The 113,147-nt window shown below is 72.8% G+C and carries 107 protein-coding genes, 2 tRNA genes and 1 riboswitch (2 of these 110 only partly in view); of the genes, 47 read left to right on the top strand and 62 right to left on the bottom strand.

The window, feature by feature from the left end:
- The 3 genes in view from GA0070562_RS15100 to GA0070562_RS15110 are tightly spaced (at most 59 nt apart) and all read left to right on the top strand, a layout consistent with a single transcriptional unit that may run on beyond the window.
- Position 1: a 1-nt sliver of a BON domain-containing protein gene (locus tag GA0070562_RS15100; protein WP_091421401.1), read on the top strand. Its footprint begins 674 nt before the window's first position; a 1-nt sliver of its 675-nt coding sequence is all that appears in the window; the start codon falls outside the window, past its left edge; the stop codon is cut by the window's left edge — 1 of its three bases falls inside, at position 1.
- A gap of 59 nt (positions 2-60) precedes the next feature.
- Positions 61-558: a redoxin domain-containing protein gene (locus tag GA0070562_RS15105; RefSeq protein ID WP_091421404.1), complete on the top strand. Its 498-nt coding sequence runs from the start codon at positions 61-63 to the stop codon at positions 556-558.
- The gene (locus GA0070562_RS15110; RefSeq protein WP_091421408.1) at positions 555-1,109 is read left to right on the top strand and encodes a DsbA family protein; all 555 of its coding nucleotides are present in this window, start codon (positions 555-557) and stop codon (positions 1,107-1,109) included. The genes GA0070562_RS15105 and GA0070562_RS15110 overlap by 4 nt, the downstream gene beginning before the upstream one ends.
- Before the next feature lie 7 nt (positions 1,110-1,116).
- Here the strand turns inward: GA0070562_RS15110 and GA0070562_RS15115 are convergent, their stop codons facing one another.
- Positions 1,117-3,912, bottom strand: a complete 2,796-nt coding sequence (locus GA0070562_RS15115; protein ID WP_091421412.1) for a winged helix-turn-helix domain-containing protein — start codon at positions 3,910-3,912, stop codon at positions 1,117-1,119.
- A gap of 157 nt (positions 3,913-4,069) precedes the next feature.
- Between GA0070562_RS15115 and GA0070562_RS15120 the strand changes: the two genes are divergently transcribed.
- The 5 genes from GA0070562_RS15120 to serS all read left to right on the top strand — a co-directional run bounded on the left by GA0070562_RS15120 (position 4,070) and on the right by serS (position 9,816).
- Positions 4,070-4,513 (top strand): hypothetical protein, encoded by a 444-nt coding sequence (locus GA0070562_RS15120; protein ID WP_091421419.1) that lies wholly within the window; start codon positions 4,070-4,072, stop codon positions 4,511-4,513.
- Entirely contained in the window at positions 4,510-5,646 is a 1,137-nt protein-coding gene (locus GA0070562_RS15125; RefSeq protein ID WP_091421421.1) for an alcohol dehydrogenase catalytic domain-containing protein, read from the top strand. Before GA0070562_RS15120 ends, GA0070562_RS15125 begins: the two co-directional genes overlap by 4 nt.
- Before the next feature lie 31 nt (positions 5,647-5,677).
- On the top strand, positions 5,678-6,853 hold the full coding sequence (locus GA0070562_RS15130; protein ID WP_091421426.1) for a saccharopine dehydrogenase family protein: 1,176 nt from the start codon (positions 5,678-5,680) through the stop codon (positions 6,851-6,853).
- Positions 6,854-6,884: 31 nt separating this feature from the next.
- Positions 6,885-8,093 (top strand): DNA polymerase III subunit beta family protein, encoded by a 1,209-nt coding sequence (locus GA0070562_RS15135; RefSeq protein WP_091421430.1) that lies wholly within the window; start codon positions 6,885-6,887, stop codon positions 8,091-8,093.
- 439 nt (positions 8,094-8,532) lie between these two features.
- Positions 8,533-9,816: a serine--tRNA ligase gene (gene serS, locus GA0070562_RS15140; RefSeq protein ID WP_091421433.1), complete on the top strand. Its 1,284-nt coding sequence runs from the start codon at positions 8,533-8,535 to the stop codon at positions 9,814-9,816.
- On the opposite strand, the gene GA0070562_RS15145 is transcribed toward serS, so the two are convergent.
- The 4 genes from GA0070562_RS15145 to GA0070562_RS15160 are packed head-to-tail and all read right to left on the bottom strand — an operon-like array spanning position 9,803 to position 14,499.
- Complete coding sequence (locus GA0070562_RS15145) at positions 9,803-10,765, bottom strand: cytochrome c biogenesis CcdA family protein (protein WP_091421436.1); 963 nt, start codon at positions 10,763-10,765, stop codon at positions 9,803-9,805. The genes serS and GA0070562_RS15145 overlap by 14 nt on opposite strands.
- Complete coding sequence (locus tag GA0070562_RS15150; RefSeq protein WP_091421439.1) at positions 10,762-11,358, bottom strand: TlpA family protein disulfide reductase; 597 nt, start codon at positions 11,356-11,358, stop codon at positions 10,762-10,764. The genes GA0070562_RS15145 and GA0070562_RS15150 overlap by 4 nt, the downstream gene beginning before the upstream one ends.
- 16 nt (positions 11,359-11,374) lie before the next feature.
- Positions 11,375-12,841, bottom strand: a complete 1,467-nt coding sequence (locus GA0070562_RS15155) for an NADH-quinone oxidoreductase subunit NuoF family protein (RefSeq protein ID WP_091421442.1) — start codon at positions 12,839-12,841, stop codon at positions 11,375-11,377.
- A complete protein-coding gene (locus GA0070562_RS15160) occupies positions 12,838-14,499 on the bottom strand; it encodes a hypothetical protein (RefSeq protein WP_254663801.1) in 1,662 nt (553 codons plus the stop codon). Before GA0070562_RS15160 ends, GA0070562_RS15155 begins: the two co-directional genes overlap by 4 nt.
- Positions 14,500-14,735: 236 nt before the next feature.
- Between GA0070562_RS15160 and GA0070562_RS15165 the strand changes: the two genes are divergently transcribed.
- Both GA0070562_RS15165 and GA0070562_RS15170 read left to right on the top strand, forming a co-directional pair.
- A complete protein-coding gene (locus tag GA0070562_RS15165; RefSeq protein WP_091421446.1) occupies positions 14,736-16,181 on the top strand; it encodes an alpha-amylase in 1,446 nt (481 codons plus the stop codon).
- A 73-nt stretch (positions 16,182-16,254) separates the two neighbouring features.
- The gene (locus GA0070562_RS15170; RefSeq protein WP_091421449.1) at positions 16,255-17,145 is read left to right on the top strand and encodes a L,D-transpeptidase; all 891 of its coding nucleotides are present in this window, start codon (positions 16,255-16,257) and stop codon (positions 17,143-17,145) included.
- Positions 17,146-17,151: 6 nt separating this feature from the next.
- Here GA0070562_RS15170 and GA0070562_RS15175 read toward each other — a convergent pair whose 3' ends face one another.
- From GA0070562_RS15175 to GA0070562_RS15195, 5 genes are all read right to left on the bottom strand, one after another.
- Positions 17,152-17,772: a response regulator transcription factor gene (locus GA0070562_RS15175; protein ID WP_043329150.1), complete on the bottom strand. Its 621-nt coding sequence runs from the start codon at positions 17,770-17,772 to the stop codon at positions 17,152-17,154.
- Complete coding sequence (locus tag GA0070562_RS15180; RefSeq protein WP_139135460.1) at positions 17,769-18,920, bottom strand: sensor histidine kinase; 1,152 nt, start codon at positions 18,918-18,920, stop codon at positions 17,769-17,771. The genes GA0070562_RS15175 and GA0070562_RS15180 overlap by 4 nt, the downstream gene beginning before the upstream one ends.
- A gap of 21 nt (positions 18,921-18,941) precedes the next feature.
- The gene (locus tag GA0070562_RS15185) at positions 18,942-19,742 is read right to left on the bottom strand and encodes an ABC transporter permease (RefSeq protein ID WP_091421455.1); all 801 of its coding nucleotides are present in this window, start codon (positions 19,740-19,742) and stop codon (positions 18,942-18,944) included.
- A 23-nt stretch (positions 19,743-19,765) separates the two neighbouring features.
- On the bottom strand, positions 19,766-20,656 hold the full coding sequence (locus GA0070562_RS15190) for an ABC transporter ATP-binding protein (protein WP_091421458.1): 891 nt from the start codon (positions 20,654-20,656) through the stop codon (positions 19,766-19,768).
- Positions 20,657-20,765: 109 nt separating this feature from the next.
- On the bottom strand, positions 20,766-21,509 hold the full coding sequence (locus GA0070562_RS15195) for an SDR family NAD(P)-dependent oxidoreductase (RefSeq protein WP_091421463.1): 744 nt from the start codon (positions 21,507-21,509) through the stop codon (positions 20,766-20,768).
- Positions 21,510-21,648: 139 nt separating this feature from the next.
- On the opposite strand from GA0070562_RS15195, the gene GA0070562_RS15200 reads away from it, so the two are divergent.
- A complete protein-coding gene (locus GA0070562_RS15200) occupies positions 21,649-22,500 on the top strand; it encodes an alpha/beta hydrolase (RefSeq protein WP_091421468.1) in 852 nt (283 codons plus the stop codon).
- 55 nt (positions 22,501-22,555) lie between these two features.
- Here GA0070562_RS15200 and GA0070562_RS30910 read toward each other — a convergent pair whose 3' ends face one another.
- The 3 genes from GA0070562_RS30910 to GA0070562_RS15210 form a co-directional block, all read right to left on the bottom strand.
- On the bottom strand, positions 22,556-22,684 hold the full coding sequence (locus GA0070562_RS30910; protein ID WP_018787132.1) for a hypothetical protein: 129 nt from the start codon (positions 22,682-22,684) through the stop codon (positions 22,556-22,558).
- Positions 22,685-22,764: 80 nt separating this feature from the next.
- Positions 22,765-23,019 (bottom strand): hypothetical protein, encoded by a 255-nt coding sequence (locus GA0070562_RS15205; RefSeq protein ID WP_013287870.1) that lies wholly within the window; start codon positions 23,017-23,019, stop codon positions 22,765-22,767.
- The gene (locus GA0070562_RS15210; RefSeq protein ID WP_030271676.1) at positions 23,016-23,330 is read right to left on the bottom strand and encodes a DivIVA domain-containing protein; all 315 of its coding nucleotides are present in this window, start codon (positions 23,328-23,330) and stop codon (positions 23,016-23,018) included. The genes GA0070562_RS15205 and GA0070562_RS15210 overlap by 4 nt, the downstream gene beginning before the upstream one ends.
- Before the next feature lie 271 nt (positions 23,331-23,601).
- Here GA0070562_RS15210 and GA0070562_RS15215 point away from each other — a divergent pair, with 271 nt between their 5' ends.
- Together GA0070562_RS15215 and GA0070562_RS15220 are read left to right on the top strand one after the other, a co-directional pair.
- Entirely contained in the window at positions 23,602-24,438 is an 837-nt protein-coding gene (locus GA0070562_RS15215; RefSeq protein ID WP_091421470.1) for a helix-turn-helix domain-containing protein, read from the top strand.
- Positions 24,439-24,475: 37 nt separating this feature from the next.
- Positions 24,476-24,676, top strand: coding sequence for a DUF397 domain-containing protein (locus GA0070562_RS15220; protein ID WP_091422051.1), 201 nt, complete (start codon positions 24,476-24,478; stop codon positions 24,674-24,676).
- Between the two features lie 111 nt (positions 24,677-24,787).
- Here the strand turns inward: GA0070562_RS15220 and GA0070562_RS29960 are convergent, their stop codons facing one another.
- From GA0070562_RS29960 to GA0070562_RS15230, 3 genes are all read right to left on the bottom strand, one after another.
- Positions 24,788-26,386: a hypothetical protein gene (locus tag GA0070562_RS29960; RefSeq protein WP_139135461.1), complete on the bottom strand. Its 1,599-nt coding sequence runs from the start codon at positions 26,384-26,386 to the stop codon at positions 24,788-24,790.
- 4 nt (positions 26,387-26,390) lie between these two features.
- Positions 26,391-27,128 carry a hypothetical protein gene (locus GA0070562_RS15225; protein WP_091421473.1) on the bottom strand — a complete coding sequence of 246 codons (738 nt, stop codon included), beginning with the start codon at positions 27,126-27,128 and terminating at the stop codon, positions 26,391-26,393.
- An 837-nt stretch (positions 27,129-27,965) separates the two neighbouring features.
- Positions 27,966-28,235, bottom strand: a complete 270-nt coding sequence (locus tag GA0070562_RS15230; protein ID WP_091421477.1) for a type II toxin-antitoxin system prevent-host-death family antitoxin — start codon at positions 28,233-28,235, stop codon at positions 27,966-27,968.
- A 97-nt stretch (positions 28,236-28,332) separates the two neighbouring features.
- Between GA0070562_RS15230 and GA0070562_RS15235 the strand changes: the two genes are divergently transcribed.
- A complete protein-coding gene (locus tag GA0070562_RS15235; RefSeq protein ID WP_091421481.1) occupies positions 28,333-29,472 on the top strand; it encodes a site-2 protease family protein in 1,140 nt (379 codons plus the stop codon).
- Position 29,473: 1 nt separating this feature from the next.
- Here the strand turns inward: GA0070562_RS15235 and GA0070562_RS15240 are convergent, their stop codons facing one another.
- Positions 29,474-30,700, bottom strand: a complete 1,227-nt coding sequence (locus tag GA0070562_RS15240; RefSeq protein ID WP_091422055.1) for an FAD-binding protein — start codon at positions 30,698-30,700, stop codon at positions 29,474-29,476.
- A gap of 67 nt (positions 30,701-30,767) precedes the next feature.
- Here GA0070562_RS15240 and GA0070562_RS15245 point away from each other — a divergent pair, with 67 nt between their 5' ends.
- Entirely contained in the window at positions 30,768-31,181 is a 414-nt protein-coding gene (locus tag GA0070562_RS15245; RefSeq protein ID WP_091421484.1) for a hypothetical protein, read from the top strand.
- 339 nt (positions 31,182-31,520) lie between these two features.
- Here GA0070562_RS15245 and GA0070562_RS15250 read toward each other — a convergent pair whose 3' ends face one another.
- Complete coding sequence (locus GA0070562_RS15250; protein ID WP_091421488.1) at positions 31,521-32,450, bottom strand: LLM class F420-dependent oxidoreductase; 930 nt, start codon at positions 32,448-32,450, stop codon at positions 31,521-31,523.
- Between the two features lie 87 nt (positions 32,451-32,537).
- On the opposite strand from GA0070562_RS15250, the gene GA0070562_RS15255 reads away from it, so the two are divergent.
- On the top strand, positions 32,538-32,846 hold the full coding sequence (locus tag GA0070562_RS15255) for an ArsR/SmtB family transcription factor (RefSeq protein ID WP_013475589.1): 309 nt from the start codon (positions 32,538-32,540) through the stop codon (positions 32,844-32,846).
- A gap of 3 nt (positions 32,847-32,849) precedes the next feature.
- A complete protein-coding gene (locus tag GA0070562_RS15260) occupies positions 32,850-33,371 on the top strand; it encodes an SRPBCC family protein (protein WP_091421491.1) in 522 nt (173 codons plus the stop codon).
- A gap of 9 nt (positions 33,372-33,380) precedes the next feature.
- Here GA0070562_RS15260 and GA0070562_RS15265 read toward each other — a convergent pair whose 3' ends face one another.
- Entirely contained in the window at positions 33,381-33,764 is a 384-nt protein-coding gene (locus tag GA0070562_RS15265) for a hypothetical protein (protein WP_091421494.1), read from the bottom strand.
- Positions 33,765-33,891: 127 nt separating this feature from the next.
- On the opposite strand from GA0070562_RS15265, the gene GA0070562_RS15270 reads away from it, so the two are divergent.
- Positions 33,892-34,848 (top strand): ATP-binding cassette domain-containing protein, encoded by a 957-nt coding sequence (locus tag GA0070562_RS15270; RefSeq protein WP_091422060.1) that lies wholly within the window; start codon positions 33,892-33,894, stop codon positions 34,846-34,848.
- Positions 34,845-35,672: an ABC transporter permease gene (locus GA0070562_RS15275; RefSeq protein ID WP_091421496.1), complete on the top strand. Its 828-nt coding sequence runs from the start codon at positions 34,845-34,847 to the stop codon at positions 35,670-35,672. The genes GA0070562_RS15270 and GA0070562_RS15275 overlap by 4 nt, the downstream gene beginning before the upstream one ends.
- Positions 35,673-35,737: 65 nt before the next feature.
- Here GA0070562_RS15275 and GA0070562_RS15280 read toward each other — a convergent pair whose 3' ends face one another.
- On the bottom strand, positions 35,738-38,878 hold the full coding sequence (locus GA0070562_RS15280) for an AfsR/SARP family transcriptional regulator (RefSeq protein WP_091421500.1): 3,141 nt from the start codon (positions 38,876-38,878) through the stop codon (positions 35,738-35,740).
- 50 nt (positions 38,879-38,928) lie between these two features.
- Between GA0070562_RS15280 and GA0070562_RS15285 the strand changes: the two genes are divergently transcribed.
- Positions 38,929-39,621 carry a hypothetical protein gene (locus tag GA0070562_RS15285; protein WP_372443380.1) on the top strand — a complete coding sequence of 231 codons (693 nt, stop codon included), beginning with the start codon at positions 38,929-38,931 and terminating at the stop codon, positions 39,619-39,621.
- Positions 39,622-39,638: 17 nt separating this feature from the next.
- On the opposite strand, the gene GA0070562_RS15290 is transcribed toward GA0070562_RS15285, so the two are convergent.
- From GA0070562_RS15290 to GA0070562_RS15300, 3 genes are all read right to left on the bottom strand, one after another.
- A complete protein-coding gene (locus GA0070562_RS15290; protein WP_091421506.1) occupies positions 39,639-40,169 on the bottom strand; it encodes a DUF6036 family nucleotidyltransferase in 531 nt (176 codons plus the stop codon).
- Positions 40,166-40,558 (bottom strand): hypothetical protein, encoded by a 393-nt coding sequence (locus tag GA0070562_RS15295; protein WP_091421509.1) that lies wholly within the window; start codon positions 40,556-40,558, stop codon positions 40,166-40,168. The genes GA0070562_RS15290 and GA0070562_RS15295 overlap by 4 nt, the downstream gene beginning before the upstream one ends.
- A gap of 83 nt (positions 40,559-40,641) precedes the next feature.
- On the bottom strand, positions 40,642-41,403 hold the full coding sequence (locus GA0070562_RS15300) for a GNAT family N-acetyltransferase (protein ID WP_091421514.1): 762 nt from the start codon (positions 41,401-41,403) through the stop codon (positions 40,642-40,644).
- Between the two features lie 158 nt (positions 41,404-41,561).
- Between GA0070562_RS15300 and GA0070562_RS15305 the strand changes: the two genes are divergently transcribed.
- Positions 41,562-42,029 carry an SRPBCC family protein gene (locus GA0070562_RS15305; protein ID WP_091421518.1) on the top strand — a complete coding sequence of 156 codons (468 nt, stop codon included), beginning with the start codon at positions 41,562-41,564 and terminating at the stop codon, positions 42,027-42,029.
- A gap of 50 nt (positions 42,030-42,079) precedes the next feature.
- Entirely contained in the window at positions 42,080-43,267 is a 1,188-nt protein-coding gene (locus GA0070562_RS15310; RefSeq protein WP_091421521.1) for an FUSC family protein, read from the top strand.
- 6 nt (positions 43,268-43,273) lie between these two features.
- On the opposite strand, the gene GA0070562_RS15315 is transcribed toward GA0070562_RS15310, so the two are convergent.
- Complete coding sequence (locus tag GA0070562_RS15315; RefSeq protein ID WP_091421524.1) at positions 43,274-43,858, bottom strand: GNAT family N-acetyltransferase; 585 nt, start codon at positions 43,856-43,858, stop codon at positions 43,274-43,276.
- A gap of 64 nt (positions 43,859-43,922) precedes the next feature.
- Between GA0070562_RS15315 and GA0070562_RS15320 the strand changes: the two genes are divergently transcribed.
- A complete protein-coding gene (locus tag GA0070562_RS15320) occupies positions 43,923-44,357 on the top strand; it encodes a hypothetical protein (RefSeq protein WP_091421527.1) in 435 nt (144 codons plus the stop codon).
- Positions 44,358-44,585: 228 nt separating this feature from the next.
- Positions 44,586-44,873 (top strand): hypothetical protein, encoded by a 288-nt coding sequence (locus GA0070562_RS30265; RefSeq protein WP_175438742.1) that lies wholly within the window; start codon positions 44,586-44,588, stop codon positions 44,871-44,873.
- A 175-nt stretch (positions 44,874-45,048) separates the two neighbouring features.
- Here the strand turns inward: GA0070562_RS30265 and GA0070562_RS15330 are convergent, their stop codons facing one another.
- Complete coding sequence (locus GA0070562_RS15330) at positions 45,049-45,555, bottom strand: SigE family RNA polymerase sigma factor (protein ID WP_091421530.1); 507 nt, start codon at positions 45,553-45,555, stop codon at positions 45,049-45,051.
- A gap of 136 nt (positions 45,556-45,691) precedes the next feature.
- Between GA0070562_RS15330 and GA0070562_RS15335 the strand changes: the two genes are divergently transcribed.
- Entirely contained in the window at positions 45,692-46,483 is a 792-nt protein-coding gene (locus tag GA0070562_RS15335; RefSeq protein WP_091421533.1) for an AAC(3) family N-acetyltransferase, read from the top strand.
- Between the two features lie 227 nt (positions 46,484-46,710).
- Here GA0070562_RS15335 and GA0070562_RS15340 read toward each other — a convergent pair whose 3' ends face one another.
- Together GA0070562_RS15340 and GA0070562_RS15345 are read right to left on the bottom strand one after the other, a co-directional pair.
- The gene (locus GA0070562_RS15340; RefSeq protein WP_091421536.1) at positions 46,711-47,193 is read right to left on the bottom strand and encodes a YxiG-like protein; all 483 of its coding nucleotides are present in this window, start codon (positions 47,191-47,193) and stop codon (positions 46,711-46,713) included.
- A 319-nt stretch (positions 47,194-47,512) separates the two neighbouring features.
- Positions 47,513-47,830 carry a hypothetical protein gene (locus GA0070562_RS15345; RefSeq protein ID WP_225853267.1) on the bottom strand — a complete coding sequence of 106 codons (318 nt, stop codon included), beginning with the start codon at positions 47,828-47,830 and terminating at the stop codon, positions 47,513-47,515.
- Positions 47,831-47,951: 121 nt separating this feature from the next.
- Here GA0070562_RS15345 and GA0070562_RS31030 point away from each other — a divergent pair, with 121 nt between their 5' ends.
- Complete coding sequence (locus tag GA0070562_RS31030) at positions 47,952-48,368, top strand: DUF6896 domain-containing protein (RefSeq protein ID WP_372443381.1); 417 nt, start codon at positions 47,952-47,954, stop codon at positions 48,366-48,368.
- A gap of 1,243 nt (positions 48,369-49,611) precedes the next feature.
- Here GA0070562_RS31030 and GA0070562_RS15355 read toward each other — a convergent pair.
- The 4 genes from GA0070562_RS15355 to GA0070562_RS15370 all read right to left on the bottom strand — a co-directional run bounded on the left by GA0070562_RS15355 (position 49,612) and on the right by GA0070562_RS15370 (position 53,424).
- A tRNA-Ile gene (locus GA0070562_RS15355) sits at positions 49,612-49,685 on the bottom strand.
- A 124-nt stretch (positions 49,686-49,809) separates the two neighbouring features.
- Entirely contained in the window at positions 49,810-51,045 is a 1,236-nt protein-coding gene (locus tag GA0070562_RS15360; RefSeq protein WP_091421545.1) for an NAD(P)/FAD-dependent oxidoreductase, read from the bottom strand.
- On the bottom strand, positions 51,038-53,173 hold the full coding sequence (locus GA0070562_RS15365) for an MMPL family transporter (protein WP_091421548.1): 2,136 nt from the start codon (positions 53,171-53,173) through the stop codon (positions 51,038-51,040). Before GA0070562_RS15365 ends, GA0070562_RS15360 begins: the two co-directional genes overlap by 8 nt.
- 178 nt (positions 53,174-53,351) lie before the next feature.
- Positions 53,352-53,424, bottom strand: a tRNA-Asn gene (locus GA0070562_RS15370).
- 267 nt (positions 53,425-53,691) lie between these two features.
- Between GA0070562_RS15370 and GA0070562_RS15375 the strand changes: the two genes are divergently transcribed.
- The gene (locus GA0070562_RS15375) at positions 53,692-54,078 is read left to right on the top strand and encodes a hypothetical protein (RefSeq protein WP_091421552.1); all 387 of its coding nucleotides are present in this window, start codon (positions 53,692-53,694) and stop codon (positions 54,076-54,078) included.
- A gap of 96 nt (positions 54,079-54,174) precedes the next feature.
- Complete coding sequence (locus GA0070562_RS15380) at positions 54,175-55,359, top strand: ROK family transcriptional regulator (RefSeq protein WP_091421556.1); 1,185 nt, start codon at positions 54,175-54,177, stop codon at positions 55,357-55,359.
- Between the two features lie 135 nt (positions 55,360-55,494).
- Here GA0070562_RS15380 and GA0070562_RS15385 read toward each other — a convergent pair whose 3' ends face one another.
- From GA0070562_RS15385 to GA0070562_RS15435, 11 genes are all read right to left on the bottom strand, one after another.
- Entirely contained in the window at positions 55,495-56,502 is a 1,008-nt protein-coding gene (locus tag GA0070562_RS15385; protein ID WP_091421560.1) for a sugar phosphate isomerase/epimerase family protein, read from the bottom strand.
- A gap of 173 nt (positions 56,503-56,675) precedes the next feature.
- The gene (locus GA0070562_RS15390) at positions 56,676-58,784 is read right to left on the bottom strand and encodes a ThuA domain-containing protein (protein ID WP_091422067.1); all 2,109 of its coding nucleotides are present in this window, start codon (positions 58,782-58,784) and stop codon (positions 56,676-56,678) included.
- A gap of 17 nt (positions 58,785-58,801) precedes the next feature.
- Positions 58,802-61,639, bottom strand: a complete 2,838-nt coding sequence (locus GA0070562_RS15395; RefSeq protein ID WP_091421563.1) for an RICIN domain-containing protein — start codon at positions 61,637-61,639, stop codon at positions 58,802-58,804.
- 273 nt (positions 61,640-61,912) lie between these two features.
- A complete protein-coding gene (locus GA0070562_RS15400) occupies positions 61,913-62,980 on the bottom strand; it encodes a polyprenyl synthetase family protein (protein WP_091421567.1) in 1,068 nt (355 codons plus the stop codon).
- Positions 62,977-63,426: a hypothetical protein gene (locus GA0070562_RS15405; protein WP_091421569.1), complete on the bottom strand. Its 450-nt coding sequence runs from the start codon at positions 63,424-63,426 to the stop codon at positions 62,977-62,979. Before GA0070562_RS15405 ends, GA0070562_RS15400 begins: the two co-directional genes overlap by 4 nt.
- 313 nt (positions 63,427-63,739) lie before the next feature.
- Entirely contained in the window at positions 63,740-64,912 is a 1,173-nt protein-coding gene (locus GA0070562_RS15410; protein ID WP_372443404.1) for a Gfo/Idh/MocA family protein, read from the bottom strand.
- A gap of 53 nt (positions 64,913-64,965) precedes the next feature.
- Positions 64,966-66,018: a substrate-binding domain-containing protein gene (locus GA0070562_RS15415; RefSeq protein WP_091421575.1), complete on the bottom strand. Its 1,053-nt coding sequence runs from the start codon at positions 66,016-66,018 to the stop codon at positions 64,966-64,968.
- Positions 66,019-66,111: 93 nt separating this feature from the next.
- Positions 66,112-67,200, bottom strand: coding sequence for an ABC transporter permease (locus GA0070562_RS15420; protein WP_091421579.1), 1,089 nt, complete (start codon positions 67,198-67,200; stop codon positions 66,112-66,114).
- Positions 67,201-67,276: 76 nt separating this feature from the next.
- A complete protein-coding gene (locus GA0070562_RS15425; protein ID WP_091421582.1) occupies positions 67,277-68,845 on the bottom strand; it encodes a sugar ABC transporter ATP-binding protein in 1,569 nt (522 codons plus the stop codon).
- Positions 68,842-70,020 carry an ROK family protein gene (locus tag GA0070562_RS15430; protein WP_091421585.1) on the bottom strand — a complete coding sequence of 393 codons (1,179 nt, stop codon included), beginning with the start codon at positions 70,018-70,020 and terminating at the stop codon, positions 68,842-68,844. The genes GA0070562_RS15425 and GA0070562_RS15430 overlap by 4 nt, the downstream gene beginning before the upstream one ends.
- 241 nt (positions 70,021-70,261) lie before the next feature.
- On the bottom strand, positions 70,262-71,344 hold the full coding sequence (locus tag GA0070562_RS15435) for a YihY/virulence factor BrkB family protein (RefSeq protein ID WP_091421588.1): 1,083 nt from the start codon (positions 71,342-71,344) through the stop codon (positions 70,262-70,264).
- Positions 71,345-72,369: 1,025 nt separating this feature from the next.
- Between GA0070562_RS15435 and GA0070562_RS15440 the strand changes: the two genes are divergently transcribed.
- From GA0070562_RS15440 to GA0070562_RS15460, 5 genes are all read left to right on the top strand, one after another.
- Positions 72,370-74,658 (top strand): TRAP transporter permease, encoded by a 2,289-nt coding sequence (locus GA0070562_RS15440; RefSeq protein ID WP_091421591.1) that lies wholly within the window; start codon positions 72,370-72,372, stop codon positions 74,656-74,658.
- A complete protein-coding gene (locus GA0070562_RS15445; protein ID WP_091421594.1) occupies positions 74,634-75,653 on the top strand; it encodes a TAXI family TRAP transporter solute-binding subunit in 1,020 nt (339 codons plus the stop codon). The genes GA0070562_RS15440 and GA0070562_RS15445 overlap by 25 nt, the downstream gene beginning before the upstream one ends.
- 64 nt (positions 75,654-75,717) lie before the next feature.
- Positions 75,718-78,072: a sensor histidine kinase gene (locus tag GA0070562_RS15450; protein WP_091421596.1), complete on the top strand. Its 2,355-nt coding sequence runs from the start codon at positions 75,718-75,720 to the stop codon at positions 78,070-78,072.
- Positions 78,069-78,461 carry a roadblock/LC7 domain-containing protein gene (locus GA0070562_RS15455; RefSeq protein WP_091421601.1) on the top strand — a complete coding sequence of 131 codons (393 nt, stop codon included), beginning with the start codon at positions 78,069-78,071 and terminating at the stop codon, positions 78,459-78,461. The genes GA0070562_RS15450 and GA0070562_RS15455 overlap by 4 nt, the downstream gene beginning before the upstream one ends.
- Entirely contained in the window at positions 78,458-79,426 is a 969-nt protein-coding gene (locus GA0070562_RS15460; RefSeq protein ID WP_091421603.1) for a TAXI family TRAP transporter solute-binding subunit, read from the top strand. Before GA0070562_RS15455 ends, GA0070562_RS15460 begins: the two co-directional genes overlap by 4 nt.
- Positions 79,427-79,475: 49 nt before the next feature.
- Here GA0070562_RS15460 and GA0070562_RS15465 read toward each other — a convergent pair whose 3' ends face one another.
- Positions 79,476-80,015, bottom strand: coding sequence for a GNAT family N-acetyltransferase (locus tag GA0070562_RS15465; RefSeq protein WP_013475555.1), 540 nt, complete (start codon positions 80,013-80,015; stop codon positions 79,476-79,478).
- Between the two features lie 77 nt (positions 80,016-80,092).
- On the opposite strand from GA0070562_RS15465, the gene GA0070562_RS15470 reads away from it, so the two are divergent.
- The 3 genes from GA0070562_RS15470 to GA0070562_RS15480 are packed head-to-tail and all read left to right on the top strand — an operon-like array spanning position 80,093 to position 82,398.
- Complete coding sequence (locus GA0070562_RS15470; protein WP_091421606.1) at positions 80,093-81,016, top strand: ABC transporter ATP-binding protein; 924 nt, start codon at positions 80,093-80,095, stop codon at positions 81,014-81,016.
- A gap of 36 nt (positions 81,017-81,052) precedes the next feature.
- Positions 81,053-81,844, top strand: coding sequence for an ABC transporter permease (locus GA0070562_RS15475; RefSeq protein WP_091421609.1), 792 nt, complete (start codon positions 81,053-81,055; stop codon positions 81,842-81,844).
- Positions 81,841-82,398 carry a TetR/AcrR family transcriptional regulator gene (locus tag GA0070562_RS15480; RefSeq protein WP_091421612.1) on the top strand — a complete coding sequence of 186 codons (558 nt, stop codon included), beginning with the start codon at positions 81,841-81,843 and terminating at the stop codon, positions 82,396-82,398. The genes GA0070562_RS15475 and GA0070562_RS15480 overlap by 4 nt, the downstream gene beginning before the upstream one ends.
- A gap of 29 nt (positions 82,399-82,427) precedes the next feature.
- Here the strand turns inward: GA0070562_RS15480 and GA0070562_RS15485 are convergent, their stop codons facing one another.
- The 10 genes from GA0070562_RS15485 to ppdK all read right to left on the bottom strand — a co-directional run bounded on the left by GA0070562_RS15485 (position 82,428) and on the right by ppdK (position 94,151).
- Positions 82,428-82,970: a hypothetical protein gene (locus GA0070562_RS15485; protein WP_091421616.1), complete on the bottom strand. Its 543-nt coding sequence runs from the start codon at positions 82,968-82,970 to the stop codon at positions 82,428-82,430.
- The gene (gene dnaG / locus GA0070562_RS15490) at positions 82,970-84,865 is read right to left on the bottom strand and encodes a DNA primase (RefSeq protein WP_091421620.1); all 1,896 of its coding nucleotides are present in this window, start codon (positions 84,863-84,865) and stop codon (positions 82,970-82,972) included. Before dnaG ends, GA0070562_RS15485 begins: the two co-directional genes overlap by 1 nt.
- A 71-nt stretch (positions 84,866-84,936) precedes the next feature.
- Entirely contained in the window at positions 84,937-85,182 is a 246-nt protein-coding gene (locus tag GA0070562_RS15495; RefSeq protein WP_018787373.1) for a helix-turn-helix transcriptional regulator, read from the bottom strand.
- 10 nt (positions 85,183-85,192) lie between these two features.
- Positions 85,193-86,044, bottom strand: a complete 852-nt coding sequence (locus GA0070562_RS15500) for an ABC transporter permease (RefSeq protein WP_091421623.1) — start codon at positions 86,042-86,044, stop codon at positions 85,193-85,195.
- A complete protein-coding gene (locus GA0070562_RS15505; RefSeq protein WP_091421625.1) occupies positions 86,041-87,015 on the bottom strand; it encodes an ABC transporter ATP-binding protein in 975 nt (324 codons plus the stop codon). Before GA0070562_RS15505 ends, GA0070562_RS15500 begins: the two co-directional genes overlap by 4 nt.
- 44 nt (positions 87,016-87,059) lie before the next feature.
- Positions 87,060-88,694, bottom strand: a complete 1,635-nt coding sequence (locus GA0070562_RS15510; RefSeq protein WP_091421628.1) for a BCCT family transporter — start codon at positions 88,692-88,694, stop codon at positions 87,060-87,062.
- A gap of 57 nt (positions 88,695-88,751) precedes the next feature.
- Positions 88,752-89,588, bottom strand: coding sequence for a siderophore-interacting protein (locus GA0070562_RS15515; protein WP_091421631.1), 837 nt, complete (start codon positions 89,586-89,588; stop codon positions 88,752-88,754).
- Positions 89,589-89,598: 10 nt separating this feature from the next.
- Entirely contained in the window at positions 89,599-90,867 is a 1,269-nt protein-coding gene (locus GA0070562_RS15520) for a deoxyguanosinetriphosphate triphosphohydrolase (protein ID WP_091421634.1), read from the bottom strand.
- Between the two features lie 106 nt (positions 90,868-90,973).
- Positions 90,974-91,327 carry a VOC family protein gene (locus GA0070562_RS15525; protein WP_091421638.1) on the bottom strand — a complete coding sequence of 118 codons (354 nt, stop codon included), beginning with the start codon at positions 91,325-91,327 and terminating at the stop codon, positions 90,974-90,976.
- Positions 91,328-91,442: 115 nt separating this feature from the next.
- Entirely contained in the window at positions 91,443-94,151 is a 2,709-nt protein-coding gene (gene ppdK, locus GA0070562_RS15530) for a pyruvate, phosphate dikinase (protein WP_091421641.1), read from the bottom strand.
- Between the two features lie 311 nt (positions 94,152-94,462).
- On the opposite strand from ppdK, the gene GA0070562_RS15535 reads away from it, so the two are divergent.
- Entirely contained in the window at positions 94,463-96,217 is a 1,755-nt protein-coding gene (locus tag GA0070562_RS15535; RefSeq protein WP_091421643.1) for a beta-N-acetylhexosaminidase, read from the top strand.
- 839 nt (positions 96,218-97,056) lie between these two features.
- Positions 97,057-97,704, top strand: a complete 648-nt coding sequence (locus GA0070562_RS15540; protein WP_091421647.1) for a C39 family peptidase — start codon at positions 97,057-97,059, stop codon at positions 97,702-97,704.
- A 56-nt stretch (positions 97,705-97,760) separates the two neighbouring features.
- Here the strand turns inward: GA0070562_RS15540 and dusB are convergent, their stop codons facing one another.
- The 5 genes from dusB to GA0070562_RS15565 all read right to left on the bottom strand — a co-directional run bounded on the left by dusB (position 97,761) and on the right by GA0070562_RS15565 (position 102,944).
- Positions 97,761-98,924 carry a tRNA dihydrouridine synthase DusB gene (gene dusB / locus GA0070562_RS15545; protein WP_091421650.1) on the bottom strand — a complete coding sequence of 388 codons (1,164 nt, stop codon included), beginning with the start codon at positions 98,922-98,924 and terminating at the stop codon, positions 97,761-97,763.
- 37 nt (positions 98,925-98,961) lie between these two features.
- Positions 98,962-100,386: an MFS transporter gene (locus GA0070562_RS15550; protein ID WP_091421653.1), complete on the bottom strand. Its 1,425-nt coding sequence runs from the start codon at positions 100,384-100,386 to the stop codon at positions 98,962-98,964.
- 155 nt (positions 100,387-100,541) lie between these two features.
- Positions 100,542-101,921, bottom strand: a complete 1,380-nt coding sequence (locus tag GA0070562_RS15555) for a glycine--tRNA ligase (protein ID WP_091421659.1) — start codon at positions 101,919-101,921, stop codon at positions 100,542-100,544.
- A gap of 113 nt (positions 101,922-102,034) precedes the next feature.
- Positions 102,035-102,508 (bottom strand): Rv0361 family membrane protein, encoded by a 474-nt coding sequence (locus tag GA0070562_RS15560; RefSeq protein WP_091421662.1) that lies wholly within the window; start codon positions 102,506-102,508, stop codon positions 102,035-102,037.
- Positions 102,509-102,602: 94 nt separating this feature from the next.
- Positions 102,603-102,944: an antibiotic biosynthesis monooxygenase family protein gene (locus GA0070562_RS15565; protein ID WP_091421667.1), complete on the bottom strand. Its 342-nt coding sequence runs from the start codon at positions 102,942-102,944 to the stop codon at positions 102,603-102,605.
- A 27-nt stretch (positions 102,945-102,971) separates the two neighbouring features.
- On the opposite strand from GA0070562_RS15565, the gene GA0070562_RS15570 reads away from it, so the two are divergent.
- The 7 genes from GA0070562_RS15570 (at position 102,972) to GA0070562_RS30270 (ending at position 107,085) form a co-directional block, all read left to right on the top strand.
- On the top strand, positions 102,972-103,235 hold the full coding sequence (locus GA0070562_RS15570) for a DUF6703 family protein (protein ID WP_091421670.1): 264 nt from the start codon (positions 102,972-102,974) through the stop codon (positions 103,233-103,235).
- A gap of 83 nt (positions 103,236-103,318) precedes the next feature.
- A complete protein-coding gene (locus GA0070562_RS15575; protein ID WP_091421674.1) occupies positions 103,319-104,266 on the top strand; it encodes a metal ABC transporter substrate-binding protein in 948 nt (315 codons plus the stop codon).
- Complete coding sequence (locus tag GA0070562_RS15580; protein ID WP_091421677.1) at positions 104,263-105,027, top strand: metal ABC transporter ATP-binding protein; 765 nt, start codon at positions 104,263-104,265, stop codon at positions 105,025-105,027. The genes GA0070562_RS15575 and GA0070562_RS15580 overlap by 4 nt, the downstream gene beginning before the upstream one ends.
- Position 105,028: 1 nt before the next feature.
- Positions 105,029-105,904, top strand: coding sequence for a metal ABC transporter permease (locus GA0070562_RS15585; protein ID WP_091421680.1), 876 nt, complete (start codon positions 105,029-105,031; stop codon positions 105,902-105,904).
- A gap of 43 nt (positions 105,905-105,947) precedes the next feature.
- Positions 105,948-106,250, top strand: a complete 303-nt coding sequence (locus GA0070562_RS15590; RefSeq protein ID WP_013287947.1) for an ArsR/SmtB family transcription factor — start codon at positions 105,948-105,950, stop codon at positions 106,248-106,250.
- 52 nt (positions 106,251-106,302) lie between these two features.
- Positions 106,303-106,908 (top strand): hypothetical protein, encoded by a 606-nt coding sequence (locus GA0070562_RS15595; protein WP_091421682.1) that lies wholly within the window; start codon positions 106,303-106,305, stop codon positions 106,906-106,908.
- 9 nt (positions 106,909-106,917) lie between these two features.
- Entirely contained in the window at positions 106,918-107,085 is a 168-nt protein-coding gene (locus tag GA0070562_RS30270) for a hypothetical protein (protein WP_162959003.1), read from the top strand.
- A gap of 46 nt (positions 107,086-107,131) precedes the next feature.
- On the opposite strand, the gene GA0070562_RS15600 is transcribed toward GA0070562_RS30270, so the two are convergent.
- The 4 genes from GA0070562_RS15600 to GA0070562_RS15615 all read right to left on the bottom strand — a co-directional run bounded on the left by GA0070562_RS15600 (position 107,132) and on the right by GA0070562_RS15615 (position 111,387).
- A complete protein-coding gene (locus tag GA0070562_RS15600) occupies positions 107,132-109,105 on the bottom strand; it encodes an acyl-CoA dehydrogenase family protein (RefSeq protein WP_091421685.1) in 1,974 nt (657 codons plus the stop codon).
- Positions 109,106-109,212: 107 nt separating this feature from the next.
- Complete coding sequence (locus GA0070562_RS15605) at positions 109,213-109,713, bottom strand: DUF6328 family protein (RefSeq protein ID WP_091421688.1); 501 nt, start codon at positions 109,711-109,713, stop codon at positions 109,213-109,215.
- Positions 109,714-109,804: 91 nt separating this feature from the next.
- Entirely contained in the window at positions 109,805-110,554 is a 750-nt protein-coding gene (locus GA0070562_RS15610; protein WP_091421691.1) for a sugar isomerase domain-containing protein, read from the bottom strand.
- Positions 110,551-111,387, bottom strand: a complete 837-nt coding sequence (locus tag GA0070562_RS15615) for an alpha/beta fold hydrolase (RefSeq protein WP_175438743.1) — start codon at positions 111,385-111,387, stop codon at positions 110,551-110,553. Before GA0070562_RS15615 ends, GA0070562_RS15610 begins: the two co-directional genes overlap by 4 nt.
- A gap of 76 nt (positions 111,388-111,463) precedes the next feature.
- Positions 111,464-111,570, top strand: a riboswitch (TPP riboswitch).
- 75 nt (positions 111,571-111,645) lie between these two features.
- Here GA0070562_RS15615 and GA0070562_RS15620 point away from each other — a divergent pair.
- Positions 111,646-112,236, top strand: a complete 591-nt coding sequence (locus GA0070562_RS15620; protein ID WP_091421696.1) for an ECF transporter S component — start codon at positions 111,646-111,648, stop codon at positions 112,234-112,236.
- Positions 112,237-112,331: 95 nt separating this feature from the next.
- On the top strand, positions 112,332-113,147 hold the 5' portion of the coding sequence (locus tag GA0070562_RS15625) for an ABC transporter ATP-binding protein (RefSeq protein WP_091421700.1). The gene runs 615 nt beyond the window's last position; only the first 816 of its 1,431 coding nucleotides appear in the window; it begins with the start codon at positions 112,332-112,334; its stop codon lies beyond the right edge, outside the window.

Here is a 113,147-nt window from a genome sequence, read left to right on the forward strand (position 1 = left end):
ACCGGAACCACCCCGCCCGGGTGAGCCCGCCTCACCCGGGTCGCGGCCATGGTGGGAGGCATGAGTGATCCGAACGGGCTGATCACACCCGGGCAGGCCGCGCCCGGGTTCACGCTGCCGGCGGCGCCGGACGGGCGCGAGGTGGGCCCCGGGCAGTTCCGGGGCCGTCCCGTGGTGCTCGCCTTCTACCCGGCGGACTGGTCACCGGTCTGCGGCGAGCAGATGACCCTGTACCAGGCCGCCCTGCCCGAGCTGGAGCGGTACGACGCGGTACTGCTCGGCATCTCGGTGGACAGCGTCTACTCGCATCGGGCGTTCGCCGAGAGCCGGGGCATCCGGTTCCCGCTGCTCGCCGACTTCGAGCCCAAGGGTGAGGTGTCGCGCCGGTACGGCGCGTACGCGCCGCACGGGCAGTCGGACCGGGCACTCGTGGTGATCGGCCCGGACGGCCGGGTGGCCTGGAGCCACCTGTCCCCGCCCGAGGTGAACCCGGGCGTGGACGGGATCCTCGACGCGCTGGAACGGCTGGACTCGGATCGGCGGGTGAGTGCCGGATGACCACGCCCCTTCAGGTCACCACCGCACGACTGCGGATCCCGGTGACCGAACGCGACCACGTCCGAGGTCCGGCGGACGCGCCGGTCACCATCGTCGAGTACGGCGACTTCCAGTGCCGGTTCTGCGGCGCCGCGTACCCGAACCTGACCGAGGTGCTGCGCCAGCGGGCCGACACGGTGCGCCTGGCGTACCGGCACTTCCCGATCACCAACGTCCACCCGTACGCGGAGAGCGCCGCGGAGACCGCCGAGGCCGCCGCCGCCCGGGGCCGGTTCTGGGAGATGTACGACTGGCTCTACCAGCACCAGGACCAGCTCGACCCGGTGCACCTGTCGCTGGGCGTCGAGCAGATCGGCCTGTCGCCGGAGGAGATCGCCGCGGAGGTCGGCCGGCAGGACTACGCCGACCGGGTCCGGCAGGACTTCGTCGGCGGCATCCGCAGCGGCGTCAACGGCACCCCGACGTTGTTCGTCAACGACGTCCGCCACGACGGCGGCTACGACCTGGCCGAGCTGCTCGCCGTGGTGGACGCCGCCACCGACGACGGCTGAGCGACGGTCAGATCAACCGCAGCTCGCGCGCCCGCCGGACGGCGTCCCGCCGGCGGGTCGCGTCGAGCTTGCGGTAGATGTTGCGCACGTGCGTCTTCACCGTGTTGACCGACAGTGACAGCTCGGCGGCGATCTCCACGTTGGACAGGATGCTCTGCAGGTAACGCAGGATGGTCAGCTCCCGCTCGGTGAGCGGCTCGTCGAGCGTCCGGGCCGGACCGTCAGCCGTCGCGGTGACCGGCTGCGCGTCCACGCCCCGGACCAGCTCGCTCACCGTGGCCCAGTACGCGGTGCCGGCGTCCAGGCGCGCGGCGAGCAGGTCCCGCACGCCGGGGTCGGCGCGGGTGAAGACGCGCCGGAAGCCGTCCGGCTCGGCGAGTGCCAGCACCTCCTCCAGCAGCCGCCCGGCGCGCCGGGCGTCACCGGAGGCGTCGGCGACCGCCGCGTCGAGCAGCCCGGCGCCCAACCGCACCGGCAGCGGCCAGTCCGCCGCGCCGGACGCGGTCCAGTCGGGCAGCGTCCGCTCGGCCGTGCGGGCGTCACCGGCTCGCAGCCGCAGCCGCGCGGCCACCAGCGCCGGCGCCGGCCCGCCGCCCGCCGCGTCGAGCAGTGCCCGGGCGCCGTCGACGTCGCCGACGACGGCGCGTACCTGTGCCTCGTCGGCGGCGAGCCATTCGCCCAGTTCCCGTCCGGGCGCGACGGTCCGCGCCCCGGCGAGCGTGCGCAACGCGCCGCCCGGGTCGCCGCCGTCGGCCAGCAGCCCGGCCCGGCACAGCGCGGTGAGCGCGGCGCCGCCCGGCTCCGCGCCGGCCGGACCGGCGAGCGCCAGGTGGGCCGTGGCCTCCGCCGGCCGGTCCCGCTGCCAGTCCACGAGCGCCAGCGCCAGGTACGCGTAGCCGCAGTCGGACCGGGACGACCAGCCCTGGCAGGGCGGCATCGCCAGCGCCTCGCGGGCCAGCTCCTCGGCGGCCCGCAGCGCGCCCCGGGCCGCCTCCAGCAGGGCCGAGCGGCTGACGCAGAGCAGCTCGGTACGCGGCCGCCCGGCCCGCCGTGCCGCCTCCCGCGCCCTGGCGAACCGGTCCCGGGCGGTGGACAGCTCCCCCTCGGCCAGCGCGGCCAGCCCGTGCGCGGCGCCGGCCACCGCGCGCACGTCGTCCCGCTCGGCCGTCCCGGCGCGCGGATCGCCGGCATCACCGGCAACGGCACCGTTGGCGTCCGGGCTGCCCGGGGACTCGTCCGCGGGGATGGTGGCCAGCAGGCGGTCGGCGGCCCGGCGTACCTCCTCGTGGTCGCCGCCGAGCCGGGCGAGGCTCAGCTCCACGGCGGCGGCCAGCCGGCCGAACCGGTCGCGGCGCGGCTCGGGCAGGTCCGCGGCGTCGGCCAGCGACCGCCGCAGCTGCACGTCGGCGGCGGCCGGATCGCCGGCGTACGCCCGCTCGGCGGCCGCGGCCAGCGCCAGCTCCGGATCCCGGCGGACCGCCTCGGCGGGCGGCTCGGGTGGGGCCGGTACGGCGGCCGGTTGGTCCGGGGCCAGCTCGGGCCAGCGGGTGACGAGCAGCTCGGTGGCGTCGGCCCACTCACCGGCGAGAAGCGCGTGCCGCAGCGCCTCGGCCGGACGGTCGTGGGTGCCGTACCAGCCGGCCGCCCGCCGGTGCAGCTCGCGCACCTCGTCGGCGGGCAGCCGGTCCAGTTCGTCGCGCAGCACGTCGGCCAGCAGCGGGTGCGGCCGGTACCACTGCGGGCTGCCGCCGTCCTGGTGGAGGAAACCGCCCTCCCGGGCCGCCTCGGCGAGCAGGTGCCCGGCGTCGGGCCGCCCGGTCAGCGCGGCGGCCAGGTCGGCGTGGACCGCGACGGCCACCGCCACCCGGCGCAGGACGTCGCGGGTCGCCGGTTCCAGCGGGGCGAGCACCTCGTCCCGCAGGTACGCGGCGACATCCGGCTGGTCACCGGCGAACCGTTCCACGGCGCGCGCCGGGTCGGCGCCGTCCCCGAGCGCGAGCGCGGCGAAGCGCAGCCCGGCCGGCCACCCGGTGGTGCGCTCGGCCAGCCGGGCCACGGCCGGGGCGGGTACCGCCACGCCGTGCGCGACGAGCAGGTCGGCCACCTCGTCGGCGGTGAACGCCAGGTCGTCGGCGCCGATCACGGTCAGCTCGCCGGCCAGCCGCCAGCGATGCAGCGCGAGCGGTGGTTCGCTGCGCGCGCCGGCCACCAGCCGCAGCCGGCCGTCGGTGTGCCGGAGCAGGAACTCCAGCCCGGTCAGGGCGGCCGGGTCGGTGACCCGGTGCAGGTCGTCCAGGACCAGCAGCACGTGACGTTCCCGTGCGGCGAGCGCGGCGGCGAGCGTTTCGAGCTGCTCGGGCCGGGGCGGTCCGTCCGGCACCGGTGGCGGCCCGTCGTCCGGGTCCTCGGCGGCGGCGGTACGCAGGGCCGCCGCGAGGTAGCCCCAGAGCCGCCGGGTGGTCTCCCCCTCGGCCACCGTCACCCAGGCCGGCGCCGGCCCGTCCCGCTCCCCCTGCGCCCAGGTCGACAGCAGCGTCGTCTTGCCCCAGCCGGCCGGCGCGCAGACGAGCGTCACCGGCCCGGACGCGCCCTGCTCCAGCCGGTCCAGCAGCCGGGGACGCAGCAGGACCGGCTCGGGCGGCACGGGCGGCGTCAACCGGGACGCCAGCAACGGCGGGCCGCCCGACAGCGCACCACCGGCGACATCGGGTGAATCGAGGCCGGTGGTGAGCAGATCGGGCGTACCGGTGATGTCGCTTGTGCCGCTCGCTGTGGCGACGACCTGGTCTGCCTCCTCCGGCATGCGTCCCTCCCCCCGTCGGTGCGGGCAGCGGTTACCCGGACCGCGCCGGTTCACCCCTTCCGGGCGAACCCCGCTCACCCGGGCGGCCCGCACCCTGTAGACACGCGGGGCGGCCGGCCGGTTGACGCCGGCCGCCGGGGGAACGGCGGGAGGTCAGGTGGCGCGGAGCAGACGGCTGGCGGTCGGCGCGCTGGCGCTGGCGGCGACACGGGTGCTGGCTCCGGCGGGCGTGCGGGCACTGGCGCGCCGCCGGGCGCGGCGGGCCGGCGCCGATCCGCGGCCCGGCCGGTGGCAGGTGGTGACGGTGGCCACGGCGCCCGAGCAGGCGCTACCGGCCGGGCGGTGGCCCGAGCCGCTGCGCCGCCTCGACGGCGCGGTCGAGGTGTGGGCCCGTCCCGCCCCCGGCGGGCGCGGCACCGAGCTGGCGGTCCGCCCGCTGGGCGGGGAGTGCACGCTCCCGGGATTCGCCGCGCACCTGGTCGGCGACGATCCGGGCCGGTTCCTGCGCCAGGTGCTGCGGCAGACCAAGCAGCTCCTGGAGACCGGCGAGGTGCTGCGTGCGGACCGTTCGCCGCTGGACCGGCCGGGGACCGCGACGTGAGGGCGCTGTGCTGGGCCGGCGCCGGCCTCGTGGAGGTGCGCCGCGTCCCGGACCCGGAGCTGCGCAACGCCCAGGACGTGATCGTCCGGGTCCGGCGGAGCACGACCTGCGGCGCGGACCTGCCGCTGCTGGCCGGGCGGGTGCCCGAGGCGTCCGCCGGGGAGGTGCTCGGACGCGAGTTCCTCGGCGACGTGGTCGAGGTCGGTCCGGAGGTACGCCGGCACCGGGTCGCCGACCGGGTGGTGGTGGGCGCGGCGGTGGCCTGCGGGGCGTGCTGGTTCTGCCGGCAGGGGCTGCTCGCCTGCTGCGACAACGGCACGAGCGGCGTCGCGGCCGAGCCGGAGTGGGGGCAGCCGTCCGCCGGCGGTTACGGCCGGCCGGCCCGGCTGGGCGGCTTCGCCGGTGGTCACGCCGAGTACGTGCGGGTGCCGTACGCCGACGTGGGCGCGTTCGCCGTGCCGGAGTCGGTGAGCGACGAGCGGGCGGTATTCGCCGCCGACGCCGCGCCGGCCGGCTGGTACGGCGCCGAGCTGGGCGAGGTCGCCCCCGGCGACGTGGTGGCGGTCTGGGGTGCGGGCGCGGTCGGCCAGCTCACCGCCGACGCGGCGGTGGCCCGGGGCGCGGACCGGGTGGTGGTGGTCGACGACCGGGACGACCGGTTGCTGATGGTCACCGGGCACGACCGCGTGGAGGCGCTCAACCACAGGTACGTGGACGTGCTCGCCGAACTGCGCGAACGCAGCGGCGGCCGGGGGCCGGACGTGTGCGTCGACGCCTCCGGGATACCGGCCGCGCCGGGCCGGTGGCCGGTGGCCGAGCCGGACGTCGGGGCGGCGCTGCGCGAGGCGGTGCAGGCCTGCCGCAAGGGTGGCGTGGTGGTGGTGCTCGACGCCCGGCCCGGGTTCGTGGACCGTTTTCCGCTCGGCGCGCTCGCGGACAAGGGGCTCGCCGTCCGCGCCGCCCGGCGCCGGGGCGGTGCCGCGATCCCGGCGCTGCTGGAGCGGATGGCCCGCGACGAGCTGGTCACCGAGCACCTGGCCACCCATCAGATGCCGCTGGAGCGCGGCGCCGAGGGGTACGCGTTGTTCCGGGACCGGGCCGACGGATGCGTCCGGGTGGTCTTCACACCGTGAAGGTGAGCGCTGTGGATGGCACACTCGGCGGATGCGCGCAGACCGTCCGTACGACCTCGTCCTGTTCGGCGCCACCGGCTTCACCGGCGGGCTGACCGCCGAGTACCTGGCCCGGCACGCGCCGGACCGGCTGCGCTGGGCACTCGCCGGGCGTAACCCGGACAAGCTGGCCGCGGTGCGGGAGCGGCTGGCCGCGATCGACCCGGCCCTGGCCGACCTGCCGCTGCTCACCGCCGACGTGACCGACACGGCGTCGCTGCGCGCGGTGGCGGAGAGCGCCCGGGTGGTGGCCACGACCGTCGGCCCGTACGTGCACCACGGCGAGCCGCTGGTGGCCGCCTGCGCCGCGGCCGGCACCGACTACCTCGACATCACCGGTGAGCCGGAGTTCGTCGACCGGATGTACGTGCGGCACCACGCCGAGGCGGTACGCACCGGGGCTCGCCTGGTGCACGCCTGCGGCTTCGACTCGATCCCGCACGACCTGGGCGTCTGGTACACGGTCAGGCAACTGCCGGCCGACGGGCCGATCGCCGTGGACGGGTACGTCCGGGCCGGTGGCCGGTTCTCCGCCGGGACGTACCACTCGGCGCTCACCGCGTTCTCCCGTACCGGTGAGATGAGCCGGGCGGCGCGGGCCCGCCGGGCGATGGAGCCCGGCCCGGACGGACGCCGGGTCCGCGCGCTGCCGGGCAAGGTCGGCCGGGTACGCGAGTTCGGCCAGTGGGCGGTGCCGCTGCCCACCATCGACCCGCAGGTGGTCCGGCGGTCTGCGGCGGCCCGCCCGGAGTACGGCCCGGACTTCCGCTACCGGCACTTCGCGGCGATGAAGCGGCTGCCGACGGTGCTTGTGGCCGGCGTCGGGCTGGCCGGTGTGGTGGGGCTGGTGAAGGTGGCGCCGACGCGGCGCTGGCTGCTCGGGCGGCTCGCCTCCGGGCAGGGGCCGACGGCCGCGCAGCGGGCGAAGTCGTGGTTCCAGGTGCGGTTCGTCGGCACCGGCGGCGGCTGGCGGGTGGTGACCGAGGTGGCCGGCGGCGACCCGGGTTACGACGAGACGGCCAAGATGCTCGCCGAGTCGGCGCTCTGCCTCGCCTTCGACGATCTGCCGGAGACCGCCGGGCAGGTCACGCCGGTCGCCGCGATGGGCGACGCGCTGCTGGACCGGCTGGTACGCGCGGGCATCACGTTCCGCACCCTGTCGGCGTGAGGTTGACCCTCGACCCGCTTGAGGTCACAGGATGACGGCCGTGGAGAGCGAGCTTCGCAGTATCGGCGAACTGGCCCGGGCCAGCGGGTTGACGGTCAGCGCACTGCGGTTCTACGACCGTTCCGGCGTGCTGGCCCCGGCCCGGGTGGACCCGGTGACCGGCTACCGCTGGTACACCGAGGAGCAGGTGGGCCCGGCCCGCCTGGTGGCCGGGCTGCGCCGGGTGGGGATGCCGCTGACCGGCATCGCCGAGGCGCTGCGGCACCGGCACCGGCCGGCCGAGGTGCACCGGCTGCTGGACGCGCACCTGCGCCGCCTGGAGGACGGCCTGGCCGACGCCCGTCGCGAACTCTCCCGGATCCGAAGCCTGGTCGACCCGGAGGAGACCATCGTGACCACCCGCCTCGTACTGTCCCGCACCGACCTCGCCGCCGCCGTGGACGCCGTACGCTTCGCCGTCGGCGCCGACCCCGGCCTGCCGGTCCTGTCCGGTGTGCTGGTGGAGGTCGAGCCGGACGGGGTCCGGCTGGTCGCCACCGACCGGCACCGGCTCGCCGTGGCCCGGGTCGGCGGCACCGTCGACGGCCCGCCGGTGAGCGCGCTGCTGCCGGTGGCATCGGTGGACGAACTCCGCGCGCTGCTGGACCTCGACGGCGCCGACGGCGCCGAGGTCGTCGTGGCCACCGACCGTGTGACGGTCACGGTGGCGGGGCGGCCGGTGACCGCCGTGCCTCTGCCGTACGACTTCCCGGACTACCGGAGGTTGCTGCGGGCGCAGCGCGGTGACGTGCCCACGTACCGGATCCCGTTCGACGCCGCGGCACTGCGCGCGGCGCTCACGGCCGACGGCGTGCCGGTCTGCCACCGCGCCCACGAGGGCGTCGAGCACGAGGTGGTGGCGCTCGGCCTGGACGGCCGGGGCGAGCTGCGCCTGGTCGACCCGAACGCTGTGGACGGCGCGGTCGACGTGGGCGGCGCGGCGAGCGCGGGCGGCGCGGCGAGCGCGGGCGGCGCGGCGAGCGCGGGCGGCGCGGCGAGCGCGGGCGGCGCGGCGGGCGCGGGCGGCGCGGGCGGCCCGGATGCGCTTCGGGTGGCGGTGAACCGGGAGTACCTGCTGGACGCGCTGGGGTCCGGTGACGGCCAGCTCGTGCTGGAGCTGGACGGCCCGATCGCCCCGCTGGCCGTGCGGCGGGCCGACGACGCGCACGCCTTCTCGGTCCTGATGCCGGTTCGCCTCTGACACTCCGGCTTCAGGCCCGCGCTCGCCGGTCCCGGCACCGCGTCGCGGCAGGAATCAGTGACCGTGCGTGACGCCACCGTCGCCCCCAACCCTTCACCCCTTGCCGACTTTGCTCTGCAGCCATCCGCGCAACCCTGACGTTCCGTCGAACGCCGCCTGGGTGGCTGCAGAGCAAAGTCGCCAGAGGGGCATGTCGACCGGAGGGCGGATCCGCGAGATTGACCAGGTCAGCGGGATGACGAGCGGTAACTGTGCGGCACGGGCACCGGAGCACCATCACGGAATGTGAGCGCGACCGACCGACTGCACCACCACTACACGCCGTCACCGGAAAGGGCGTCGCGGCGGCGGGCTGCTCGGGCCGGGCCGGGGCGGCGGGGGCGCGACGGTAGCATCTGGAGGTCCCACCTGACTGCCTGGACGGAGGCGTACGAGCAGCATGCTCGACATGGAGTTGATCCGGAAGGATCGCGAGGCGGTGGCGACCGCGCTGGCGAAGCGTCTGGATCCCGCCGAGGTCACCCGGGCGCTGGACGACATCCAGCGGCTCGACCAGGAGCGACGCGCCCTGATCACGGAGATCGACGCCGAGCGGCAGCGCCGCAAGGCCGAGGCGCGCGCGTACGCGGAGGCGAAACGGTCCGGTGGCACGCCGCAGCCGGTCGCCCCGGAGGCCGAGCGCAAGCAGCTCGCGGAGCTGGAGTCCCAGCTCGACGAGGTGCAGTCCCGGCTCCGCTCGGCGATGAGCGAGCTGCCGAACCTGCCCGCCGACGACGTGGTCGCCGGGGGCAAGGAGGCCAACCGGGTGGTGCGCACGTTCGGCGAGGCGCCGGCCATCGAGAAGGTACGCGACCACGTGGAGCTGAGCCGCGCGCTCGGCCTGGTCGACCACGAGCGGGGCGTGAAGCTCGGCGGCTCGGGCTTCTGGATGTACACCGGTCTCGGCGCCCGGCTGGAGTGGGCGCTGGTGAACTGGCTGATCGAGCAGAACATCCAGGCCGGTTACGAGTTCCTGCTCCCGCCGCACCTGCTGCTGGAGAGCGCCGGTTTCGCCGCCGGGCAGTTCCCGAAGTTCCACGACGACGTCTACCACATCGACAAGCAGTCGTCCTCGCGCGGCCAGTTCCTGCTGCCCACCGCGGAGACGGCGATCCTCGGCGCGTACCAGGACGAGATCCTGGAGACGCCGAAGCTGCCGTTGAAGGCGTTCGCGTACACGCCGTGCTACCGGCGTGAGGCGGCCGGTTCGCACTCCGACGAGCGCGGCACCGTGCGCGGCCACCAGTTCAACAAGGTGGAGATCTTCCAGTTCACGCTGCCGGAGCAGGCGGGCGCGGCGCTGGAGGCGATGGTCGGGCACGTCGAGGGCCTGGTCGGCAAGCTCGGTCTGCACTTCCAGACCAGCCTGCTCGCCGCCGGTGACGCGAGCGCCTCGATGAAGAAGACGCTCGACGTCGAGGTGTGGATGCCGAGCACCGGCAAGTACAAGGAGGTGTCGTCGGTCTCCTGGGCCGGTGACTACCAGGCCCGCCGGGCGGCCATCCGCTACCGCGAGCCGGGCGCGAAGCAGACCCGTTTCGTGCACACGCTCAACGGCTCGGCGCTCGCCACCAGCCGCCTGTTCCCGGCCATCCTGGAGCAGCACCAGCAGCCCGACGGCTCGGTAGTGGTCCCCGAGGTCCTCCGCGACAAGCTCGGCACCGACCGCCTCACCCCGCGCTGACCCGCTCCCCCGCCTCCGCCCCCGCCTCTCCCCCGCGATCTTGCACTTCCGGCCCGCCAGCAGTCCGGTTCGCCCCTTCTGCCGGGGCCCCAAGTGCAAGATCGCGGGAGCGAGGGCGGGGGCGGGGGCGGGAGCGGCGGGTGAGGGCGGCGAGGAGGAGCGCGGCCAGGAGGGCCGCGAGGACGGCGGGACCTAGAGTGTCGACGGCGTTCACCACGGTCTGCTGGGCTCGGGCGGCGGCGCGGATCACCGGGTCGGTGAAGGCGTCGTACCGGCCCTGAGCGAGGCGCACCTCGTACCAGCCGTACCAGGCGACGTAGCCGCCCGCGACCAGCAGCACCAGGCCGCTCAGCCGCGGCACCCACGCGCCCGCGCCGCGCAACCGCGCCACCACCCGCCCGCGCAGCAGCGCCACGGCGAGCGCGGCCACCCCGACCACGAGCGCCATCCCCAGCGCGTACGCGCCGAACAGCGCCAGCCCGCGCAGCGGCGACCCGGCCCGCAGGCTGGTCACCACGATCGCCAGGAACGGCGCGATCGCGCAGGTCAGCGACGTGAGCGCGTACGCCGCACCGAACAGCGCCATGGACGGCCAGGTGCGGGTGAGCCGGGGCGCGAGCCGCAACGGGCGCGGCGCGGGCAGCCGACGGCCGGCGAGCAGCCAGCACCCGGCCAGCGCCAGCAGCACGCCGAGTGTCACTGTGAGCCACGGCAGCCGCGGCCGCAGCCAGTCCGCCGCCGGCGCCAGGGCCAGCCCGAACGCGCCGAACACCAGCACGTACCCGAGGGTCAGCCCGGCCGTCGCGGTGAGCGCGCGGCCGACCGCGCCGCGCCCACCGTCGGGGCCGGCGACGAGCAACGAGAGGTACGCGGGCAGCATCGCGAAGCCGCACGGGTTGACCGCGCCGAGCATGCCCGCGGTCAGGGCGAGCAGCAGCGCGCCGGTCATCCCCGGGCCAGCGTCTCGATCTGCCGGGTCAGCGCCTCGCCGTCCAGGAATCCCTGGTGGACTACCCGGCCGGCACGGTCCAGGACGACGAAGGTGCTCTGCTCGGCCACCTTGAACCGGCGCCACAGCGCGCCCGCGCGGTCGTCGATCTGCGTCGTGCCGCCCAGGTCGAACTCGGTGACGAACGACTTCATCGCCTTCTGCTCGCCGAGCCCGGCGACGCCGACGATGGGAACCGTGTCGCGGTAGGCCGGGGCGATCTCGGCCACGGTCCACGCCTGGCTGGCGCAGGTGGCGCACCAGGGCGCCCAGAACCACAGCACGACCGGCCGCCCGGCCAGGGCGGCGGCGTCGAACGCCGTACCGTCGAGGGTCTTGCCGGTGAACGACAGCGTGGCCGGCACCCGGGCGGGTGACGCGGACGCCGGGGAGGCCAGAGCCGGAGACGCAAGGGCCGGAGACGCAGGGGCCGGGGAAGCGGGGGCCGCCGCGCCCGCCGGTGCGCCGCCCTCGGGTCCGGCCGCGCAGGCGGTAGCGGCGGCGAGCGTGACGGCCAGCAGGGCGGCGGCGGTCACACGAACGGCGGTGCGCATCGGCGGCTCCTGGGTTCTACTCGGCCCGGACCAGGCGGAGCGCGAGTTCGGGACAGACCTTGACCGCCTTGAGCGCGCCCTCGCGCAGCCACGTCGGCACCGGGGTGGGCGGGAACGCCGGGTAGCCGTTGCCGTCGAGCCGGATGAAGTCCGGCACCACGTGCGCGCAGAGCCCGTGCCCGTCGCAGCGCGACCAGTCCAGGGTGAGCTTCTGCGGGTTGGCGTCGGGCGCGCCGGGCAGGCCCATCATGCCCTTGACCCGCTTGCCGCAGCCCTCACCGGTGGCGTGCAGCCGCAGGTCGTCGGCGAACACCTCCATCGCGGACAGCGCGAACCGGGCGGTGCCGTCCGGGTGGCTGCACGCGCCGCGTCCCTTGACGTCGCCGGCCGCGGCCCGGACCAGCTCGACCGGGGCGCTGCCGGAGACCGCGAGGTCGACCGAGCGGGCCAGGTCGGGCAGGCCCATCTTGCACGGACCGCACTGCCCGGCGGACTCGCCCGCCAGGTACCGCACCACCTGCGCGGCCTCGCCGAGCGGGCAGGTGTCGGCGCCGAGCGGCACGATGATGCCGGCGCCGAGCGTGCCGCCCACGGCGGTGAGTCCCTTGCGGGACACCTCGGCCCGGTCCGCCGCCGCCGCGGTGATCCACTTGCCGTGGTAGCCGCCCATCAGGATGCCCGGCCCGGGCGGCACCTCGCACAGGTCGAGGATCTCGCGCAGCGGGGTGCCGGCGGCGCACTCCACCACGGCGGGGCGCTTCGCGGACCCGGTGACGGTGAGCAGCACGGTGCCCGGCTCGTCGTCGGTGCCGAGCGCGGCGTACTCGTACGGGCCGATCCGGGCGGCGACGGCGAGCTGGGAGTACGTCTCGGCGTTCGACAGCAGCGTGGGCAGCCCGCCGACGCCGGAGTCGCTGGACCGCTTCTTGGTGCCGGGCGGGATGTGCGGCAGGCCGTTGATGCCGTTGACGAGCGCGCCGCCCTCGCCGGAGATGAACCGGTGCGGCACCGTGACGATCGTGGTCGGCACCGGCATCCGCCGCTCCTGCAACGCCTCGGTCAGCGAGGGCCGGCCCACGTCGTCGTCGGCCACCCCGATCACGATCTCCTCGGCGTCGAGCGCGAACGCGGCGAGCGCGGCGCCGTCGAGGATGAGGTGCGGGGCGCGGGTGAGCAGCACCTTGTCCTTCCAGCTCGCCGGTTCCCCCTCGGTGGCGTTGACGACCACCACCGCACCGAGGTCCTGCCGTTCGCAGGACTCCAGCACCGCGCGCAGCTTGCGGGCGAACGGGAAGCCCGCTCCGCCCTTGCCCTTGAGGTCGATCGCCTCGGCGAGCCGCAGCAGCGCCGCCGGTTCCATCGGGCCGATCGGGCCGTGCACCTCCTCGTGGGCCAGCAGGTCGAGCCGGCCGAACTCGGCGAACCCGGCGGTCAGGCGGGGCTCGCCGACACAGGCGACCGGCGGGACCGTCGTGCGCGTCACCGGGCCTCACCCCGCAGCCCGGCCCAGTACGCGCCGTCGACGGCGTCCGCGTCGGCCCGCTTGCGGCGGCCGGAGCGGCTCTCCTTGCCGGCGCGCATCGCCCGGCGGGACGCGAGGTCGACGAGCGTCGGCGTGTCGTCGACGAACGCCTCGTCGGCGGCGTAGCGGGCCGGCGGACGCCAGTAGTCCGGCTCCTCCGGCACCTCCTCCTCGTCCCGGTAGCGCCGGCCGGACCCGCTGAGCGGTTCCGCCGTGACCGGGGTGCCGGAGATCGGGCCGGCCGAGATCGGCTCACCGGAGACCGGGCGGGTCTCCCAGCGGCGCGGGCTGTCCCACGGCTCCTCCGGCTCCTCGGTCGCGCGCGGCGGCGCGGAGTAGCGGGCCACCTCGGCCGCGGTGGCGTACCGGCTGCTGTCCGGGGGTGCGGAGTGGCGACCGCCGGTGTCCGGCGGCGCCGAGTGCCGGCCGCCGCTCTCCGGCGGCGCGGAGTAGCGGGCGACCAGGTCCTCGTCGTCGCGGGACCGGCGGCTCACCCGCTCCTCGGTCCGGGAGCGGCGGGTCACGCGTTCCTCGTCGTCGCGGCGACGGCGGCGGGGCCGCTCGCCGTCGGTCCGGCGGGCAGGCACGTCCGGCTCGGCGTCGCGCCGCCGGGCGGCCGCCGCGCGGACGGGCTCGCGCAGCGATCCGGGTTCCGGCACCACGGGTACGGCGAACCGTTCCGGATCGCGCCGCCGGGCGGTGCCGGCCGGTGCGGTCCAGGTGGCGGTCGCCTCGGCCCAGCGGCCCCGGCCGGCGCCGGTGTCCTCCTTGTCGGCGGCCTTCTTCCGGGTGAGCGCGGCGAACACGCCGGTACGCTCCTCGACCTTGCCGGCCATCGCCTTGTTGAGCGCGACCGCCTGGTGCTGCTCGCGGCTGCGCTTGCCGAGGTGGACCGAGACGCGCACCAGCAGCGCCATCACCACGAGCACCACGCAGGCGAGGTAGCTCAGCATCACCCAGGCGGCGGCGGGCCGGCCGGCGTTGAGGCCGTGCACCAGCGCGAACGGCCAGGACACGTACGCCATCGAGTGCAGCGCGCGCCAGAACCACTTCGGGCCGACCCCGGCGAACCGGACCCGGATGATGCCGGTCCAGAGCACGCCCACCATCAGCAGCGCGGCGACGGTGCCCAGTCCGACGTAGAGGCCGCTGCCGCTGAGGAACGGCACCACCGCGTCGGTCGGCCCGGCCCGGCCGATCGCGACCTTGGTGATGACGTGGAAGAGCAGCCCGGCCACGCCGAGCACGCCGGTGGCCCGGTGCGCCGACTGGAGCAGCACGCGGTGCCGGATGAGCAGCACCAGGCGGTCGGTGGCGAGCAGGCCCAGCATCACCGTGATGCTGAGCGAGACCAGGGCGATCACCCCGGCGAAGAACTCGGTGAAGAAGAATCCGTACGAGTACATGACGCCGCCGGCGCCGGCCAGCTCCACACCCGCCCACGCGAGGCCGAGTGCGGAGGCGGTCAGCGCCACCATCGCGGACTTCGACATCGTCCGGGCACCACGGCTGGTGGTGGTGGTCCGGACGGTCGTCGCCTTCTCGTTCTGCTGTGCCCGGGCCATCTGCTCCTCGATCGTCTCGCGGCGGCGCCCCCACCGGCCGACCCTGCTCCCCACTCAGGTACGGAGGGACGGCGCGGACGGATCACCTCCGGTGGCGAATTTCTCGGCCGGATTCTCGAACCGTCCGGCCCGGACGCGCGTGTGGCGCCTGACGCAACGACGGATGCCCATACGTTGACAGACTTTGCAACAGGCTCGTAACCTTGCCGCAAAATTTCAGGCTGGTTGCAAAAAGCCAGCACTGATCCAGGCTCCACTCCCCCGCATCCCCGCACCCCGCAGGAGTCCTGATGCATCGACGCCGATGCCGCGCCGCCGCGCTCGCCCTGAGTCTGGCCGCGAGCCTGCTCGTCCCCGTCACCGCGGCGGCACCCCCGGCCGCCGCCGCCACCCCGGGCGCCAAGAAGGTCATCGTCCAGCTCTTCGAGTGGAACTGGACCTCGGTGGCCGCCGAGTGCACCAGCACGCTGGGCCCGAAGGGCTACGGCTACGTCCAGGTGTCCCCGCCGCAGGAGCACGTCAACAGCAGCCCGTGGTGGGTGTCGTACCAGCCGGTCAGCTACCGGATCGAGTCCCGCAAGGGCACCCGTGCGCAGTTCCAGTCCATGGTGAACACCTGCCACGCCGCGGGCGTCAAGGTGATCGTCGACGCCGTGGTCAACCACATGTCCGGGCAGGAGAACGGCGGCACCGGCTGGGCCGGCTCGTCGTACGGCCACTACAACTACCCGGGCGTCTACTCGGCGCAGGACTTCCACTACTGCGGCCGCAACGGCAACAACGACATCGCCAACTACAACGACCGGTACGAGGTGCAGAACTGCGAGCTGGTCAACCTCGCCGACCTCAAGACCGAGTCGGAGTACGTGCGCGGCCGACTGGCCGCGTACCTCAACGATCTGCTCTCGCTCGGCGTCGACGGTTTCCGGCTGGACGGCAGCAAGCACATGCCGGCCGCCGACATCGCGGCGATCAAGGCCAAGCTGTCCCGCAGCGCGTACCTGGTGCAGGAGGTCATCTACGGCGCCGGCGAGCCGATCCAGCCGACCGAGTACACCGGCAACGGCGACGTGCACGAGTTCCGGTACGGCAAGGACCTGGCCCGGATGTTCAACAACGAGCGGCTCGCGTACCTGAGGAACTTCGGCGAGTCCTGGGGCTACCTGTCGAGCGCGAAGGCGGTGGTCTTCACCGACAACCACGACACGCAGCGCGAGGGCGGCGTGCTCACCTACCGCAACCGGGGCACGTACGCGCTCGCCAACGCGTTCATGCTGGCCTGGCCGTACGGCACCCCGGCGGTGATGTCGAGCTTCACGTACAGCGGCCGGGACCAGGGCCCGCCCGCCGACGGCAGCAACCGGATCACCAACGTCACCTGCTACTCGGGCTGGGAGTGCGAGCACCGCTGGCCGGTCATCGCCAACATGGTCGGCTTCCGCAACGCCACCGAGGGCACCGGGGTCTCCAACTGGTACGACAACGGCTACCAGCACATCGCGTTCAGCCGTACCGGCAAGGGTTACCTGACGATCAACGACGAGGACACCGCGGTGAACGGCCGGTCGTACCAGACCGGGCTGCCGGCGGGCCGCTACTGCGACGTCGTCCACGGCACGTTCAGCAACGGCTCGTGCAGCGGCCCGGTGATCACCGTGGACTCGGCCGGCTGGTTCGCCGCGAACGTCCCCGCGCACGACGCGATCGCCATCCACATCGGTGCGAAGCTGAGCTGAGCCACCCGCGCCGCGAAGCCCTCGTACCCGTAGTACCGGGTACGAAGGCTTCCGGTCGGTTACAGTCGGTTTCGTGCTGTTCGACCGGTTCGCCATGCGCCGGCCTCCCGGCTGGCTGATCGCCGCGCTCGCCGTACCGCTGCTGCTCGTCACCGCGCTGCTGGTCGGCCGCGCGCTCACCGCCACGCCCGCGCGCCCGTCCGCGCCGCCCGCCGCCGCGCCCTCGGCCACGACCGCCGCGCCGAGTCCGTCGCCGGTGGAGTCGGTGCCGCCCGCCGCGCCCGCGCCGGACGACCTGCCAGTGGTCACCTACGACCCGGCGCCGCGCGGCTTCCCGCCCGACCCGGACCCGGCCGACACCCGCCCGCTGGCCGAAGGGCTGCGCCCGAACCGGAACGTGGCCGCCTACGACGCGCCCGGCGGCCGCCCGGTGGCGTTCCTCGCGCCGACCATCAGCGGCGTACGGCTGACGGTGCCGATCGTCGAACGCCGCTCCGGCTGGACGGCGGTGCTGCTGCCGTCGGCCAACCGGACCATCGCCTGGCTGCCGTCCGGCGGCTGGACCACTGTGGTGCTGCGCGACCAGATCGTGGTGGAACGGCGCACCCACCGCCTCACCTGGAGCCGGGACGGGCGCGCGATGCGCACCTGGCCGGTCAGCCTCGGCATGTCCGGGCAGCTCACGCCGCTCGGCCGCACGTTCGTGCTGGGCCGCACCCCGCCCCCGCAGGCCGTCTACGGCGGCGTCGACATCTTCGCCCTCGGCGCGATCCCGGACGACCCGGACGCGGTGCCGACCGGGCTGCAGGGTGCCCACATCGGACTGCACAGCTGGTACAACGACGACACGCTCGGCAAGAACGTCACCAACGGCTGCATCCGGCTGACCCGTAGCGCCCAGCGCCTGCTCCTGACCGAGGTCGAGCCGGGCACCGCCTTCGTGGTGGTCGACCGCCTGCCCTGACCGGGCTCAGCCCAGCAGCCAGCCGTTCGCCTCGGCCACCCGCACGGCGTCGGCCCGGTTACGGGCGCCGGTCTTGCCGATCGCGGCGGAGAGATGATTGCGAACGGTCCCCTCGGACAGGTGCAACGTCGCCGCCAGCTCGGCCACCGTGCCGCCGCCGCGTGCCGTACGCAGCACCTCGGTCTCCCGTTCGGTGAGCGGGCTCGGCCCGGTGGCCAGCGTCTCGGCGGCGAGCGCCGGGTCGACCACCCGCAGCCCGGCGTGCACCCGGCGGACCGCGTCGGCGAGCTGCCGGGCCGGGGTGTCCTTGACCACGAAGCCGTTCGCACCCGCCTCCATCGCCCGGCGCAGGTAGCCGGGGCGGCCGAACGTGGTCACCACCAGCACCCGGCAGGACGGCAGCGCGGCCCGCAGCGCGGCGGTCGCGGCCACCCCGTCCAGGCCCGGCATCTCCACGTCGAGCAGCGCCACGTCCGGGCCGGTGCGCAGCGCCTCCGGCACCACCTCGTCGCCCCGGCTCACCTCGGCCACCACCGTCAGGTCCGGCTCCAGCGACAGCAGCGCCGCCAGCGCGCCCCGGACCAGCGCCTGGTCGTCGGCGAGCAGCAGTCTGATCGGCTCGGTCACGGGTGCGCCCCTCCCTCCGGATCCGCCGCGGGCACCGTCACCCGGAGCAGGAAACCACGCCCGTCCTCCGGCCGCGCCACCGTCACCGTCGCGTCCAGCCGCCGGGCGCGCTCCCGCAGCCCGGCCAGGCCGTGCCCGGCCGTACCCCGCTGATCCGCCGGACCCCGGCCGTCGTCGCGTACCTCCACCGCCGACGGCTCGACCCGGATGACGCACCGGCGGGCGCCGCTGTGCCGCACCACGTTGGTCACCCCCTCGCGGACCGTCCAGCCGAACAGCTCGTCGCGGTCCGCCGGCAGCGGCGGCACCGACTCCGGCAGCTCCGCGACGACGCCCGCGGCAGCGAGCGCCGACCGCGCGCCGGCCAGTTCGGAGGCCAGATCCACCCCGCGGTACGCCCCGACGGTGCCCCGCACGTCAGCGAGCGCCTCCCGGGCCAGCCGCTCCACGTCGGCGATCTCGGCCGCGGCCCGGGCCGGGTCCAGCTCCATCAGCCGCCCGGCCAGTTCGGCCTTGACGGCCACCACCGTCAGCGAGTGCCCGAGGATGTCGTGCAGGTCGCGGGCGGCGCGGGCGCGCTCCTCCGCCACCGCCAGCCGGCGGATCTCCTCCTGCGCGGCCTGGAGTTCACTGTTGCGCTGGGCCAGCCGGCTCACCCCGAACATCGCGAAGGAGGCGAGCAGCACCGCGAAGACCAGGGTGCTCTCGTGCTCCCAGCCGGGCACCAGACGTGCGGTCACCGGTGGTGCCGCCGCGGCGAGCACCACCACGACCAGCGCCTCCACCGACGGCAGCAGGAACACCGCGGCTGCCGCGACGAAGACCAGTGTGGTCAGCCAGTCGCCGCCGGTGCCGGGGATCCCGGCCAGCCCGAGCGCGAGCAGCACGGCGATCAGCAGCCGGGCCCGGCCGGGCGACACCGGCAGGTTGCGCTGCCGGCGGGCCCGGGACCACTCGAAGATCAGCACGTACGCCACGGCGAACGCGACGAGCGAGCCGATCCCGGCCAGCCGCCGCCACATCTGCGGCTGGTGCAGGGCGGTGGTGAACGGGATGTTCAGGAAGAACAGCCAGACCGCCGCCAGCAGCCAGCCGGTGAACCGCCAGTGGCGGTTCACCGGCCGGGGCGGGCCGGGCGGCGACGTCACGCCGATCACGCTAGTGCCACCTCAGACGCGTGTGGTGTCCCGGCGGAACAGCCGGGCCGCGCCGAGGCCGAAGAACGCGGTCCAGGCGGTCACGTTCGCCACCGCCGCCCAGTCCACCCCGGTGCCGGTCAGTGGCGCGCGGGCGAGCTGACCGACCCCGTACACCGGGGTGAACTTGGCGATCTGCTGCATCACGTCGGGCAGCAGCTCCAGCGGGACGAACAGGCCGCCGAGCATGGCCAGGATGGCCAGCGCCGGGCCCATGAACTGCATGACGTTCTCGGCCGGGGCGAGGTAGCCGACGAACAGCCCGAACGCGGCGAACACGAGCGCGCCGATCCAGGCGGTCAGCCCGGACTCCACCCAGACATGGGCCGGCAGCCGCACCCCGGAGGCGGCGCCGACAGCGAACTCCACGAGGACGCCGAGCAGACCGAGCACCATCGCGGTGGCCACCTTCGTCGCCACGTACGCGGCCGGACGCAGCGGGGTCAGCCGCAGTTGCCGGCTCCAGCCCAGCGCGCGTTCGGTGGCCACCGCCGCGCCGGCGCTCGTGGTGGCCACCATCGCCGCGTACACGGCCAGGCTGATCATGATCCAGCCGGTGACCGGCAGCCCGTTGTCCAGCTTCTCGCCGCGCGTGGGCAGCCCGAACAGCAGGAAGAACACGGCCGGCATGACCAGGATGAACAGCAGCGTACGGCGGTTGCGCAGCACCCGGCGTATCTCGATGCCGAGCACCGGCGCGCAGAAGCCGCCGAGCGCGGGCGGTCGGCGGGCGGCCGTGCGGGCGCCGGTGGTGGACGAGGTCGTGGCGGTCATGGCAGGGCTCCCGGCGGGTCGGTTCAGGCGGAGGCGGTCAGGGTGAGGAACGCGTCCTCGAGGTTGCGTGAGGTGATCTCCAGATCCCGGGCGCCGGTACGGGTCAGCAGGTGCCGGGCCACCACGTCGGAGTCCTCGCTGTGCACCAGCACCACGTCGCCGCGTACCTCGACCGACCGGACGCCCGGCAGCGCGGCGAGCGCGGCCTGGTCGGCACCGGGCAGCGTCGCCCGCACGACCCGGCCGGCGGCCAGGTTCTTGATCTCGGCGGTGGTGCCGTCGGCGACCACGCAGCCCTGGCGGATCAGCACGATCCGGTCCGCGTACGCGTCGGCCTCGTCCAGGTAGTGGGTGGCGAACAGGACGGTCCGGCCGGAGCGGGCGTCGGCCCGGATCGCCTGCCAGAAGTCGCGGCGGCCCTCGACGTCCATGCCCGTGGTCGGCTCGTCCAGCACCATCAGGTCCGGGTCCGGCAGCAACGCGAGCGCGAACCGCAGGCGCTGCTGCTGACCGCCCGAGCACTTGCCCACCGCGCGGTCGGCGATCCCGGTGATGCCGGCGCGCTCCAGCACCTCCGCCACCGGCCGGGTGTGGCCGTAGAAGTGCGCGGTCATCCGTACCGTCTCGGCGACGGTGAGGTCCTTGAGCAGGCCGCCGGTCTGCATCACGGCGGCGACCCGGCCGAGCCGGACGGCGTCCGCCGGGTCACCGCCGAAGAGGCGGACCGTGCCGGCGTCCGGGCGGGCCAGCCCGAGCAGCATGTCGACGGTGGTGGTCTTGCCGGCGCCGTTGGGACCGAGGAACGCCACCACCTCACCGGGGGCGATCCGCAGGTCGAGCCCGTCGACGGCGGTCACCGCGCCGAAGGTCTTGGTGAGTCCGGCCAGGTCCACGGCCGGTACGGAATCGGTCATGTCCCGATGCTCCGGCGCGCGGTGTCCGGTTCCCCGGAGCGGCAGTCACCTTCCGGCCGTGACATTTGTCAGGCGGTCACACCGCCGACGCCGGACGTTCGGGATCCGCTCAGGCTGTCGCGCCGCCGTCGACCGCGATCGACGCGCCGGTGATGTGCCGTCCGCCGGCGCCCACCAGGTGACTGACAGTCGCCGCCACGTCTTCCGGATCCGCGTACCGGCCGAGGGCGATGTGCGACCGCTGCCCGTCCGCGCCCGCGCTGTCCGCCGGGTTCATGTCGGTGTCGGTCGAGCCGGGCAGGATCAGGTTGACGGTGATCCCACGCGGACCGAGTTCCCGGGCGAGCGCCCGGGTCAGCCCGTTCACGGCGCTCTTGGTCATCGCGTACGCGCTCACCCCCGGTGCCGGGACACGGCTGGCGAAGCTGCTGCCGATGTTGACGATCCGCCCACCCGCACCCATGTGGCGTACCGCCGCCTGGGTGGCGAGGTAGACCCCGCGCACGTTCACCGCGATCGCCCGGTCCAGGGCGTCGAGGCTGACCGACTCGATCGGCCCACCCGCGAACACCCCGGCGTTGTTGACCAGGACGTCCAACCGCCCGAACTCGGCGACGGTCCGTTCCACGGCGCCGACCACGGCCGTCGCGTCGGTACTGTCCGCATTGATCGCCACGCCGGTCCGGCCGTACGCCTCGATCTGGGCCACCACGGACTTCGCGCTGTCCTCCGCGGTGCGGTAGGTGAACGCGACGTGGTGGCCGTCCTCGGCCAGCCGGCGCGCGACGGCGGCGCCGATACCCCGGCTCCCGCCCGTTACCAGGGCAACCCTGTCGGCAAGTCTGACCGTCATGCCGTCATCCTGACAGTCGACTCAGGACCCTGATCGTCCGGGTCACCCGTCCATTTCCTGTCCGTCCGATCAGACAGGATTGCCGGCACCCAGTCCGGGTACGCGCGGGCCGTCCAGCGGCGAAACGGGGAGACCAGACATGAGCGCACCGACGGGACGGGTCGACACGATCGTGCTCATCCACGGCCTCTGGATGACCTCACGAAGTTGGGAGCACTGGGCGCAGCGGTACGCCGCGCGCGGCTTCCGGGTGCTCACGCCCGCCTGGCCCGGCATGGACCGCGAGGTCGAGGAGCTTCGGGCCGACCCGGCGCCGATCGCCGCGCAGCGCATCGCCGACATCGCCGACCACTACGAGGCGATCGTCAGGGACCTGCCGCGTCCGCCGATCATCATGGGCCACTCGTTCGGCGGCCTGGTCGCCCAGGTGCTGCTGGACCGGCGCCTCGGCGCCGCAGTGGTCGCTGTGCACCCCGCGCCGGTACGGGGCGTGCTCAAGCTGCCGCCGAGCACGCTGCGCTCCGGGTATTCGATCCTGCACAACCCGGCCAACCGGCACCGCGCCGTGCCGTTCACCCCGGAGGACTTCCGGTACGCCTTCGGCAACACCATCAGCCAGGAGCAGTCCGACGCCGCCTGGGAGCGGTACGCCGTACCGGGCGCCGGGCACGTGCTGTTCGAGGCCGCGTTCGCCAACCTGGACCCGAACTCGGCCACCGAGATCGACAAGAAGCGCAGCGACCGTGCCCCGCTGCTGATCACCGCGGGCGGTGAGGACCACGTGGTTCCCGCAACCTTGGCCAGCTCGATCGCCAACCTCTACCGGAGTTCGACGGCGCTCACCGGCTACCGGGAGTTCCCCGGCCTGTCGCACTTCGTCGGCGGCGAACCGGGCTGGGAGGAGGAGGCGGACTTCGCCCTGGAGTGGGCGGTGGAGGCGGCGAACGAGTTCTCCCCGACGGTGGTCGCCGAGGCCCCGCGACGACGCTGACCCACGGGGGGTGGGGCCGCCGGGAGTAGCGCCGAGGTGTCCAGGACGAGCCCGTTCACGCGCCAGCCGCCCTGTCGCCCCCGAATTGGCGCAGCCACTCCATGTTCCGGTCGTGCTGCTCGTCGGTGATCGGCGGCTGTTGTGCCAGCCTCCGGCGGGCCCGCTCGACGTCCTCGTCGGTCACTGCATAACCGATGTTCTCGACCGCGGCTCGTGCATATTCCGCTCCCGGTTGCGGGCGTCCGACGCTGCTCCGGCGCATGCTCATCGCGGCCGGAACCGCCGGGAGCACTCACCGTCGTGTCCGGGCCGGAGTAGACACCGCTGCCCGCCGGGCAGTAACCGGTCGCAGAACACCCAGTGGCGGACGTTCTGGTCGTCCTCCGCCGAGACAGTGGTGCCGCCGGGCTCGGTCTGCGGCAGAACGTGGGTCCAGTGCGCCACCACCCGGGCCAGCCGCTGAGCGGAGAGCAGGTCGTTGACGACGACCGGCAGGTGGATCACCCATCGCTCGGTCACCTGTCGTATCCCCGTTCGTTTCGGGCCTGGGCCTGCTCCGACTGCCAGCGACGCAGCGCGTTCTTGATCCGGTCGGTCTCCCGGCGGCTCTGGGCCAGCGCGTCGTAGACCGCTGCCAGGTCGCCGGCGACGCGGTCGAGGAACTCCCGCACCTCCTGCGGGTCGAGCCCGCGCCGGCCCAGCGGGGTCGTCCGGAAGCTCCGCTCACGGACCTGCCAGGGACGCAGCGGGTGGTAGGCCGACGAGCGGTAGCAGGTCGATCCGAGGACCGACCGCCGGCGACGCCGGACACGCCGAAGGAAGACGCGCATGACAGGACCTGCCTCTCACCGTCGAGATCGAACCGTGGAAGGGGTGGGTCCGTCGGCCCGCCCCGCACCGGCGGACCCACCCCGGCACCTGCCACCGCAGCCTTCGACCAGCAGTACGTCAGCAGGGCACAACGCGTGGCCCAGGTCGACACCCGATGACCCAGCCGATCCGGCCACTCACTCATCGTGCAGTGGACCGCCCCCTGTGCGCAACTCCCGATTCGGGATGATGTCATTGCGAAGCTCGTCCGCTTCCGCCACACTGACCGGCATGACTGGAAGCCCGACCGTCCGACGTCGACGCCTGGCCGCTGCCCTCCGTCGCCTCCGTGAGCAGACCGGCATGACCGCCGACCAGGCCGCCAAGGAGGTGGGGATCTCGAAGTCGGCGATCAGCCGCATCGAGAACGCCCAGGTGTCCGTCATGCCGCCGGTCGCCCGTGGACTTCTTGAGCTGTACGGGGTGGAAGGCGACGAGGTGGACGCACTCGTCCAGGTCGCCCGCGATGCCCGCAAGCGCGGCTGGTGGCAGGCGTACGACGACGTGCTGCCGGACTGGTTCGAGGTCTACGTCGGGCTGGAGGCCGAGGCGGCCGAGATCCGCACCTTCCAGCCGCAACTGATTCCGGGTCTACTCCAGACCGCCGACTACGCCCGCGCGGTCATCCGCGCCGAGCACCCGGACGCCCCGACCGACGAGGTGGACCGGCGGGTCGAGTTGCGCATGCGCCGTCAGGACACTGAAACTCCGCCGAAGCTCTGGGTGGTGCTGGACGAAGCCGCACTACGGCGCCCGGTCGGCGGCGCGGAGCTGTTCGCGGCGCAGTTGCGGCGACTGGCCGAGGAGGCGGACCGGCCCGGCCGCACCATCCAGATCCTGACCTTCGGCGCGGGCGAGTACGGGTCGATGGGCAGCGCCTTCAGCGTGCTGACCTTCCCCGAGCCGGCCGATCCGGGGGTCGTCTACGTCGAGACCCGCGCGGGTAGCCTCTATCTCGAAGGCCAACAGGTGAGGGAGTACAGCCGCGTCTTCGAGCACCTGGTCGCCACGGCGGCCGGCGCCCGGGAGTCGCGCGACCTCATCTTGGGGGCGATCGACGAGCTATGAGAGGACGGCGCGGGTGGAAGAGGCCAACCAGGCGACGATGACCTGGCGCAAGAGCACCCGTAGCAACGGTTCCGGCGACTGCGTCGAGGTCGCCGACAACCTGCCCAGCGTGGTCGGGCTACGCGACAGCAAGGACCCCAACGGACCCATCCTCATATTCGCGCCTCACGCATGGGTCGCATTCGTGGAGTGCCTGAAGGGCAGAGCATCCGGTCATTCATCGACATGTGCAGCTTAGAAAATAAGAGGGTGTTCACCTGTTCGGGCCGTCAAGCGGGTTGAGGTTGCGGCGTTTTTGATGGGTGGCACGCCACCTCGGGTGAGGTGCCCCGAGATTGCGCCATCATCGTCATCCTGATAGGTACTCAAGTACTGCAGCAACCGCCGCATTACGCATTTGACGTGCTCTCACCAAACCGACGTAGTGCGCTTGCCTGAACGTACTTTCGTCAGAAGCAAGCACTTTCCCAATCGTTTCCAACCCGAGTCCTCGCAGCTTGCCTCGCTGAAAATCGGTAAGGTCCAGAATTTCTATGGACGCTTGCAAGCGAGCCTGGAGAGCTTGATTATTCCCATCTTCGAATTTTTCTAGCGACATTTTGTCAATAGGGCGGTACGAAGCGTGGTTAGCACCGTATTCGATCATCCTCTTCACAGACAGGGCGCGCCTCAGCGTCATGCCATATGCAACCGACTCCGGGTCGAGCGCGATCTGACAACCAAGATTGACCATGTAGCGCGTTCCAACCTCGCTTCTGGTAGCTCGAACCCCAGAAACACCTTCCTGAAGGATCCCGCTATAGCACAAGAGACGAAGCGCTTCTCGAACAGCCTGCGGAGCATCGCGATGGATCCATAGGTAAGATGAAGCCTCACCGGCCCCACCACGTCTTTGATTACGGGAATAAAGGTCAGGGAGAACCTGGCTTTCAATGAAGCTCCGGCCCCAGTCAATCAATTCCCTGTGACCCGGATAACGCTCAGCGAGGCTCGAATGCTCCCCCCAGATCTCCTCACGGTAGTACTGCCGAATCGTTTCCTGGGCATTCCGTCTATTGAACGGCGAACTGCGGGCAACCGTTTTCAACAGGATGCGAGGGTTGCCCGTTGATGCATATGCCAGCGCGTCGAATACCTCCCCATACTGGCCAATAGCTTTAGCAAGCGAACCGTCCTGCCTTAAAACCAGCTCCCGCATAGCCCGCGCATACCCCTCACCGGTCACATTCCGATCCAGGCTGTGGAGGGTGGCATCGTGAGTAGGCTGAAACGATTCACCGAATGCGGTCGCCCCCGGGTAGACGGCTGCCTTCACAGAAAGATAGGGACTCCTGAGGTCGCGCATCAAGGTGAAGAATTGACGTTGCTGCTGCGGAATGAATACATGGGCAGCCTCATCCACGAAGAGAGCGACACGCTTGAGTCCTGTATGCCTACAAAGGTCCTCAACCGCGTCCCGCAGAAGCTCCGGGCCCGGAATTTCGGCGGCCGGGTCTTTTTCCGAGTTGGTTCTCCATGCGTCCTCGAAAAGCTGCTCGACTAGCTCCATAGCCGACGGATCAACTTCACTGCCACCTCGCATAGCAGCAATAGCCGAACCTCCAGGAAGTCCAAGTCCGGCCGATGTTGCTGCGCGGATTATGCGATTGCAGATCTTGGCAATCATCCATGCCAAGAACCTTTCGGCCGTAGGGTTCGTTATCAGCGAGGCACGCGCAAAAGTGACGTAAACAGGCAGTATTCGCTCCTCGGCAAAGTCTCTACCCAACTCCGCCTCTGCGGTTCTCAAAAGGAAAGACTTCCCAACCCCACGGCTTCCTCTAAGAATAACAGGGGAACGGCCCTTCAAACTGTCGATGATCTGGCGGTCCGTGGGGGTTTCGACGAGATACCCCAGTACCTCGTCAACTCGGATGTCCTCAGTTCGGAAGAACAGCTCGCCGGCCATTTGCCTATTCCCCTTCGATAGGCAGGCCAAACCGCCTGCGCACTTCCTTTAGGTGCCCAAACGAGGACTCGACAGTGAAGGCTAGACGTCCACTTTGGTCGCCACCCCCTAGCAGTTCATCACCATACCTGGCATAGAGAAGGAATAGAACGGTTCTCGCGGACTTGACGGCCGTCGCCAACCAGTCTTGCAACACCAGAGGGGAGAACTGCATGGCATCCGGCAGCAGGCTTGTTACAGCCACTTTACCGTGAATAAATTGAGAACAATGCCGGTAGGCGCTAGCAGCATCCTTGGCAAATTGAGCCGCATCCTTCGCGGCAGTTTCGCTGAACTCTCGGACGAATGAAGGGGCCATGACGCCGTCATTCTCATCTAGCGCCTTCGCCCATGAGAAGTCGGCTCGGTCTGCCACCCATCTCCGCCTGTGTAGTTCATTGGCGGAAAAGTACACCGAGGCAAAACTGAGCTCAAGGAACAGCCTTAGGCCGGCGTAGGCGTGGAGGTAGAGGCCCGCGCTTGCGGCGTAGATGGCGAAGCCCAGCTCGCGGCGCGCCGCCGTCAACTGACCAACCTCCGGCCGTCCGAGAAGTTCCTGCTCCCAAGCCATAACATCCAGGTCCAGCTGTAGTAATTGACCGAGACTCGAGCCATGCCCGCCGGTGGCTTGCCGGATGTTTTTTTCGACTTGGTTGTGCAGTTCCAGTAGGTGGATGTCAATAGCCGACTGGGGATTGGTCACAGTGTCCTCCGAAGATCCTCAGTCGCGATTGCTCAATCATCTAGGCCTGCGCACGCCATACCGACCGCACGCCGCCCGAATCATAGAGGCACCGCCACCGGCGCAATTGTCAAATACCCGACACGATAAGCAATCGTCGCACCTAGTGAGGCAAACGTAGATGGGCTAGAGCCCACGCGCTTCCGGCACATGGAGGAGGTCTAGGGCCGATAGGGCCGAGATGTCCGAGTTGTAGCATGTCATCTCGCCGTCGAGGTGGTGAGGAAGCAGCGCTGAACCCATACAGGCGGGCTACATGAAGGGGTGCACTGATCCCGCAGGGCTCAATCTCCACCAAACTGTTGCACGGCAGCAGCAACCGCTTCGCCGGGCACGCCGGGCTGGCTACCGAGCCGTGTCAAGCCGGTGTCAAGGCGCTCGCTGGCAAACCCATGGCCGGCCGCGCATCCCGGTTCGGGGACTACCGCATTGTCTATACCGGCCGCGATAGGAACTGATCGTCCTCGTTGTTCACCTTGGCCACCGCAGCGATGTCTACGACACGCCTTGAGCATGAGTCCGGCCAGCCATCCAGACTCGCTGCCTCAGGCTCGGCAAGCTGGACGCGCCGAGGGAACGCCCATCTCGTACAGGCAGGCAGGGAGCGGGACAGCTGCGGTGTGAGCTGCTCAGCTCGGTGGGGTGGACTCCGGCACAGGAGCTAGCTGGCGGGCGTCCCTCCCGAAAGGACAGGGGCGAGGGCAGCGACAAGCGGGCTGCACGGGCAGATCGAGCTTGCGCAAAAGTTGGCAGCGGCTCGATCGACATGTACAGCGAAGGCCGGCCCGGGTGGCAGGGTCAAAGTTCGAGTTCGTCGCGCAGGTCGGCCAGTGGGACAGGGCCCTCACCAGCGTCGATACGGGCCAGCGCATCGCGGGCCGCCGAGACGTCTGCGGCATCCTCAGCTCGCTCGATCGCCTCGGCAAGCTCGGCCGGGACGATAGCGGCCAGGCGCTGCCCCCGGCGGGTCACGTAGGTGATCCGCCCGGCGTAGTAAGCACGCGACACGACATCCGCGAGCCTGTCTCGGGCGTCGGAGATCGGAAGTTCGGCAGCGGGCTCGCTCATATTCCCGATCGTACGACTCGTACGACTCGTGCAAGTCGCCATCTGCCCGTCCGTCCGGCCCTGGTGTGCGGGTGGGTCCGCCGGGTATGACGGGAACATGAGGGCGAGTTTCCGTCTGGGTCGGATCGCTGGCGTACCGGTCGGCGTCAACTGGAGTGTCCTGGTCATCTTCGTGCTGATCGCGTGGGCGCTGTCGGCCAGCCTGTTCCCCGCCTCGTACCCCGGTCACTCCCCCGTCGCCTACATCGCGGCCGGCCTGGCCGCCGCCGTGGTCTTCTTCCTCGGCCTGCTCGCCCACGAGGTCGCGCACGCGGTGGTCGCCAAGCGCAAAGGCATCGAGGTCGAGGGCATCACGCTGTGGCTGTTCGGCGGCGTCGCCGAGCTGAAGGGCGAGGCGAAGGACCCGGGTGCCGAGTTGCGGATCGCCGGGGTCGGGCCGCTGGTCAGCCTGATCATCGGCGTGGTCTTCGCGGCGATCGCGGTGGCCGTGGCCGCCGCGGGTGGGCACGGGCTGCTGCTCGGTGCGCTGGCCTGGCTGGCGGGCATCAACGTGCTGCTGGCGATCTTCAACGTGCTGCCCGCCGCGCCACTGGACGGCGGACGGCTGCTGCGCGCGGCGGTGTGGAAGTTCACCGGCGATCGGACCAAGGCGTCGGTGGTGGCGGCGCGTGCGGGCTGGGTGCTCGGCGTCGTGCTGATCGGGCTGGGGCTGTGGCGGTTCTTCACCGGCGCCGGGTTCGGCGGGCTGTGGCTGGCGCTGATCGGCTGGTTCCTGCTCGGCGCCGCCGGCCAGGAGGAACGCGCCGCCCGGATGGGCGACGCCCTGCGCGGCGTCCGGGTGGGCGACGTGATGACGCCGCAGCCGCAGACCGCGTCCGGCGACCTCACAGTGGCCGACTTCGTCGACCACTACCTCTTCGCGTACCGGCACTCCGCGCTCCCACTGACCGTCGACGGCAAGCCGGTCGGTCTGGTCACGCTCGATCGGGTACGCGGCATCGCGGCGGACCGCCGCGCGTCGACCACGCTGGCCGAGGTGTCCTGCCGGGCCGACGAACTGGTGCTCGCCCGCCCGGAGGAACAGCTCACCGACCTGCTGCCCCGGCTCAACGAGTGCACCGACGGCCGGGCGCTCGTGGTGATCGACGACCAGTTGGTCGGCATCGTCTCGCCCAGCGACATCAGCCGCGCGGTGCAGCGCGGCAGCCTGCGCCAGCAGGTGCCGGCCGGGCGCTGACTCAATCTCGGGGGAAGTAGCGGTCCATCTCGGCGGTGCGGAACTTCCCCTTCGGGTCGAACTCGCGCAGCAGCGCGGCGAAGTCGGCGTGCCGGGGGTAAGCGGCGGCGGGATCGCGCTCGAACAGCTTCCCCCAGTGCGGGCGCGGCGCGAACGGGGCGAGCCGCGCCTCCACCTCGGCCAGCACCGGCGCGACAGCCACCGGATCGCCGATCCAGGTGAAGTGCAGCGCCAGCGAGTCGCGCCGGTAGTTCGGGCTCAGCCACAGCTCGTCGGCGGCGATCGTCCGCAGCTCGCAGATCTGGAGTACGGCGGCGATCCGCTCGGCGACCGGGTCGAGCGCGGCGAGCGCCGCCGCCGCGTCGGCGCGGGCCACGTGCCACTCGGACTGCAACTCGTCGCCGCTGCTGGGGGTGAAGCCGAGCCGGAAGTGCGGCAGCCGCTCGTGCCACGGCCCCGGCTCGCCGAGCTGCGCCGTGCAGTGCTCCGGCGACATGCCGGGCACCGGGTGCCGGGGCGAGTCGGCGGCCACCGTGTCCAGCCAGTCGGCGGGCGGCGGCGCCTGGTCGGCGTACTGCTTCACCCACACCTGGTCGAGGCGCTCCGAGCGCCACGAGGTGAAGACGCTGACGCTGTACGCGGCGTCCAGCGCCTCGTCCAGCGCCGCGCGGGGCAGGCCGAGCCGGACGTGCTGGCGCACCGCGTACGTGGGCACCACGTCGAGCGTGAGCCGGGTGACCACGCCCAGCGCGCCCAGGTTGACCACCAGCCCCGCGAACCACGGGTCGGTCCGGTCGACGGTGATCAGGTCGCCGTCGGCGGTGACCAGTTCCAGCGCGGCGACGGCGGCAGCGAGGTTGCGGTTCCGCGCGCCGGAGCCGTGGGTGGCGGTGGCCACCGAGCCGGCCACCGAGATGTGCGGCAGCGAGGCGAGGTTCGCCAGCGCGTACCCCTGCGCCTGGAGCGCGGTGGCCAGGTCGCCGTAGCGCAGGCCGGCCGCGACGGTGACGGTGCCGCGATCGGGGTCGAGCGCGACGGTGGGCGGCAGGCCGTCCAGCGCGATCTGGGTACCGGTGGTGTCGCCGAGCCGGTTGAACGAGTGGCCGGTACCGACGGCCCGGACCAGGTCGGCCTCCGCGACCAGCCGCCGCAGCTCGTCGGTCGAGGTCGGCCGCGATCGGGTACGCGCCGACCAGCTGACGTTTCCGGCCCAGTTGGTGTCCGTCATGCGCTGCATCATGCGCCATCATGCGCCGGCAGGGTTGCCCCGGCCACTCGGCGGGAATCCTGGCGGGATGAGCAGCTACCGCGACCCGAGCCTCCGCGGCGACGTGTACCCGTCGGAGGAGGAAATCGACCCGACCGGCGTGGACCCCGACGCTGCGGAGATGCCGCCTGCCGCTGTGGAGGTGGCGCCCACCGCTGTGGGGGTGGGGCCCGTGGCGACCGCGCCGGTGCCGGGGCCCACGCCGGAGCCCGAGCCGGCTCCGGTGCCCCACCCGGGGCCGCCGCCGCGCCAGGGGGTGGCCAGGTCGATCGTGACCCGGCACCTGGACGGTTCCGTCGAGGTGGTGACCGACCTCGACGGCGACGGTGTGGCCGACGTGGTGCAGGTCGACCTGGACGGCGACGGCGTGCCCGACGTGACGCTCCTGGACAGCGACCGCGACGGCCGCCTGGACACGGTTCGCCGCGCAACCCCACGCTGACGCGCCCGGCGCACGCGCGACTCCGCGACGATCTTGGAGTTACTGACGCCCGGATTGTCGGTGCGCGAGGCTTGGCTCCACGATCTCGGGGCGCCCACACCGTTGATCATGCAGTTACGGCCCCGACAAGAGCCGTAAATCCGGCACCGAAGGGGCCGCAACTGCAAGATCGCGGGTTTGGTGGGGGGGTGCGGGAGGGCGCCTCCCGTAACGCGAGATGTCGTTCCGCAAGGTGGGACCGATGGAGATCTTGGTACGAAAGGGCCCCTATGGGGGCCGTTTGGTACCAAGATCTCGACGGGAGCCGGAAGGCGGGACGGGCGGCGGGCAGGGGCCCGGTCAGATCTGGGGCATCACCTCGGCGGCTACCAGCTCCAGGTGGTCCAGGTCGGCCAGGTCGAGCACCTGGAGGTAGACGCGCGAGCTGCCCGCCTCGGCATACCGGCCGATCGTGTCGACCACCTCGGCGGGCGTGCCGGCGGCGCCGTTGGCGCGCAGCTCGTCGGGGTCACGGCCGATCGCCTCGGCGCGGCGCTTCACCTCGGCCTCGTCGCGGCCACAGCAGAGCACGAGCGCGTTCGACCAGGTCATCGTGGACGGATCGCGGTCGATCTCGGCGCAGGCGTCGCGCACGCGCCGGAACTGCGCCACGGTGTCCTCGACGGAGGCGAACGGCAGGTTGAACTCGTCGGCGTACCGGGCGGCCAGGCGGGGCGTGCGCTTCGGTCCCATGCCGCCGAGCAGGATCGGCGGGCGGGGGCGCTGCACCGGCTTGGGCAGTGCGGGCGAGTCGCTGACCGGGTAGTACGTGCCGGGGAAGTCGAACGTGGAGCCCGCCGGGGTGGACCAGAGCCCGGTGATCACCGCGAGCTGTTCCTCCAGCCGGTCGAACCGCTCCCCCAGCGGTGGGAACGGGATGCCGTACGCGGTGTGCTCCTCGGCGTACCAGCCGGTGCCGATGCCCAGCTCGATCCGGCCGCCGCTCATCTGGTCGACCTGCGCCACGGTGATCGCCAGCGGGCCGGGCAGCCGGAACGTGGCAGCGGTCATCAGCGTGCCGAGCCGGATCCGGGTGGTGTCGCGGGCCAGGCCGGCGAGCGTGGTCCACGCGTCGGTCGGGCCGGGGTCGCCGCTCACCGAACCCATCTTGAGGTAGTGGTCGGAGCGGAAGAACGCGGCGAAGCCGGTCTCCTCCGCGCGGCGGGCGACCGCGAGGAGCTGGTCGTATGTGGCGCCCTGCTGGGGTTCGGTGAAGATCCGCAGTTCCATCCCCCGAGCATATGGAGCCGGCCGGGCCGGGGCAGCGCGACCTGTCATTCCTTGCCAGGCATATAACTGGTAAGGCATATTGCGAGGGTGACCGTCGACGCCTTCACCGTGCTGGCCGAGCCCTCCCGCCGCCGCATCCTGGACCGGCTGCGCCGGGCGGAGAGCAGCGTGGGCGAGCTGGTGGACGCGCTGGGCATGAGCCAGCCGGCCGTCTCCAAGCACCTGCGGGTGCTCCGCGACGCCGGCCTGGTCACCTGCCGTACGGCCGCGCAGCGGCGGATCTACCGCGTCGACGTCGCGCCGCTACGAGCAGTCGACGACTGGCTCGGGCCGTACCGGTCGATGTGGACCGCGCACCTCGACGCCCTGGAACGCCATCTCGACAGTCAGGAGTGACAGATGGACCGCGACACGTTCCGTCCCGGCCCGCTCGCCCGGGTGGAGCTGGCACCCGAAAACGAACTGGTCTTCGTCCGCGAGCTGCGGCACCCGCCGGAGAAGGTGTGGGCCGCGCTCACCGACCCGGATCGGCTCGCCGAGTGGGCGCCGTTCCTGGCCGACCGCGACCTGGGCCGTACCGGTGACGCCGTGCTCAGCACCGTCGACGGCGACCAGAGTCACCCGGCACCGGCCCGGGTGCTGCGCGCCGACCGGCCGAACCTGCTGGAGTACACCTGGGGCGACGACCTGCTCCGCTGGGAGCTGACCGCCACCGGTGACGGCACCACGCTCACGCTGCGGCACCGGGTCGACCGGCCCGGCCTCGCCCCGATGACGGCCGCCGGCTGGCACCTCTGCCTCGACGTCGCCGCGCACCTGCTCGACGGCGACCCGGTCGGCCCGATCCGGGGCGCGGAGGCGAAGGACTTCGGCTGGGCGGAACTGCGCGACGCGTACGCCGAACGCCTGGACCACGGCTGACGCCGGCCGTCACCCGGCCCGGCGGCGCAGCCAGCCGGCGGCCCCGCCGACGAGCGTCGTCCCGATGGTGGTGCCGATGGCCACCAGCGCCGCCCCGACCGCCCACAGGCCGGTGTCGTCGGTCGAGGCGGCGTGCACCGCCCACGGGACGGTGAACGCCACTGTCATCACTGTCGCCACCAGCCAGATGTTCAGCCACCAGCCGGCGACGGCGGCCAGCGCGCCCAGGGTCAGCACCGCGGCGGCGACCTGCCAGACCGCGTACGGCCCGCTCATGTCGCCGGTCTGCGGGTCCACGGTCCAGCCGGACTCCCAGCTCAGCCAGGCCGCCCAGGCACCGGCCGTGGCCAGCGCCAGGAACAGACCGCCGAGCAGCGTACGTCTCGTCGTCACGCCACCGATCCTGCCCGGCCGGCGGGGCTGGGCGAATGAGCACGCGTACTCGATTCCGCCGCCGCGCACACGGCGGTGTGCGCGGCGTGTGCGCCCGGTGCCAGCGACCCCGGTCATCGTCGGCGTCATGAGTTACGCATTCGAGGCAGAGGGCCTGGTCAAGCGGTTCGGTACGACGACCGCGCTGGCCGGGATCGACCTCGCCGCACGCCGGGGGACCGTGCTGGGAGTGCTGGGGCCCAACGGCGCCGGCAAGACCACAGCGGTGCGGATCCTCGCCACACTGTTGCGCCCCGACGAGGGCCGCGCCACTGTCGGCGGCCACGACGTGGTCACCGACGCCGCCCGGGTACGCCGGCTGATCGGGCTGACCGGCCAGTACGCCTCGGTCGACGAGGACCTGACCGGCACCCAGAACCTGGTGCTGATCGGCCGGCTGCTCGACCTGAACCGCCGCGAGGCGCGGGCGCGGGCGGCGGAGCTGCTCGCCTGGTTCGGCCTGACCGACGCGGCCGGGCGCCCGGCCAAGACGTACTCCGGGGGTATGCGCCGCCGCCTGGATCTGGCCGCGAGCCTGGTCGGCCGGCCGGAGGTGATCTACCTGGACGAGCCGACGACCGGCCTGGACCCGGCCAAGCGGGAGGAGATGTGGGGCGTGGTCCGCTCGCTGGTCGACGACGGGTCGACGGTGCTGCTGACCACGCAGTACCTGGACGAGGCCGACGCGCTCGCCGACGAGATCTCGGTGATCGACCACGGCCGGGTCATCGCGCACGGTACGCCCGGCGAGCTGAAGCGGATCGCCGGCAGCCAGACGATCGTGGTCCGGCCGACCGATCCGGGCCGGATCGGCGCGGTCGCCGAGATCCTGCGCGCCAGTACCGGGGCGGATCCCGAGCTGCCCCGGCCGGGACTGCTCACCGTGCCGGTGGACAGCGACGCCACGTTCACCACTGTGGTCCGCCGGCTCGACGAGGCCGGCATCGGAGTGGTCGAGCTGGCGTTGCGGCTGCCCAGCCTCGACGAGGTGTTCTTCACGTTGACCGGCCACGGCGCCGAGGAGCCCACGGAGGTGGCGGCATGACCACGACCACACGTACGGCGGCGGCGACGCCGTCCCGGGCCGGCGCCGCCCACGCCGCCGGCCGTCCGTTCGGGATGGCCCGGCACAGCCTCGCGCTGGCCGGCCGCAGCCTGATCAAGACGATCCGGACCCCGGAGCAACTGCTGGACGTCACGCTCCAGCCGATCGTCTTCGTGCTGATCTTCGTCTACCTGCTCGGCGGCGCGGTCGCCGGCTCGCAGCACGAGTACCTCCAGTTCCTGCTCCCCGCGATCATGGTGCAGACCGTGCTGTTCGCGTCCATCGCCACCGGCGTCAGCCTCAACACCGACGTCGAGAAGGGCGTCTTCGACAGGTTCCGCAGCCTGCCGATCGCCCGGTCCGCGCCGCTCGTCGGCTCGGTGGTCGGCGACCTGGTCCGGTTCGTGGTCTCCATCGTGGTGCTGCTGGGGTTCGGGTACGCGCTCGGCTTCCGGATCGGCACCGACCCGCTGTCCGCGCTCGCCGCCTGCCTGCTGACCATCGCGTTCGCGTTCGCGGTCAGCTGGATCGGCGTCCTGCTCGGGGTGCTGATGCGCAGCCCCGGCGCGGTGCAGGGCACGGCGTTCCTGCTGCTGTTCCCGCTGACCTTCGGCACCAACATGATGGTGCCGACGGACACGCTGCCCGGCTGGTTGCAGTGGTGGGTGGGGGTCAACCCGGTGGCCGACGTGATGGAGGCGGCCCGGGGCCTGATGGTCGGTGGCCCGGTGGCCGGGCCGGTGAGCCGGTCGCTGCTCTGGACCGTGGCGATCATCGCGGTCTTCGCGCCGCTCGCGGTCCGCGCCTACCGACGCCGGGCGTGACCCGGCCCGCCTACCGACGCCGCGCCTGAGCCGCCCGCGCCGCTCCTGACCGGGCGGCACGCCGGTCACCGAGCCGGGTCGCCGCCCACGAACGCGAGGGCGTCGGCCCGGCTGCGGCCGTTGCCCCGGGCGTACGCGGCGGCGTAGCCCTCCTCGCCCAGCTCGGCGCGCAGCCGCTCGGCGAGCCGCTGCGCGTCCGGGTTGGACCGGTCGGGCCGGCCGCGCAGCGAGTCGGAGACGCCGAGCAGTTCGGCGGCCGGCCCGTACCGGCCCTCCGCCGCCGCCAACGCCACCCAGCCGACAGTGACGATCGCGATCACCGGCATGTCCCGGGCGGCGAGGGCCGGCGTGGTCGCCTCGTCGAGGTGCCGGCGCGCACCCGCCAGGTCATCGCGGGCCAGCGCCAGGTGGCCCATCTCGGCCAGCAGCAGGCCGCGGAACTGCGGGGCGACAAGCGGCGTCTCGGCCTGGCGGCGCATCGCCTCGTCGAGGCACTCCTGCGCCTCGTCCAGCGAGCCGTCGGAGCGGGCGATGCTGCCGAGCATCATCAGCCCGAACGCAGCGTCCCGGCCGTCCCGGTCGGTCACGAACCGGCGCAGTTCGGCCTTGGCGCCGGCCACGTCACCGGCGCGGGCCCGGATGGCGGCGAGCCAGATCAGCTGGAAGCCCGGCTCCGAGGCCGGGTTGAGTTCCCGGGCCAGCCGCACCGACTCCTCCAGTGCCGCGGTCGCCGCGTCGAAGTCGCCGCGTTTGGTGAGCGCGTCCGCGTACTCGCTGAGCACGTGCGACAGACTCATCCGCTCGCCGACCGCGCGCAGCTCCGCGGCGGCGTCGGTCAGGTCGCGGAGCATGCCCTCGGCGTCGCCGTCGTTCTCCTTGAACTTGCCGCGTATCCCCAGCAGCGTGCCGTCGGTCCACGGGTCGGGGTGCCCGCGCGCCCGGTCGATCGCCGCGATCCCGGCCGCCGTGTCGTCGCCGAAGATCGACAGCATCGGTGCGAGCAGCCCCACGATCGGGTGCTTGGTCCCCTCCGCCGCCCGCAGGGTCGTGGTCAGCTCGGCGATCTGCTCCGGCGTCGGCCCCTGCTCGCCGCGTGCCAGCTCCGAACCGATGCGGATGGCGAGCACCACCGCCCGCTCCTCCGCCGGTGCCGGGCCGGGCAGCGCCAGCGCCCGGGCCAGCACGTCACCGCCGATGCCACCGTCGTCGCCCCAGATCACCAGCGGCAACGCGAGCCCCGCGCCGATCCGCAGCGCGGTGTCGGCGTCACCGGCGTCGCAGGCGTAGTGCAGCGCGCCGACGACGTTCTCCCGTTCCGCCTCCAGCAGCCGCAGCCACGGCAGCTGACCGGCGGTCCGCAGGTGCGGCTCCGCGGTCCGGACCAGCTCCCGGAAGTACGCCGCGTGCGCGGCGCGCGCCCCGGCCACCGCCCCGGCGGCGGCGAGCCGTTCCAGCCCGTACTCCCGGATGGTCTCCAGCATCCGGAACCGCCCGTCGCCGACGACCTGGAGCAGCGACTTGTCGACGAGCGCGTCGAGCAGCGCGGCGGCGGCCGGGCCGGCGACGCCGGCCGCCGAGTCGGCGGTGACCGACGCCGGAAAGACCGCGAGCCGTTCGGCGAGCCGTCGCTCGTCGTCGGTGAGCAGCCCCCAGCTCCAGTCCACCACCGCCCGCAGCGTGCGGTGCCGGGGCAGCGCGGTGCGGCTGCCGCCGGTGAGCAGCCGGAACCGGTCGTCCAGCCCGGCCGCGACCTGCTGCGGCGACAGCGTCCGCAGCCGCGCCGCAGCGAGTTCGATCGCCAGCGGCAGGCCGTCGAGCCGCCGGCAGATCTCCAGCACGGCCGCCACGTTGTCGCCGGTCACCGCGAACCCGGCCCGCACTGCCGTGGCCCGGTCGCGCAGCAACTGCACCGACGGGTACGCGAGCGCGTCGCCCGGCGTCGCGTCCGCCGGTGGCAGGCGCAACGGCGGTACGGGGTCCAGCGCCTCACCGACGATGCCCAGCGGCTCCCGGGAGGTGGCCAGGACGCGCAGTCCCGGGCAGTGCCCGAGCAGTTCCTCGGCGAGCCGGGCGGCGGCCTCGACGACGTGTTCGCAGTTGTCCAGCACGATCAGCGTCTCGTCGGTGGCGATCGTCTCCACCAGGCGGCCGAGCGTGTCGCGGGCCGGTGGGCGTACCGGTTCCAGCGTCCGGTCCCGGCGGCCGAGTGTGTCGAGCACGGCCCGGGGCACGTCCGCCGGATCGGTGATCGGCGCCAGCTCTACCAGCCAGGCCCCGCCGGGTACGCCGTCCGCCAGCCGGCCCGCCGCCACGCTCGCCAGCCGTGTCTTGCCCGCTCCGCCCGGCCCGAGCAGGGTCACCAGCCGGTTGCCGGCGAGCAGCCCGGTGAGCCGGGCCAGGTCCTCGTCGCGCCCGACGAACGTGGTGAGCGCCGACCGCAGGTTGCCCCGCCGCGCGGGCGCCGGCTGCTGCGGGACCGCCTCGCCGCGCAGCAGTTCCAGGTGCGCGGCCCGCAGCTGCGGCGACGGGTCGACGCCCAGTTCGTCGGCGAGCCGCTGCCGGATCCGCTCGTACGCGGCCAGCGCCTCGGCGGGCCGTCCGGCCGCGGCGAGCGTGCGCAGGTGCAGTTCGGCCAGCCGCTCCCGCAGCGGATGCGCGTCGGTCAGCTCCCCCAGCTCGGCGACGATCAGCTCCGGCCGCCCGGTCCGCAGCTCCGCCTCGATCCGGTCCTCCTGCGCGGTGAGCCGCAGCTCCGCCAGCCGCACCACCGCTGCCGCCGCGTACGGCGCGTCGGCGACCTCGGCAAGCGCCGGTCCCCGCCACAGCGCGAGCGCGTCCCGCAACGTCGTCCGCGCCGCCGACGCGTCTCCGTCGCGCAGCGCCGCCCGTCCCTGCCGGGTCAGCCGCTCGAATCGCCCGGCGTCCACGTCGTCCGGGTCGAGGTCGAGCCGGTAGCCGGCCGGGCCGCTGCGTACCCCGAGCCCGGGCACCGCCCGGCGCAGCCGCGACACGAGCGTCTGCACGGCGTTGGCGGTGTCGGTCGGCGGCTCGTCGCCCCAGAGCGCCTCGGCCAGCGCGGGCACGCTCACCGGCCGGCCCGGGTCCAGGGCGAGGCGGATCAGCAGGGCCCGCAGCCGCGCCCCGGCGACGTCGACGAGCCGATCGCCGTCGCGGACCTCAAGCGGCCCGAGGATCCCCACCCGCACCGTGCCACTCTCTCATCCTCAGTCGACCCGAAGGTGGCAAGATCGCGGGCGTGACGAGTGTGTCCCGCCCGCTGCCACGGCTCGTGCCGGCCGAGGCGTTCGCGGACGTCCCCGCCGACCGGCTCCTGGCGGTGCTGGAGGCGGTCACGATGGTCCTCACGCTCCCCCACCGCGCCGCCGAGCGGGTGGACGCGCTCGTGGTGCCCACCGGCCAGGGCGAGGACTGGCGCCTCACCGAGGCGATCCGCGCCTGGGAGACCGGCCCGGCACTGCGGCACCTGCTGGTGGCGAACACCGATTCGGCCGAACGGACCTACCGCCCGCTCACGCTGGACCGGTTGCGCGGGCTCGGGCTGCGCCGGACCGACGGGGTCGTGCTCCAGGCCGAGCCGGTCACCGGCACCGGACGGCAGGCCGCGTGGATCGTGGAGCAGGTGCGGGCGCTGGGCGTCGGCAGCGTCGCGGTCGTTGTCTCGCCGTACCACCTGGTCCGGGTCTACCTCACCGTGCTGCGGGCCTGCGACGACGCGGGCCTGCGGATCCCGATGGTCCCGCTGCCCGTGGCTGTCGCACCGGACGCCCCGGTGCCGGAGACCGGCGCGGCCGGGTACGACCTAGTGGCCGGCGAGGTCAGCCGGCTGCTTCGCTATCCCGGCCAGGGTTGGATCGCCACCCCGGAACGGCTGCGGGACTACCTGCGCTGGCTCTGGTCCGAGCACCGCCTTCTGCTCACCGGCGCCTGACGGTCGGCCCCTGACCTTCAGTCGGCGCCGAACACGTCGTCGAGCACAAGCCTTGCGCGGCCCGGCACCTCTTCCTCGGGAAAGATCTCGGCGCACAGATCGAGCACCTGCTCGGCACTCGTCAGCCCGAGATGATCAATGAGGAAGCGGATGTCTTCGGCGTCCCGCCGCCGAGCCGCGAGCACCTTCATGGCCAGCAGATGCTCCGGAGACGCAGCGGCGACCCGAAGGCCCGGGTGGTCGAAGACACGTGGAGCGGATGCGTCACCGCCAGGAGCGACATAGGCGCTCGCCTGTTCGTTGAGCCACCAGTGCGGAAGACCGAGTTCGTTCGCGACGGCTCGGGCCTCGTCGAGTACCACCCCGTGCGGCTGGAAGACCGCGTCGATGTCACGCGTCGACCGCCGCGCGTCGTAGGCCAAGGCCATCGCCGCACCGCCGAAGATGTAGAGGTCCGCGATCACCCCCCGCTTCGCGAGCCGGTCGCCCAACCTGCGGAAGGCGTCCTCGATCGCGGCGCGATCCAGAAGGGGATCTTCCGGCCTCATGCCACATCCAGCTCATGTGCGGAGACGTAGACGCCCCGGCGACGGAACGCCGCCGGGGCATGAACGACCGCATCCACTCGAGCGGCTCTGGTGTTGAACGGGAACCAGAACCGCCGTAGCGACCGTGTCTCGACCCACCGCGGCGCGCCGCGCCCGTCCTTCGCGCTCAGATGCTCGACCAGCGCTGCAAGGAACACGTCCCAGTGCTCGTCTCCGGTGGGTGCCGGCTCCTCCTGCAACAACCGCATGCGGGTCTCGCGCGGCTCCCAGCGGAACTCCTCCAGGAACTCCGCCACCAACCGCCAACGCCGGCTGTCGTCCGCCTGGACGAGCAACGCGCCCAGCCGCGCCACCGTCAACGGCTCGTAGCTCGCAGCATGCTTCCCCACCCAGCCGACGCTAGTACACGCAAGGGACCACGGCGGAAACGGCGCGACGACGGCGAACCACCCAGAGGCATCGGGCCGAGCGTTCACGCGTCCGGGATTCGGACCGTGAGCACCCGGGTGAGGACGCGGAAACCGGCCGCGTCGTACATCCGGCGGGCCGGGTTGCCGTCGACCACTGACAGGCCGACGGACGGCAGGCCCGCCTCCCGCGCGCCGCGCAACGCGTGGACGAGCAGCGCCCGGCCGAACCCGCGGCGCTGCGCGCGGGGCGCCACGCCCAGATTCAGGATCCAGACGCAGTCGTCGTCGGTCCACGGCACCGGCCCGGCGCACAGCACGTGCCCGGCGCTGCGGCCGTCCGGGTCGATCAGCCGGGCCGAGGCGGGGATCAGCGGCGGCACCGGCTCACCGGTGTCGAACATCGCCCGCACCTCCCGGGTGTCGCTGGGCTGCCAGCGGCCGTCCGGGTGGTCCGGGCCGTACGCCGCGTCCAGCCCTTCGGCGAGGTCGTCGTCCCAGCCGGGTGCGCCGAGCGACCAGCCCTCCGGCAGCGTCACCGGTTCGGGTACGTCGGTCAAGTAGTGCCGCATGTCCGTGGCGGCCCGGCTCAGCTTCAGCCCGTCGGCCACCAGTGCCGCCGCCAGCGACTCGTCCGGCGTCTCCAGCCGGTGCCCGGCGAGATCGCGCCGTACCTGCGCGACGAGCCGGGTGAGCGGCACCTCGGGCAGCGCCCGGACGTCGGCCGCGACCCGGGTGCCGTCGTCGTCCCGCAGCCGCAGCCGGGCCAGCGGCGTGTCGTCATCCCCGAGCAGCAGCGAGTCGTGGAGGTGCTGTCGTACCGGCATTCGCGGCAGCGTACCGGGCGCGCCCCGCTCCCGCTCCCCGTCGATCTTGGAGTCGTGGCGCCTGAATCGCCCCTCTCGGCCGCATTCGTTCACTGCCGCAACTCCAAGATCGACGAGGAGCACCCGCGGGCGGGAGGGCGCGGGCCTAGGGTTGGGGGGTGAGCAGGATCGATCGGGGCAGCAGGACGATCGGCGCCACTCCGGCGGCGGTCTATGACGCGCTCGTCGACCGGGGCGCCCTGGAGGCGTGGTTGCCGCCGGACGGGATGCGCGGGCGGATCGAGCGCTGGGATCCGCGCCCCGGTGGTGGGTTCCGGATGGTGCTCACCTATCTCGACCCGACCGGCAACCCCGGCAAGACGTCGGACGCCACCGACGTGGTCGACGTCGGGTTCGCCGAACTCGTACCGGCGCACCGGGTCGTGCAGACGGCCGTGTTCCAGTCCGACGACCCGGCGTACGCGGGCACCATGACCATGACCTGGCAGCTCGCCGCAGTCGGCGACGGCACCGCTGTGACAGTCAGCGCCACCGGCGTGCCGCCGGGCATCGACCAGGCGGTGCACGAGGAGGGCATCGCGTCCTCGCTGGCGCACCTGGCCGCGTACCTCGAACCAGGCGGCTGACCACGACGGACGCCGGGATTGCCGGCGGTTTTTGCGGGTAGCCGCCGACGGTGGCCGGGCAACGGGAGGGTCGCGGCGGCCGGCGGGGGTCGTCGCGGCGCGCCGGCCTGGACGCGGAACGGTTCGACGAGGCGTGGGAGCGCGTGAACGAGCGCGGCCGCGCCGCCGGCCGGGACCGGATGCAACAGCTGCGGATCAAGTCCGTACTCGCCGTGCAGGCCGGTCTGGCGGCGGCGCTGGCCTGGGCCGTCGCGCGCTGGCTCACCGGCATGCCGAGCCCGATCTTCGCCCCGGCCGCCGCGGTCGCGGTCATCACCTCGTCCTTCGGGCGACGCCTCTCCAACACGGTCGAACTGCTCGCCGGGGTGACGCTCGGCATCATCGTGTCGGATCTGCTGATCGGCGCCGTCGGCGCCGGCGTGTGGCAGACCGGCGTGATCGTCACGGCGTCCGTGCTGGTCGCGCTGGCATTGAGTACGCGGGGCGGGATCGTGGGCAACGCCAGCGGTACGGCGGTGCTGCTCGGCGCGCTCTCCTCCTCCCGGCACACGCTGGAGTTCCCCCGCTTCGTCGACGCGCTGATCGGCGGCGGCGTGGGACTGGTGGTGACGTTGCTGCTGGTGCCGATCAACCCGCTGCGCGTCGTGCGGCGGGTGGCCGCGCCGACGCTGCGGCAGCTCGCCGGCCAGCTCGCGGCGACCGCTGCCGCGCTGCGGCGACGTGACCACGACCTGGCCGACCGGGCGCTGAGCCGGTCGCAGGCGATCGGCGCGGACCTGGGCCGGTTCTGGGACGTCTTCGGCGGCGCGAAGGAGACGGTCGACCTCGCCCCGGCGCGCTGGCCGAGGCGGCGTTCGGTCCGGCACTACCAGCTCGGCGCGCCGGACGTAGACCAGGCGGTCTGGAACACCCGCGTGCTGGCCCGGCGGGCCGTCGTGCTGATCGAGGACGGGGAGCCGATCCCGGAGAGCCTGCCCGACGCCGTGGAGGCGCTCAGTGAGGCAGTGAACGCCGTACAGGAGGAGGTTCTCGCGGACCAGGGCCCGGAGGACGCCCGCCGGCACGCGCTGCGTGCGGTGGCGGCGGCGACGCGCGCGGAGCTGGCCGGGACCGGGCTGTCCGGCACGGTGATCGTGGGGCAGGTCCGGACCGCCGCGAGCGACATCATGCAGGCGACCGGGATGGACCGGGAGGAGGCGCTGCGGCGCATCCGGGACGTGGCCGCCGCGCAGTCGTGACCCGGTTCAGTCGTCCCCGCGGACGCGGGCGTGCAGGTGCATGTCGTGCCGCCCGTCGTCGTGCACGGCCGCGCTGCGCTTGGTGCCCTCCAGCCGGAACCCGGCCTTGACCGCCACCCGGCACGACGCGACGTTGCCGGTCGAGTGGTCCAGCCAGAGCCGGTGCAGCCGGCCGTCGCCGAGCGCCCACGCGCTCAGCGCCCGCAACGCGCCGGATGCCACGCCGGCGCCGCGGGCGGCCGGAACCACCCAGTACGCGCACCCGGCCTCGCCGTCGTCGAGGTTCACCCCGCCCAGCACCATGCGGCCCACCACCTCGCCGTCGCGGGTCACCGCCCAGCTCGCGCCCGTCGCCTGCCGCCAGGCACGGCGGAAGTGCGCGAACCATTCCCGCACCTGCTTCTCCGACGCGGGCCGGCGGGTGTGCCAGCGGCGGATCTCCGGATCCTGGTACGCGGCCAGCACAGCCGGTGCGTCCTCGTCCGCCCAGGGGCGCAGGACCAGACCGTCGGCCGCGAACAGCGTGGGTTGCGGGCCGGTGGTGAGCGTGCCGGCGGGAACGGCGGGCGGTGTGGACGCCGGAAAGCGCATCCCCGACTGTCCATCGCCACCCGCCCTTGGTGTCAAGTGACCTGGTGTCGCTAGTGTGCGAGCCATGGCGGTGACCGCGACGGGCGTCTTCCGGCGTACGCCACGGGAACGGGCCGACCAGCGACTCGCGTGGGAGCGCGCCGACCAGCCGTTCTTCGCCGCCGGGGCCTGCCACATCCTGGCCTGGGTGTGCCGGGACACCTACCCCGACCGGCCGATCGGCCTCGCGGGGTTGCGGTTCGCGGGCGAGCGCCAGGTCTTCCACGTGTACGCGACCTGGGCAGGCTGGGCGTTCGACCACGCCGGATGGAACCCGGAGGCGGATCTGCTCGCCGCCAACCGGGAGTTCGAAAGGCGTCCACTGGACCGGATCACGATCGTCGACGACCTGGCCGCGTTCTGCGAGTCCCAGCGTCACCGCATGCCGCACCGGTACTGGGGTGATCCGCTCCCCCGCGCCCGCGACTACGTGAACCGGCATGCCCCGCCGTGGGAGTGACGCCGTCCCCGCCGGGATCCCGGTCGGCCGGCGCACCCGGCCCGGGATCTGTACGGCGTGCCGGATCCGGCTGACCGTCCGCGATGTGCGCGGGAGGGCTGGGCCGGTGAGTCCAGCCCTCGTACCGGCGGGCCGGTGCGCGTCGATCAACGCCTGACGGGACTCGGCGGCGGGCCGGCGGGGTCGTCCGACCGCGTGTCCGGCGGAGCCGGGACCGGACTGGCCGGCATGCTCGGGTCCGCCGGGTCCGCCGGGTCCGCCGGGTCCGCCGGGACAGGCGACGCCACGCCCGGCGGGGCCGGAACGGGCGACGGCGTACCCGGTGCCGCCGGGACCGGCGACGCCACGCCCGGCGGTGCCGGGACCGCACTGTCCGGCCTGGTCGGGTCCTCCGGGCTGATCGGCACGGGCGACGCCACGGCCGGCGGGGCCGGAACGGGCTCGCTCCGGTCCGGCTGGGGGACGCTCGTGCCCGGCTGCGGCGAGATCACTGTGTCCTCGCCCCGGCTGGCGTAGGCGAACGGCGCCCCGATCACGAGCACCGCCAGGATGCCCGCCGCGCCCGCCGCCACCGTGTTGCGTCGACGGCTGCGCGCACGCCGTTCCGCCCTGGTCAATGAGTCCCGCACAGTCGGTGCCTCCTCGGCTATGTCGGTGAGGGTGGAGCGGAGCAGACCTTCGAACGGATCACTCATCGCTGCATCTCCAGAAGCTCGCTGTCCGGCAGGATCTGACGCAGTCGGGTGACCGCGCGGTGGGTCCGGCTGCGCACCGTGCCGACCGAGCAGCCCAGCAGTTCGGCGACCTGGGCCTCCGGCAGGTCCTCGTAGTAGCGCAGGACCACGACGGTGCGCTGCGCCGGTGGCAGTTGCCACAGCGCCGCCCGCAACGCCAGCCGCAGATCCGTACCGCCGGCCGGGTCGGCCACCACCGGCTCGTGCACGCCGACCGGTGACTCCCGACGACGACGCAACCGCCGCCACCAGCTCACCTGCTCCCGGTACATGACGGCACGCAGGTAGCCCTCCGGGTCGGCGTGCCGAATGCTCCGCCACTTCGGAATGATCTTCGACAGCGCCGACTGGAACAGATCCTCGGCGCTGCTTCGATCACCGGTGAGCAGGTAGGCGACCCGTATCAGCGCCGGCGCACGGCTCGCCACGAACTCGGCCAGCACCGCCCGCTCGTCCTCGTCCACCGCACCACCCTCGTCTCCTCGTTCACCAGTGACAGACGCGCGGGGACGCCGCCGCTATCCCGAGATCGGCGAATCGGTTTCCGCGGGCGCGGGCACAGTCCCCGGTGCAGGCTCGGCCCCGCCTACACTGCGCCGCGTGGACCAGGCCGCACCGCACACCGTCAGCTCGCTCGCGTACGACCTGCGGGTGCTCGGCATCGTCCCGGGTGACGTCCTGCTGCTGCACTCGTCGTACCGGAGTCTCGGGTTCGTCGCCGGTGGCACCGAGGCGGTGGTCCGGGCGCTGCTCGACGCGCTCGGACCGGAGGGCACCCTCGTCGTGCCGACGCACACGCCGGACAACACGGACCCGGCCGGGTGGCGGCATCCGCCCGTACCCGAGGCGTGGTGGCCAGTCATCCGCGAACAGACGCCCGGCTTCGACCCGGCCCGCACGCCGAGCCGGTGGATGGGCGCGGTCGCCGAGACGGTACGCACCTGGCCGGGCGCCCGCCGCAGCAATCACCCGCAGGTGTCCTTCGCCGCGCTCGGCGCGCACGCCGCCGACATCGTCGAGGGCCACCGACTCGACGACGCGCTGGGCGAGCACTCCCCGCTGGGCGCCGTGTACCGGCTCGACGGCAAGGTGCTGCTGCTCGGCTGCGACCACAGCTCCAACACCTCGCTGCACCTGGCGGAATGGCGGCAGGCGGCGGCGCCGCGGGCGGTGACGGGCTCGGCGGTACGGCTGCCGGACGGAACGAGCCGGTGGAGCACGTGGACCGACGTCGTCACCGACGAGGACGACTTCCACCAGCTGGGCGCCGACTTCGAGGCGACAGGCGCCACGACGACCGGCCGGGTGGGCGGCGCGACGGCCCGGCTGATGCGCCAACGCGCCCTGGTCGACTTCGCCACCGCCTGGATGGCCGCAAACCGCGAGCAGTGACCGCCCCACCGCGACGGAGCGCTTGTTCAGTCCGGCTTGGGAGCGAAGGGGGTTACGGCGGGGTTGGCGTAGATCCCACTCCGCCGGGCAGAGGTGGGTCCACGCGGCTCCCGTCACCGATCTCCGATCGGGCAGCTCATTGCCCAGGCCGGCGAGCGGTTCTCGACCTGCCGGACGTAGCGCTCGAAGACGACCATCTCGCGGACGCCACGCCACGCCGAATACGTCTAGCCGTCCTGGTCGACAGCGAACGGACGGTACCCCGGCGGCGGTTCACCGACCTGTAGGTCCGAGAACAGCAGCGTGAGGTCGTGGGTATTGGTCTCGATCCGCACCTCGTGGAATTCAAGCCCGATCGCCTCAGCCCAGCGCTGAGCCGCCGGCGACTCCTCCACGATCCGGGCACCCGGATAGAGCGACTGCCACTTCACGCCCCAGACATAGCCTTCCAGGTCGACTCCGGTCCGGTGGTCGGTCAGGCGGTCGTCGAGCGACTCGCGCCACGTCGACGGCGCCACTGAGGTCCGACAGCGCGCCTCGACGCAGTACCGGAACAGGTAACGCAGATACTTCGGCGCCACCCCGGTGCGAGGATCCGCAGTCACGTAGACGATGGCCTCGTAGTCCCGCATGTAATCGGTGAACCCGTGGTAGACGAGCGCCTGGTCGAACATTTCGTCGAGGGCACGACCGAGCACCAATGGGTCCACGGCGTAGTTCTACACCGTCGGGGACGGTCGGTTCCTGCCGAGCCCGTGCGCGAAGGCGATCGAATGGGCTGCGCTCGTGCGGCGACCCGCTGACGCGCCGTCCAGCCTGAGCGCTCGGGCTCGCCGCTTCCTAGCGGTCCCTTGGGTTCGGCTCGAAGTGCCCGCTGTCAGCAACCGGCGCGAACAGTGGGAAGCCGACGGCATCGCGCCGGAAGCGTAGACCGGGCGGAGAGCTGTCAGGCTTGCCGTACTCCTTTCTGATCGGGGCCGGACGGAAGGGGCAGAGACCGTCCACACTCTCCGGCGACGCGGTTGCCGCCTACTGCCGGCGCTCAGGAGCGGGGATCTCCCGCGGCGGGCCCGGCTCGGCCCGGCACCAACCGCCTCGGAACTCGACTCCGGGGACTCCCTCGATCAGGCGGCTGATGTCGACCATCGCCCCGAGTGAGTCGGCGACGCTGCCGCGCAGTTCTCCGACCGCCGATTCGAGGTCGTCGTCTTCCGTCGACCAGTCGACATCCGCGTCCCGCAGCTCGGCGACTGCGCGATCGGTGAGAGCCTCCGCGTTGGTGACCAGGACGTCGACTCTGCAGTACAGGTGCAGAGCGAGCGGCGCCGACACGTGCAGGTTCTCCATTCGATCAGCATGCCGAAGCAAGCACGAGTTAGGAAGAGCGCACCCGACGGGCCGTGCTGCCTGGCCCTGGCGTCCGTGCCGACGGGCACGCTACGGGCTGACAGACGGGAATACTGATCAGGTGGACGATCCCGCTGAGTCAGCGATCGAAGGAGTCCGAGGCTACGCAGCCGCTCTGAAGCGCATTCGGTCGCGTTTGCTCGACGCGTACGCGGATCTCGGATGCGTCTCGGATCTGATGGCGGCAGTGAGGCATACGCGAACGATGCCTCGGGAGGGCACGTCGAGCACGGGTATCGAGTACTCCGTCCATGGGGCCGGCTGCCGGATGACGGATCAGCATGGCCAGGAGGTCGACGTCGACCTGGTCGACGGCGCCGAGGCCTTCGACGCCTGGCGGATCACGCGCTTCCTGGACGGGAAGTCGGGCGCGCGCCCCTCGGTCGAGGAGTTGCGTACGGCATGCGTCCACCTGTCCGAGCTGGGCGAACTGCGAGAGATACGGGCCGGCCGCTGGTACGCCCTGCCCGATCACTGATTCGACCGCTTCCATCCAGCCCGTCCGCGGGAGAGCCGGCTACCTACCGCGCGCCTTCCGCCGAGCTGACAGCTCCCACCGAAGCCGCCTCACGTCTTCGGGAGGGGCGTCCGGGAACGGCGGCACTGCCGCAGCGATCTTCTCCACCGCCTCCTCGCCGATCGCCTGACTGATGGCATCCCACAGGCCCCTTCGCGCCCGAGACGCTTGAGGACCGATCAGTCACTCGGTGATGTGCCGTCACGCTCCCGCAAGATCGCGAGATGGGATACGACGTGACGGTACGACGGTTCGGGCTCTGCGTGGCGGTCGCGCGACGCTGCTCACCGTCGGCGTGTGGCCGCGCCGCTCGATCAAGCCCACGCTCTCGAATGCGGATGGGCTCGTGAAGGTGGCGAGCGACACGGGCGACCTGGAGAGCGCGGTCGACAAGCTCGAGCCGACCTGCGGCAGGTACTGGTAGCTCGGCTGAGCAGGGCGTCTCGCGTGGCAGGGCGGGCGGCATCGAACGCATCCCGCCTTTCGGTACGGTGACGCTTCACGGGTCGCGCCCTAACCGACGAAGGCCTCGCCGTCCAGGAGGTGACGCGCGTGCGATGGACCAGCCGCATGTTGTGGTGGCCGCTCAGCGTCTGCCTGATGGTGACGCCAGCAGCCTGTACGTCCTCAAGTGGTTCCGGCCAGGGTGAGGCCCGACCACCCGCACCAACTGCATCTCTGGGTACTGACCCGAGCGCGTCCCCGTCAACTGACGTGAGCGCCAGGCAGGAGTCATGCACTGTATCGATCGATGCGATGCAGGAACCGCCGGCGGGTTATCGGCTCGTGGGAGAGGACGTCGCGGTACCTGACCGGCCGGTGCTTCAAGCAGAGGAATCGGGGCAACCGGACCCGGCAGCCCGGCTGTTCGCCAAATGGGGATTGGTCGTACGCGGCGGCGCAGTGGTCGATCTTCGGGTGGCATCCGGCTGGGAGGACAGGGCGCGTCTCGGATGGGGCTCGTCAGTGGTGCCAGCCGTGCGCGCCCGTGTGCGCGCCTGCGCACCTGTCGACGACCAATCTCAGTGGCTGGCCTTCGTCGGCGGCACGTGGGTTGCGCGGGCAACCTGCCTACCGCTCACAATTCGGTCGCGGGGGCAGACGGCGCAAGTACAGCTAGGTATCGGTGTCCCGTGCGACGGAACCGACCCGCCAAGTTCCCAGGAAGGCGCCGCCGGCATGGCCGAGCACGGAAAACGGGTAGTGGGGCGGGCGGGGTTCGAACCCGCGACCGAGGGATTATGAGTCCCCTGCTCTAACCGGCTGAGCTACCGCCCCGTGACCGCGCCGGATCGTAACCCGCCGATCGTTGCGCGGACCACCACCTACCGGGCGGAAACACGGCCGCGACAGCACGATGGGCAACGCGAGGATAACAACGCGCAACCCGTCGACGAACGGCTCACGCGCGCCGCAACTCCGCGAGGACCGCGCCGACCGCACGCCACCCGCTGGCGAGCGCCCCCTGGATGGACGGGCTGTCCCGGTGGTCCCCGGCCACGTACAGGCCGTCGCCGAGCGCCACCGGCTTGCGCAGCCGGCCCTGGGGCGGCGGTGCGGCGGGCAGCGCGTCCGGCACGGCGACTGTGGTGAGGTGGGTCCAGTCGGCGGTGGAGCGGCCGTAGAGGCGGTCCAGTTCGCGCCGGATCACCGGTTCGGGCGGGGCCTGCGGGCCGACCACGGAGGTGGCGATCAGGTGCTCGCCGTCCGGCGCGTACGTGGGCGCGGCCCGGCTCACCACCACCGTGTTGGCGACGAGTTCGCGCCGGTCGCCGTCGAGCAGCAGGATCGGCTCGTCCAGCGGCGCCGTGTCGGTGCGGTGGTAGTAGGTCGTGTACGCGTGCATGCGTACCCGTGGCAGCCCCGGCAACAGAGTGGCCGCCGCGGGCGGGTCCACCGCGACCACGACGGCGCGGCAGGTGATCTCGCCGGACGGGGTGCGGACCCGGCCGGGCGCGACCTGGGTGACCGGGGTGTTCAGCTCGATCAGCTCGGCGGGCAGCGGCGCGGCGAGCGCCCGCGGCAGCGCCGCCATGCCGTCCGCCGGCAGGCCGATCCGGCCGCGGGCGAAGGAGCGCATGACGACGGCGAGGACGTGGCTGGAGGTGGCCAGTTCGCGGTCGAGCAGCACGCCGGACAGGAACGGCCGGAGCAGTTCCTCGATGATCGCGTCGGAGAGCCCGGCCCGGCGCAGCGCCTTCTCGGCGCTGGTCTCGGGCGTGTCCAGCAGCCGCCCGACCGGCACTGTGGCGTAGCCGGCGGCGAGCGCGGCGAACCGCAGCCGGTCGGTCAGCGACCCGATGCCCGCGGTGAGCGTGCCGGGCGCTCCGGTGGGTTCGCGCAGCGGGTTGACGAGGCGTTCCAGCCGGTCGCCGCGACGGACCAGCACCCCGGAGGTGAACCAGCCCAGGTCGAGCGCGCCGAGGTCGACCAGGCCGGTGAGCCGCGGGTACGCGGTGTTGAGCACCTGGAAGCCCCGGTCCAGCAGGAACCCGTCGACGCGGTCGGTGGCGACCCGCCCGCCGAGCCGGTCGCCCGCCTCCAGCAGCCGCCACGGCACGCCGGCGCGGTGCAGCCGCCGGGCGGCGGCGAGACCGGCCAGGCCGCCGCCGACGACCACCACGTCGGTGTCAGGCACGGTCCACCCCCGCCCCGGCCCGGTCGCCCTCGCGGTGCGACCGCGACAACCGGCCCGGCCACCAGACCTTCGGCCCGATGTCGTACGCGAGCGCGGGCACCAGCAGCGAGCGGACCACGATGGTGTCGAGCAGTACGCCGACGGCGACCGCCACGCCCAGCTCGACGAGCACCACGAGCGGCAGGACGGCGAGCGCGGAGAACGTGGCGGCGAGCACGATGCCGGCGGAGGTGATCACGCCGCCGGTGACGGCCAGCCCGGCGAGCACACCGGCGCGGGTGCCCCGGCGGACCGACTCCTCCCGGACCCGGCTCATCAGGAAGATGTTGTAGTCGATGCCGAGCGCGACCAGGAAGACGAACGCGAACAGCGGGAAGGACTGGTCGACGCCGGGGAAGTCGAAGACGTACCGGAACAGCAGCGCGCACAGGCCCAGCGTGGCCAGGAACGACAGCACCACAGTGGCGATCAGCAGCACCGGTGCGACGAGGGCGCGCAGCAGCAGGGCCAGGATGACCGCGATGACCAGCAGCACCACCGGGATGATGACGTCGCGGTCGCGTACCGAGGCGTCGGCGGTGTCCACGTTGATCGCGGTGAAGCCGCCGACCACGGCGTCGGCGCCGGGTACCCGGTGCACGGTCTCGCGCAGGTCGCGGATGGTCCGCTCGGCGCCGTTGCTGTCCGGCGGGTCGGCGAGCGTGACGTCGAGCTGGACCCGCCCGTCGACCACCTTGGGGGGCGAGTCCGGGTCGGGCGGCGCGTCCTCGCCCCGCTGGCCGAGCGGCAGCACCGAGGCGACCCCGGGCACGCCCTGCGCCACCTGGGCGACCTGCCGCGCGGTGGCCTGGGTGGTGAAGATGGTGGCGGGGCTGCCGGTGCCGGCCGGGAAGTGCCTGTCGATGACCTCCTGCCCGGCCACCGAGTCGGTGCGCTGGGTGAACAGCTGGGACTGGCCGAGCGTGGTGGCGCCGAGCTGGGTCACCCCGATCGCGAGGGCGGCGAGCACCACTGCGGTGACGACCCAGACGGTACGCGCGCGCCGGGCCACGAAGCCGGCGATCCGCCCCCAGATGCCGTGTTCGGTGCGCGGGTCGGCCTGGTCGTACCGGGGTCGCCGGGGCCAGAACGCCCAGCGGCCGCCGAGGACCAGCAACGCGGGCAGGAAGGTGAGCATCACCAGCAGCGTGGCGGCGATGCCGACGGCGCTGACCGGGCCGAGCGCCCGGTTGGAGTTGAGGCTGGACAGCAGCAGGCAGAGCAGGCTGACGATGACTGTGGCGCCGGAGGCGATGACGGCCGGTGCGGCGCCCTTCCAGGCGGTCCGCATCGCGTCCCAGGGGCGCTCGTGCCGGTGCAGCTCTTCCCGGTAGCGGGCGATGAGCAGCAGCGCGTAGTCGGTGCCGGCGCCGAGGACGAGCACGGTGAGGATGCCCTGCGCCTGCCCGTTGAGCTTGACGATGTCGTGGTCGGCGAGCAGGTAGACGAAGACGGCGGCGAGCGAGTACGACATCCCGGCGGCCAGTAGCGGGAAGATCCAGAGAACCGGGCTGCGGTAGACGACGAGCAGGATGACCAGCACCACTGTGAGCGTGACCAGCAGCAGCGGCCCGTCGATCGCGCTGAACACCTCGATCAGGTCGCCGAGCAGCCCGGCGGGTCCGGCCACGTCGACGGTGAGTCCGTCGCGGTCCGGGCCGGCGATGTCGCGCAGGCGTTCCACAACGGACCGGACCTGTTCGCCCTCGGCGCTGTCGATCGGCACGATCACCTGGGCGGCCTGCTCGTCCTGGCTGACGACCGGTGGCGGCAGCGGGCCGACCACGCCCGGCACCTCGGCGAAGCGGGCCGCGTCGGCCTGGATGCGCTGCTGGTCGGCCGGGGTGAGGCCGCCGGGGCGTTCGTAGACCACGAGGGCCGGGGTGGTCTCCCGGTCGACGAATCCGGCGGCGAGGTCCTGCGCCCGGGTGGCCTCGGCGTCGGCTGGCAGGAAGGAGGCGTTGTCGTTGGTGGAGACCTCGCCGAGCTTGCCGGAGTAGGGGCCGGCGATGCCGCCGACGACCAGCCAGCCGAGCACCACCGCCACCGCGATCAGCGTCGCGGTCCAGCGGCTGCGTCCTGCGGCCATCTCCACCGTCCTCGAATCGACGCATCAATCGACGCAGCGGGAGTCTAGGTCGACGCCGACCATCCTGCCGGGCGAACGGTGACTCGCGGGCGGAAACCAGGCAGCCGGAGCACATACCGGGGCACGGGAACGACGAACGCCCGCCGGCGATGCCGACGGGCGTGAACGCGTAGTGAAGCTCCCCCGATTGGACTCGAACCAATAACCTGCCGGTTAACAGCCGGCTGCTCTGCCAATTGAGCTACAGGGGACCGTGCACCGCTCGGTCCGGATCTCTCCGCTCCGTGCGACGGGGACAAGAGTACAGGACATCGGGGGGTGGCGCGCCAGGGGGTTACCGGACCGGACCTGACCGGCTGACGCGCCAGAATTACGGACAAATCGTCATCTCGGCACAGGGAGGCATGAGCGGAGAGCAGGATGGGTAGTTAGCCGTCGACAGAGAACGCAGGCGCGAGACGGTCGTTCCGCCGAACCGGCGGAGACCGGCGAGAGCGTCAGGTACGGAAGGAGCCGCCATGCGCGGAAAGATCATGTTTCTTGGCGGGCTGGCTGCGGGATTCGTCCTGGGCGCCCGTGCCGGCCGGGAGAAGTACGAGGAGCTGGTGGTCCGCGGGCGCAAGGTGCTCGACCACCCGACCGTCCAGGAGGCGGCCGGGGTCGCGCAGGCCCAGGCGACCCGGCTCTACTCGGAGGGCAAGGACAAGCTGGGGCAGACCAAGATCGGCGAGAAGCTCGCCACCGGCAACGGTGGCAAGCAGGGCATGACCGAGGCCGACAAGCCGTTCGCCGGCACGCCGGCCGCGGTCGGCAGCCGCAGCGCCAACGGCACGGGCTCGACCAGCTCGACCGGGTCGGCCACGACCGGCACGAGCAGCAAGCCGTCCACCGGCAACACGCTCTGACGCAAGCGGACAGCGGGCCGGTCACCTCCGGGTGACCGGCCCGCTCCCGTGTGCGCGGGCACGGATGTGGCACATTCTCGGTGGGGAGGTGACCACATGCCGATGGTCGGACCGGAGACGGCGGATCAGGCGCGGCTGCTGCGTCTGCTGCGCGACGACGGCCCACGCTCCCGGGTCGAACTGGCCGACCTCCTCGGCCTGCCCCGGGCCCGGTTCGCCGCCGAGGTGGACCGGCTGACCACGCTCGGCCTGGTGGAGAGCGCCGGGCCGGCCGCGTCGCGGGGCGGCCGCCGGTCGTCGCTGCTGCGCGTCGGCGCGCAGGTCCGGTTCGGCGCGGTGCTCGTCGGCGACGGCCTCCTGCGGGTCGCGCTCACCGACGGCGAACTGAACCCGCTCGCCCGGCACGACGAGCCGGTGGACGTCCGGCTCGGCCCGGACATGGTGGTCGGGCGCATCGTCGAACTGCTCGGCAAACTGCGCGGCGAGGCGGGACTGTCGTCGCTCACCGGCGTCGGCGTCGCGCTGCCCGCGCCGGTCGAGGTCCGCGACGGCTCGCCGGTCTCCGCGCCGGCCCTGCCCGGCTGGCACCGCTTCCCGGTACGCGACACGCTCGCCGCCGAGCTGGGCTGCCCGGTGCAGGTGGACAACGACGCCAACGCGATGGCCCTCGGCGAACGGCACGCCGGCACCGGCCGGCCGTTCGACGACTTCCTCTACGTCAAGCTGGGCGAGGCGATCGGCTGCGGGCTGGTGCTCGCCGGATCGCTCTACCGTGGTGCGGCCAGCGGGGCCGGCGACATCGGCCACTTCCAGCTCACCGAGGACGGGCCGCTCTGCGGGTGCGGCAACAACGGGTGCGTCGAGGCGTACTGCGGGGATGTCGCACTGGTGCGGGAGGCGGTGACCGCCGCGCGGGCCGGGCGCTCGACGGCGCTGGCGGACCGGCTGGCGGCGGCCGGGACGCTGTCGGTGGCCGACGTGGCAGCGGCCGCGACGGAGGGCGACGCGGCGGCGCAGACGCTCGTCCGCGACGCCGCCCGCCGGCTCGGGCGGGTGCTGGTCGGGCTGGTCAGCTTCGTCAACCCGGCCATCGTGATCATCGGCGGCGCGCCGGCCGGGATCGGGCCGGTCCTGCTCGCGGAGATCCGGGGCGTGGTCTACCGGCGCTCCACGCCGCTGGCCACCGGCAGCATGCCGATCGTCCTGTCCGACCTGGGCGACACCGCCGGCCTGATCGGCGCAGCCCACCTGGTCAGCACCCAGTCCTACGCCGCCCGCTAGCCCCCCGCGCCCCGCCCCCGGCGCCGCCGATCTTGCAGTTGCGGCCCACGGGATGTCGGTTACACCCCGTTTTGGGAGGGCCACAACTGCAAGATCGCGGGACAGGGAGGGGCGGGGGCGGGAGGGGCCGGGGGGTCAGTCGCGAGTGCTGAAGGCGGCGTCGAAGGCGGCGCTCGGGGCGTCGAAGGCCAGGCGGCGGACGAACTGGAGCGCCTCCGGCGCGCCGACCAGGCGGTCCATGCCGGCGTCCTCCCACTCGACCGAGATCGGGCCGTCGTAGCCGATCGCGTTCAGCGCCCGGAAGCAGTCCTCCCACGGCACGTCGCCGTGGCCGGTGGAGACGAAGTCCCAGCCGCGCCGCATGTCGGCCCAGGGCAGGTGGGAGGAGAGCCGGCCGCGCCGCCCGTCCCCGGTACGGACCTTCGCGTCCTTGCAGTCCACGTGGTAGATCCGGTCGGCGAAGTCGAAGATGAAGTTCACCGGGTCCAGCTCCTGCCAGACGAAGTGCGACGGATCCCAGTTGAGCCCGAACGCCTCCCGGTGCCCGATCGCCTCCAGCGTGCGCTTCGTGGTCCAGTAGTCGTAGGCGATCTCGCTGGGGTGCACCTCGTGCGCGAACCGCACGCCCACCTCGTCGAACACGTCGAGGATCGGGTTCCACCTGTCGGCGAAGTCCTGGTAGCCGCGCTCGATCATGGCCGGCGGCACCGGCGGGAACATCGCCACCGTGTGCCAGATGGACGAGCCGGTGAAGCCCACGACGGTGCGTACGCCGAGCTTCGCCGCCGCCCGCGCGGTGTCCTTGATCTCCTCGGCGGCCCGCTGCCGCACGCCCTCCGGCTCGCCGTCACCCCAGATCCGGGCCGGCAGGATGTCCTGGTGCCGCTCGTCGATCGGGTGGTCGCAGACGGCCTGCCCGACCAGGTGGTTGGAGACGGCGAACACCTGGAGGTTGTGCTTGGCGAGGGTGGCCCGCTTGCGCTCCACGTACGAGTCGTCGGCGAGCGCCTTGTCCACCTCGAAGTGGTCGCCCCAGCAGGCGATCTCCAGCCCGTCGTAGCCCCACTCGGCGGCGAGCCGGCAGACCTCGTCGAACGGCAGATCGGCCCACTGGCCGGTGAAGAGCGTGATGGGTCGCGCCATTGTCCTTCTCCCCTGTGGTGATGGGGGATTCCGTCGCGGACCGGGGCGAGGACGACCGGAGGCGGCGGCACGTGGGAACCGGTGGACGCCGGAGCGTCTGCTCCCGGGCGGGTTGCGCCTCCCGCCGGGTCACCGGCCACCTCGCGGTCGCCGCCTCCACTCTATGGCCTCCGTCAGGGCAGGGTCCAGCGCTGGTTCGCCGCGCCGGTGCACGTCCACAGGTGCACCGCCGTGCCGTCGGCCGAGTTGTTGCCCGACACGTCCAGGCACTTGCCCGACGACGGGTTACGCACCGTCCCGTCCGCCTGCGCCGACCAGTTCTGCGCACCCGTGCCGTTGCACGAATACAACTGGATCTTCGTGCCGTCCGCGCTGCCGCCACCGGAGACGTCCAGGCACTTGCCGAGCGCCTTCACCGGCCCGTTGGGCGTGACCGTCCACGACTGCGCCGACGAGCCGTTGCAGGTGTAGAGCTGGATCTGCGTGCCGTCGGCCGACGAGCCGCTGCGCACGTCCAGGCACTTGCCGGCCAGGCCCTTCACCGGGCCGGAGCCGCCGGTCCCGGTCGAGCGGACCAGCGTGAAGTCGTCGACGTCGAACAGCCCGGAGCCGCTGCCGGTGAACGTCAGGTGGACGCTCTGCGTACCGGACGGCACACCGGTCAGCGCGGTGGACACGTCGGCGAACGTGGTCCAGCCACCGGTGTTCGGCACCGCCACCTGGCCGAGCAGCGGGCCGGTCGGCGAGCCGGTGCGCACCTGGAGCGTGCCGCCCGGGCCGCCGGAGACCACCCGGGCCCGCAGCGCCGTCACACCGGTCAGGTCCAGCCCCGGGTACGCGGCCCAGTCGCCCGGGTCCACGTACCCCAGGGTCTGGCCGCCGTTGGCACCGGCCTTGGGGTACGCGCTGACGCCGCTCGCCGTGCCGAACGCCTCGGCCTGGACCGTGGTGTTGCCGGTCGGCGGCGGCGTGCCGCCGAGTTCCTTGATCCGGATGTTGCGGAACGACACGTCGTCGCCGGTGCCGTGGTTCTGGATGCCGACGTGCCCGGCGAGCGACCGGACCGGGTCGGTGTTGGTGAAGTCGTTTATCCGTACGCCGTTGAGGAAGACCTGGAGCCGCTCGGACTCGACCAGGATCTCGTAGGTGTTCCACTCCCCCGCCGGGTTGAGCGCCGCGTCCCGGGCCGCCAGATCGGCGGAGGAGAACCCGTAGATCGCGCCGGTGGTGCGGTCGGCCGCGTCGGTGGGGTCGATCTGTACCTCGTATCCGTTGTCCACCGCCGAGTTCGGGTCGCTCGACGGCGGGAAGCCGACGAACACGCCCGAGTTGTCGTCACCGGCCAGCCGCCAGTCCAGCTTCAGCGAGTAGTTGGTGAACTGCTTCGCGCTGTACCAGTAGAGACCCATGCCGCCGACCGAGGTGAGCGTGGCGTCGGCGCTGGTGAAGCTGCCCGGCCCGGCCTGGGACCAGCCGGTGGTGCCGCCGTTGTAGAGCGCGGTGTAGCCGGTCTCCGGCCGGCAGTCGGCCTTCGTGCGCCCGGCGGCGTAGCGGATGCCGCCGAGCAGGTGCGCCCGGAACGCCGCGTCGGCGTAGGACGCCTGGGTGTGGCCGCCGCCGGTGTAGAAGGACCGGCCACCGCTGTACGTCTTGCACCAGGCGTGCGGGTGGTCGCCGCCCATCGAGCCCCCGGAGTACGAGGATTCGTCCAGGCTCGCCAGCACGTGCGCGGTGGAGCGGGCGTTGGAGCGGTAGTCGTACCACTCGTCGGTGCGGTTCCACCGCTGGGGCAGGTGCGCGGTTGCCGCGTGCGCCCGGTCCTCCACCTTCACGACGGCCGGCTGGATGGCCGGGTGGGAGGCGAACCAGGCGCCGACCAGGTTGCCGTAGAACGGCCAGTCGTACTCGGTGTCGGCGGCGGAGTGCACGCCGACGTACCCGCCGCCGGCGCCGATGTACGCCTCGAACGCCGACTGCTGGCTGGCGTTGAGGACGTCCCCCGTGGTGTTGAGGAAGATCACCGCCTCGAAGCGGGCCAGGTTGGCGGTGGTGAACTGGGCGGCGTCCTCGGTGGCGGTGACGGTGAAGTTGTTCGCCGTGCCCAGCTCGCGTACGGCCTGCACGCCGGTGGCGATGGAGTCGTGACGGAAGCCCGCGGTCTTGGAGAAGACGAGCACGTCGTAGGGGGCGTCGGCGGCCGCCGCCGGACCCGCCGGGACCGTGCAGGCGATGGTGGCGAGGACGGCGGTCACCGCCCCCAGTGCGGAACGCAGGAGTTTCATCTGGTTCTCCTTCATCCTCACGGCAGGGTCCAGCGCTGGTTCGCCGCGCCGGTGCACGTCCACAGGTGCACCGCCGTGCCGTCGGCCGAGTTGTTGCCCGACACGTCCAGGCACTTGCCCGACGACGGGTTGCGCAGCGTGCCGTCCGCCTGGGCCGACCAGTTCTGCGCGCCCGTGCCGTTGCACGTGTAGAGCTGGATCTTCGTGCCGTCCGCGCCGGCGCCGCCGGATACGTCCAGGCACTTGCCGAGCGCCTTCACGGTGCCGTTGGGCGTCACGGTCCACGACTGCGCCGTCGTGCCGTTGCAGGTGTAGAGCTGGATCTGGGTGCCGTCGGCGGTGGCGGCGTTGCGGACGTCCAGGCACTTGCCGGCCAGGCCCTTGACCGGGCCGGTGCGGACGGCCGACGTGGTGAGCGTGAACGCGTCCAGGTCGTAGAGCGCCCCGGTGCCACCGGCGAACGTCAGGTAGAGCGTGGTGGTGCCGGCCGGCGGATTGGCGATCGTGCCGGTGACTGTGGCGAACGTGTCCCAGGCGCCGGTGACCGGGACGGTGGCCGAGCCGAGCACGGTGCCGGTGGCCGAGCCGGCCCGCACCTGGAGCGTGCCGCCGGCCCCGGCGGACGAGACCCGGGCGGTGAATCCGGTGGCGTCGGCCAGCAGGTACGGCTGGAACGCGATCCAGTCGCCGTTCTGGATGTCGCCGACGGTCTTGCCGCCCTCGGCGGTGGCCTTGTCGAACGTGTTGATCCCGGACGACGTCCTGAAGTGCTCGGCCTGCCGGTGCCGCGGCTGGAGCGTGTGCTGGGTGTGGGTGGTGAGGCCGCCGGAGTCGGTGTACTCGGCGTCGAAGACGGCGAAGATGTTCGCCGCGTCGTCGTGCTCACCGTCGACGGGTACGGCGATCGAGCCGGTGCAGCCGGTCGCCGAGGTGATCTGGTGGCCGTGCTGGTCGTGCCCGAGCACGTAGGTCATCTTGACCTTCGTGCAGTCGATCGTGGCGTCCTCCGGGTCGGTGACGGTGATCCGGAACGGCACGGTGTCGCCGAAGGAGAACAGCTTGCCGTTGCCGGGCGTCTCGATCACCACCGTCGGCGCGGTGTTGCCCACTGTGACCGTCACGCTCGCGGTGCCGCTGGCGCCCTGCGGGTCGCGGACGGTGAGCGTGGCGGTGTACCTGCCGTTCGCGGTGTAGGTGTGCGAGGGGTTCGCCGCGGTGGAGGTGCCGCCGTCGCCGAACGTCCAGGCGTACGTCAGCGCGCCGCCCTCCGGGTCGGACGAGCCGGCCGAGGAGAACGCCACTGTGAGCGGCGCGGCGCCGGAGGTCCGGTCGGCGGCGGCGCGGGCCACCGGGGCGCGGTTGGCGCCGCCCAGATAGTCGAATCGGTACAGCGCCGAGTTGGCGTCGCCGTTGAAGTAGCCGGTGCCGTAGTCGAGCACGTAGTACGCGCCGTCCGGGCCGAACGCCGAGTCCATCACCTGCTTGCCGGTCCACGGGAAGCTGTCGATGGTGCCGGGTGAGCCGTCCGCGTCGACGTGGATCGGCTTGATCCAGCCCCGGCCGAACTCGGTGGCGAAGAACTGCCCGTCGAACGACTGCGGAAACTTCGTGGTGGAGGGGTTCGCCGCGTCGTACCGGTAGACCGGGCCGCCCATCGGCGACTCGGAGCCCCCGCCGAACTCGGGCGGGCTGCCGGCGTCACCGGCGTAGCGGATCCAGGACGGCTTCGCCGCCGGCAGCGTGGCCAGGCCGGTGTTGCGGAACGAGTTGTTCGTCGGCCCGCCCGTGCAGTTGAACTTCGGGCCGGCGGTCCCGGTGGCGAAGTCCCACTCGGCGTACGTCTCGGCCGCCGTGTTGGTGCCGGTGCAGTACGGCCAGCCGTAGTTGCCGGGCGCGGTGACCCGGTCGAACTCGACCTGCCCGGACGGGCCGCGGGCCGTGGTGGTGCCGGCGTCCGGCCCGTAGTCGCCCACGTAGACGACGCCGGTGGCCTTGTCGACACTGATCCGGAACGGGTTGCGGAAGCCCATCGCGTAGATCTCCGGGCGGGTCCGCGCGGTCCCGGGCGCGAAGAGGTTCCCGGCCGGGATCGAGTACGTGCCGTTGGCGTTCACCTTGATCCGCAGGATCTTGCCCCGCAGGTCGTTGGTGTTGCCGGCGCTGCGCTGCGCGTCGTACCCGGGGTTGCGGTTGGTCCGCTCGTCGATCGGCGCGTAGCCGGCCGAGTCGAACGGGTTGGTGTCGTCGCCGGTGGACAGGTAGAGGTTGCCGGCGGCGTCGAAGTCGATGTCGCCGCCGACGTGGCAGCACAGCCCCCGGTCGGCCGGTACGTCGAGCACGTCGACCTTGCTGGCCTGGTTGAGCGTGAAGTCGGCGTTGAGCGTGAACCGGGAGAGCCGGTTGACGCCCTGCCAGGCGGAGAAGTCGGTGCCGGTGGCGGGCGCGTCCCCGGCCGGGGTGGACAGCGGCGGGGCGTAGTAGAGGTAGATGTGCCGGTTGGAGGCGAAGCCGGGGTCGACGCCGACGCCCTGGAGCCCTTCCTCGTCGTGGGTGTAGACCGGCAGCGTGCCGACGACTGTGGTGGCGCCGGCCGCGTCGGTGCGGCGCAGCGTGCCGTTGCGGGCGGTGTGCAGGACCGACCGGTCGGGCAGCACCGCGAGCGACATCGGTTCGCCGGTCTCGGCGACACCGCGGGCGAGTTCGACCTGCTGGAAGTCGCTCGCCGAGATCGGGTGGGCGGACGCCGGGACGGGCGCCGCGGCCGTGGTGACGATGCCGGCGGTGGCAGCGAGCAGCAGCGCTGCGGCAGCGGCGATCGGTCGCCGGGCACGGGGGTGGTGGGGGTGGCTGGACATGCTGTGCTGTCCTTCCTGACGCGCGCAGCCAGGACCGGGCGCGCGTCGCGCCGGATGCCGAGCAGGGGATGCTGCGCCGGCCTGCCGGGGAGGTCGGCGGGCCGCGACCTCCGGTCAGGACCGGGGGTCACCTCGCCGAGGCGGGCGGTGCGGGGCGGTCACCTCGGCGAAACAGCGTTGTGCTGGGCACGACATTAAAACCTTTCGATCAGTCTGTCCATAGCTTCTGATCGATCGGCTTTGACTTTCGGCGCTCAGCGACAAAAGTGGGTGTCACTCGTGGCGGTCGACCGCCCGCTCCGCGAGCGCCGCCAGCACCCGTCGCGCCGGCTCCGCAAGCGGCAGCGCATCCAACGCGACCAGTGCGGCGTCGGCCCGGGTGCGGATCATCCGCTCCACCGCCTCCCGGGCGCCGGACTTCTCGACGATGCCCCGCACCTCGGCCGCGCCCGCCTGGTCGAGGCCGGGATCGCCGACCAGCTCCCCCAGCCGGGCCGCGCCGGCCGGGGAGGCGGACGCCCGCGCCAGCGCCAGCAACACGGTCGGCTTGCCCTCCCGCAGGTCGTCCAGGTTGGACTTGCCGGTCACCGACGGGTCGCCGAAGACGCCGAGCAGGTCGTCGCGGAGCTGGAACGCGTCCCCGAGCGGGTCGCCGAACCCGGCCAGCGCCGCCACCTCCTCCGGAGCCGCACCGGCGAGCGCGGCGCCGATCTGCACCGGACGGGTCACCGTGTAGCGGGCCGTCTTCAGCCGTACCACGGTGAGCGCGTTCGCCACCGAGCCGTCCCCGGCCGCCCCGACCACGTCCAGGTACTCCCCCGCAATCACCTCCGAGCGCATCCGGGCCAGCAGCCCGTGCCCCCGGCGCAGCCACTCCGGCGGCAGTCCGCACCCGTGGAACATCTCGGCCGACCAGGTGGCGCACAGGTCGCCGCAGAGCAGTGCCGCCTGCCGCCCGTACGCCGCCGGGTCGCCCTGCCAGCCGCAGCGGGCGTGCAGGTCGGCGAAGAGCCGGTGCAGCGTCGGCGCGCCCCGGCGGCGGTCGCTGCGGTCCACGATGTCGTCGTGGATCAGCGCGAACGCGTGGAACAGCTCCAGCGACGCCGCGGCGACCACGATCGGCGAGGCGTCCGCGCCGCCGAACCCCCGCCAGCCCCAGTAGCAGAACAGCGGGCGCATCCGCTTGCCGCCGGCCAGCACGAACCAGCGCAGAGCGGTGTGGACGGCCCCCGTACCGTCGTCCGGCCGGCCCGGCTCTCTCGCGTCCAGGAACGCGGCGAGCGCGGCGTCGAAGCGGCCCCGCAGCAGGGCCGGGTCGGTCGGTGCGACGGTTACGGTCATGGTGCCTCCCAGGCCGGTCCGGCGAGTTCGAGCAGCAACGCCTGCACGTCAGCGGCCTCCACCCGGGGCCGGATCGCGGCCCGGTCGAGGCAGAGCAGCACCGGGCCGAACGCGGTCAGCTCGTCGCGGGCGAACGGCGGGCCGGCAGCCGTGCCGGGAGCCGTCTCCGCGTCGTCGCGCGGCCGCCGCGTCTGCGGCAGCACCCCAGAGGTGTACGTCTCGACGTCGAGCTGGTCGCAGCGGGCGACCGGACGGGCGGACAACGCGGCGAACGCCTCGCGCGGCACCGGGCCGGCCGGATCGGGTGCCTCGACGGCCGCGGGCACCGGGACCTCGACCGCGGGCAGGCCGGCGGCGCGCAGCCCGGTCAGGACCTCCGCCGGCTGCTCCCAGGCACACACCAGGTGCGCGAGATCCGGGAAGATCCCGAGCCGGCCGGTATCCATGTCTGAGAATACCTCGCGTGCTTGTCCCGTCGACTCCACCGGACAGCCCGGTTCGGGCTCGAAGCCGGCCCGGCGACGGCGGGCGCGGCGGCCACCGGTGTGGCCGGCCGGAGCCCGAGCAAGAAAGCCGGTCCGCCGGTGCGGCCGGGGAATCCCGGTCCGGCCGCACCGGAGGGCCGTGCTGGTCGTGCCGGCGGATACCGGCGGCACGCTCCCGGAGCCGGCCTCGTCCCCGCCGCGGGGCGCAACCGCGGCGGGCCCTCGCCGGCCGGCGCCGGTGAGTGTCGGCGGACCCCGCGGGGTCCGCCTCGGGTCAGGCGGAGGCTTCGGCCAGTGCGGGCTCCACCTCCGTCCAGGCGGCCCGCTCGGCCGAGCGGGTCACCGCGTCGAGCACGAGCTGGACCTGAAGCGCGTCGGCGAACGACGGGGCCGGGTCGGCGCCGGTGGCGACCGCCTCGACGAAGTCGCGCGCCTGGTGGGTGAAGGAGTGCTCGTAGCCGATGATGTGACCGGGCGGCCACCACGCACCCAGGTACGGGTGGTCCGGCTCGGTCACCAGGATCCGGCTGAAGCCCTGCTCGGCAGCGGGCCGGGTGGCGTCCAGGAACTCCAGCTCGTTGAGGCGTTCCAGGTCGAACACCACGCTGCCGCGCGAGCCGTTGATTTCGACCCGCAGGGCGTTCTTGCGGCCGGTGGCGAACCGGGTCGCCTCGTACGTGGCCAGCGCTCCCCCGTCGAGCCGGGCCACGAACACCGCCGCGTCGTCCACAGTCACCTGGCCCGTCGCGCTGCCGTTTCCGTCCGCCCGCGCGGCCAGGCCGCTCGACCCGGCGACGAGTGGCCGCTGCCGCACGAACGTCTCGGTGAGCGCGCTGACGCCGCTGACGAGCTGACCCGTGACGTACTGGGTCAGGTCGATGATGTGCGCGCCGATGTCACCGAGCGCGCCGGAACCCGCCCTGTCCTTCTGCAACCGCCACACCAGCGGGAACTGCGGGTCGACGATCCAGTCCTGGAGGTAGGTCGCCCGGACGTGCCGGATCTCGCCGATCCGCCCGTCGGCCACCAGTTGCCGCATCAGGGCGACAGCGGGCACCCGCCGGTAGTTGAAGCCGCACATCGCGCGTACCCCGGACTCGCGTGCCCGTGCCGCGGCCTCGGTCATCTCCCGGGCCTCGGCGACGCTGTTCGCCAGCGGCTTCTCGCACAGCACGTGCTTGCCCGCGGCGAGCGCGGCGAGTGCGATCTCGCCGTGGCTGTCCCCCGGTGTGCAGATGTCGACCACGTCGATCTCGTCGGACTCGACGAGCCGCCGCCAGTCGGTGGTGTAGCCGTCCCAGCCGAGCCGGTCGGCGGCCTCGGCCACCTTCGGTTCGTCCCGGCCGCAGACGAGCGCCATCCGTACCCGCGCCGGCAGGTCGAACACCCGGTTCACTGTGCGCCACGCCTGGGAGTGCGCGGCGCCCATGAACGCGTAGCCGACCATGCCGACCCGCAGGATGCTGTCGTGACTGGACAAGGTGGGTCTCCCCCCGTGTGTCAGAACCCGAGCTTCAGGTAGTCGCTCGCGTTCTCCTTGGTGATCGTCTCGGAGGCGAGCACGATCTCCTTCGGTACCTGGAGTTCGACCAGGTCGGACATGCCCTTGCCCTGGCCGATCAGGCGGGCCAGGGAGATGGCCGAGGAGGCCATCGACGGGCTGTAGGTGACTGTGGCCTTGAGGACCGTGTTGTCGGCGGCGATGTCCTCCATGGCCTTCTTGGAGCCGGCGCCGCCGACCATGAGGAATTCCTTGCGGTTGGCCTGGTTGACCGCCGCGAGCACGCCGATGCCCTGGTCGTCGTCGTGGTTCCAGACCGCGTCGATCTTCGGCAGCGCCTGGAACAGGCCGGTGGCGGCCTGCTGGCCGGAGTCGACAGTGAACTCCGCCGGACGCCGGTTGGCGACCTTGAACCCGTACGAGGCGAGCGTGTCGGCGAACCCCTTGGACCGTTCCTGGGTCAGCTCCAGCGACTCGATGCCGGGGATCTCGCCGATCACCGGGTTGCTCACGCCCTTGGCCTTGAGCTGCTCGGCGATGTAGGTGGCGGCGGCCACCCCCATGCCGTAGTTGTCGCCCTTGATCTGCAGCCGGTAGGCGCGCGCGTCCGGGAAGGCCCGGTCCAGGTTGACCACCGGGATGCCGGCCTTCATCGCCTCCAGGCCGAACGCGTTGAGTTCCTTGCCGTCGTGCGGCAGCAGCACGATCACGTCGGGCTTCTGCGAGATCAGCGTGGACAGCGCCGCCCGCTGGGCCGCCGCGTCCGCGCCGGCCTCGACCGACTTCAGCTCCACGTCCTGGTACGCTCCGGCCTGCGCCTTGGCGTTGTTGGTGATGGCGGCGATCCAGCCGTGGTCGGCGGCCGGGGCGGAGAAACCGATGCTCACCTTCTTGCCCGGCTCGGTGTTGGCGCCGGAACCGGCCGCCTTGGTCTGCGCCTCGGTCGGGCTCTGCTCGTTGCTGGTGCAGCCGGCGAGCAGTACCCCGGCGGAGACGGCGGCCCCGCCGAAGAGCAGCCGGCGGCGGGACAGGTCATGGCGCGGTGTTCTCATGACGCCTCCTGGGATGAGGTGGTGGGGTGGTTTCGGGTGTGGCGGGCCGGACCACAGTCGGTACGACGGTGGCCTGGGTGTGTGCGAATGGGGTCAGGTGGTGGTGGCCCGGTTGCGGGCGAGGAACTGGGTCAGGCTGCCGAACTGCACCTGCTGGACCAGGACGGCGGCGACGATGATGCCGCCCTTGACCATGTTCTGGGCCTCGGCGGAGAGGTTGTTGATGGCGAACAGGTTGGTGATGGTGGAGAAGATGATCACCCCGAGCAGGGAACCGATGATCGTGCCCCGCCCGCCGCTGAGCAGCGTGCCACCGATGATCGCGGCGGCGATCGCGTCCAGCTCGTAGAGGTTGGCCATCGCCGCCTGCGCGGAGGTGGCCTGCGCGGTCAGCATTACCGCGGCGATGCCGCAGCACAGGCCGGAGAGCGCGTAGAGCAGCACCGTGTGCCGGCGTACGTTGATGCCGGCGAGCCGGGCCGCCTCCGGGTTGCCGCCGACCGCCACCGTACGGCGGCCGAACGTGGTCCGGTTCAACAGCACCCAGCCGGCCGCCACCACCGCCACCAGGATGTAGACCAGCAGCGGGATGCCGAGCACGTTCGTGCTGGCGATGCCGTTGATGAACGTGTTGCCCGACACCTGGGTCTGCTTGTCGGAGATCTCCGCCGCCAGCCCTCGGGCGGCCACGAGCATGGCGAGCGTGGCGATGAACGGCACCAGCCGGCCGTACGAGACGAGCAGCCCGTTCACCACGCCGACGGCGAGTCCGACGGTGAGCGCGGTGAAGATCATGCCGCCCGCGCCGTAGCTCTGCGTGGCGACAGTGGTGCACCAGACCCCGGCCAGCGCCACGATCGCGCCGACCGACAGGTCGATGCCGCCGCCGATGATCACGAACGTCATGCCGACGGTGACCACGCCGACCACCGAGGCCAGCTTGAGGATGGTGAGCGTGTTGCCCCACACCCAGTTCGGGTCGCCGTAGAGGTCGGGGCGGGTCAGGATGCCGATGACCACGAGCACGACCAGCGTGGCGAGCAGGCCGAGGTTGCGCTTCGCGCCCTCCCCGCCGTCGCCGCGCCACCAGGAGAGCTTTGCCGGCGCGTCGACCTTGGCGGTCTCCGCCCGCTCCACCGGCGGCGACTGCGCGGGCAGCGAGGACTCTCTGACATCGCTCATGCCGGCGCCCCGCTTCGCGCGGCGCCGCCACGAGGCTCTCCGGCGCTGTGTCGATGATTCGCTCGCTGTCGCTCGCTCATGCCGGTGCGCCTTCCATGAGAGACCCCGCCATGACGAGGTCGAGCACGGTGTTCTCGTCCAGTTCGCCGGCCGGGGCCTCACGGACCACCCGGCCCTCCCGCATCACCAGCACCCGGTCGGCCAGGCCCAGCACCTCGGGCACCTCACTGGAGACCAGCAGCACCCCGACGCCACGGGCGGCCAGATCGCGGATCACCTGGTAAAGCTCGGCGCGGGCGCCCACGTCCACGCCCCGGGTCGGCTCGTCGAGCAGCAGCAGCCGGGTGTCCCCGAGCAGCCACCGCCCGACCACGACCTTCTGCTGGTTGCCGCCGGACAGCGTGCGCACCGGCCGCCGTACGTCCCGGGGCCGCAGCTCCAGCGACTCGGTGATCCGGTCCGCCTCGGCGCGTTCCCGTCCGGCGTCGGTGAAGCCGAGGCGGGCGTACCGGCTGAACGTGGCGAGCGTGACGTTGCGGTAGATCGGTTCGCCGAGCAGCAGCGCCTGACTCTTGCGCTCCTCCGGCGCCATGCCCATCCCGGCGCGCACCGCCGCGCCCACACTGCCGGGACGCAGCGCGCGGCCGTCCACCCGGACCGTCCCGGCGTACGCCCGGCGCGCGCCGAAGATGGTCTCCAGCAGCTCCGACCGGCCCGAGCCGACCAGTCCGGCGATGCCGACGATCTCCCCGGCCCGGACCCGGAGCGAGACGTCGGCGAACTCGCCGTGCCGGGTCAGCCCGTCCACCCGCAGCAGTTCCGCGCCGCCCCCGTCGCCGGGCGGACGCTGCGGGAAGACGTACTCGATGGTCCGCCCGGTCATCCGGGCGACCAGGTCGCGGGTGGGCGTCTCGCGGGCCGGCAGGCTCGCCGCCGTGGTCCGGCCGTCCTTGAGTACGGTGACCCGGTCGCCGATCTCGCGGATCTCCTCCAGCCGGTGCGAGATGTAGATGACCGCGATGCCCTGCGCGGTGAGTTCCCGGATGATCCGGAAAAGGTTCGCCACCTCGTCGTGGGCCAGCACCGCGCTCGGCTCGTCCATGATGATCAGCCGGGCCTCGTGGGACAGCGCCCGGGCCATGCTGACGACCTGCTTGCCGGCGGCCGGGAGGTGCCGCACCAGCCGTCCCGTCGGGATCTCCGCGTGGCCGAGCCGGGCCAGGATCTGCCGCGTACGCCGGGCCATGTGCCCCCGCCGGACGAAGCCGAGCCGGCGCGGCTCGTGGCCGAGGAACGCGTTCTCCGCCACCGACAGGTCGTCGACCAGGTCGAGTTCCTGGTAGATGGTGGCGATGCCGGCGCGCATGGCGGCCTGCGGGTTGGCGAACGCCGCCGCCTCGCCGCGCCAGACCACCTCGCCGGAGTCCGGCCGGTGCGCCCCGGCCAGCACCTTGATCAGGGTGGACTTCCCGGCGCCGTTCTGCCCCAGCAGGCAGTGCACCTCACCGGCCCGCACCTCCAGTTGCACGCCGTCGAGCGCGCGTACCCCCGGGAACGTCTTGACCACGTCGGTGAGGCGCAGCACCACCTCGCCAGCGACGGCGTCGGCGGGCGCCTCGACCAGTGGTTCGCCGGTGTCGCTCATGCTGCTTCTCCGAACGCGAGGTCGCTGGCGAGCACGGCGGCGCCGGCGACGCCGGCGCGCGGGCCCAGCTCGGACAGGACGACAGGCAGGTTGCCGGTGGCCAGCGGCAGCGAGCGGCGGTAGACCACGCTGCGGATCTCGGCGAGCAGGATGTGGCCGAGCTGGGCCAGCCCGCCGCCGATGACGATCATCGACGGGTTGGTGAAGCTGACCAGCCCGGCCAGTACGCTGCCGACCCGCCGGCCGCCGTCGCGGATGAGCTGAATGCAGGTGACGTCCCCCTCGATCGCCCCCTGCGCCACGTCCAACGCGGTCACCGCGCCCCGGGCGGCGAGCCGCTCGGCCAGCGCCGGGGACACCTCGGTGCGGGCCGCGACTGTCGCCTCCCGGGCCAGCGCGGCGCCGCTGAACACGGCCTCCAGGCAGCCGAGGTTGCCGCAGCTGCACATCGGACCGTTCGGATCGACCTGGATGTGGCCGATGTCCCCGGCGCATCCGTCGGTGCCCCGGTAGACCTCGCCGTGCAGGTAGATGCCGCAGCCGATACCGGTGCCGATCTTGATGAACAGGAAGTCGTCGACGGAGTGGGCCACGCCGCCGTGCCGCTCCCCGATCGCCATGATGTTGACGTCGTTGTCCACCACGGCCGGGCAGCCGTGCTCGCGGGTGAGCAGTTCGCGGACCGGGAACCGGTCCCACCCCGGCATGATCGGCGGGGAGACCGGCACGCCGTCGCGGAAGCTGACCGGCCCCGGCACGCCGATGCCCACCGCGTCGAGCCGCTCGTACGCGCCGTCCACCTTGGCCTTGTGCAGCAGCTCGTTCACCCGCTGGAGCGTCACCTTCGGACCGGAGCGGATGTCGGCGGCCTCGGTGTAGGCGGCCACCGTCTCCAGCCGGCCGTTGACCACCTCCACGTCGATCGAGCTGGCGCCCAGATCGACGGCGGCGAACCGCAGGTGCGGGCTCAGCTCGACGAGGGTGGAACGCCGCCCGCCGCGGGAGGCGGCAAGCCCGGCCTCGGCGACGTATCCGAGGGAGACGAGGCGTTCCAGCTCGGCGAGCAGGCGCGGACGGGGCATCTGGAGCCGGTCGCCGAGTTCCGCGCGGGACACCGCGCCCTCGTCCCGGAGCAGCCGCAGGAGCCGTACGTGCAGGGGGTCGACCGTCCGCACCGGCAGTCACCTCCGCCATCGGAGTCCGTCACATCGACCACGGCGATGTGTTGTGTCCGACACAGTAGGAGCCTTCCGGGCCGCATGTCCATAGCTTCGGCACGTCCGTTGCAAACTTTTGTCCATACGAACAAAAGCGGGTTCCGGATCATGAAAACGCGCCGCCCCGCCCGGGGTTCTTCCGGGCGGGGCGGCGCGTTCTCGGGTCAGACGCCTTCTCGGGGTCAGACGCGTTCTCTGGTCACCGGGAGGGCGTGCGGCCCTTCTTGCGCAGCTTCCGGTCGTCGCGCAGCTCGACGTAGGGCTCCTCGTCGGCCGGGTGCCCGGCGGCGATGGCCCGGCTGCGCTCCAGTTCGGCGTCGAACTCCGCGCCCAGCAGGATGGCGACGTTGCTCAGCCACAGCCACACCAGGAAGATGATCACGCCGGCCACCGCGCCGTACGTCTTGTTGTACGAGCCGAAGTTGCTGACGTAGAGCGCGAACAGGCCGGACACCACCAGCCAGAGCACCACCGCGAGCACGCCACCGGGGCTGACCCAGCGGAAGCCGCCGTGCCGGGCGTTCGGCGAGGCCCAGTAGAGGATCGCGAACATCAGGCTCACCAGCACCAGCAGCACCGGCCACTTGGCGATGTTCCACACCGTCACGGCGGTCTCGCCGAGCCCGATCGCGTTCCCCGCCTGCTCGGCCAGCCCACCGGTGAACACCACAATCACGGCGCTGATCAGCAGCATCACGCCGATCACCGCGGTCACGCCGAGGCGTACCGGCAGCGTCTTCCAGATCGGCCGCCCCTCCGGCACGTCGTAGATGCTGTTGGAGGCGCGCATGAACGCGGCGATGTAGCCGGAGGCCGACCAGAACGCCGCCACCAGACCGATGATCGCCGCGATGCTGGCCAGCCCGCCGGACTGGCCGGCCTGGTCGATCGCGCTCTCGATGATCTTGCGAATGTTCTCTTCCGGCACCGCCTGCCCGACGGTGTCCCGCACTCCTTCGGTGGCCCGGTCGCCGAGCAGGCCGAGCAGCGAGATCAGCACCAGTACGCCCGGGAAGATGGAGAGCACGCCGTAGTAGGTGAGCGCGGCGGCCCAGTCGGTCAGGCTGTCGTCCTGGAACTCCCGGACGGTCCGCTTGAGGGTCGCCATCCAGCCCGTGGCCGAAAGGTCGGCCGGGCTGTCCGGCCCGTCGTCCGGCCCCACCGGGCCGGCGCGCTTCCGCCCGCCGGGCCGGTCCTGCCCAGCGGTGACGTCGTCGCGCGCAGCGGGGGCGTCGTCGCGGGTGTCGTCGTGGACGTCGTGGGCGTCGTCGCGGGCGGCCATGGCACCTCCTCGTCGTCATGTCGTCCCGCACGACATGCCCTGACGAGGGCAGCGATAACCACCGCATCCGCGAACCGACCACTCGGCGGCCGGTCCCCGCCTACTTCCCCGCCGACCCGCTCCCCGGGCCGCCCCGCCCCCGACTTCCGCTCGCGCTCGCCGTGCCACTGCCCGCGCTCTGCCGCCGCCTCCTCCGTCGGCGCCTTCAGTCCCCCGCCGCCCTTTGCTCTGCAGCCACGCGCGCGACAGACACGCTCCGTAACCATGTGCGCCGATGGATGCAGAGCAAAGGAGGCGGGGGCCGCACTCCCGTCGGCACCCCACCGCGCTCCGCCCGAGACCTCGGCGAGCCGTCGTTCACTGCGACCGCTGATCGCCGAGATCTCGACGACCGTCACGGCGAGTGGAACGGCATGGGTGTCAAACAGGGCCGTAGGCACCCATGGTGTTCCACTCGGCGAGGGCCGCTCGACGGCCGTCCGCCGGCAGGCGCGCGAGCGAGGCACGGTGTATGGGCGGCGGATTTTCAGGGCACCGAAATGACGGCGTGGCCGTCTTCCGATGCCACCACCTCGGCGAAGTGGAGTGGACCGTGGAAACGCTGGACGGCGAACGCGCTCCCCCGACATTTCCCGCCCGGGTGAACGCGGCGGGCACGAGCGCGCACAATCCGGCGCGAGCCGGTGCGACGGGCGCTGTCCGAGCGAACCGCCGCGGCGCGGGAACCCGCCTGAGTGGACACGTTGCGTGACGACAAGCATCCCGGGCATGTCCATTCTTCATCGTTGTAAACGGTATCGGGGGTGAGCCCCCAGAGGCCACCTACCATCATTGCGAAACAGTTTCAAGAAATGGGTGCCACGAGTGAGCGGAGCGCCATTTCGTCACTCATTGCAATCACGATCAGCAATGTTCCCAAGATGCGCGCTATTCGCGTATCGTGCCCCCTCGTGCCGCCCGTTCGCCCCTCCGACGCGACTCCCCCCAAACCCCGGCCGCCGTCCGGCGGGCGACCGGGGTCCGACGTGGACGCCGAGGTGGTGTCGCTGCCGCCGGACGAAGGAAGCGTGGGCGGCCCCGAGTGGGCCGACGACGGGCCGGGCGAGACGCTCCACCACAGCCGAGCCGAACACCACACCTCGGACGAGCGGCGCAGCCGCCCCGAGGACACGACCCCGGGCGAGAACGAGACCCACACCCCGGGCGAGGGCGAAAGCCACCAGGAGCAGACCCCGGAGCAGGCCCACCAGGACGCCCGCGACCTGGCCGCCAGGTTCGAGGAGGAGAAACCGGGGCGGGTGCTCGCCGGGCCGGTCGGTGTCCTCTTCACCGGCATCACCGTCGCGGTCGGGCTGCTGACGCTCTGGCAGGTGTTCTTCCCGCTGGCCCAGGGCAGCAAGTACTACCTCATCTTCTTTCTGGCCGGCGTCCTGCCGATGGTGTTCCTCGCGTACCCCTCGGGGGTGCGGCTGCGGCGCACGGCGACCGACGCGGACGACCGGCGCGGACCGACGCCCGTGGACTGGCTGCTGGCCCTCGCGGCGCTCGTGGTCTGCCTCTACCCGGTGCTGCCGGTCACGATCGGCGCCGGTGGCGGCGGGTACGACGCCTTCCTCGACCGGCAGGGCCTGCTCGATCCGCTGGACCTGGCGTTCGGCACCGGGCTGCTGCTCCTGCTGCTGGAGGCGTGCCGGCGTACCACCGGATGGATCCTGCCGGCGGTCTGCGTGCTGTTCCTCGGGTACGGCTACTACGGCGGGCTGCTGCCGCAGGCCTGGCCGGTGGCGCACGCGGGGCTCGACTTCGGGCAGCTCGTCGACGCGTTCTACAACTCCGACAGCGGCTTCTACGGCACCCCGCTGGACGTGGCCGCCTCGTACATCGTGCTGTTCACCATCTACGGCGCGGTGCTCGACCTGTCCGGCGCGGGCCGGTTCTTCGTGGAGCTGTCCGCCGCCGCGTTCCGCCGCTCCCGTACGGCCGCCGGGCGCACCGCCGTCGCCTCGGGTTTCCTGCTCGGCACGGTCTCCGGCTCCGGTGCCGCCACCACCGTCAGCATCGGCGCGGTGACCTGGCCGATCCTGCGCCGCGCCGGCTACCCGGCCGAGCGCGCGGGCGGCATGCTCGCCGCCGCGGGTGTCGGGGCGATCCTGTCGCCGCCGACGCTCGGCGCCGCCGCGTTCATCATCGCCGAGTACCTGGGCGTGTCCTACCTCCAGGTGCTCGGCTGGGCCACCGTGCCGACGATCCTCTACTACCTGGGCATCCTGCTCTCCGTCGAGATCGACGCCCGGCGCTCCGGCGTGCGGCCGGTGGTCATCGAAACCGGCTCGGCGTGGCGGCTGCTGGCCCGCTTCGGCTACCACTTCCTCTCGCTCTTCGTGATCATCGTGGTGCTGGCGCTCGGCGCGTCGGCGATGCGCGCGGTGGTCATCGCGACCGCGATCGCGGCCGTGCTGTCCTTCCTGGACCGGCGGCACCGCCTCACACCGGCCCGGCTGGTGGCGGCGCTGCGCGACGGCGTACGCGGGGTGCTCGCGGTGAGCGCCGTCTGCGCCGCGGCCGGCATCATCACCGCCACCACCACGAAGACCGGACTCGGGCCGCAGGCCGCCGCGCTGCTGATCGACGGCGCGCAGGCGGTCAGCTCGGAGCCGGCCGTAGTGCTGGCGCTGACGGCGGTGCTCGCCGCGGTCGCGCTGAGCCTGCTGGGCCTCGCCGTGCCGGTCACCGCCTCGTTCGTCATCGGCTGGGTGATCATCGGCCCGGCGCTGCTGAACCTGGGCGTCGAGGCGCCCGCCGCGGCGATGTTCGTCTTCTACTTCGCGGTGCTGTCCGAGGTCTCGCCGCCGACCGCGCTGGCCGCTGTCGCCGCCGCCGCCGTCACCGGCGGCCGGCTGGTGCCGACCATGTGGCAGACCCTGCGGTACGCGCTGCCGGCGTACCTGATCCCGCTGGCCTTCGTGGTCACGCCGACCGGTCTCGGGCTGCTCGGCATCGGCGGGCCGGGCCGGATCGTGACGGCCGGCCTGGTGTCGGCGCTGGGCGTCGCCGTGCTGGCGGTCGCGGCCGGCGGCTGGCTGCCCGGTGTGGGCCCGGCCGGCGTGCCGGAGCGGATCGTCGGCGCGATCGCCGGACTGGTGCTGCTCTGGCTGGAACCGCTGCCCATGGCGATCGGCGCGGCGCTCGCCGCGCTCGCGGTCGCGGGCGTGTACGTCCGACGTGGCGCCGCCGGGCACGCCGGCCGCCCGGCGGTCGAAGAATCCGTGGACCTTGGGGAGGAGAGAGAGTGGGACGGATCGACGCGAGGATAGTGGCGGGCGTAGGGGCACTTGTCCTGGTCGCCGCCGGTGCCGCCGGCTGCGGGGGCCGTCAGGACGGCGCGGCGAAGGACGACGCCGCCCGCGAGGTCAGCTGCAAGGTCACCAAGGACACCCGGGTCGGCATCGCCACCGGCAACGCCACTGGCGTCTACTACGTGGTCGGCAACGCGCTCGCCGGTGAGCTGAGCAAGTCCACCGACGGCAAGCTCACCGGGACGGCCGCCGAGACCGGCGCCTCGGTGCAGAACGTCGAACAGCTCGTCGCCGGCCAGTACGACGTGGCGTTCTCGCTGTTCGACACCGCTGTCAACGCGGTGCAGGGCAAGGGGAGCTTCACCGCGCCGCAGCCGGTCAAGGCGCTGGCCCGGATCTACGACAACTACACGCAGGTGGTGGTCCGCGCCGACGCGGGGATCACGTCGGTGGCCGACATGAAGGGCAAGAAGATCTCCACCGGCTCGCCGAAGTCCGGTACCGAGGTCATCGCCAACCGGCTGCTCACGGCCGCCGGGCTGGACCCGGCCAAGGACATCCAGGCGCAGCGGCTGGACCTCACCAAGACCGTCGACGGCATGAAGGACGGCAGCATCGACGGCTTCTTCTGGTCTGGCGGTGTGCCGACCGGCGGGGTCACCGACCTGTTCACCACGTCCGGCGACAAGGTGAAGTTCGTCGACATCAGCCCGCTGTTACCGAAGATGGCCGAGCTGAACCCGGCGTACCAGGCGGGCACCATCGGCAAGGACATCTACCGGACCCCGGCCGACGTGCCCACCATCGTGGTGCCGAACGTGCTGCTGGTGCGCGACAACCTGGACGCCGACGTGGCCTGCGCGATCACCCGGACGGTCTTCGACAAGAAGGACGCGCTGGCCCAGGCGAACCCGGCGGCGAAGGGCATCGAGCTGGGCAACGCCCGCAAGACCGACCCGGTGCCGCTGCACCGCGGCGCGGAGCGGGCGCTGAGCGACCTCGGCGCGAGCTGACCTGAACGGGCCGGGCCCGGACGCGCGTCCGGGCCCGGCCCACCGACCCGACCCGGAGACCCCCGTGCCGCTGCCCCACCCGGCCCGCGTACGCCGGCATCACCGCTCCGCGGACCGCACCGGACGCCTCCGCTCGGTCCGCGTCCAACTGCTGGCGCCGATCCTGGTGGCCACCGCCGGCCTGGTCGTGCTGGGGGCGGCGCAGACCGGCGCCGCGCTCGACTCGTCCGCCGACGCCGACCGGGCCCGCGTGCTGGCCGGCACCGCCACCGCGACGGTACGGCTGGTGCACGAGCTGGAGCGCGAGCTGGGCGAGACGGCCGCGTTGCGCCAGCGCGGCGGTACGTCCGGCCGCCCGCTCGTGGACGCGCAGCGTCGCCGGGTGGACACGGCGGTGGACCGCTACCGCACGGCGCAGGGTGACGCGCGCCGGGCCGCCCCGGATCTGGCCGGGGTGCTGGACGACGCGCGCGGGCGCCTGGAGCAGCTCGCGCCGACCCGGGACCTGGCGCTGGCCGGTGAGCGCGGCGACCCGGCGTACGTGTCGCTGGTGGAGTCGCTGCTGGCGGTCGCGGACGCGCTGCCGAGCCAGCTCCGCGACGCCGAGCTGGCCAACCAGGCGCGCGAGGTGGCCGCGGTGGCCGCCCAGGAGCACCTGTCCGCGCTGGAGCGCGACCTGCTGCGGGCGGTGTTCGTCCGGGGTGGACTGCAAAGTGGCGAACTGGCCCGGCTGGGCCGGCTGCGGGGTGCCCGGGAGCAGCGGCAGGCCGAGTTCCTGCGGATCGCCTCCGCCCCGGCGAACAGGGCCTGGTACCGGCTGGTCGACGGCACCGACGTGACCACTGCCCGCCGGATACGTGACGCCGTGCTCGACTCCGACGGCGCGCCGGGCACGGTGAAGACCGACGGTGACGCCTGGTACGTGGCGCAGAGCGGCGCGATCCGCCGGTACAACCTGCTCGGCCGGGACCTGACCGACGGGCTGGACCGGGACGCGGCGGACCTGGCCGCGGCGGCCCGGTTGCGTGCGGTGGTGACCGCGGGCGCGACGAGCACCGTCGCGCTCGGGTCGCTCGTCACGGCCGTGCTGCTGGCGGTACGCACCAGCCGCCGGTTGCGCCGGCTGCGGGTGGCCGCGCTCACCATGGCCAACCGGGAACTGCCGGAGCGGATCACCGCGATCGCGGCGGGCGAGCGGACCCCGGCGGAGGGCCCGGCGACCCGGATGACCGACGGGATCCGCCGGGGCCGGGACGAGGTGGCGCAGGTCGCGGAGGCGTTCGACACGGTGAACCGGGCGGCGTTGCGGCTGGCCGGGCAGCAGGCCGAGTTGCGGCTGGACGTGACCCGGATGGCGGAGGCGCTGGCCCGGCGCATCCGTACGCTCATCACCCGGCAGCTGCGGCTGCTCGACGACTTCGAGCGCGAGGAGACCGACCCGGACGCGCTGGCCCGTCTGTTCGCGCTGGACCACCTCGCCGCCCGGTTGCGCCGCAACGGGGAGAACCTGCTGGTGCTGGCCGGTGGCGAACCGGGCCGCGGGCACGAGGGCGCGTTGCTGCTGGACGACGTGGTCCGGGCGGCGGCCTCCGAGATCGAGGACTACCCGCGAGTGGAGATCGACGTGCCGACCGCGGCGGTGCACGGCACGGCGGCCGGCAACCTGGTGCACCTGCTGGCCGAGCTGCTGGAGAACGCCACCGTCTACTCGCCACCCGAGGCCCGGGTGGTCGTCGACGGCCGGCGCACGGTCGACGGGCTGATGTTGCGCGTCCACGACCAGGGCATCGGCGTCAGCGAGAGCCGACTGGCCGAGATCAACGAGCGGCTGGCCGCGCCGGCCATGCTGTCCAGCGCCGCGGCGGGCAGCATGGGCCTGCACGTGGTGGCCCACCTGGCCGCCCGGCACGGGATCCGGGTGCAGTTGCACAACCCCGGCACGGGCACGGTGGCGCAGGTCGACGTACCGGAATCGGTGCTGACCCGGGTCGAGTCGGTGGCGTCGCGGCCGGCCGCGGAGCGGCGACCGCGCGCCGCGGCCTGGTTCAAGTCCGGGCCCGCCGGACGGCCGGCGGCCGGCGGCCGCAGCCTCGTCACCAGCGCCACGACCGTCGGCCCGGTGCGCGGCGTCGCCGCCGTCCGCACGCCCGGAGGCGCGTTGCTGGCGCCGAGCACGGCGCGGATCCGGCCGGTGAGTGTGCCGCCGACGCCCGTCCCGACCACCGCCGCCGGGCTGCCCCGGCGGCAGGTGGGCGGCCACCTGCCCGAGCCGATGCCGGACGCCACCGCGCCGCCGCCGGCCACCGACCTGCTGGACCCCGAAGTGGTACGTGCCCGGCTGTCCGCCCTCGCCGAGGGGGTGGCCAGCGCGACCCGCCGTGCCCCGAACACCACCAAACCCAACGGGAGAAGACCATGACCTCACCGTCCTCCGCCGGCCTGGACTGGCTGCTGGCGAACTTCGCCGAGCAGGTGCCGGACGTCTCGCACGCGCTCGCGGTCTCCGAGGACGGGCTGCGGCTGGCGTCCTCGCCGGACCTCGCCCCCGACCAGGTCGACCAGCTCTCGGCGGTGATCAGCGGGCTGGCGAGCCTGACCGTGGGCGCGGCCCGGCTGATGTCCGCCGGCCGGGTGCGTCAGCAGATCGTCGACATGGACGGCGGGGTCATGCTGGTGATGGCGGTGGGCGAGCGGGCACTGCTCGGCGTGCTGGCCGCGCCCGGCTGCGACCTGGGCCAGATCGGCTACGAGACGGCGACGCTGGTGCAGCGGGTGGCGGAGGCGCTGGAACCGGCGGTCCGACGGTGACCGGCCGCCCGCTGCGGCTGCTGGCCGCGCTGATGACGGCGGTCCTGGTGGCCGGCTGCGCGGCCGAGGACTCCGCCCCGGAGGCGTGGCACGGCGGGCGGATCTTCCTGGCCACCGGCAACACCACCGGCGTCTACTACCAGCTCGGCGGCGGGTACGCCGACCTGATCACCCGCCACCTGCCCGGGTACGAGGCGCGGGCGGAGCCGACCGGCGCGTCGGTGGAGAACATCACCCGGGTGGCGAGCGGCGACATGGAGATCGCGTTCAGCCTGGCCGACACGGCGGCGGACGCGGTCGACGGGCGCGGGGCGTTCGACAAGCAGCCGCAGCCGGTGCGGGCGCTGGCCCGGGTCTACAGCAACTACACCCACGTGATCGTCCGCGCCGACGACAAGATCGGCAGCTTCGCCGACCTGCGCGGCAAGCGCATCTCGACCGGTTCGCCGAAGTCCGGCACCGACATCATCGCCGGGCGCCTGCTCACCGCCGGTGGCATCGACCCGAACCGGGACATCCAGCGGTTCAACCTGTCGCTGCCGGAGACGGTCAAGCGGATGCGTGCCAAGGGTCTGGACGCCATGTTCTTCTCCGGCGGCCTGCCCACACCCGGCGTCAAGGACCTGCTCTCCTCCGCCCCCGGCACGTTCCGCCTGCTGCCGCTCGACGAGCTGATCGAGCCGTTGAGCGCCCGCTTCGGCGCGGTCTACACCACAGCGACGCTGCCGAAGGAGGTCTACGGCACGCCCGAGCCGACGCCGACGATCACTGTGGCGAACGTGATCCTGGTGGCGGCGGACATGCCCGAGCAGCTCGCGTACGACCTGACGCGGGTGCTGTTCACCTGGCAGGGCGAGCTGATCCAGGTGCACCCGGAGGCGGCGAACTTCAACCGGTCCAGCGCCGCGGCGACCCGGCCGATCCCGCTGCACCCGGGCGCGCAGCGGTTCTACCGCACCGGCTGAGCGCGGGAACCGTGCCGCCTCGGCCCGAGCCGGGGCGGCGCCACGCCTGCTACGGCGTCCAGTCGCGCCGCAGCAGGCCGTAGATCACCAGGTCGGTGAAGCCGTCGCCGTCGTACTCGCGGTCCCGCTGGGTGCCCTCGTGGACGAACCCGCACCTCTCGGCGGTGCGCCGCATGGCCGTGTTGCCGGCGAGCGTCTCGATCTCCAGCCGGCGCAGGTTGCGGTTGCGGAACCCGTACCGGCAGAGCAGCCGGATCACCTCGGTGCCGTAGCCCTGGCCGCGCGCCTCCGGCAGCAGCGTGATGCCGAGGTGGGCGTACCCGTTGAAGGCGTTGATGCCCCAGAGCACGCCGGTGCCGAGGAACGTGCCGTCGGCGACGGTCTCGGCCAGCAGCGACACCGGAGCGGCGGCCTCCGGCTGCTCGGCGGCTCGCTTCTCCAGCCGGGCCCGGACCTGCCCGACGTGGTGCGGCAGGAACGGCTCGTCGTCGGTGACCAGGTGCAGCTCCGGGTCGCTGTGCAGCCGGAACATGTCCGGCGCGTCGTCGGGGGTGGGCGTACGCAGGCGGACCCGGTCGGTGGCGAACATGCCGCGACGCTAACGGTGGGTGGGCAGGGCGACAACCGGATTTGGCCACCCTACCGACCGGTCGGTAGGGTGGTGGCATGACCCCGCTCGTGCTCGCCACCGCGCTGACCAAGACCTACGGAACCCATGACGCCCTGCGCGCGCTCGACGTGACAGTCGCGCAGGGCAGCCGCTTCGTCGTGCTCGGCCACAACGGCGCCGGCAAATCCACGCTGCTGGAGATCATCGCGACGCTGCGCACCCCGACGTCCGGCTCGGTACGCGTCGGCGGGTTCGACACCGTCACGCAGGCACGGGACGCGCGACGCCTGATCGGCCTCGCGCCGCAGTCGAACGCGCTCGACCCGCTCGCCTCCCCCACGGAGGTGCTCGACTTCCAGGGCGTGGCGCTCGGGCTGGGACGCCGCCGGCGAGCACGCCGCACGCGGGAACTCGTCGACCTGTTCGGCCTGGGCGAGCACCGCTCGGCCCGGGTCGCCAAGCTCTCCGGCGGCACCCGCCGCAAGCTGGACCTGGCCGTGGCGCTCGTCGCCGAGCCCGCCGTGGTGATCCTGGACGAGCCGACCACCGGCCTGGACCCGCTCGCGCGCATCGACTTCTGGACCGAGCTGACCCGCCTCAACCAGGCCGGCACCTCGCTGCTCATCTCGACCCAGGACCTGCACGAGGCGGACGTGCTCGCCACCGACATCGCCGTGCTCCGGGAGGGCCGGGTGGTCGCCCAGGGTCCGCCGGCGTCGCTCAAGCAGCGCGTCGGCGCCCGTACGCTCACGCTCGACCTGTCCGGCGCCGCCGCCGCTGCCGCGTTCGCCGCCGCGTCCGAGGCCGGGTTCCGCGCCGACCCCGACCGTCCGGACCGGGTACGCCTCAGCGTTCCCGACGATCCGCGGGCCCTGGCGAAGGCCCTGACCGAGGCCGGCGACGCCGCCGCCGAGATCACCCGGCTCCACCTCGCCGAGCCCTCCCTCGACGACGTCTTCGTCGCCCTCGCCGCCCGCTGAGGCGTGACCCCACCGCACCCCGAAAGGCCCGAACCCGTGCTCCCGCTGGCAGTCGCCCCACCCCGCCGCTCTCCGGCCCCGGTCGTCCTCGCGGCGATCAGACGCTCCACGCGCGCCGTGCTCCGTACGCCCGCGCTGCTCGTCGCCCCGGTCGCCCAGTCCCTGTTCTTCCTGCTCGTCTACGCCGGGCAGCTCGACGCCGTGGGCGGCACCTACCTGGACGGCACGAGCTTCATCGCGTTCCTGCTGCCGCTGATCCTGCTCACCGGCGTCGCCACCGGCGCGGGCGCCGCCGGCACGCTGGTGCTGGGCGACATCACCAGTGGCTACCTCGACCGCCTCCGGCTCGCCCACGGGAGCACCACGCCGTTCCTCGTCGGCCCGGTCGTCGCCGCGCTGATCGCCGTCGTACTCCAGATGGCGGTGACGGTCGCCGGGGCCGCACTGATCGGCTACCGGCCGGCGAGCTGGCCCGGCGTCGCCGGGATGCTGCTGCTGATGCTGGCGCTGGGCCTCGGTGTCGCACTCCTGAGCATGGCGCTCGCGATCCGGTCGGCCTCGGCGCCGGCCACCAACCTGGTCACGCTCGCCGTGTTCGGCCTGTCGTTCTTCACCGGCGTGTTCGCGCCGGTCGACCAACTCGCCGGCTGGATGCGGGTGATCGCCACGGTCAACCCGCTCACCTATATCGTCGACACCGCCCGCCAGCTCGGCGGCGGCACGTCGCTCACCGCGGCCCCGGTCGGCGTCGCGGCGATCGTCACCCTCGCCGTCGCCGGAACCGCCGCCTGCGCGCTCGCCCTCCACCACGCGAGAAAGAACCGATGAGCCCCACCGACACGCGCACCCAGATCATGGACGCCTTCGCCGAGCAGCTCGCGGCGACCGGCTACCAGGGCATCTCCCTGGTCGGCGTGGGCCGCAGCGTCGGCATCCAGAAGCCGTCCATCTACCACCACTTCCCCGGCGGCAAGGAGGACCTCTACATCGCGGTGGCGGAACGGTACATCCGGGACGTCGGCGGCCGGATCTCGGCGGCGCTGTCCGAACCCGGCGACGTGGCGCACCGGCTGCACGCGCTCGCCACCGTCGCCGCCGGGCAGCACGGCGACGCGATCACGTTCGAGCAGCGCATCTACGACACGCTGCCGCTCGTCTCCGCCGGGACCAGCGAGCACGTCTCGGGCCTCTACGTCGCGCTGATGCTGGCGCCGGTGACCCGGTTCTTCGCCGATGCGAAGGCCGAGGGCGCCGTCACCGGCGAACCGGAGTTCCTGATGAACGCGTTCCTGCACCTGGCCCGCGCCGCCGACCTCACCGACGAGACCGGACCCGCCCGGGTCGTCGCGCTCTTCCTCGACGGGGCCCGCCCACGTGCCTGACCCCGCGTGACTCCGGGCGTGGCGCGGCCTCAGGCGTCTGCGGGCGCGGTGGCGGCGCGCGCCGCCGCGACCAGCCGGGCGGTCTCGGCGGCCACCGCCTCGTCGTCGGCGGGCGTCCCCGGGTCGTAGCGGACCGTCCAGGTCAGGCCGTCGACCCCGGCCACCCGCCGGGCCGCGATCCGCCCGGAGCCGCCGGGCACCTCGTGGTGCGAGGTGTACGCCACCGAGCCGGTGACCCGGGCCCGGACCTGGTGCGGCAGGTCACCCGGGTCGACGAGCAGGTACGTCCCGGGGAGACCGTCCGCGACCACCAGGTAACCGTCGCGCTCGGCGACCGGCTCGGCCGGGGTGACTGTCAGCTCGCGGCCGGACCAGACCGCCTTGAGGATGTCGTGCCAGCCGAGGCGGTCGACGCGGCCGGGCAGCCAGAGACCGCGGTTACTGGCGACCAGCACGCCGTCGTTGCCGCCCTCGCCGGTGCCGGCTGCGGCCCACGCGAGCACCCGCTCGTCGGCGGCCAGCGGCGGCCGGTCGGCCGACGGCAGTTTCGGCCGACGGTTGAACAGAGCCATCACAAACCTCCGGCGGCCTGCTCGCGCAGTGCCCGTGCGTGCTGTTCCAGCGAGAGCAGTTCCCCGAACAGGGCGAAGTACTCGTCCTTGTTGCTCACCGGGTTGATCCGCTGGATCTTCGACTTCAGGTCGCGGATGCGGCCGGTGACCGAACTCCACTGGAGCCGGGCCATGGTGATCGAGACGTACCTCGGGTCGGGTTCGCCGTCGATGCGCAGCGGCTCCACCGCCAGCTCACCGATCAGCGCCTGCCCGGCCAGGTCGTCGCAGGCGTCGCGGACCCGCTCGATCCAGACCGCGCCGCCGGTGGCGCCGGACGCACCGCCGGCGGCGGCCACGGCGGCGCGTACCGCGACGTGCACCGGGTGCTGGTAGTCGGTCGCCTCGACCGCGTCGAACATCGGACCGGCGAGCACCGGCTCCTGCAACGCCAGCTTCAGCGCCTCCCGCTCCACCATGGAACGCGGACTGTCCACAGCGGGCGAGGCCGGGCGCGAGCGGGCCGGGGCGGCGGGCGCGCTGCCGGCCTGCGGCCCGTGCGCGGCGGCCAGCACCGCACGCTGCACCGGCTCGATCTCCATGCCGAGGTCACCGGCGAGCTTGCGCACGTACTCCGGGCGCTTCTCCCGGTCCTTGATCTTCGCCACGAGCGGCGCGGCGCGGCGCATGGCCTCGACCCGGCCGTCGACGGTGTCCAGGTCGAACCGGCTGATCACGTGCCGGAGCGCGAAGTCCACCAGCGGCTCGCGGCGGGCCACCAGGTCGCGTACGGCCAGGTCGCCCTTTGCCAGGCGCAGCTCGCACGGGTCCATGTTGTCGGGGCTGACCGCGATGAAGGTACGCCCGACGAAGCGCTGGTCGTCCTCGAAGGCGCGCAGCGCGGCCTTCTGGCCGGCGGCGTCGCCGTCGAAGGTGAAGATGATCTCGCCGGCCCGCTCGTCGCTGTCGAACAGCACCCGGCGCAGCACCGAGATGTGGTCGCCGCCGAACGCGGTGCCGCAGGTCGCCACCGCTGTCGGCACGTCGGCGAGGTGGCAGGCCATCACGTCGGTGTAGCCCTCGACCACCACCACCTTGCCCTGCTTGGCGATCTCCCGCTTGGCCTGGTCGATGCCGTACAGCACGTGCGACTTCTTGTAGATCGGCGTCTCGGGGGTGTTCAGGTATTTCGGGCCGTCGTCGTCGTCGAAGAGCTTGCGGGCGCCGAAGCCGATCACGTCGCCGGTGATGTCCCGGATCGGCCACATCAGGCGGCGGCGGAACCGGTCGATCAGCGAGCCGGAGCGGGCCGGGCGGGACAGGCCGCCGGTGACCAGCTCGTCGTGGGTGAAGCCCTGCTGGCGCAGGTGCTTGGTGAGCAGGTCCCACCCGTCGGGGGCGAAGCCGCAGCCGTACCGCTCGGCGGCGGCCCGGTCGAAGCCGCGCCCGGCGAGGAACTCCCGGGCCGGACGGGCGCCGGCGGTGGTGAGCTGGGCCCGGTAGAACTCGGTGGCGGCGGCGTGCGCGGCCACCAGGCGCTGCCGCTGCCCCTGCTGCGGGCGGGGACGCGGCGTGGACCGGTCGTCCTCGACGTAGCGCAACTGGATGCCGGCGCGGGCGGCGAGCCGCTCGACGGACTCGACGAAGCTGAGGTGCTCGGCGTCCATCAGGAACTTGATCGCGTCGCCGCCGACCCCGCAGCCGAAGCAGTAGAACACGTTGCGGGCGGGCGAGACGTTGAACGACGGGCTCTTCTCGTCGTGGAACGGGCACAGCCCTTTGAGGTTGCCGCCGCCCGCCGACTTGAGGGTCACCACCTCGGAGATGACGTCCGCGATGGCGGTGCGCTCGCGGACCAGCGCGATGTCCTCGTCCCGGATCCGCCCCGCCATGACCGCCACCCCCTCGGCGTACATCCTGCCCTGCCGGACCGACGTTCCGGCGGCCGGGGGGACGGGCGTGTGGCCGACCACGTCCGTCCCCCGGCTCAGGCCGAACGGGCCGTCGCGGGGTCGCCGATACGCGGGAACGGCTCGATGGAGAAGACCACCTCGACCGGCACCTCGAAGTACGCGGCGATGCGCAACGCCAGGTGCAGGCTGGGCCGGAACTCGCCGCGTTCCAGGTAACCCACGGTCTGGTAGTGCACACCGAGCGCGTCGGCCAGTTGCCGGCGGGAGATGCCCCGTTCGGCGCGCAGCACCGCGATGCGGTTGTGCACGGTCTCGCTCATCGACGCCCTCTCATCCGACCCGCTGCATGGCCCGCTCCCGCCGGGCCGCGACCCGCGAGCCGGACTCCCGGCGGGCCATCCGGCGCAGCACCACCGGGGCCAGCACGAGCCCGAGCAGCGCCCAGGCGCCGAGCACGCCGACCGTCTCCAGGTGCCGCCAGGAGCCGCCGAGTTCGACCGCCGCCAGGTCGCCCGGGAGCAGCGCCGAGCGCATGCCCAAGCCTAGCCAGTAGAGCGGGAAGACCTGGGCGACGCCCTGGAGCCAGCCGGGCAGGCCGTTGATCGGGTAGAAGATGCCGGACAGCGCGATGAGACCGAAGATCGGCATCACCACCAGGCCCATGTTGCGCGGGTTCTCGACCAGCGAGCCGATCACCGCGCCCAGCGGCAGCGTCGCCACCAACCCGAGCGGCACCACCCAGGCCAGCGTGAGCCAGGCGCCGGGGTCGCCGAGCCGCAGCCCGTCGAGGAAGAACAGTCCGGGTGTGAGCTGGAGGACCACGCCGATCAGCGCGACCGCCGAGACCAGCACGATCTTGCCGACCAGGTAGCCGAGCATGCCGTCCGGGATGGCCTTGGCGCGCAGCAGCGTGCCGTCCTCCCGGTCGATCACGAGCTGGTTTGCCAGCCCGAGCAGGCCGCCGAAGAGCAGGCCCATGCCGAGCGCGCTGGGCAGCGTACGGGCGCCGAGCGAGAAGTCGGTGCCGGGCACTGTCGAGCCGCGCATCCAGAACACGGCGACCAGCAGCACCACCGTGGGAAAGAAGTAGGTCCAGAGATCCTGGCCGTTGGTGAACGTCGCGCGCAGCTCGATCACGCCGCGCCGCAGCCCGGTCCGCAACGCGTTGGTGGTCGGGTTCATCGGTTCGCCTCCTGCTGCCACACCCGCTCGGCCCGGCCGGTACGGATGCCGGTCTCCTCCTCGTGCACCAGCGCCAGGTACGCGTCCTCCAGGCTGGCCCGGCGCACCTCCAGCTCGCGTACCCGGTCCCCGTGTTCGCGGAGCAGGTCGCGCAGGAACGCGGTGGCGTCGGCGGTGGCGTGCACGTACCGCTCGCCGTCGCGGGTCCAGCGCACCTCGGCGTCCCCCGCGACGCGCCGGGCGAGCTGGTCGGGCGACCCCTCGGCGATGATCCGGCCGTCGGCCAGGATCAGGATTCGGTCGGCCAGCTTCTCCGCCTCGGTCAGGTCGTGCGTGGTCAGCACGATCGTGGTTTCGTCCAGGTCGGCCAGGCGGTGCACCAGCTCGTGGAACTCACGCCGGGCGGCCGGGTCGAACCCGACGGTGGGCTCGTCCAGGAACAGCAGTTCCGGCCGGCCGACGATGCCGACCGCGACGTCGAGCCGGCGGCGCTGACCACCGGAGAGCCGGGCCACCCGGCTGCCGGCGTGCGCGGTCAGGCCCACCGTCTCCAGCAGCTCGTCGACCGGCCACGGGCGCGGGCTCCGGTCGGTGGCGTACGGCGCGTAGAAGTCGCCGAGGTGGGCGAGCAGCTCCCGCACCCGCCACTTGCCGTGGTCGCGCCAGGACTGGAGCACCACGCCCAGCCGCGCGCGCCACCGCTCGTCGCCGCGGGCCGGGTCGGTGCCGAGCACGCGCACCGTGCCGGCCGAGGGAACCCGGAAGCCTTCGAGGATCTCGATGGTGGTGGTCTTGCCCGCGCCGTTTGGCCCGAGCAGCGCCACCACCTCGCCCCGCCGGGCGGTGAGGTCGACGCCGTGCAGCACGTCGACGGCGCCGTAGCGCATACGCAGGTCCCGCACGTCGAGGACGAGATCCTCGTCGGGAGGGCGGGGGGACGCGACGGCCCCCGGGAGTTCGACCGCAGTCATGCCCCGGAATGTAGCACTCCTACTACAGATCGAGGTACCACCACTCAGCGGCGACGGCTGTGGAACCAGCGCGTGACGGGGGCCGGATCCTCCTCCTCGTACGACCGGGCCGCGTTCACCGCCGCGGCCAGGCCGGAGCGGCGGGGCCGGGGCCCGGCGCGCAGCATCGGATCGGCGGCCATCTCCCGGAGCACCGCGACGGCCAGGCCCAGCATCACCACGACGAACGGCAACGCGACCAGGATGGTCGCCTGTTGCAGCGCGGCCAGCCCTCCGGCCAGCAGCAACGCCGCCGCGACCGCGCCGATCAGCACGCCCCAGAGCACCACCACCCCGCGATGCGGCCGCAGCGCGCCGCGCGAGCTGAGCGAGCCGAGCACCAGCGACGCCGAGTCCGCGCTGGTGACGAAGTAGAGCGCGATCAGCACCATGGCGAGCACGCTCGTCAGCGTGGCCAGCGGCAGCGCGTCGAGCAGCCCGAACAGCGCCTGCTCGGAACCGGCGCCCACGTCCGCCACCAGGTCCCGGGTGCCGGTGGTCTGCGTACGCAGGGCGCTTCCGCCCATCACCGCGAACCAGACGGTGCTCGCGCCGCTGGGCACCAGCAGCACCCCGACCAGGAACTGGCGGACCGTACGGCCGCGCGAGATGCGGGCGATGAACGTGCCCACGAACGGCGCCCAAGAGATCCACCACGCCCAGTAGAAGATGGTCCACGAGCCGAGCCAGGCCGGATCGGAGAACGCCCCGGTACGCGTCGACATGCGCACCAGGCCGCTCAGGTAGTCACCGACCGAGGCCGGCAGCACCTCCAGCGTGTAGACGGTCGGACCGACCACGAACACGAACAGCATCAGCACGACGGCGATCAGCACGTTCGTGGTGGACAGCCACTTGACGCCCCGGTGCAGGCCGGAGAAGGCGGAGAGGACGAAGGCGAGCGTGAGCGCGCCGATGATCGTCAACTCGACGGCCCGGCCGTCCGGCACGCCGGCCACCAGGTCCAGTCCGGCCGCCACCTGGAGCGCGCCCAGCCCCAGACTGGTCGCGGAGCCGAACACTGTGGCGAAGACGGCGAGCAGGTCGATCGTCCGGCCGAGCGGGCCGTCGGTCCGGTCGCCGAGCAGCGGCGCGAACGCCGACGAGATCCGGTTGCCCCGCCCCTTGCGGAACGTCGAGTACGCCAGGGCCAGCGCCGCGACCGCGTAGATGCCCCACGGGTGCAGCGTCCAGTGGAAGAGCGTGTACTGCATGGCCGCCGCGGCGGCGGCACCGGTCTGCGGCTCCACGCCGGAGGCCGGCGGCGGCGCGGCGTAGTGCTGGATCGGCTCGGCGACGGCGAAGAACACCAGGCCGATGCCCATGCCGGCGCTGAACATCATCGCGATCCAGGCCAGCGTGTCGAACTCCGGCTCGTCGTCGTCGGCGCCCAGCCGGATCCGGCCGAACCGGGAGGCGGCCACCACGACCGCCAGCACCAGGAAGGCGTCCGCCGCGACCACGAAGAACCAGCCGAACGTGCTCACCGTCCAGGCCAGGCCGGACTCGCCGAAACGGGCCAGTGAGCCCCGGGCGAACACGCCCCACAGCACCACCGCGAGCACACCGGCGACCCCGGCGCCGAGCACCACCCGGTCGACCGGCTGGGTCGCGGGCCGCTGTCCCACCTGTCCCGTCATGCCCCCATCGTCGGCGGGCCGGGCGTACCGGCGGGTCGGAACGCCGCAGGATCCGCGTCAGGACACGACGGTGGCGGCCTCCTCGGCCTCCACGGCGGCGTTCCAGGCCGGCTTGGTGGACCGCCAGCCCTCGTCGTCCATGCCGCGCCGCCAGTAGCCGGAAATGGACAGGTCGCCCCGGGGCACGCCGCGCTCGACGCGCAGCAGCCGCCGCAACTCCTTCATCGCGCCGGCCTCGCCGTGCACGAACGCGTGCACCCGGCCGGGCGGGAACTCCAGCGCCCGGACCGCCTCCACCAGCGGCTCGCCGTACGGACGGCCGTCGCGGTGCAGCCAGCACAACTCGACCTCGCCCGCGCTGGTCAGGGGCAGTTCGTCGGCCGGGCCGCCGACCTCGACGTACACCTTGGCGGCCGCGCCCGCCGGCAGCCGCTCCAGGGCGGCGGCGATGGCCGGCAGCGCGCTCTCGTCGCCCGCCAGCAGGTGCCAGTCGGCCGCCGGGTCCGGCACGTACGCGCCGCCCGGCCCGGCGAACAACACCCGGTCGCCGGGACGCAGCGCCGCCGCCCACGGCCCGGCCAGCCCTTCGTCGCCGTGGTGCACCACGTCCACGGTCATCTCACCGGCCGCCGCGTCCCAGGCCCGCACCGTGTACGCGCGCAGGCGCGGCCACTGCTCCGCCGGGAACTCCCGCTTGATCGTGGCCAGGTCGACCGGGTACGGGTAGGTCACCCCGGCCGGTGGGAAGACGAACTTCACGTAGTGGTCGGTGTACGCGCCGACCGGCAGGCCGGCCAGCTCGGGACCGCCCAGGACCAGGCGGATCAGGTGCGGGGTCGGCCGCATGGTCCGGACGACCGTGGCGGCGGTGAGCTTCTTCGGGCGATCCGTCATGCCGCTTAGGCTAGCCTAAGTTCTCGGGTCCGCCCCCGGGGTGACCCGGTCGGCTCGACGACACCAGCCGGGCGTGCCAGGCCAGCGCGGCCGGATCGGTGAGCGAGGCGACCTGGTCGATCACCACGCGCAGCCGCGCGACGTCGTCCGCCGCGTCCCGCCACAGCGGCGCGAAGACCGGGTCGAGCGCGTCAGGAGCCCGGTCCAGCAGCGCCGCGACCAGCCCGGCGAGGACGTCGCGCTGCCGCGCGTAGCGGTCCTCGGCACCGGGACGGCGCATCACGTACCGCAGCGCGATGCCCTTGAGCAGCGCGCACTGCGCCCGGATCCGGCGCGGCACCTCCAGGTCGGCGGCGTAGCGGCGGTGCGGGCCGGGACCGTGGCGCTGCTCGGTCGCGGCCACCACGCCGGCGACGAACCGGCCGGTGAGCACGCTGGTGGTGGCCTTCAACGCGGCGAGGGCGCGGTGGCTGCCGTCGTACGCCGCCAGCGGGGCGAGCACCGGATCGGCCAGCAGGTCGGCGAGCACCTCGCCCAGGTCCTCCGGCGCCTCCCCGGAGTACTCGGCGGCCACGTCGGCGCAGAGCGCCCGCCGCTCGTCCGCGTCGGCCAGCAGCGGGCGCAGGTCGACGTACCCGCCGTGGATGCCGTCCTCGACGTCGTGCACCGAGTACGCCACGTCGTCGGCCCAGTCCATCACCTGGGCCTCCAGGCAGCGCCGGGCACCGGGCGGGGCGCCTTCGCGCAGCCAGTCGAAGACCGGGCGGTCGTCGGCGTACACGCCGAACTTGCGTTCGCCGGGGCGACGCGGCCACGGGTACTTGCTGACCGCGTCCAGCGCGGCCCGGGTCAGGTTCAGCCCGGCCGAACGCCCGTCCGGGGCGAACACCTTGGCCTCCAGCCGGGTGAGCTCCCGCAGCGTCTGCGCGTTGCCCTCGAAGCCGCCGCAGGCGGCGGCCAGTTCGTCCAGGGCGTACTCGCCGTTGTGCCCGAACGGCGGGTGACCCAGGTCGTGCGCCAGCCCGGCGGTGTCCACCACGTCCGGGTCGCAGCCCAGCCGGGCGCCCATCTCGCGGGCGATCTGCGCGACCTCCAGCGAGTGGGTCAGCCGGGTACGCAGGAAGTCGTTCGTCCCGGCGGTGTGCACCTGGGTCTTCGCGGCGAGCCGGCGGAACGCCGCCGAGTGCAGCACGCGGGCGCGGTCCCGCTCGAACGGCGACCGGCCGTACCCGGTGTCCTTGGGCGCCTCGTCGACCAGCCGGGCCGCGTCGCCGCTCATTTCTCCCGGACTGGCAGATGGTCGCAACTGCGGGGCTCGCAAGACCGGCTCACTCCTCGCGCTCCCGGACCGCGTAGGTCGCGACTGCGGGGCTCGCAAGACCGGCTCACTCCTCGCGCTCCCGCAACACGCAGAACTCGTTGCCCTCCGGGTCGGCGAGCACCGTCCACGCCACGTCCCCCTGGCCGATGTCGACGTGCCGGGCGCCCATGTCGACCAGGCGCTCCACCTCGGCCTCCATGTCGGCCGGGCGCAGGTTGAGGTGCAGCCGGTTCTTTCCCTCCTTCGGCCCGGCGACCGGGACGAAGACGAGACCGGGCATCGTGTCGGGGGTCCGGCGGATCTCCACCTCGGCCGGCTTGTCGGTGATCACCTGATAGCCGAGCGCCTCCGCCCACCAACTGGCGAGCCGGGACGGATCCCGGGCGTCGATGGTCAGGTTCTCCCAGACGGCGGTCATGCGGCCACCCCTCCTGATCGACACGTGGCGGAAGCTCAGGTTACGCCGAGGAGGCCGGAAAGGCGCGCCGGGCGTACGCGGGGCCGCCGGCGAGCACCGGCGGCCCCGCGCCCGGTCAGCGGGAGTCCGAACCGGTGGTGGTGATGGCCGCGCGGCCCGCCTCCAGCCGGGCCACCGGCACCCGGAACGGCGAGCAGGAGACGTAGTCCAGTCCGACCTCGTGGAAGAAGTGCACCGAGTCCGGGTCACCGCCGTGCTCGCCGCAGACGCCGAGCTTCAGCCCCGGACGGGCCGCCCGGCCCTCCTCGGCGGCAATGCGGATCAGCCGGCCGACGCCGTCGGTGTCGATCGACTCGAACGGCGAGATGCCGAAGATGCCCAGTTCCAGGTAACGCCAGAAGAACGCGCCCTCCACGTCGTCGCGGGAGAAGCCCCAGCCCATCTGGGTCAGGTCGTTGGTGCCGAAGGAGAAGAACTCGGCCGCCTCGGCGATCTGCCCGGCGGTCAGCGCCGCCCGGGGCACCTCGATCATCGTGCCGATCAGCACCTCGACGCCGCTGTCCCCGACCACCTCGGCGATGATCCGCTCGGCCTCGGCGCGTACCGTCTCCAGCTCCTGCACGGCCCCGACCAGCGGCACCATGATCTCCGGGCAGGCCGTGCCGCCGTCGCGGACGACCGCGACGGCGGCCTCCGCGATCGCGCGGACCTGCATGGCGAACAGGCCCGGGATGACCAGGCCGAGCCGGACGCCGCGCAGGCCCAGCATCGGGTTCTCCTCGTGCATCCGCCGCACGGCGGCGAGCAGCGCCTCCTCCTTGGCGACGTCCTCGCCGCGCTCCTGGGCCACCGCGACGTTCACCGCGAGCTGCTCCAGCGGGGGCAGGAACTCGTGCAGCGGCGGGTCGATCAGCCGCACCGTGACCGGCAGACCGTCCATCTCGCGGAAGATCTCGATGAAGTCGGCCCGCTGCAGCGGCAGCAGCGCGGCGAGCGCGTCCTCCCGCTCCCGCTCGCCGGAGGCGAGGATGAGCCGCTCGACCAGCTCGCGCCGGTCACCGAGGAACATGTGCTCGGTGCGGCACAGGCCGATGCCCTCGGCGCCGAAGCGCCGCGCCCGGGCCGCGTCCGCGCCGGTGTCGGCGTTCGTGCGTACCCGCAGCCGCCGCGCGGCGTCGGCGTGCGTCATGATCCGGTGTACGGCGCGGACCAGCGCGTCGTCGATGGTCTCCGGGTCGAGTTCGCCCTCGAAGTACTGCACCACCTCGGACGGCATGACCGGCACCTCGCCGAGGTAGACCTTGCCGGTGGTGCCGTCGATCGAGACCACGTCGCCCTCGTTCACCACGTGGTCGCCCACTGTGAACTTCTTCGCCGGGACGTTCACCTCCAGCTCGTCGGCGCCGGAGACACAGGTCTTGCCCATGCCGCGGGCCACCACCGCGGCGTGGCTGGTCTTGCCGCCCCGGGAGGTGAGGATGCCCTTGGCGGCGATCATGCCGTTGAGGTCGTCCGGGTTGGTCTCCCGGCGGACCAGGATCACCGATTCGCCCTCGGCGGCCAGCTCGACCGCGCGGGCCGAGGTGAAGACGACCTTGCCGGACGCGGCGCCCGGAGAGGCGCCGATGCCCTTGGCGACCGGCTCGAACTCGTGGTCGAGCTGGAAGCGCGGGAACATGAGCTGGGCGAGCTGCGCGCCGTTGACCCGGTGCAGCGCCTCGTCCAGGTCGATCAGGCCCTCGTCGACGAGCTGCCCGGCGATGACGAACGCGGCGGCGGCGGTGCGCTTGCCGACCCGGGTCTGGAGCATCCAGAGCTTGCCGCGCTCGATGGTGAACTCGATGTCGCAGAGGTCCTTGTAGTGCTCCTCCAGCCGGGCCATGATGCCGAGCAGCTGGTCGTAGGAGGTCTTGTCGAGCTGCTCCAGCTCCTGCAACGGCACCGTGTTGCGGATGCCGGCGACCACGTCCTCGCCCTGGGCGTTGGCGAGGTAGTCGCCGTAGATGCCCTGCGCCCCGCTGCCCGGGTCGCGGGTGAACGCGACGCCGGTGCCGGAGTCCGGACCGAGGTTGCCGAAGACCATCGTCACCACGTTGACGGCGGTGCCCAGGTCGGCCGGGATGCGCTCCTGCCGGCGGTACAGCACCGCCCGCTCCGCGTTCCACGAGTCGAAGACCGCGCGGATGGCGAGGTCGAGCTGCTCGCGCGGCTCCTGTGGGAACTCGCGGCCGGTGTGCTTGGCGAAGATCTGCTTGTACGCGTCGACCAGCCCGCGCAGGTCGTCGGCGTCCAGGTCGAGGTCGTTGTGCGTACCCTTGGCGCGCTTGATCTCGTCCAGCGCGTGCTCGAACTCCTCGCCCGGAACCTCGCAGACGGTCTTGCCGAACATCTGGATCAGTCGCCGGTAGGAGTCCCAGGCGAACCTGTCGTTCCCACCCGCTTGGTTGCTCAGGCCGACCACGCTTCGGTCGTTGAGTCCCACGTTGAGGACGGTCTCCATCATGCCCGGCATGGAGAACTTGGCGCCGGAGCGTACCGAGACCAGCAGTGGGTCGTCCGGGTCGCCGAGGCGGCGGCCCATCTCGCGCTCCAGCGACTCCAGGTGCGCCTCGATCTGCGCGGCCAGGCCGTCCGGCTCGCGCCCGGTCGTCAGGTACGCCTTGCAGGCCTCCGTGGTGATCGTGAAGCCGGGCGGGACCGGCAGGCCGAGATTCGTCATCTCGGCCAGGTTGGCCCCCTTGCCGCCGAGCAGATCCTTGAGATCCTTGTTGCCCTCGGCGAAGTCGTAGACGTACTTGTGCTCGACCGGATCGTGCGCTGCCACCAGAGCCTCCCACGCGCGCCATTGACACTTAACGAAGGTTCAGTTCGGACATACCCCGGTAGTGACCACCGGTAATCCCGGCTCGTCAGCGTCGGTGGGGCGAAGGCTAGGCGAGTTTCGAGAAACCTGGGAGCGTTCGGTGACTTTCGGCACAACGGTCACCACAATCCGCGTTCGTACGGGTTTTTGGGAACGCTTCCACGAGCACGATCACGCAATTCCGATCCCTCTCGTACTCTTGACGTCACTGCATCTCGCGGAACCTGACCTTTGCCATATCCCGCGCGAATACACCCCTCGGAGGCGTCGCCGTGCCGACCAACCCCGCCGCCCCGGAGACCGAGCCGGAGCCGTCCGGCACCCGTCCCACCAGCCCTTCCAGTGACGTACCCGCGGTGTCGCTGCCCGGCGTGCCGGCTCCCGCGGCCGAGCTGGCCCGGGCCGCCGCGGGCCGGGCCGCCGGGGCGCTCGCCGGACCGGCGCCGGTCCGGCTGGGCGACGTGGTGCCGGCGCCCGAGCAGGTGCTCCCGGACCCGGCCGGTCACTTCACGCTGAGCGCGGACGCGGTGCTGCAGGTCAGCGCCGCCGGGCGGGACGTGGCCGAACAACTCGCCGGCTGGCTGCGCCCGGCCACCGGCTTCCCGCTCCCGGTCGCCGACACCGCCGAGGGCGGCCCGCTGACGCTCACGCTGTCGCCGGCGGACGCCGCCGTGCCCAGCGGCGCGGTCGCGACCGCCGCCTCCGGTCCGGTGGACCACGCGCGGCTCGGGGATGAGGGCTACCGCCTCGACGTGACCGCCGGCGGCGTCCGGATCACCGCCGTCACCCCCGCCGGGCTGTTCCGCGGCGCGCAGACGCTGCGGCAGCTGCTACCCGCGCCGATCGAGAGCCCGACCGTGACCGCCGCGCGCTGGGCGGTGCCCGGCGGCACGATCGTCGACCGGCCGCGCTTCGCCTACCGGGGCGCCATGCTCGACGTCGCCCGCCACTTCTTCCCGGTCGAGGACGTACTGCGGGTGGTCGACCACCTGGCCCGCTACAAGCTCAACCACCTGCACCTGCACCTCACCGACGACCAGGGCTGGCGGATCGCCGTCGACTCCTGGCCCCGGCTCGCCGAGGTCGGCGGCGCGACCGAGGTCGGGGGCGGCACAGGCGGCTGGTACACCCGGGACGACTACCGCCGCATCGTCGCGTACGCCGCCCGCCGCCACGTGACTGTGGTGCCCGAGATCGACCTGCCGGGCCACACCAACGCGGCGCTGGTCGCGTACCCCGAACTGGCACCCGGCAAGGTCGCGCCGCCGCCGTACACCGGCACCGAGGTCGGCTTCAGCTTCGTCGACCCCGCCGACGAGCGGACGTACGCCTTCGTCGCGGACGTGGTCGGCGAGGTGGCCGCGCTGACGCCCGGACCGTGGCTGCACCTCGGCGGCGACGAGGCGTTCAAGGTGCCGGCGGACAGCTACCGCACCTTCGTGGAGCGGGCGCAGCGGCTGGTCGCCGCCACCGGCAAGACAGTCGTCGGCTGGCACCAGCTCGCCCCGGCCGAGCACGTCGACGGGCGCGTCCTGCAGTGGTGGGGCACGAACGGTGACGACCCGGAGACCGCCGACGCGGTACGCCGGGGCGCCCGGCTGATCCTCTCCCCCGGCAACCACGCGTACCTGGACATGAAGTACGCCCCGGACACCCCGATCGGGAACGACTGGGCCGGTCTGATCGACGTACGCCGGGCGTACGAGTGGGATCCGGCGACCCACGTGCGGGGCGTACCGGCCGAGGCGGTGCTGGGTGTGGAGGCGCCGCTGTGGACCGAGACGGTCACCAGCCGCGCCGAGATCGAGTTCATGCTGTTCCCGCGCCTGCCCGCGATCGCCGAACTCGGCTGGTCACCGCGCGAGACGCACGACTGGCCCCGGTTCCGCAGCCGGCTGGCCGCCCAGGGCCCGCGCTGGACCATCGCCGGCATCACCTTCCACCCCTCCCCCAAGATCCCCTGGCCCCCCACGACCTCGACCCAGATCCCCACCCAACCCACCCCCCACACCACCCCCACCCCCTGACCCCCTGCCCCTCCCTCCGGGCGCACCCCCGGGGTCGATCATGAAGTTGACGGCGACAAACCGGACACGAACTGCCGCCAACTTCATGATCGACGCACCGATCCCCGGCGCGGCGCGGGCGGACGCCCTCGCCCGGCGCGTGCCGCCGCCCGATTGCCGAGATCTTGGTACGGAACGGCCCCCAGAGGGGCGCGGATCTACCAAGATCTCGAAGCCGAACCGGTCCGGACCCCGAACTCAGGCGCCAGATGGGCCCGGTGGCCAACTCCTCCTCCCATCGCATCGGTGATCAAGGAGTTTGCGGCGGGCGCGAGGCCTCAGACGGGCACAAACTCCTTGATCAACGGGGTGGTGGGGTCAGGCCCGAGGGCCCGAGGGCCCGAGCGCCCCAGCGCCCGGGCGGACCCGGAGCGGGCGGGGTGGGCGGGGTGGGCGGGGTCTGGTGTCGGGGGCCGCCTCGGTGGGGTCGGTGTCCGGAATCGGGGTGGTCGGGGTCACCGGTGGGGTGGAATCGGCGGCGGGTGCGGGGCGTTGTACATGGCAGACCGCGCCGCACCCGCCGACCGCCCGCCCAGCGGGCCGGGAATCAGGCCGGGACGCCGGTCGTTACGTCACCGGGCCACCGAGCAGGTCGACAGCGCCTGTCGAGCAGGCCGCACCGCCGGGCAGCGCCCCGGGAATGACCCCGGACCCCCGGTCGTTACATCACCGAGCCGCCGGAGCAGGCCGTCCCCTGGTCGCCCGAGCGAGCCACCGGCCCGACGCACATACCGGGCCACCTGATCTTTCTTCGCGGCATCCCCCATCGCCGCGTACCCCCGACGGAGAGGCAACTGATCATGGCTACCACTCTGCTGCGCAAGACCGCTCTGACCGTCGCCGGTATCGCCGCCACCGCTGGTGGCATCGCCGGCCCCGCCATCGCCGCCCAGGCCACCCCGGCCGAGCGCGCCGCCCAGGTCGTCACCAACGACCGCAAGCACGGTGAGCGGGAGCTGGGCGTGCGCTACGAGGCTCAGCCCAACTTCTACTTCTGCGGCCCGGCCGCGGCCCGTAACGCGCTGAGCGTGCAGGGCAAGAACATCGACGTGCACGCCATGGCCGAGGAGATGGGCACCACCGAGGACGGCACCAACTCCATCAACGACATCACCCCGGTGCTGAACAAGGAGACCGGCAAGGACGTCTACAAGTCGACCGAGATCCCGGTGGACAAGGCCGGTGAGAAGGTGGAGAAGCTGCGCGCCGACGTGGTGCGCACGGTGGACGACGGCCGGGCCGTGGTGGCGAACATCGCCGGCACCGCGACCGACACCGACGGCAACACCCACTCGTTCGAGGGTGGCCACTACATCAGCGTGGTCGGCTACCGCGACGGCGGCAAGGTCGTGACGATCGCCGACTCGGCGAACCCGGACCAGGCCTCGTACCGCATGGACGTGGACGCCCTGGCGCACTGGATCGCCAGCCGCGGCTACAGCTCCTGACCGAACACGAAGGGCCCGACCCCGAACGGGGGTCGGGCCCTTCGGCGTGTCCGGGGTCAGCCGCCGGAGTCGTCCAGCTCGGCGCCGTCGGGCGGGGTGTCGTCGTCGCGGCTGGCCAGCCATCCGTCGGGCAGGAACACCTTGCCCGGGGAGTTGGTGCGGCCGCGCGGCTGGCCGAGGTTCTCCACCGGGAACGGTACGGCCGGGTCGAGCTTGCCGAGCAGGTCGTCGAGCTGGGCCAGGCTCTCGATCATGGCGAGCGACCGGCGCAGCTCGCTGCCGATGGGGAAGCCCTTCAGATACCAGGCGACGTGCTTGCGGAAGTCGGTGCAGCCGTCCCGCTCGCCCCGGGCCGGGTTGCGGGCACCCGCCACGAACTGCTCCACCAGCAGCTCGGCGTGCCGGCGCATGGTCACCGCCACCTCGCCGAGGCTGGGCAGCCGCCGCTCGGGGCTCCCGTTGAACGCGGCCTCCAGGTCGGCGAACAGCCACGGCCGGCCCAGGCAGCCGCGCCCGATCACCACACCGTCGACGCCGGTGTGCGCGACCATCCGCAGCGCGTCGTCGGCCTCCCAGATGTCGCCGTTGCCGAGCACCGGCACGTCGAGCGCCGCCTTGAGCGTGGCGATGGCGTCCCAGTCGGCGGTGCCGGAGTAGCGCTGCGCGGCCGTACGCCCGTGCAGGGCGACAGCCGCGACGCCCGCGTCCTGGGCCGCCAGCCCCGCCTCGACGTACGTCAGGTGGTCGTCGTCGATGCCCTTGCGCATCTTGACGGTGACCGGCACCCCGGCGGGTGACGCGGCGTCCACCGCGGCCTTGACCAGCCGGGCGAACAGCCGGCGGCGCCACGGCAGGGCCGAGCCGCCGCCCTTGCGGGTCACCTTGGGCACCGGGCAGCCGAAGTTGAGGTCGATGTGGTCGGCCAGGTCGCGTTCGACCACGATCCGCACGGCGGCGGCGGTGATCTCCGGGTCGGTGCCGTAGAGCTGGAGGCTGCGGGGCTGCTCCTCGGCGCCGAAGGCGATCATGCGCAGCGTCTTCGGGTTCCGCTCGACGAGCGCCCGGGTGGTGATCATCTCGCAGACGTAGATGCCGCCGCCCTGCTCACGGCAGAGCCGGCGGAAGCCGACGTTGGTGATCCCGGCCATCGGCGCGAGCACCACCGGCGGCCACACCCGGTGCGGGCCGATGGTCAACGCGGGCAGGGTCGCAGCGGTCACCTGACCAGTGTAGGGAGGCGTTCCCGGGTATCGACGCCTACCGGGCCGCCGCCCGCTGCGGCGCGGGCGACGGCGTGGTCCCGGACTTCCCCGCCGGCATGATCAGCAGCAGCGCGAGGACGCCCAGCCCGCCCGCGACGGCGCCGACGAACTGCACGACGCCGTAGCCGACCCCGGCGGCGAGCAGTGTGAGGAAGACCGCCACGGAGATCGCCCCGGCCACGTGGGTGGTCGACTCGAACACCGCCGAGGCCGTTCCCTGGTCGCTCGGCGGCGCGTCGCCGACACACACCCGGGTCAGCCCGACGTAGATCGGACCGGCGCTGAGCCCCCAGGCGACCAGGATGGCCGTGACGAGGATCAGCGGACCGCCCGCGTTGACCGCCACCAGTGCGAGCGTGACCGCGCACAGGGCCAGCGCCACCGCGACGACCCGCCGCGCGCCGAACCTGCGGATCAGCGCGCCCGCCGGAGCGGCGCTGACCAGCGCGCCGAGCAGCACCGGGGCCAGCACCAGCCCGGCGCCCGCCGGGGACAGGCCGTGGACCTCCTGGAGGTAGAGACTGCCCACGACCACCACCACCGCGTACGCGGCCGAGTGGGCGGCGAAGGCGAGGCAACCGGCGACCAGCGGGCGCGACCGGAGCAGGGACGGCCGGACCAGCGGGTCGGCCACCCGCCGCTCGACGCGCACCAGCAGGAACAGCAGCACCAGGGAGCCGGCGACCGCGCCGAGCGCGACCGGGTCCGGACCCGACTCGGCGATCCGGTTGGCGCCGAAGATCAGCGCGAGCAGCATGCCGGTGGCGAGGACCGCCCCGGCGAGATCCAGCCGCTGCCGGCCGCCCGGGTCGGGCCGGCTCGCCGGCAGCAGCAGCCGGGCCGCCACCATCGCCACCAGTCCGACCGGCACGGTGGCCAGGAAGACCCAGCGCCAGCCGAGGTGTGACGTGATCAGGCCGCCGACGATCGCCCCGGCCAGACCGGCCGTGTTCGCGGCGGCGGCGACGACCGCGAACACCCGGCTGCGCCACGGCTCGTCGGGGAAGTACGTGGCCGCCGACGCCAGGGTCGCCGGAATGGCGAGGGCCGCGCCGGCGCCCTGCAACACCCGGCCGAGCAGCAGCGGGGACAGCGCGGTCGCCAGCCCGGCCAGAGCCGAGCCGAGAGTGGCCAGCGCGAGGCTGACGACGATCAGCCGGCGTCGCCCCCACAGGTCGCAGAGCCGGCCCCCGAGCAGCAGCAGGCCGCCGATGCTCAGCGAGTACAACGTCACGACCCACTGGAGGCGGCCCGGGCCGAGGTGGAACTCGGCACCGATGCGCGGCAGCGCGGTGGCCACCGCCAGGCTGTCGAACAGCACCAGGAACATGGCGCTGGCCAGGACGAGGGCGGTGGGCCACCGATGCGCCACCACCGCGGGCGCCGGGGTGGCGGACGGTCCGGTGGTCGCCTGCCGCATCTCGCCCCCTCCGCTGCCGCTGAGGGATCTGCTACCCGGCGCTCCCGCCGGCTAACGACACCGGGCTCGCGGGATTCAGACACGTCGACGCGTCCTCCGGCTCGGGAGACGCGAAGAAGGGCGCCGTCGGCGACGGCGCCCTTCTCGGTGATACGTCAGCAGCCGGGCAGGCGCTCGATCAGGTAGCGCTCGACCTGGTCCAGGGAGACGCGCTCCTGGGCCATGGTGTCCCGGTTCCGGACCGTGACCGCGTTGTCGTCGAGCGTGTCGAAGTCGACAGTGACGCAGAACGGCGTGCCGATCTCGTCCTGCCGGCGGTAGCGGCGGCCGATCGCCTGCGAGTCGTCGAACTCGACCACCCAGCGCTTGCGCAGGTCGGCAGCGAGCTGCTTGGCCTTCGGCGACAGCGCCTCGTTGCGCGACAGCGGCAGCACCGCGACCTTGACCGGGGCCAGCCGCGGGTCGAAGCGCATGACTGTGCGCTTGTCCACGCCGCCCTTGGTGTTCGGCGCCTCGTCCTCGTCGTACGCCTCGAGCAGGAACGCCAGCACCGCGCGGGTGAGGCCGGCGGCCGGCTCGATCACGTACGGCACCCAGCGCTCGCCCTTGCCCTGGTCGAAGTACGACAGGTCGACGCCGGAGTGCTTGCTGTGCGTGGACAGGTCGAAGTCGGTGCGGTTGGCGATGCCCTCCAGCTCGGCGAAGTCGGTGCCGCCGAACTGGAACCGGTACTCGATGTCGACCGTGCGCTTCGAGTAGTGGGAGAGCTTCTCCTTGGGGTGCTCGTAGAAGCGCAGGTTCTCCTCGGACAGGCCCAGGTCGAGGTACCAGTTCCAGCGCTCCTGAAGCCAGTACTCGTGCCACTGCTCGTCGGTGCCGGGCTCGACGAAGAACTCCATCTCCATCTGCTCGAACTCGCGGGTCCGGAAGATGAAGTTGCCCGGGGTGATCTCGTTGCGGAACGACTTGCCGGTCTGCGCGATGCCGAACGGCGGCTTCTTGCGTGCGACCGTCTCCACGTTCTTGTAGTTGACGAAGATGCCCTGGGCGGTCTCCGGGCGCAGGTAGTGCATGCCCTCGTCGCTCTCCACCGGGCCCAGGTAGGTCTTCATCAGGCCGTTGAACATCTTCGGCTCGGTGAAGGTGCCCTTGTTGCCGCAGTTGGGGCAGTTCAGCTCCGTGAGCGAGGTCAGCGGCTTGCCGTGCTTGGCCTCGTACGCCTCTTCCAGGTGGTCGGCCCGGAACCGCTTGTGGCAGGACTGGCACTCGGTCAGCGGGTCGACGAACTCGGCGATGTGGCCGCTGGCCTCCCAGACCTTGCGGGCCAGGATGACCGCCGAGTCGAGGCCGACGACGTCGTCGCGCTGCTGCACCATGGTCCGCCACCACTGCCGGCGGACGTTCTCCTTCAGCTCGACGCCGAGCGGACCGTAGTCCCACGCCGACCGGGTGCCCCCGTAGATCTCGCTGGAGGGAAAGACGAAGCCCCGGCGCTTGGCGAGGCTGGTGACGGCGTCGATACGGTCGGCTGGCATGTTTCCTCCTACGCCGGCTGGCGGTCGGCGCGGTTGAGATGGATGGAACCGGGCTGTTCGGGACAACGGTACGACCGTGTCCGTCCCGAGCCCAGCAGAATACCGGGGCCCGGTCAGCTCACCCCGCAGACCTCCACGCCGCCCGTCTGCTGGTCCGCCGCCAGCGTCACGGTCTGCGCCTCCCGCCGGCCGCCGGCCAGCGTGACGTCCACCGGCACGGTGAGCGTGGTGAGGTCGACCTCGCCCACCCGGTAGCCGGAGATCTGCGGCTCGGTGGACACCCGTCGCTCGAACTCCCGCCGGGGCTCGCGCCGGCGGATGTCGTCGCAGAGCGTGTCGTACGCCTTGGACCACTCCCGCGCCACGAGCGCCTGGTAGTAGTCGTTCGTGACCGCCCGGCCCTGCTCGCCGATCGCCTGGGCGTTGCTCACCGCCAGGCCGAGCACCGCCGCGCCGCCCCCGCCGCAGCAGATCAGCACCGCGAGCGCGCCCGCGCCGAGGCCGAGCCAGAGCCGGGTCCGCCCGCCCTCGGTCGGCGGGGCGGCGAACGGCGGCGCGGCGCCGGGCCCCTGCGGCGGCGCGGGCACCCCGGGGTCCGCCGGCGGCGCGGGCGGAACGGATGGCGGGGGTGGCGCGGCCGGTCCGGGAGCGGTCATACGCGCCAGGGTAGTGCCCCGGCACTCAGCGATACGGACCTGCGGCACGATCGCTGGCGACGACGACGATCTCCCCCTCGGGGGCGGCGCCGGCGAGCGTCTCGTACGCCGACGGCTCGTCCACCGATCGGGCGAGCAGCGGCACGGCGGTGACCTTGACGTCGAACCCGCCGAGCGCCCGCCGGTACGCACCGACCGACTCCCACTCGGTGACCAGGAGCCAGTGGTCCGGATCGTCGAGCGCCCGCAGCAGTTCGCCGCGCAGGTAGCCGGGGCGGGCGGCGAGCGCGGTCAGCGCGGCGTGCGCCTCCCGGGTGAACTCGTCCACCGTTTCGGCTTCCACCACGAACCGGTTGGTGACCAGCACGGCGTTCCTCCTCGTAGAGTTTGTGGCATGCAGCGTACGCAGAGTCCTGTGCTGTCCCGGTTGGCACGGCTCAACCCGACGGCGGTGTTCCTGGCCGCGCTGGCCCTGGTGCTTGTCGGCCTCTTCGCGCCCGGCCCGGCGGGCGGCCTCCTGCTGCTCGTGCTGGCCGGCGGGCTGGTCTGGCTGATGTCGGTCACCTGGCCGGTGCAGGCCCCGGCGACCCGGATGCTCCGGCTGGTGATGTTGACCTTGTTGATCGCGGTGGCGCTGGCGAAGCTCATGGTCGGCTGACCTGACGAAGCCGAGCTGACCTGCGCTGACATGCAATCATGCGTTTTTGACAATAGTTTTCGTTGTCGCGGACAGTTGAGCCCATGACCGTTCGTGCACCGCGCCGCATCCTGACCGCCGCAGCCACCGCCCTGCTCGCCACCGGCGGCCTGACCGCCTGCGCGGACGGCACAGGCGGCGCGAGCGAGCCGGGCAAGGTCGACGTGGTGGCCGCGTTCTATCCGCTCCAGTTCCTGGCCGAGCGGATCGGCGGCGACACGGTCGCGGTCAGCAACCTCACCAAGCCCGGCGCCGAGCCGCACGACCTGGAACTCAACCCGCGGCAGGTCGGCCAGGTCGTCGACGCCGACGTGGTGGTCTACCTCAGCGGCTTCCAGCCGGCGGTGGACGAGGCGGTGGAGCAGAACGGCGGCGACCGCGCGTTCGACGTGGCGGGCGTGACGCCGCTGCTGGACGCGGCCGCCGGTGGCCACGACCACGACCACGAGGGCGAGGCCGGGCACGCCGACGAGAGCGGCGGCAAGGACCCACACGTCTGGCTCGACCCGACCCGGCTGGCCACCATCGGCGACAAGCTCGCCGAGCGGCTCGGCAAGGCCGACCCGGACCACGCCGCCGACTACACCGCCCGCGCCGGCGCGCTGCGCACCGAGCTGACGAAGCTGGACACCGAGTACGCCGACGGCCTGCGCACCTGCCAGCGCCGGGAGATCGTGACCAGCCACACCGCGTTCGGCTACCTGACCGAGCGCTACCAGCTGGAGCAGATCGGCATCAGCGGGCTCACCCCGGAGTCCGAGCCGTCCCCCAAGCGCCTCGCCGAGGTCGCCGAGGAGGCCCGGGAGCACCAGGCCGGCACGATCTTCTTCGAGACGCTGGTCAGCCCGAAGGTGGCCGAGACGATCGCCCGTGAGGTCGGGGCGAAGACGGCTGTCCTGGACCCGCTGGAGGGTCCGCCCGCCGACGGCGACTACCTCTCCGCGATGCGCACCAACCTGCAGACCCTGCGAACCGCTCTGGACTGTTCATGACCCCACCCGTGATCGAGATCGCGCACGCCACGGTCGGCTACGACGGCCGCCCGGTGCTGCGTGACGTCTCGTTGACAGTGACCGCTTCCGAGGTGGTCGCCGTGCTCGGCGCCAACGGCTCCGGCAAGTCGACGCTCGTGCGCGCCGCGCTCGGCCTGGTGCCGGTCGGCGCCGGGTCGGTCGCCCTGTTCGGCACGCCGCAGCGCCGCTTCCGGCAGTGGCACCGCATCGGGTACGTGCCGCAGCGACTCGGCGCGGGCAGCGGAGTGCCGGCCACAGTGCGCGAGGTGGTGGCGTCCGGGCGGCTGGCCCGCCGGGGCGTGCTGCGGCCCGCCGGGCGGGCGGACCGGGAGGCGGTGGAGGCGGCGCTGGACGCGGTCGGGCTCGCCGACCGGGCCGGTGACCCGGTGTCCACGCTCTCCGGCGGCCAGCAGCAGCGCACCCTGATCGCCCGCGCGCTCGCCGGCGAGCCGGAGCTGCTGGTGCTCGACGAGCCGACCGCCGGGGTGGACGCGGCCAGCCAGGAGGCGTTCGCCGGGGCGCTGCGCACGTTCCGCGACGGTGGGGGCACCGTGCTGCTCGTCGCGCACGAGCTGGGTCCGCTGCGCCCGCTGATCAGCCGGGCCGTGGTGGTGCACCAGGGCGGGATCGCCCACGACGGCGCGGTGCCCGAACCGGCCGGCCACCACGCCGACCCGGACCACGAGCACGTGCACCCGCACTGCGACGAGGAGCCCGCCCGGCTCTGGACAGGCATCTGAGATGGATCTCTTCCAGTACGACTTCATGCTCCGCGCCCTGGTCGGCGCGCTGATCATCGGGCTGGCCGCCCCGGCGCTCGGCATCTACCTGGTGCAGCGCCGGCTGGCGTTGATCGGCGACGGGCTCGGGCACGTGGCGCTCACCGGCGTCGGCGCGGGACTGCTGCTCAACCGCTCCCCCGTGCTGGTGGCGGTGATCGCCGCGACGCTCGGCGCGGTGGTGATCGAGCTGGTCCGCGCGTACGGGCGCACCTCCGGTGACCTGGCGCTGGCGTTGCTGTTCTACGGCGGCATCGCCGGTGGCGTGATGCTGGTCGGGCTCTCCGACGCCAGCAGCGGGTCGCTCAACGCGTACCTGTTCGGGTCGCTGACCACCACCTCCCGGACCGATCTGATCACCATCGGCGTGCTCGGCGTGGTGCTGCTGGTGACCATGCTGGTGCTGCGCCCGGCGCTGTTCGCGGTGTGCCACGACGAGGAGTACGCCCGGGTGTCCGGCCTGCCGGTTCGGGCGCTGAACCTGCTCATCGCGGTCGGCACCGCGGTCACCGTGACCATCGCCATGCGGGCGGTCGGGGTGCTGCTGATCAGCGCGCTGATGGTGGTGCCGGTCGCCGCCGCGCAGCAGGTGACGAGGGGCTTCCGGTCGACCATGACGGCGGCCATGGCGCTGGGCCTGTTCGCCGCCGGTGCCGGGGTCTGGGTGGCGGCCACCGCCGACACCGCGCCCGGCGCGTCGGTGGTGCTCGTGGCGATCGGCTCGTTCCTGCTGGTCGCGCTCGCGGCGGCCGGTGTGCGGGCGCTGCGGCGGCGGGCACGGGCCGACCGGGTCACGCCGCCGTCCGAGCCGGCCGAGCACGAGGTGCTGCTGCGATGAGGCCCTACCCGCCGGCGCAGCTGGGATTGGTTACCGTTACAGGGTGACCGGCACGAACGGGTACGACGCCTTCGAGGGTGCGGGTGACCTGCTGCGCGCCCTCTCGGCCCCGATCCGGCTCGCGATCGTCAGCGAGCTGGCCGAGGGCGAACGCTGCGTGCACGAGCTGGTCGAGAAGCTCGGCGCCCCTCAGCCGCTGGTCTCCCAGCACCTGCGGGTGCTGCGGGGCGCCGGGGTGGTGCGCGGGTCGCGGCGCGGCCGGGAGATCGCGTACGCCCTGGTCGACGACCACGTCGCGCACATCGTGGCGGACGCGGTCAGTCACGCCGGCGAAGGGTCGCACTGAGCGGGAAATCGGCCAGGTGCCGACGCGCCCGTCCCGTGGGACGCTGTCCGGCGTGAAGATCTACGCCGACCGTTTTCCGACCGCCGTCCGCCAGTTCCTCACCGACCTGCTCGTGGTCGTCTGGGTGTACGCCGCGATCCGCTTCGCGCTGTGGCTGCACGACCTGGTCGAGAAGCTCGCCGTACCCGGGCAGAAGCTGGAGGGGGCCGGCGGTGGACTCGCCGACAACCTGGCCGACGCCGGCGGCAAGGTCGGCCGGGTGCCGATCGTCGGCGACGAGCTGACCGCGCCGTTCACCCGCGCCGCCGAGGCCGCCCGGTCGGTCGCCGAGGCGGGCCGCGACCAGCAGGAGCTGGTCGGGCAGCTCGCGCTCGCGCTGACCATCGCGGTGCTGGTGTTCCCGCTCGGCCTGGTGCTGTTCGGCTGGCTGCCGCTGCGCCTGCGCTGGATGCGCCGGGCGGGCGCGGCGAAGGCCCTGGCCGGCGCACCGGCCGGGCGGGACCTGCTGGCGCTGCGCGCGCTGGCCGGTCAGCCGCTGTCGAAGCTGACCCGGATCGCGCCCGACGTCGCCGAGGCGTGGCGGCGCGGCGACGACGCGACAGTCGACGCGCTCGCCGCGCTGGAGCTGCGCGAACTGGGGCTGCGCGGCGGCCGGTAAGGTGTGCCGGTGCTGTACTTCCTGATCGTCGTCGCCGTACTGCTGCTGGCGTACGCGGGCGTGCTGGTGAGTTTCGTCCGCAAGGGCCGCAAGATCCCGCCGTCGGCGTACCTGGTGCTGGCCGGGCTCAACGGCCTGATCCTGGCCGGCATCCTGGCCTGGGCCATCGCGCGCTGACCGCCGCGGCGGCCGTCCGGGCGGGACGGCCACCGGGGCGCTCCGGTCAGCCGGCGGGCGGGATGCGACGACGGACGTCCTGCTCGGTGGACGGCCCCGGTTCCCAGCGGGCCACCCACGGAAGGTCGGCGGGCGGGGTGACGACACCGTCCTCCAGCGAGGCGTACCGGCCGGCGACGATGCGCTTTGCGGCGGCCACGTCGACCGAGTCGGTGTTCGACCACAGGCCGGTGAACAGCTCGTCGACACGCAGCCGCGCCTGACGGCAGAACAGGTCGGCCAGCTCGACGTTCTCCGGGTGATCGTCCCGCTCGGCGTAGGCCCGGACGCAGACCGCGCTCATCGCGAACAGCTCCGCGCCGATGTCCACCACCCGGCCGAGGAACGCCTGCTTGCGCTCCATCTTCCCCTGCCACCGGGACATCGCGTAGAACGTCGACCGGGCCAACTTGCGTGACGCCCGCTCGACGTGGCGCAGGTGCCCGGCCAGCGGCCCGAACTCCTGGTACGCCCCGGGCGTCTGCCCCTTGCCGACGGCGAGCGTGGGCAGCCACTTCGCGTAGAAGGCGCCGGCCCGCGCGCCCGCTCTGGCCTTGCGGCCCAGCCCCGCGTCCGGGTCGATGATGTCGCCCGCCACCGACAGGTGCGCGTCGACCGCCTCGCGGGCGATCAGCAGGTGCATGATCTCGGTGGAGCCCTCGAAGATCCGGTTGATCCGCAGGTCGCGCAGGAGCTGCTCGACGGCGGCCGGCCGCTCTCCCCGGGCGGCGAGCGAGTCGGCCGTCTCGTAGCCGCGGCCACCGCGGATCTGGATCAGCTCGTCGGCGATCCGCCAGGCCATCTCGCTGGCGTAGAGCTTGACCAGCGCCGCCTCGATCCGGATGTCGTTGCGGTCGTCGTCGGCGAGCATGCAGGACAGGTCGAGCATCGACTCCATGCCGTACGTGGTGGCGGCGATGAAGGACAGCTTCTTCGCCACCGCCTCGTGCTCGCCCACCGGACGGCCCCACTGGACCCGGTCCGCCGCCCACTCCCGGGCCACGTTGAGCGCCCACTTGCCGGCCCCGACGCACATGGCGGGCAGCGAGAGCCGGCCGGTGTTCAACGTGGTCAACGCGATCTTGAGGCCCTTGCCCTCGCCGCCGATCACGTTCTCCTCGGGCACGAACACGTCGTGGAACCGGGTGAGGCTGTTCTCCAGGCCGCGCAGTCCGACGAAGGAGTTGCGCCGCTCCACGGTGATGCCGTCGCTGTCGCCCTCCACCACGAACGCGGTGATGCCGCCGCGCCGCCCCTCGGAGGCCGGCACCCGGGCCATCACCACGAGCAGTGTGGCGAGCGTGCCGTTGGTGGCCCAGAGCTTCACCCCGTTGAGCCGGTAGCCGGTGCCGTCGGCTGTGGGCTCGGCGGTGGTGGCGAGCCGGGCCGGGTCGGAACCGACGTCCGGTTCGGTGAGCAGGAACGCGGAGACCTCACCGGCGGCGAGCCGGGGCAGGAACCGCTCCTTCTGCTCGGGTGTGCCGAACATCTTCAGCGGCTGCGGCACGCCGATCGACTGGTGCGCGGAGAGCAGCGCGCTGACCGCCGGGTTCACCGAGCCGACGAGCATCAGCGCCCGGCAGTAGTGCAGGTTGCTCAGCCCGAGCCCGCCGTGTCTACGGTCGATCTTCATGCCGAACGTGCCGAGCCCGGCCAGGCCGTGGAACACCTCGTCGGGGATGCGCGCGTCCCGTTCGATCGCCTCACCGTCCACCTCTGACGTCAGGTACGCGCGCAGCGCGCCGAGGAACTCGTCGGCGCGGGCCACCTCGGCCGGGTCGGGGCGGGGCCACGGGTCGATCAGGTCGAGCCGGAACCGGCCGAGGAACAACTCCTTGCCGAAGCTGGGCCGGTCCCAGGCCGACTCGCGGGCCGCCTCGGCGACCTGGCGGGCCTCCTTCTCGGAGACCTGGCCCGCCTCGGTGGGCAGCGGTCCCGCGCCGTCGGGTGACTCGGGCCGGCTGTTCTGTGTCGTGGTCACGGCTGCCTCCTCGTCGGTCCGGCTGCGTCGACGCGCTCGACGAAAACGACGCTACCCCCGGGTGTTACCCAGGGGTAGCGCTGCGTGCACGTCCGATTTGGCGGACGTCAGTCGGTGAGCGACTGAGGGTTGTCGTCCTCGTCGTCGATGTCGTCCTCACCCCAGTTGCGCCGGCTGAACGGCAGGATCGCCCAGAAGATCAGGAACCACAGGCCGGTGAGCGCGCTGAGCAGGAACGCGATCGGCCGGTCCAGCACGAAGTCGGTGACCAGCAGGACCGAGCTGACCATCGCGATCAGCATGAAGAACAGGCCGCCGGTGGCCATCCGGTGGGCGAACCGGACCAGCTCCGGCTTGCGGCCCTGCCGGAACAACGCCCGGTGGAACGCGACCGGAGAGATGATCATCGCGGCGGACGCGGCGGCGGTCAGCAGCGCCAGGATGTAGACGTCGCGCTGGAACTCCGTGGTACGGCCGAACCCGTTGCTGAACGGCAGCGTCAGCAGGAAGGCGAAGAGGATCTGCACGCCGGTCTGCGCGACCCGCAGCTCCTGCAACAGATCGGCGAAGTTGCGCTGCCAGCGCTGCTTCTCGGATTCCTTCGACACTCGCGGACCTCCCCGGGAGACGGCACGGCCGGCGGGTGAACGCCCACCGGCAGCACCGGCTGTGCCCCGTACGGCTGATCACGAAACCGGTTCAGGATCCCCGGCGGATGCGGCCCGCGTACCGTGCCTCCAGCTCGGCGTTGTGCTCGTCGCCGCCGGTGATGTTCGCGGACAGGTAGACCGGCGGGCGCTGCCCCGCCGCGACCAGCCGGGCCACCACCTCGGCGACGATCTGCTGGGCGAGCAGCGCCGCCGTGATCGAGGAGACCGCGCCGACCGCGCCGCCGCCGGGCAGCGGCAGCGTGGCGTCGCCGTACGGGGCGCCGTTGTCCAGCACCACGTCGGCGAAGTCGGCGAGCTTGCGGCCGGACGGGTGCCGCGACGTCATCCGGCCCGAGTGCTGCGCCGAGGTGATCGCCACCAGGCCGTGCCCGCGTTCCTTCACGACGGACGCGAACTCGACCATCGCGCCGTTCACCCCCGAGTTCGAGGCCAGCACGAACACATCCTGCGGCCGGATCGGCGCCAGCTCGTAGAGGCGGTGCGCCACCGCCGGGTCGCGTTCCAGCTTCGGGCCGAGGACGTCGGCCGGGTCGCCGCCGACCAGCACCAGGTCACGCAGCGCGATCCGGTTGGTGGGCACCAGGCCGCCGGCCCGCCCGGCGATCTCCATGGCCAGCGCCTCGGAGTGCCCGGTGCCGAACGCGTGCACCACGCCGTCGGCCTGCAGCGCCGCCGCGATCAGGTCGGCCGCGTCGGCCACGTTCTGTCGCTGCTCGGCCGCGACCCGGCCGATCGTCTCGGTCACCACCGCCAGGTACGCGTCGGCGCTCACCGTCATGCTTCCTCCGTTCCTGCGCACCGGGCGAGGATCGCCTCGGCCAGCGGGCCGGGCGCCTCGTCCGGGATCCAGTGACTGACCCCGGGCAGCACCACGAACCGGTAGTCACCGGTGACGTGCGCGGCGCACGCCTGCGCGGCCGTCCGGCCGATCGCCACGTCCTTGTCGCTCCAGACGAACGTGGTGGGCACCCCGACAGGGGCGACCGCCTTCATGTCCGTCCCGGTCATCGCGCGGTACCAGTTCAGCGCCGCCGTCAACGCCCCCGGCTCGCGCATCGGCTCGGCGTACCGGGCCACCTCGCCGGCGCCGCCCACTCCGCTCATCAGCTTGCGCAGCGTCGCGCCGTTCCACGCCAGCAGCACCTTCTCCGCCGTACCGGGCTTGCGGAACAACGCGATGTAGGCGGACTTGACCTTCTGCCGGTGGTCGGTGGCGAGCGCGTGGCCCATGGCGGCCGGGTGCGGCACCGACACCGCGGTCAGCGTCCGCACCCGCTCCGGGTGCGCCGCCGCCAGGCCCCACGCCACGATCGCGCCCCAGTCGTGGCCCACCACGTGCGCGCGGGTCACCCCGAGCGCGTCCAGCACCGCCGCCGCGTCGGCCACCAGCTCCGGGATCCGGTACGCCCCGACGTCCGCCGGACGCGCGCCGGGCGAGTAGCCGCGCTGGTCGAGCGCGTACGTGCGCAGCCCGGCGGCGTGCAGCGCGGGCGTGACCGCGTCCCACTCGCCGGAGTGCTGCGGGAAGCCGTGCAGCAGCAGGACGGGGTCACCGCCCTCGGGGCCGCCGGCGCGTACCTCGAACGTCAGTCCCCGCGCATCCACCAGCATGATCGCCACCATACCGACACTCGCCCTGCTGGGCCGGGGCCCGTCGTCGGTGCTAGCGTCTGCGACGAGACAACTTCACATCCGACAGGGGAGCGCACAGCGCTGAGAGTGCGGGCCGATGCCCGCAGACCCTCGAACCTGATCTGGGTAATGCCAGCGCAGGGAGTTCGGTCGACCTCCAGCCGCGTCGCCGTCCGGTGACCACCGGGCGCGGCGTGCGTCTTCTCCTGGTTCACCTCGACGAACTGGGAGCCAACCGTGAACCGTACCGACAGCAACCGCTGGCGTACCGTCGACATCGTCGTCGCCTCGGTCATCGCCGTCGCCTTCGGCGTTGTGTTCCAGCTCTGGAACATCCTCTGGAAGGGCAGCGACGGGCCGTTCGCCTTCTTCGCCCCGCTCCAGTCGGTGATGTACGGCGTCTGGCTCATCCCGGCCGTGCTGAGCGCGCTGATCGTGCGCAAGCCGGGTGCGGCGCTGCTCACCGAGACCGTCGCCTCGACCGTCTCGGTGCTGCTCGGCTCCCCGTACGGCGCGATGGCGATCCTCCAGGGCGCGGTGCAGGGCCTGGGCGTCGAGGCGGTCTTCGCGGCCACCCGGTACCGCCTCTACCGGCCGCTCACGGCGGCGCTCGCCGGCGCGTGCGGCGGCCTCTTCGCCACGCTGTTCGACGCCCTGTACTGGTACCCGGGCACGAGCTGGACGACCTTCCGGCTGCCCTACATCGCCTTCGGTGTGCTCAGTTGCCTGCTGGTGGCCGGCCTGGGCGCGGTGGCCCTCACCCGCGCGCTGGCGAACACCGGCGTCCTGGACCGTTTCCCCGCCGGCCGCGACCGAGCCCTGGTCTAGCTCCCCATCATGTTGATCATGAAGTTGGCGGCCGTTCCGGCACCCGTCATCGCCGTCAACCTCATGATCGACGGAGGAGAGGGGGTGGGTGGGCGGTGAGCGCTGTGGTGCTGCGGGGGTTCGGGTGGCGGCACGGGGGGCGCAAGGCGTGGGCTCTTCGCGGGGTGGACCTGCGTGTGGAGAGCGGGGAGCGGGTGCTGCTCCTCGGTGCCTCCGGGGCCGGTAAGAGCACGCTGCTGGCCGCGCTCGCCGGGCTGCTGCCGGAGGACTCCGGCGAGCAGGAGGGCGCCGTCGAGATCGACGGGCTGGACCCGCGCAAGGCCCGCGAGCGCGTCGGCATCGTCTTCCAGGACCCGGAGACCCAGCTCGTGATGGCCCGCTCCGGCGACGACGTGGCGTTCGGGCTGGAGAACCGTGGCGTACAGGCCGGGGAGATCTGGCCCCGCGTCGACGAGGCGCTGGGCCGGGTCGGCTTCCCGTACCCCCGGGACCGCCCGACCGCCGCGCTCAGCGGCGGCGAGCAGCAGCGACTGGCACTGGCCGGCACGCTCGCGCTGCGCCCGGGGCTGCTGCTGCTGGACGAGCCCACCGCCAACCTCGACCCGGCCGGCGCCGCGCTGATCCGCCGGGCCGTCGCCAACGCGCTCGACCCGGACACCACGATGATCCTGGTCGAGCACCGGGTCACCGAGGCGCTGCCGCTGGTCGACCGCGTCGTGGTGCTGGAACCCGGCGGCGGGGTACGCGCCGACGGGCCACCCGAGACGGTCTTCGCCGCGCACGGCGACGCGCTGGCCGCCGCCGGGGTCTGGGTACCCGGCCACGTCGCGCCACCCCGGCACGCCACCGCGCCGCCCGGCGACGTGCTGCTCACTGCCGACCGGCTCGGCCTGCCGCCCCGGCTGGACCCC

This window comes from Micromonospora tulbaghiae (assembly GCF_900091605.1).
GTDB classification, from domain to species: domain Bacteria; phylum Actinomycetota; class Actinomycetes; order Mycobacteriales; family Micromonosporaceae; genus Micromonospora; species Micromonospora tulbaghiae.

Excerpts from the sequence above, each read along its gene's own strand:
- GA0070562_RS15240 (WP_091422055.1), bottom strand. The coding sequence starts at position 30,700 with ATGACGGACACCAACTGGGCCGGAAACGTCAGCTGGTCGGCGCGTACC.
- GA0070562_RS15165 (WP_091421446.1), top strand. The coding sequence starts at position 14,736 with ATGCATCGACGCCGATGCCGCGCCGCCGCGCTCGCCCTGAGTCTGGCC.
- GA0070562_RS15190 (WP_091421458.1), bottom strand. The coding sequence starts at position 20,656 with ATGACCGATTCCGTACCGGCCGTGGACCTGGCCGGACTCACCAAGACC.
- GA0070562_RS15300 (WP_091421514.1), bottom strand. The coding sequence starts at position 41,403 with ATGCCGGTACGACAGCACCTCCACGACTCGCTGCTGCTCGGGGATGAC.
- GA0070562_RS15480 (WP_091421612.1), top strand. The coding sequence starts at position 81,841 with ATGAGCCCCACCGACACGCGCACCCAGATCATGGACGCCTTCGCCGAG.
- GA0070562_RS15425 (WP_091421582.1), bottom strand. The coding sequence starts at position 68,845 with ATGAGCGACACCGGCGAACCACTGGTCGAGGCGCCCGCCGACGCCGTC.
- GA0070562_RS15250 (WP_091421488.1), bottom strand. The coding sequence starts at position 32,450 with ATGGAACTGCGGATCTTCACCGAACCCCAGCAGGGCGCCACATACGAC.
- GA0070562_RS15420 (WP_091421579.1), bottom strand. The coding sequence starts at position 67,200 with ATGAGCGATGTCAGAGAGTCCTCGCTGCCCGCGCAGTCGCCGCCGGTG.
- GA0070562_RS15200 (WP_091421468.1), top strand. The coding sequence starts at position 21,649 with ATGAGCGCACCGACGGGACGGGTCGACACGATCGTGCTCATCCACGGC.
- GA0070562_RS15615 (WP_175438743.1), bottom strand. The coding sequence starts at position 111,387 with ATGCTGGTGGATGCGCGGGGACTGACGTTCGAGGTACGCGCCGGCGGC.
- GA0070562_RS15275 (WP_091421496.1), top strand. The coding sequence starts at position 34,845 with ATGACCACGACCACACGTACGGCGGCGGCGACGCCGTCCCGGGCCGGC.
- GA0070562_RS15435 (WP_091421588.1), bottom strand. The coding sequence starts at position 71,344 with ATGGCCGCCCGCGACGACGCCCACGACGTCCACGACGACACCCGCGAC.
- GA0070562_RS15245 (WP_091421484.1), top strand. The coding sequence starts at position 30,768 with ATGAGCAGCTACCGCGACCCGAGCCTCCGCGGCGACGTGTACCCGTCG.
- GA0070562_RS15520 (WP_091421634.1), bottom strand. The coding sequence starts at position 90,867 with ATGAGCGGCGACGCGGCCCGGCTGGTCGACGAGGCGCCCAAGGACACC.
- GA0070562_RS15235 (WP_091421481.1), top strand. The coding sequence starts at position 28,333 with ATGAGGGCGAGTTTCCGTCTGGGTCGGATCGCTGGCGTACCGGTCGGC.
- GA0070562_RS15470 (WP_091421606.1), top strand. The coding sequence starts at position 80,093 with ATGACCCCGCTCGTGCTCGCCACCGCGCTGACCAAGACCTACGGAACC.
- GA0070562_RS15105 (WP_091421404.1), top strand. The coding sequence starts at position 61 with ATGAGTGATCCGAACGGGCTGATCACACCCGGGCAGGCCGCGCCCGGG.
- GA0070562_RS15485 (WP_091421616.1), bottom strand. The coding sequence starts at position 82,970 with ATGGCTCTGTTCAACCGTCGGCCGAAACTGCCGTCGGCCGACCGGCCG.
- GA0070562_RS15210 (WP_030271676.1), bottom strand. The coding sequence starts at position 23,330 with ATGCGCGTCTTCCTTCGGCGTGTCCGGCGTCGCCGGCGGTCGGTCCTC.
- GA0070562_RS15270 (WP_091422060.1), top strand. The coding sequence starts at position 33,892 with ATGAGTTACGCATTCGAGGCAGAGGGCCTGGTCAAGCGGTTCGGTACG.
- GA0070562_RS15385 (WP_091421560.1), bottom strand. The coding sequence starts at position 56,502 with ATGGCGCGACCCATCACGCTCTTCACCGGCCAGTGGGCCGATCTGCCG.
- GA0070562_RS15550 (WP_091421653.1), bottom strand. The coding sequence starts at position 100,386 with ATGCGGCAGGCGACCACCGGACCGTCCGCCACCCCGGCGCCCGCGGTG.
- GA0070562_RS15400 (WP_091421567.1), bottom strand. The coding sequence starts at position 62,980 with ATGACCGTAACCGTCGCACCGACCGACCCGGCCCTGCTGCGGGGCCGC.
- GA0070562_RS15220 (WP_091422051.1), top strand. The coding sequence starts at position 24,476 with ATGACCTGGCGCAAGAGCACCCGTAGCAACGGTTCCGGCGACTGCGTC.
- GA0070562_RS15570 (WP_091421670.1), top strand. The coding sequence starts at position 102,972 with ATGCAGCGTACGCAGAGTCCTGTGCTGTCCCGGTTGGCACGGCTCAAC.
- GA0070562_RS15525 (WP_091421638.1), bottom strand. The coding sequence starts at position 91,327 with ATGACCGCCGTCTGGGAGAACCTGACCATCGACGCCCGGGATCCGTCC.
- GA0070562_RS15230 (WP_091421477.1), bottom strand. The coding sequence starts at position 28,235 with ATGAGCGAGCCCGCTGCCGAACTTCCGATCTCCGACGCCCGAGACAGG.
- GA0070562_RS15185 (WP_091421455.1), bottom strand. The coding sequence starts at position 19,742 with ATGACCGCCACGACCTCGTCCACCACCGGCGCCCGCACGGCCGCCCGC.
- GA0070562_RS15130 (WP_091421426.1), top strand. The coding sequence starts at position 5,678 with ATGCGCGCAGACCGTCCGTACGACCTCGTCCTGTTCGGCGCCACCGGC.
- GA0070562_RS15115 (WP_091421412.1), bottom strand. The coding sequence starts at position 3,912 with ATGCCGGAGGAGGCAGACCAGGTCGTCGCCACAGCGAGCGGCACAAGC.
- GA0070562_RS30265 (WP_175438742.1), top strand. The coding sequence starts at position 44,586 with ATGCTCGGGTCCGCCGGGTCCGCCGGGTCCGCCGGGTCCGCCGGGACA.
- GA0070562_RS15415 (WP_091421575.1), bottom strand. The coding sequence starts at position 66,018 with ATGAGAACACCGCGCCATGACCTGTCCCGCCGCCGGCTGCTCTTCGGC.
- GA0070562_RS29960 (WP_139135461.1), bottom strand. The coding sequence starts at position 26,386 with ATGGCCGGCGAGCTGTTCTTCCGAACTGAGGACATCCGAGTTGACGAG.
- GA0070562_RS15405 (WP_091421569.1), bottom strand. The coding sequence starts at position 63,426 with ATGGATACCGGCCGGCTCGGGATCTTCCCGGATCTCGCGCACCTGGTG.
- GA0070562_RS15345 (WP_225853267.1), bottom strand. The coding sequence starts at position 47,830 with ATGGAGAACCTGCACGTGTCGGCGCCGCTCGCTCTGCACCTGTACTGC.
- GA0070562_RS15135 (WP_091421430.1), top strand. The coding sequence starts at position 6,885 with ATGACGGCCGTGGAGAGCGAGCTTCGCAGTATCGGCGAACTGGCCCGG.
- GA0070562_RS15500 (WP_091421623.1), bottom strand. The coding sequence starts at position 86,044 with ATGAACCCGACCACCAACGCGTTGCGGACCGGGCTGCGGCGCGGCGTG.
- GA0070562_RS15215 (WP_091421470.1), top strand. The coding sequence starts at position 23,602 with ATGACTGGAAGCCCGACCGTCCGACGTCGACGCCTGGCCGCTGCCCTC.
- GA0070562_RS15410 (WP_372443404.1), bottom strand. The coding sequence starts at position 64,912 with ATGGTCGGCTACGCGTTCATGGGCGCCGCGCACTCCCAGGCGTGGCGC.
- GA0070562_RS15465 (WP_013475555.1), bottom strand. The coding sequence starts at position 80,015 with ATGTTCGCCACCGACCGGGTCCGCCTGCGTACGCCCACCCCCGACGAC.
- GA0070562_RS15580 (WP_091421677.1), top strand. The coding sequence starts at position 104,263 with ATGACCCCACCCGTGATCGAGATCGCGCACGCCACGGTCGGCTACGAC.
- GA0070562_RS15150 (WP_091421439.1), bottom strand. The coding sequence starts at position 11,358 with ATGCGCACCGCCGTTCGTGTGACCGCCGCCGCCCTGCTGGCCGTCACG.
- GA0070562_RS15540 (WP_091421647.1), top strand. The coding sequence starts at position 97,057 with ATGGCTACCACTCTGCTGCGCAAGACCGCTCTGACCGTCGCCGGTATC.
- GA0070562_RS15290 (WP_091421506.1), bottom strand. The coding sequence starts at position 40,169 with ATGAGGCCGGAAGATCCCCTTCTGGATCGCGCCGCGATCGAGGACGCC.
- GA0070562_RS15195 (WP_091421463.1), bottom strand. The coding sequence starts at position 21,509 with ATGACGGTCAGACTTGCCGACAGGGTTGCCCTGGTAACGGGCGGGAGC.
- GA0070562_RS15455 (WP_091421601.1), top strand. The coding sequence starts at position 78,069 with ATGACCTCACCGTCCTCCGCCGGCCTGGACTGGCTGCTGGCGAACTTC.
- GA0070562_RS15380 (WP_091421556.1), top strand. The coding sequence starts at position 54,175 with ATGCCGATGGTCGGACCGGAGACGGCGGATCAGGCGCGGCTGCTGCGT.
- GA0070562_RS15505 (WP_091421625.1), bottom strand. The coding sequence starts at position 87,015 with ATGACTGCGGTCGAACTCCCGGGGGCCGTCGCGTCCCCCCGCCCTCCC.
- GA0070562_RS15260 (WP_091421491.1), top strand. The coding sequence starts at position 32,850 with ATGGACCGCGACACGTTCCGTCCCGGCCCGCTCGCCCGGGTGGAGCTG.
- GA0070562_RS15610 (WP_091421691.1), bottom strand. The coding sequence starts at position 110,554 with ATGACGGTGAGCGCCGACGCGTACCTGGCGGTGGTGACCGAGACGATC.
- GA0070562_RS15320 (WP_091421527.1), top strand. The coding sequence starts at position 43,923 with ATGGCGGTGACCGCGACGGGCGTCTTCCGGCGTACGCCACGGGAACGG.
- GA0070562_RS15390 (WP_091422067.1), bottom strand. The coding sequence starts at position 58,784 with ATGAAACTCCTGCGTTCCGCACTGGGGGCGGTGACCGCCGTCCTCGCC.
- GA0070562_RS15375 (WP_091421552.1), top strand. The coding sequence starts at position 53,692 with ATGCGCGGAAAGATCATGTTTCTTGGCGGGCTGGCTGCGGGATTCGTC.
- GA0070562_RS15395 (WP_091421563.1), bottom strand. The coding sequence starts at position 61,639 with ATGTCCAGCCACCCCCACCACCCCCGTGCCCGGCGACCGATCGCCGCT.
- GA0070562_RS15495 (WP_018787373.1), bottom strand. The coding sequence starts at position 85,182 with ATGAGCGAGACCGTGCACAACCGCATCGCGGTGCTGCGCGCCGAACGG.
- GA0070562_RS15145 (WP_091421436.1), bottom strand. The coding sequence starts at position 10,765 with ATGACCGGCGCGCTGCTGCTCGCCCTGACCGCGGGCATGCTCGGCGCG.
- GA0070562_RS15315 (WP_091421524.1), bottom strand. The coding sequence starts at position 43,858 with ATGCGCTTTCCGGCGTCCACACCGCCCGCCGTTCCCGCCGGCACGCTC.
- GA0070562_RS15575 (WP_091421674.1), top strand. The coding sequence starts at position 103,319 with ATGACCGTTCGTGCACCGCGCCGCATCCTGACCGCCGCAGCCACCGCC.
- serS (WP_091421433.1), top strand. The coding sequence starts at position 8,533 with ATGCTCGACATGGAGTTGATCCGGAAGGATCGCGAGGCGGTGGCGACC.
- GA0070562_RS15510 (WP_091421628.1), bottom strand. The coding sequence starts at position 88,694 with ATGACGGGACAGGTGGGACAGCGGCCCGCGACCCAGCCGGTCGACCGG.
- GA0070562_RS15365 (WP_091421548.1), bottom strand. The coding sequence starts at position 53,173 with ATGGCCGCAGGACGCAGCCGCTGGACCGCGACGCTGATCGCGGTGGCG.
- GA0070562_RS15515 (WP_091421631.1), bottom strand. The coding sequence starts at position 89,588 with ATGACGGATCGCCCGAAGAAGCTCACCGCCGCCACGGTCGTCCGGACC.
- GA0070562_RS15585 (WP_091421680.1), top strand. The coding sequence starts at position 105,029 with ATGGATCTCTTCCAGTACGACTTCATGCTCCGCGCCCTGGTCGGCGCG.
- GA0070562_RS15555 (WP_091421659.1), bottom strand. The coding sequence starts at position 101,921 with ATGCCAGCCGACCGTATCGACGCCGTCACCAGCCTCGCCAAGCGCCGG.
- dnaG (WP_091421620.1), bottom strand. The coding sequence starts at position 84,865 with ATGTACGCCGAGGGGGTGGCGGTCATGGCGGGGCGGATCCGGGACGAG.
- GA0070562_RS15110 (WP_091421408.1), top strand. The coding sequence starts at position 555 with ATGACCACGCCCCTTCAGGTCACCACCGCACGACTGCGGATCCCGGTG.